Annotated in this window: 106 protein-coding genes, 2 tRNA genes, 1 pseudogene and 1 riboswitch (1 of these 110 running past the window's edge); of the genes and pseudogenes, 65 read left to right on the top strand and 44 right to left on the bottom strand. The window is 56.7% G+C overall.

Features of this window, described 5'->3' with window-relative positions; genetic code table 11:
• Positions 1-628 precede the first annotated feature (628 nt).
• The 3 genes from QMP16_RS23640 to QMP16_RS09480 all read right to left on the bottom strand — a co-directional run bounded on the left by QMP16_RS23640 (position 629) and on the right by QMP16_RS09480 (position 2084).
• Positions 629-970 (bottom strand): helix-turn-helix transcriptional regulator, encoded by a 342-nt coding sequence (locus tag QMP16_RS23640; RefSeq protein ID WP_432653400.1) that lies wholly within the window; start codon positions 968-970, stop codon positions 629-631.
• Positions 971-1299: 329 nt separating this feature from the next.
• Positions 1300-1668 (bottom strand): DUF3768 domain-containing protein, encoded by a 369-nt coding sequence (locus tag QMP16_RS09475; RefSeq protein WP_282152173.1) that lies wholly within the window; start codon positions 1666-1668, stop codon positions 1300-1302.
• 340 nt (positions 1669-2008) lie between these two features.
• Positions 2009-2084: transfer RNA gene (locus QMP16_RS09480), tRNA-Lys, on the bottom strand.
• Between the two features lie 211 nt (positions 2085-2295).
• Between QMP16_RS09480 and dapF the strand changes: the two genes are divergently transcribed.
• Both dapF and mtaB read left to right on the top strand, forming a co-directional pair.
• Positions 2296-3138 carry a diaminopimelate epimerase gene (dapF, locus tag QMP16_RS09485; protein WP_282152377.1) on the top strand — a complete coding sequence of 281 codons (843 nt, stop codon included), beginning with the start codon at positions 2296-2298 and terminating at the stop codon, positions 3136-3138.
• Positions 3135-4391, top strand: a complete 1257-nt coding sequence (gene mtaB, locus QMP16_RS09490) for a tRNA (N(6)-L-threonylcarbamoyladenosine(37)-C(2))-methylthiotransferase MtaB (protein ID WP_282152174.1) — start codon at positions 3135-3137, stop codon at positions 4389-4391. The genes dapF and mtaB overlap by 4 nt, the downstream gene beginning before the upstream one ends.
• 93 nt (positions 4392-4484) lie before the next feature.
• Here mtaB and QMP16_RS09495 read toward each other — a convergent pair whose 3' ends face one another.
• From QMP16_RS09495 to QMP16_RS09510, 4 genes are all read right to left on the bottom strand, one after another.
• Complete coding sequence (locus tag QMP16_RS09495; RefSeq protein WP_282152175.1) at positions 4485-5270, bottom strand: cytochrome c1; 786 nt, start codon at positions 5268-5270, stop codon at positions 4485-4487.
• 17 nt (positions 5271-5287) lie between these two features.
• Positions 5288-6619, bottom strand: a complete 1332-nt coding sequence (gene petB, locus QMP16_RS09500; RefSeq protein ID WP_108860628.1) for a cytochrome b — start codon at positions 6617-6619, stop codon at positions 5288-5290.
• A gap of 15 nt (positions 6620-6634) precedes the next feature.
• The gene (gene petA / locus QMP16_RS09505; protein WP_058272711.1) at positions 6635-7219 is read right to left on the bottom strand and encodes a ubiquinol-cytochrome c reductase iron-sulfur subunit; all 585 of its coding nucleotides are present in this window, start codon (positions 7217-7219) and stop codon (positions 6635-6637) included.
• A gap of 221 nt (positions 7220-7440) precedes the next feature.
• Complete coding sequence (locus tag QMP16_RS09510; protein WP_282152176.1) at positions 7441-7584, bottom strand: hypothetical protein; 144 nt, start codon at positions 7582-7584, stop codon at positions 7441-7443.
• Here QMP16_RS09510 and QMP16_RS09515 point away from each other — a divergent pair.
• The 3 genes from QMP16_RS09515 (at position 7583) to QMP16_RS09525 (ending at position 9291) form a co-directional block, all read left to right on the top strand.
• Positions 7583-8131: a helix-turn-helix domain-containing protein gene (locus QMP16_RS09515; protein ID WP_282152177.1), complete on the top strand. Its 549-nt coding sequence runs from the start codon at positions 7583-7585 to the stop codon at positions 8129-8131. The genes QMP16_RS09510 and QMP16_RS09515 overlap by 2 nt on opposite strands.
• Positions 8128-8661 carry a GNAT family N-acetyltransferase gene (locus QMP16_RS09520; RefSeq protein ID WP_282152178.1) on the top strand — a complete coding sequence of 178 codons (534 nt, stop codon included), beginning with the start codon at positions 8128-8130 and terminating at the stop codon, positions 8659-8661. The genes QMP16_RS09515 and QMP16_RS09520 overlap by 4 nt, the downstream gene beginning before the upstream one ends.
• A gap of 186 nt (positions 8662-8847) precedes the next feature.
• Complete coding sequence (locus QMP16_RS09525) at positions 8848-9291, top strand: c-type cytochrome (RefSeq protein ID WP_108860625.1); 444 nt, start codon at positions 8848-8850, stop codon at positions 9289-9291.
• Positions 9292-9343: 52 nt separating this feature from the next.
• Here the strand turns inward: QMP16_RS09525 and QMP16_RS09530 are convergent, their stop codons facing one another.
• Together QMP16_RS09530 and QMP16_RS09535 are read right to left on the bottom strand one after the other, a co-directional pair.
• A complete protein-coding gene (locus tag QMP16_RS09530; protein ID WP_282152179.1) occupies positions 9344-9952 on the bottom strand; it encodes a glutathione S-transferase in 609 nt (202 codons plus the stop codon).
• A gap of 74 nt (positions 9953-10026) precedes the next feature.
• Positions 10027-10638: an FMN-binding negative transcriptional regulator gene (locus QMP16_RS09535; RefSeq protein ID WP_282152180.1), complete on the bottom strand. Its 612-nt coding sequence runs from the start codon at positions 10636-10638 to the stop codon at positions 10027-10029.
• 53 nt (positions 10639-10691) lie between these two features.
• Positions 10692-10839: riboswitch (FMN riboswitch) on the top strand.
• Between the two features lie 72 nt (positions 10840-10911).
• Between QMP16_RS09535 and QMP16_RS09540 the strand changes: the two genes are divergently transcribed.
• The 5 genes from QMP16_RS09540 to cobO all read left to right on the top strand — a co-directional run bounded on the left by QMP16_RS09540 (position 10912) and on the right by cobO (position 14830).
• Entirely contained in the window at positions 10912-11352 is a 441-nt protein-coding gene (locus QMP16_RS09540) for a 6,7-dimethyl-8-ribityllumazine synthase (RefSeq protein WP_282152181.1), read from the top strand.
• A gap of 94 nt (positions 11353-11446) precedes the next feature.
• A complete protein-coding gene (gene aroC / locus QMP16_RS09545; RefSeq protein WP_282152182.1) occupies positions 11447-12547 on the top strand; it encodes a chorismate synthase in 1101 nt (366 codons plus the stop codon).
• Positions 12531-13193 (top strand): HD domain-containing protein, encoded by a 663-nt coding sequence (locus tag QMP16_RS09550; protein WP_282152183.1) that lies wholly within the window; start codon positions 12531-12533, stop codon positions 13191-13193. Before aroC ends, QMP16_RS09550 begins: the two co-directional genes overlap by 17 nt.
• A gap of 44 nt (positions 13194-13237) precedes the next feature.
• Positions 13238-14173: a DMT family transporter gene (locus QMP16_RS09555; protein ID WP_282152184.1), complete on the top strand. Its 936-nt coding sequence runs from the start codon at positions 13238-13240 to the stop codon at positions 14171-14173.
• Between the two features lie 57 nt (positions 14174-14230).
• Positions 14231-14830 (top strand): cob(I)yrinic acid a,c-diamide adenosyltransferase, encoded by a 600-nt coding sequence (cobO, locus tag QMP16_RS09560; RefSeq protein WP_282152185.1) that lies wholly within the window; start codon positions 14231-14233, stop codon positions 14828-14830.
• Positions 14831-14864: 34 nt separating this feature from the next.
• On the opposite strand, the gene QMP16_RS09565 is transcribed toward cobO, so the two are convergent.
• The 4 genes from QMP16_RS09565 to QMP16_RS09580 form a co-directional block, all read right to left on the bottom strand.
• Complete coding sequence (locus QMP16_RS09565; protein WP_282152186.1) at positions 14865-15062, bottom strand: hypothetical protein; 198 nt, start codon at positions 15060-15062, stop codon at positions 14865-14867.
• 373 nt (positions 15063-15435) lie between these two features.
• The gene (locus QMP16_RS09570; protein WP_108860618.1) at positions 15436-15801 is read right to left on the bottom strand and encodes an SPW repeat domain-containing protein; all 366 of its coding nucleotides are present in this window, start codon (positions 15799-15801) and stop codon (positions 15436-15438) included.
• Positions 15802-15910: 109 nt separating this feature from the next.
• The gene (locus tag QMP16_RS09575; RefSeq protein WP_282152187.1) at positions 15911-16861 is read right to left on the bottom strand and encodes an AraC family transcriptional regulator; all 951 of its coding nucleotides are present in this window, start codon (positions 16859-16861) and stop codon (positions 15911-15913) included.
• A gap of 128 nt (positions 16862-16989) precedes the next feature.
• Entirely contained in the window at positions 16990-17856 is an 867-nt protein-coding gene (locus QMP16_RS09580) for a branched-chain amino acid aminotransferase (protein ID WP_058272722.1), read from the bottom strand.
• 158 nt (positions 17857-18014) lie between these two features.
• Here QMP16_RS09580 and QMP16_RS09585 point away from each other — a divergent pair, with 158 nt between their 5' ends.
• The 7 genes from QMP16_RS09585 to QMP16_RS09615 all read left to right on the top strand — a co-directional run bounded on the left by QMP16_RS09585 (position 18015) and on the right by QMP16_RS09615 (position 23912).
• Complete coding sequence (locus tag QMP16_RS09585; RefSeq protein ID WP_113791046.1) at positions 18015-18527, top strand: MarR family winged helix-turn-helix transcriptional regulator; 513 nt, start codon at positions 18015-18017, stop codon at positions 18525-18527.
• On the top strand, positions 18524-19225 hold the full coding sequence (locus tag QMP16_RS09590) for a response regulator (protein ID WP_058272724.1): 702 nt from the start codon (positions 18524-18526) through the stop codon (positions 19223-19225). Before QMP16_RS09585 ends, QMP16_RS09590 begins: the two co-directional genes overlap by 4 nt.
• 64 nt (positions 19226-19289) lie before the next feature.
• Positions 19290-20216 (top strand): histone deacetylase family protein, encoded by a 927-nt coding sequence (locus QMP16_RS09595; RefSeq protein WP_282152188.1) that lies wholly within the window; start codon positions 19290-19292, stop codon positions 20214-20216.
• The gene (locus QMP16_RS09600; protein WP_058272726.1) at positions 20213-20455 is read left to right on the top strand and encodes an exodeoxyribonuclease VII small subunit; all 243 of its coding nucleotides are present in this window, start codon (positions 20213-20215) and stop codon (positions 20453-20455) included. The genes QMP16_RS09595 and QMP16_RS09600 overlap by 4 nt, the downstream gene beginning before the upstream one ends.
• Positions 20456-21322, top strand: coding sequence for a polyprenyl synthetase family protein (locus tag QMP16_RS09605; protein WP_282152189.1), 867 nt, complete (start codon positions 20456-20458; stop codon positions 21320-21322).
• 14 nt (positions 21323-21336) lie between these two features.
• Complete coding sequence (dxs, locus tag QMP16_RS09610) at positions 21337-23265, top strand: 1-deoxy-D-xylulose-5-phosphate synthase (RefSeq protein ID WP_282152190.1); 1929 nt, start codon at positions 21337-21339, stop codon at positions 23263-23265.
• A gap of 212 nt (positions 23266-23477) precedes the next feature.
• Positions 23478-23912: a hypothetical protein gene (locus QMP16_RS09615; protein WP_282152191.1), complete on the top strand. Its 435-nt coding sequence runs from the start codon at positions 23478-23480 to the stop codon at positions 23910-23912.
• A 76-nt stretch (positions 23913-23988) separates the two neighbouring features.
• On the opposite strand, the gene bfr is transcribed toward QMP16_RS09615, so the two are convergent.
• Both bfr and QMP16_RS09625 read right to left on the bottom strand, forming a co-directional pair.
• Positions 23989-24474, bottom strand: coding sequence for a bacterioferritin (bfr, locus tag QMP16_RS09620; RefSeq protein WP_108860610.1), 486 nt, complete (start codon positions 24472-24474; stop codon positions 23989-23991).
• Between the two features lie 359 nt (positions 24475-24833).
• A tRNA-Thr gene (locus QMP16_RS09625) sits at positions 24834-24909 on the bottom strand.
• Between the two features lie 223 nt (positions 24910-25132).
• Here QMP16_RS09625 and QMP16_RS09630 point away from each other — a divergent pair.
• From QMP16_RS09630 to QMP16_RS09650, 5 genes are all read left to right on the top strand, one after another.
• Positions 25133-25966, top strand: coding sequence for a MarR family transcriptional regulator (locus QMP16_RS09630; RefSeq protein WP_282152192.1), 834 nt, complete (start codon positions 25133-25135; stop codon positions 25964-25966).
• The gene (locus QMP16_RS09635; protein ID WP_282152193.1) at positions 25963-26961 is read left to right on the top strand and encodes an ArsJ-associated glyceraldehyde-3-phosphate dehydrogenase; all 999 of its coding nucleotides are present in this window, start codon (positions 25963-25965) and stop codon (positions 26959-26961) included. The genes QMP16_RS09630 and QMP16_RS09635 overlap by 4 nt, the downstream gene beginning before the upstream one ends.
• On the top strand, positions 26958-28223 hold the full coding sequence (arsJ, locus tag QMP16_RS09640) for an organoarsenical effux MFS transporter ArsJ (protein WP_282152194.1): 1266 nt from the start codon (positions 26958-26960) through the stop codon (positions 28221-28223). The genes QMP16_RS09635 and arsJ overlap by 4 nt, the downstream gene beginning before the upstream one ends.
• The gene (arsB, locus tag QMP16_RS09645; RefSeq protein WP_282152195.1) at positions 28220-29242 is read left to right on the top strand and encodes an ACR3 family arsenite efflux transporter; all 1023 of its coding nucleotides are present in this window, start codon (positions 28220-28222) and stop codon (positions 29240-29242) included. The genes arsJ and arsB overlap by 4 nt, the downstream gene beginning before the upstream one ends.
• A 246-nt stretch (positions 29243-29488) precedes the next feature.
• A complete protein-coding gene (locus QMP16_RS09650) occupies positions 29489-31528 on the top strand; it encodes an HAD-IA family hydrolase (protein WP_282152196.1) in 2040 nt (679 codons plus the stop codon).
• A gap of 41 nt (positions 31529-31569) precedes the next feature.
• Here the strand turns inward: QMP16_RS09650 and QMP16_RS09655 are convergent, their stop codons facing one another.
• Both QMP16_RS09655 and QMP16_RS09660 read right to left on the bottom strand, forming a co-directional pair.
• Entirely contained in the window at positions 31570-32331 is a 762-nt protein-coding gene (locus tag QMP16_RS09655; protein ID WP_282152197.1) for a hypothetical protein, read from the bottom strand.
• Positions 32332-32340: 9 nt separating this feature from the next.
• Positions 32341-34080, bottom strand: a complete 1740-nt coding sequence (locus tag QMP16_RS09660; RefSeq protein WP_282152198.1) for a hypothetical protein — start codon at positions 34078-34080, stop codon at positions 32341-32343.
• A 511-nt stretch (positions 34081-34591) separates the two neighbouring features.
• Between QMP16_RS09660 and rfbC the strand changes: the two genes are divergently transcribed.
• The 4 genes from rfbC to rfbA are packed head-to-tail and all read left to right on the top strand — an operon-like array spanning position 34592 to position 37946.
• Positions 34592-35161, top strand: a complete 570-nt coding sequence (gene rfbC / locus QMP16_RS09665) for a dTDP-4-dehydrorhamnose 3,5-epimerase (protein ID WP_282152199.1) — start codon at positions 34592-34594, stop codon at positions 35159-35161.
• The gene (rfbB, locus tag QMP16_RS09670) at positions 35158-36198 is read left to right on the top strand and encodes a dTDP-glucose 4,6-dehydratase (RefSeq protein WP_282152200.1); all 1041 of its coding nucleotides are present in this window, start codon (positions 35158-35160) and stop codon (positions 36196-36198) included. Before rfbC ends, rfbB begins: the two co-directional genes overlap by 4 nt.
• Positions 36195-37073, top strand: a complete 879-nt coding sequence (rfbD, locus tag QMP16_RS09675) for a dTDP-4-dehydrorhamnose reductase (RefSeq protein WP_282152201.1) — start codon at positions 36195-36197, stop codon at positions 37071-37073. Before rfbB ends, rfbD begins: the two co-directional genes overlap by 4 nt.
• Positions 37074-37076: 3 nt before the next feature.
• Complete coding sequence (gene rfbA, locus QMP16_RS09680) at positions 37077-37946, top strand: glucose-1-phosphate thymidylyltransferase RfbA (RefSeq protein WP_282152202.1); 870 nt, start codon at positions 37077-37079, stop codon at positions 37944-37946.
• A 137-nt stretch (positions 37947-38083) separates the two neighbouring features.
• Here the strand turns inward: rfbA and glf are convergent, their stop codons facing one another.
• From glf to QMP16_RS09695, 3 genes are read right to left on the bottom strand one after another with little or no spacing between them, the layout of a single operon-like run.
• Positions 38084-39232 (bottom strand): UDP-galactopyranose mutase, encoded by a 1149-nt coding sequence (gene glf, locus QMP16_RS09685; RefSeq protein WP_282152203.1) that lies wholly within the window; start codon positions 39230-39232, stop codon positions 38084-38086.
• 1 nt (position 39233) lies between these two features.
• Positions 39234-40124 carry a hypothetical protein gene (locus tag QMP16_RS09690; RefSeq protein ID WP_282152204.1) on the bottom strand — a complete coding sequence of 297 codons (891 nt, stop codon included), beginning with the start codon at positions 40122-40124 and terminating at the stop codon, positions 39234-39236.
• The gene (locus tag QMP16_RS09695; protein WP_282152205.1) at positions 40121-40921 is read right to left on the bottom strand and encodes a glycosyltransferase family 25 protein; all 801 of its coding nucleotides are present in this window, start codon (positions 40919-40921) and stop codon (positions 40121-40123) included. Before QMP16_RS09695 ends, QMP16_RS09690 begins: the two co-directional genes overlap by 4 nt.
• A 589-nt stretch (positions 40922-41510) precedes the next feature.
• Between QMP16_RS09695 and QMP16_RS09700 the strand changes: the two genes are divergently transcribed.
• Positions 41511-43310, top strand: a complete 1800-nt coding sequence (locus QMP16_RS09700; RefSeq protein ID WP_282152206.1) for an ABC transporter ATP-binding protein — start codon at positions 41511-41513, stop codon at positions 43308-43310.
• Positions 43311-43597: 287 nt separating this feature from the next.
• Positions 43598-48145 (top strand): glycosyltransferase, encoded by a 4548-nt coding sequence (locus QMP16_RS09705; RefSeq protein WP_282152207.1) that lies wholly within the window; start codon positions 43598-43600, stop codon positions 48143-48145.
• Positions 48146-48383: 238 nt separating this feature from the next.
• Here QMP16_RS09705 and QMP16_RS09710 read toward each other — a convergent pair whose 3' ends face one another.
• Entirely contained in the window at positions 48384-49049 is a 666-nt protein-coding gene (locus QMP16_RS09710; protein ID WP_160116584.1) for a class I SAM-dependent methyltransferase, read from the bottom strand.
• Between the two features lie 1616 nt (positions 49050-50665).
• On the opposite strand from QMP16_RS09710, the gene QMP16_RS09715 reads away from it, so the two are divergent.
• From QMP16_RS09715 to QMP16_RS09745, 7 genes are all read left to right on the top strand, one after another.
• Complete coding sequence (locus tag QMP16_RS09715) at positions 50666-53542, top strand: class I SAM-dependent methyltransferase (RefSeq protein WP_282152208.1); 2877 nt, start codon at positions 50666-50668, stop codon at positions 53540-53542.
• A 787-nt stretch (positions 53543-54329) separates the two neighbouring features.
• Positions 54330-54764 carry a hypothetical protein gene (locus tag QMP16_RS09720; protein ID WP_282152209.1) on the top strand — a complete coding sequence of 145 codons (435 nt, stop codon included), beginning with the start codon at positions 54330-54332 and terminating at the stop codon, positions 54762-54764.
• Complete coding sequence (locus QMP16_RS09725) at positions 54761-55426, top strand: MotA/TolQ/ExbB proton channel family protein (RefSeq protein WP_282152210.1); 666 nt, start codon at positions 54761-54763, stop codon at positions 55424-55426. Before QMP16_RS09720 ends, QMP16_RS09725 begins: the two co-directional genes overlap by 4 nt.
• A 25-nt stretch (positions 55427-55451) precedes the next feature.
• A complete protein-coding gene (locus QMP16_RS09730) occupies positions 55452-55784 on the top strand; it encodes an ExbD/TolR family protein (protein ID WP_348774590.1) in 333 nt (110 codons plus the stop codon).
• Complete coding sequence (locus tag QMP16_RS09735; protein ID WP_282152211.1) at positions 55781-56158, top strand: ExbD/TolR family protein; 378 nt, start codon at positions 55781-55783, stop codon at positions 56156-56158. Before QMP16_RS09730 ends, QMP16_RS09735 begins: the two co-directional genes overlap by 4 nt.
• On the top strand, positions 56155-57291 hold the full coding sequence (locus tag QMP16_RS09740; RefSeq protein ID WP_282152212.1) for an energy transducer TonB family protein: 1137 nt from the start codon (positions 56155-56157) through the stop codon (positions 57289-57291). The genes QMP16_RS09735 and QMP16_RS09740 overlap by 4 nt, the downstream gene beginning before the upstream one ends.
• Positions 57292-57670: 379 nt before the next feature.
• Positions 57671-58696: a porin gene (locus QMP16_RS09745; protein ID WP_113791010.1), complete on the top strand. Its 1026-nt coding sequence runs from the start codon at positions 57671-57673 to the stop codon at positions 58694-58696.
• Positions 58697-58757: 61 nt separating this feature from the next.
• Here QMP16_RS09745 and QMP16_RS09750 read toward each other — a convergent pair whose 3' ends face one another.
• From QMP16_RS09750 to QMP16_RS09770, 5 genes are read right to left on the bottom strand one after another with little or no spacing between them, the layout of a single operon-like run.
• Positions 58758-59300 (bottom strand): DUF3833 family protein, encoded by a 543-nt coding sequence (locus QMP16_RS09750; protein WP_282152213.1) that lies wholly within the window; start codon positions 59298-59300, stop codon positions 58758-58760.
• Complete coding sequence (locus QMP16_RS09755; protein WP_058279120.1) at positions 59297-59914, bottom strand: DUF3833 domain-containing protein; 618 nt, start codon at positions 59912-59914, stop codon at positions 59297-59299. The genes QMP16_RS09750 and QMP16_RS09755 overlap by 4 nt, the downstream gene beginning before the upstream one ends.
• The gene (locus tag QMP16_RS09760; protein WP_282152214.1) at positions 59911-61134 is read right to left on the bottom strand and encodes an MFS transporter; all 1224 of its coding nucleotides are present in this window, start codon (positions 61132-61134) and stop codon (positions 59911-59913) included. Before QMP16_RS09760 ends, QMP16_RS09755 begins: the two co-directional genes overlap by 4 nt.
• On the bottom strand, positions 61134-61679 hold the full coding sequence (locus tag QMP16_RS09765) for a hypothetical protein (RefSeq protein ID WP_282152215.1): 546 nt from the start codon (positions 61677-61679) through the stop codon (positions 61134-61136). Before QMP16_RS09765 ends, QMP16_RS09760 begins: the two co-directional genes overlap by 1 nt.
• The gene (locus QMP16_RS09770) at positions 61633-62964 is read right to left on the bottom strand and encodes an NAD(P)/FAD-dependent oxidoreductase (protein ID WP_282152216.1); all 1332 of its coding nucleotides are present in this window, start codon (positions 62962-62964) and stop codon (positions 61633-61635) included. Before QMP16_RS09770 ends, QMP16_RS09765 begins: the two co-directional genes overlap by 47 nt.
• A 228-nt stretch (positions 62965-63192) precedes the next feature.
• On the opposite strand from QMP16_RS09770, the gene QMP16_RS09775 reads away from it, so the two are divergent.
• Positions 63193-63918: an SDR family NAD(P)-dependent oxidoreductase gene (locus tag QMP16_RS09775; protein WP_282152217.1), complete on the top strand. Its 726-nt coding sequence runs from the start codon at positions 63193-63195 to the stop codon at positions 63916-63918.
• A gap of 16 nt (positions 63919-63934) precedes the next feature.
• Here QMP16_RS09775 and QMP16_RS09780 read toward each other — a convergent pair whose 3' ends face one another.
• Positions 63935-65587 (bottom strand): DUF6504 family protein, encoded by a 1653-nt coding sequence (locus QMP16_RS09780; RefSeq protein WP_282152218.1) that lies wholly within the window; start codon positions 65585-65587, stop codon positions 63935-63937.
• Between the two features lie 61 nt (positions 65588-65648).
• Positions 65649-65933, bottom strand: a complete 285-nt coding sequence (locus tag QMP16_RS09785; protein ID WP_282152219.1) for an I78 family peptidase inhibitor — start codon at positions 65931-65933, stop codon at positions 65649-65651.
• Between the two features lie 130 nt (positions 65934-66063).
• Between QMP16_RS09785 and QMP16_RS09790 the strand changes: the two genes are divergently transcribed.
• Positions 66064-67176, top strand: coding sequence for an S-(hydroxymethyl)glutathione dehydrogenase/class III alcohol dehydrogenase (locus QMP16_RS09790; RefSeq protein ID WP_058272862.1), 1113 nt, complete (start codon positions 66064-66066; stop codon positions 67174-67176).
• A 77-nt stretch (positions 67177-67253) separates the two neighbouring features.
• Here QMP16_RS09790 and QMP16_RS09795 read toward each other — a convergent pair whose 3' ends face one another.
• From QMP16_RS09795 to QMP16_RS09805, 3 genes are all read right to left on the bottom strand, one after another.
• A complete protein-coding gene (locus QMP16_RS09795) occupies positions 67254-68192 on the bottom strand; it encodes a DMT family transporter (RefSeq protein WP_109313686.1) in 939 nt (312 codons plus the stop codon).
• Positions 68193-68340: 148 nt separating this feature from the next.
• Complete coding sequence (locus tag QMP16_RS09800) at positions 68341-68754, bottom strand: group III truncated hemoglobin (RefSeq protein WP_282152220.1); 414 nt, start codon at positions 68752-68754, stop codon at positions 68341-68343.
• A 50-nt stretch (positions 68755-68804) separates the two neighbouring features.
• The gene (locus QMP16_RS09805; RefSeq protein WP_282152221.1) at positions 68805-71723 is read right to left on the bottom strand and encodes an error-prone DNA polymerase; all 2919 of its coding nucleotides are present in this window, start codon (positions 71721-71723) and stop codon (positions 68805-68807) included.
• A 109-nt stretch (positions 71724-71832) separates the two neighbouring features.
• Here QMP16_RS09805 and QMP16_RS09810 point away from each other — a divergent pair, with 109 nt between their 5' ends.
• Positions 71833-72297 (top strand): DUF1203 domain-containing protein, encoded by a 465-nt coding sequence (locus QMP16_RS09810; RefSeq protein WP_282152222.1) that lies wholly within the window; start codon positions 71833-71835, stop codon positions 72295-72297.
• On the opposite strand, the gene QMP16_RS09815 is transcribed toward QMP16_RS09810, so the two are convergent.
• Positions 72294-73286: an ABC transporter ATP-binding protein gene (locus QMP16_RS09815; protein ID WP_282152379.1), complete on the bottom strand. Its 993-nt coding sequence runs from the start codon at positions 73284-73286 to the stop codon at positions 72294-72296. The two genes, QMP16_RS09810 and QMP16_RS09815, sit on opposite strands and share 4 nt — an antisense overlap.
• 87 nt (positions 73287-73373) lie before the next feature.
• Here QMP16_RS09815 and QMP16_RS09820 point away from each other — a divergent pair, with 87 nt between their 5' ends.
• The 3 genes from QMP16_RS09820 to polA all read left to right on the top strand — a co-directional run bounded on the left by QMP16_RS09820 (position 73374) and on the right by polA (position 77149).
• A complete protein-coding gene (locus QMP16_RS09820) occupies positions 73374-73550 on the top strand; it encodes a zinc-finger domain-containing protein (protein ID WP_108859985.1) in 177 nt (58 codons plus the stop codon).
• 13 nt (positions 73551-73563) lie between these two features.
• Positions 73564-74226, top strand: a complete 663-nt coding sequence (locus tag QMP16_RS09825; RefSeq protein WP_282152223.1) for a YrbL family protein — start codon at positions 73564-73566, stop codon at positions 74224-74226.
• Between the two features lie 124 nt (positions 74227-74350).
• On the top strand, positions 74351-77149 hold the full coding sequence (polA, locus tag QMP16_RS09830) for a DNA polymerase I (RefSeq protein ID WP_282152224.1): 2799 nt from the start codon (positions 74351-74353) through the stop codon (positions 77147-77149).
• 58 nt (positions 77150-77207) lie between these two features.
• On the opposite strand, the gene QMP16_RS09835 is transcribed toward polA, so the two are convergent.
• Together QMP16_RS09835 and QMP16_RS09840 are read right to left on the bottom strand one after the other, a co-directional pair.
• Positions 77208-77438 carry a DUF2798 domain-containing protein gene (locus QMP16_RS09835; protein ID WP_282152225.1) on the bottom strand — a complete coding sequence of 77 codons (231 nt, stop codon included), beginning with the start codon at positions 77436-77438 and terminating at the stop codon, positions 77208-77210.
• Between the two features lie 79 nt (positions 77439-77517).
• On the bottom strand, positions 77518-78267 hold the full coding sequence (locus QMP16_RS09840; RefSeq protein ID WP_282152226.1) for a hydroxypyruvate isomerase family protein: 750 nt from the start codon (positions 78265-78267) through the stop codon (positions 77518-77520).
• 175 nt (positions 78268-78442) lie between these two features.
• On the opposite strand from QMP16_RS09840, the gene QMP16_RS09845 reads away from it, so the two are divergent.
• Positions 78443-79387 (top strand): DMT family transporter, encoded by a 945-nt coding sequence (locus QMP16_RS09845; RefSeq protein ID WP_282152227.1) that lies wholly within the window; start codon positions 78443-78445, stop codon positions 79385-79387.
• Here the strand turns inward: QMP16_RS09845 and QMP16_RS09850 are convergent.
• Positions 79384-79962, bottom strand: coding sequence for a DUF1285 domain-containing protein (locus QMP16_RS09850; RefSeq protein ID WP_282152228.1), 579 nt, complete (start codon positions 79960-79962; stop codon positions 79384-79386). The genes QMP16_RS09845 and QMP16_RS09850 overlap by 4 nt on opposite strands.
• 64 nt (positions 79963-80026) lie before the next feature.
• Between QMP16_RS09850 and QMP16_RS09855 the strand changes: the two genes are divergently transcribed.
• From QMP16_RS09855 to QMP16_RS09870, 4 genes are read left to right on the top strand one after another with little or no spacing between them, the layout of a single operon-like run.
• Positions 80027-81034: an AAA family ATPase gene (locus QMP16_RS09855; protein WP_282152229.1), complete on the top strand. Its 1008-nt coding sequence runs from the start codon at positions 80027-80029 to the stop codon at positions 81032-81034.
• A complete protein-coding gene (locus tag QMP16_RS09860) occupies positions 81031-81906 on the top strand; it encodes a DUF58 domain-containing protein (protein WP_282152230.1) in 876 nt (291 codons plus the stop codon). Before QMP16_RS09855 ends, QMP16_RS09860 begins: the two co-directional genes overlap by 4 nt.
• Positions 81903-84665, top strand: a complete 2763-nt coding sequence (locus QMP16_RS09865; protein WP_282152231.1) for a DUF4159 domain-containing protein — start codon at positions 81903-81905, stop codon at positions 84663-84665. Before QMP16_RS09860 ends, QMP16_RS09865 begins: the two co-directional genes overlap by 4 nt.
• Positions 84662-86701 (top strand): hypothetical protein, encoded by a 2040-nt coding sequence (locus QMP16_RS09870; protein ID WP_282152232.1) that lies wholly within the window; start codon positions 84662-84664, stop codon positions 86699-86701. The genes QMP16_RS09865 and QMP16_RS09870 overlap by 4 nt, the downstream gene beginning before the upstream one ends.
• 160 nt (positions 86702-86861) lie before the next feature.
• Here QMP16_RS09870 and QMP16_RS09875 read toward each other — a convergent pair.
• A pseudogene (locus tag QMP16_RS09875) lies at positions 86862-87581 on the bottom strand (2-keto-4-pentenoate hydratase); the annotation flags it as partial.
• A gap of 85 nt (positions 87582-87666) precedes the next feature.
• On the opposite strand from QMP16_RS09875, the gene QMP16_RS09880 reads away from it, so the two are divergent.
• Positions 87667-89883, top strand: a complete 2217-nt coding sequence (locus QMP16_RS09880; RefSeq protein WP_282152233.1) for a response regulator — start codon at positions 87667-87669, stop codon at positions 89881-89883.
• 9 nt (positions 89884-89892) lie between these two features.
• Entirely contained in the window at positions 89893-90354 is a 462-nt protein-coding gene (locus QMP16_RS09885) for a VOC family protein (RefSeq protein WP_282152234.1), read from the top strand.
• Here QMP16_RS09885 and yaaA read toward each other — a convergent pair.
• From yaaA to QMP16_RS09900, 3 genes are all read right to left on the bottom strand, one after another.
• Positions 90345-91115: a peroxide stress protein YaaA gene (yaaA, locus tag QMP16_RS09890; protein WP_282152235.1), complete on the bottom strand. Its 771-nt coding sequence runs from the start codon at positions 91113-91115 to the stop codon at positions 90345-90347. The genes QMP16_RS09885 and yaaA overlap by 10 nt on opposite strands.
• Positions 91116-91150: 35 nt before the next feature.
• Positions 91151-93190: a DNA helicase RecQ gene (recQ, locus tag QMP16_RS09895; protein WP_282152236.1), complete on the bottom strand. Its 2040-nt coding sequence runs from the start codon at positions 93188-93190 to the stop codon at positions 91151-91153.
• An 86-nt stretch (positions 93191-93276) separates the two neighbouring features.
• Entirely contained in the window at positions 93277-93567 is a 291-nt protein-coding gene (locus QMP16_RS09900; protein WP_108860000.1) for a YggT family protein, read from the bottom strand.
• A gap of 132 nt (positions 93568-93699) precedes the next feature.
• Here QMP16_RS09900 and QMP16_RS09905 point away from each other — a divergent pair, with 132 nt between their 5' ends.
• The 10 genes from QMP16_RS09905 (at position 93700) to smpB (ending at position 101906) form a co-directional block, all read left to right on the top strand.
• Entirely contained in the window at positions 93700-95067 is a 1368-nt protein-coding gene (locus QMP16_RS09905; protein ID WP_282152237.1) for an MFS transporter, read from the top strand.
• Entirely contained in the window at positions 95064-95927 is an 864-nt protein-coding gene (gene mepA / locus QMP16_RS09910) for a penicillin-insensitive murein endopeptidase (RefSeq protein WP_282152238.1), read from the top strand. The genes QMP16_RS09905 and mepA overlap by 4 nt, the downstream gene beginning before the upstream one ends.
• A complete protein-coding gene (locus QMP16_RS09915) occupies positions 95900-96784 on the top strand; it encodes an esterase-like activity of phytase family protein (protein WP_282152239.1) in 885 nt (294 codons plus the stop codon). The genes mepA and QMP16_RS09915 overlap by 28 nt, the downstream gene beginning before the upstream one ends.
• A 91-nt stretch (positions 96785-96875) precedes the next feature.
• Complete coding sequence (locus QMP16_RS09920; protein WP_282152240.1) at positions 96876-97520, top strand: queuosine precursor transporter; 645 nt, start codon at positions 96876-96878, stop codon at positions 97518-97520.
• A gap of 262 nt (positions 97521-97782) precedes the next feature.
• Positions 97783-98202 carry an alternative ribosome rescue aminoacyl-tRNA hydrolase ArfB gene (gene arfB / locus QMP16_RS09925; RefSeq protein ID WP_058272882.1) on the top strand — a complete coding sequence of 140 codons (420 nt, stop codon included), beginning with the start codon at positions 97783-97785 and terminating at the stop codon, positions 98200-98202.
• A gap of 60 nt (positions 98203-98262) precedes the next feature.
• Entirely contained in the window at positions 98263-99009 is a 747-nt protein-coding gene (locus tag QMP16_RS09930) for an SDR family oxidoreductase (protein WP_282152241.1), read from the top strand.
• Positions 99010-99090: 81 nt separating this feature from the next.
• Positions 99091-100104, top strand: a complete 1014-nt coding sequence (locus tag QMP16_RS09935; protein ID WP_282152242.1) for a P1 family peptidase — start codon at positions 99091-99093, stop codon at positions 100102-100104.
• Between the two features lie 113 nt (positions 100105-100217).
• The gene (locus tag QMP16_RS09940; RefSeq protein WP_058272885.1) at positions 100218-100631 is read left to right on the top strand and encodes a c-type cytochrome; all 414 of its coding nucleotides are present in this window, start codon (positions 100218-100220) and stop codon (positions 100629-100631) included.
• 208 nt (positions 100632-100839) lie between these two features.
• Entirely contained in the window at positions 100840-101382 is a 543-nt protein-coding gene (gene idi / locus QMP16_RS09945) for an isopentenyl-diphosphate Delta-isomerase (RefSeq protein ID WP_058272886.1), read from the top strand.
• Between the two features lie 47 nt (positions 101383-101429).
• Positions 101430-101906 carry an SsrA-binding protein SmpB gene (gene smpB / locus QMP16_RS09950; protein WP_058272887.1) on the top strand — a complete coding sequence of 159 codons (477 nt, stop codon included), beginning with the start codon at positions 101430-101432 and terminating at the stop codon, positions 101904-101906.
• A gap of 13 nt (positions 101907-101919) precedes the next feature.
• Here the strand turns inward: smpB and glpK are convergent, their stop codons facing one another.
• The 3 genes from glpK to panB all read right to left on the bottom strand — a co-directional run bounded on the left by glpK (position 101920) and on the right by panB (position 105144).
• Complete coding sequence (glpK, locus tag QMP16_RS09955; protein ID WP_282152243.1) at positions 101920-103398, bottom strand: glycerol kinase GlpK; 1479 nt, start codon at positions 103396-103398, stop codon at positions 101920-101922.
• 67 nt (positions 103399-103465) lie between these two features.
• Complete coding sequence (gene panC, locus QMP16_RS09960; protein ID WP_282152244.1) at positions 103466-104308, bottom strand: pantoate--beta-alanine ligase; 843 nt, start codon at positions 104306-104308, stop codon at positions 103466-103468.
• Entirely contained in the window at positions 104305-105144 is an 840-nt protein-coding gene (gene panB / locus QMP16_RS09965; protein WP_282152245.1) for a 3-methyl-2-oxobutanoate hydroxymethyltransferase, read from the bottom strand. Before panB ends, panC begins: the two co-directional genes overlap by 4 nt.
• Positions 105145-105313: 169 nt before the next feature.
• On the opposite strand from panB, the gene QMP16_RS09970 reads away from it, so the two are divergent.
• The 6 genes from QMP16_RS09970 to QMP16_RS09995 are packed head-to-tail and all read left to right on the top strand — an operon-like array spanning position 105314 to position 112812.
• On the top strand, positions 105314-106801 hold the full coding sequence (locus QMP16_RS09970) for an ABC transporter substrate-binding protein (RefSeq protein ID WP_282152246.1): 1488 nt from the start codon (positions 105314-105316) through the stop codon (positions 106799-106801).
• Between the two features lie 60 nt (positions 106802-106861).
• Entirely contained in the window at positions 106862-107932 is a 1071-nt protein-coding gene (locus QMP16_RS09975) for a hypothetical protein (protein ID WP_282152247.1), read from the top strand.
• A gap of 40 nt (positions 107933-107972) precedes the next feature.
• Positions 107973-108920, top strand: a complete 948-nt coding sequence (locus QMP16_RS09980) for an ABC transporter permease (RefSeq protein ID WP_282152248.1) — start codon at positions 107973-107975, stop codon at positions 108918-108920.
• A complete protein-coding gene (locus tag QMP16_RS09985; RefSeq protein ID WP_282152249.1) occupies positions 108917-109732 on the top strand; it encodes an ABC transporter permease in 816 nt (271 codons plus the stop codon). Before QMP16_RS09980 ends, QMP16_RS09985 begins: the two co-directional genes overlap by 4 nt.
• A complete protein-coding gene (locus QMP16_RS09990; protein WP_282152250.1) occupies positions 109729-111327 on the top strand; it encodes an ABC transporter ATP-binding protein in 1599 nt (532 codons plus the stop codon). The genes QMP16_RS09985 and QMP16_RS09990 overlap by 4 nt, the downstream gene beginning before the upstream one ends.
• A gap of 33 nt (positions 111328-111360) precedes the next feature.
• The gene (locus QMP16_RS09995; protein WP_282152251.1) at positions 111361-112812 is read left to right on the top strand and encodes an aldehyde dehydrogenase family protein; all 1452 of its coding nucleotides are present in this window, start codon (positions 111361-111363) and stop codon (positions 112810-112812) included.
• A gap of 3 nt (positions 112813-112815) precedes the next feature.
• Here QMP16_RS09995 and pncB read toward each other — a convergent pair whose 3' ends face one another.
• Positions 112816-114108 (bottom strand): nicotinate phosphoribosyltransferase, encoded by a 1293-nt coding sequence (gene pncB, locus QMP16_RS10000; protein ID WP_058279083.1) that lies wholly within the window; start codon positions 114106-114108, stop codon positions 112816-112818.
• Positions 114109-114273: 165 nt separating this feature from the next.
• Here pncB and QMP16_RS10005 point away from each other — a divergent pair, with 165 nt between their 5' ends.
• Complete coding sequence (locus QMP16_RS10005; RefSeq protein WP_282152252.1) at positions 114274-114798, top strand: hypothetical protein; 525 nt, start codon at positions 114274-114276, stop codon at positions 114796-114798.
• On the opposite strand, the gene pncA is transcribed toward QMP16_RS10005, so the two are convergent.
• On the bottom strand, positions 114795-115343 hold the 3' portion of the coding sequence (pncA, locus tag QMP16_RS10010; protein ID WP_282152253.1) for a bifunctional nicotinamidase/pyrazinamidase. It continues 45 nt past the right edge of the window; 549 of the gene's 594 nt are visible here — the last part of the coding sequence; its start codon lies beyond the right edge, outside the window; the stop codon is at positions 114795-114797. The genes QMP16_RS10005 and pncA overlap by 4 nt on opposite strands.

The following is a 115343-nucleotide window of genomic DNA, read 5'->3' on the forward strand; positions in this document are numbered from 1 at the left end:
ACGGCTCTGGCTGAATGACGGATCGTGTATTCGGCTTCGACCAGAGCATCGCAACCACGTTTGGAGCTACGATTTCGTCCATTGCCGAACCGCGAGGTGATACACTGTCCCGCAAGTTAAGGAAGATATTTAACAACAACGGACCAGTCGATCTCGGTTCGGCGTTTGATCGCTACTACAGACTTACGAATACGAACCGGCAATCCTTATCGCGTAGGCTGGCCCAAATCGCACGCATCAACGCATGTGGACCGCATAGCCTGGTGTTGCGCGCGCTTCTATCTCTCTGGGTAATTCGCAATGAAGGCGCGCACTTGGGCCTACTTAATATCGATCCCGTAAGGATCATAGAGATGATCCGCATACTCTCGCTCGCAAGCCTGCTGATTTGGAAGGCACGTTGACAGACTGCCATCTGGCGCAACGCTCTTCCCCACGATTTTTTAAGTTTCGCCTTCACATTACATCCACAGAAAGCAAGAGCTTAGCGCTGACGCAACTACTTATCGCCATTGCCGCATGACTACATAAATCGCTGAGCCGTCATGCTCTGCCCGTTACAGCGCCGCTCGCCGACACTTCTACTACTTTGCTGTTTGCAAGCTTTACAATCTAAACGGATCAAGCGTTAGAAACGTACCTTGGTTCCAGAGCTAGATTTCCAATCTCTTGACGTGGTGACAGGTTGGTCAGCCCTTTCGACATCCTGCCCGGCAAACTGGCGGCTTGATTGCGAGATGTAGTTTTGAAGATCGGCGATGGGATAGCGGATAGCTTGACCAAATTTCTTCCATTTGGGACCACTGCCGTTTGATCGACACTTTCTTAGCCACTGCACTGACATGTTGAGATAGGATGCGGTTTGCTTTTCGGATAGAAACGCGGGCGCAAGCGCTCCTTTGGGTTTGACTTGGCAAACCTCTACTAAACCCTTTGCTTGGGTCCTAGCTTTCTCCAGAAATGATTGCAGGCTTCTGCGGTCTTTTCCTTGGGACCTTCAGCCTTCCAACCAACAGCGCTCGATTTCGTATCTGGTATAATCAGAGTTTTTTGTCGGTCTATGTTTGACTACAGCTACATAGAAATTGTTATCAAAGTCTTACGTACAGGTCTGTTGCACACCCAACGCACAAAAAACAAATCCAGCCAATCTTGATTGTAGCGTCTCGACTGATTTGGCTTATACAGCGGACTCTGCCTGCACACAGAATGCTGGTGTTCGACAATCCAGGATGCAAGCACCAATGCTTGCCCCGTCAAACAAAAAGCCAACTCTCTAGTGAGAGCTGGCTCGTATGGTCAATATTCTGTGGAAAGCAAAACTGTCATGTGCCTTGTTGTCTGTTGCGGATCGGTCGAATCCGGGGATTCATCATCAAGGTCTTTGTTGTAGTAGTTGATCTCCCAATCCACCGTTCGATTGTTCACCTTGATTGAACCCACATCATGTTCACCGCCAGCTTCCACACTTTTGTCGCCCGCATCCCCGGCGAGTTGTTTCATGATGGCGTCAACGGTTGCTCTTCCTAGAAGATGTATCCCCATGGAGATCATGAAAACGCCACCTTCCCCAGTTTTTCGGAAGTGATCGTTCAAAACTTGGTTCTTCTGAGTGGGCGACATGTCTGGTGTCAATTTGACATGCGAAGGGATTTTGCTGTCCGTCATGGAAAGCTCCTGTACTATTTGAGATTTTGATTGTTGTGATGACGTACAGGCAGGCACGCTTCGCTTTTTGGGCGTAGCCGTTCTAGTTTTCTGTGCCCATTTGGAAGTAGCACGCGACAGTTAGTTGCCGCTCTGTACATAGTCAGTGTACCAAAACTCTTCAAAATGTCAAAAAGCATCAAAATAACAATGCGTTAAGGACTCAACAAAAGAGGAAATCCACGCACCCAATGAAACGGTTTTCTACACGTTTCTACGTCAATCTATGCCGCGTGATTGCTAGGTGGTTGCTGTAGGCATGAGAAATTCTCGCCTATTCTTGCTAACCCATTGAAAAAAGTGGTGAGCCGTGCAGGATTCGAACCTGCGACCCACTGATTAAAAGTCAGTTGCTCTACCAACTGAGCTAACGGCCCACTCTTTTGTTGGATCTTGTCGATCCGTGGCGCTCTTTAAGTCATTTTCCCGACCGGGTTCAAGACCTTATTTGCACCTCGTATCGCCAGAGTAATCAGTGTTTCCGGCGACCCGATAGGCGGCCTAATTAGGCAGGTGGCGCTGGGGGGTCAACCCCCTTTTTTAAGGAATCTGCGTCGCAGGGTGGATTCCTTTCAGGCGCAGGGTTATATGCGCGCCATGCAAGGATTACAGAACACTGGTTTGCCCTTCATGAAGATGCACGGGCTGGGCAATGACTTTGTCATTGTGGACGCGCGCGCGTCTGCAACGCGGATCAGTCCGGCACTTGCGCAGGGAATTGGGCACCGTCAATTCGGGGTCGGATTCGATCAGCTTGCCGTGATCGAAAACGGCAGGTCGGACGCGCATCTGGTGTTCTACAATTCAGATGGATCTACCTCGGCAGCATGTGGAAATGCCACCCGTTGCATCGCCCGTTTCCTGATGGAGGAATCGGATAGATCCGACCTGACACTGACGACCGAACGCGGCACTCTTTACGCAAAGGACGCCGGAGACGGCCTGACCTCGGTCAATATGGGGCACCCCCAACTGAACTGGAACGAGGTTCCGTTGTCTGAGGAGGTCGACACGCTGGAACTGCCCATCGAGGGAGCGCCGACGGCCACCGGGATGGGCAATCCGCATTGCACCTTTTTTGTTGATGATGCCGAGGCTATCCCTCTGACCGAGTTCGGTTCGCGTTACGAGCACCATCCACTCTATCCTGAGCGTACGAATGTCCAAGTGGCACAAATCATTGGACCGGACCACATCCGCATGCGCGTGTGGGAGCGTGGCGTGGGCATCACCCTGGCTTCGGGATCATCCTCATGCGCCACAGCCGTTGCTGCTGCGCGTCGCGGCCTGACCGGACGCAAAGTACAAATTGAACTGGACGGCGGGACGATCTGGATCGACTGGCGCGACGATGGCGTCTGGATGACCGGACCAACCCGCCACGTCTTCTCGGGCACGTTGACACCGGAATTTCTGGAATCACTGGAATGAGCGCGCCGAAGTTCACCACCCTGGGCTGCCGCCTGAACGCCTATGAGACTGAGGCGATGAAAGAGCTGTCAGCGCAAGCCGGGCTCACTGACGCGGTGATCGTGAACACCTGCGCCGTCACGGCAGAAGCGGTGCGCAAAGCCCGGCAAGAAATTCGCAAGCTGCGGCGGGAAAACCCTGACGCGCGGCTGATCGTGACAGGCTGCGCGGCCCAGACCGAGCCTGACACCTTTGCCCAAATGGATGAGGTCGACGCGGTCATTGGCAATACCGAAAAAATGCAGCCCGAGACCTGGAAAGGCATGGCAGCGGACTTAATAGGCCAGACCGAGGCCGTGCAGGTCGATGACATCATGTCCGTCACCGAAACCGCAGGCCACCTGATTGACGGTTTTGGCACCCGCTCACGCGCCTATGTTCAGGTTCAGAACGGCTGTGACCATCGCTGCACTTTCTGCATTATCCCCTATGGCCGTGGGAACTCGCGCAGCGTCCCTGCCGGCGTTGTTGTGGATCAGATCAAGCGGTTGGTGGATCGGGGCTATAACGAGGTCGTACTGACCGGCGTTGATCTGACCTCATGGGGCGCCGACCTGCCTGCGCAACCCAAGCTGGGCGATTTGGTCATGCGTATCCTCAAACTGGTGCCCGACTTGCCACGCCTGCGGATCAGTTCCATCGACTCGATCGAAGTGGATGAGAACCTGATGCAGGCCATCGCGACCGAACCGCGGCTGATGCCGCATCTGCACCTGTCCCTGCAACATGGCGACGACCTGATCCTGAAACGGATGAAACGCCGCCATCTGCGCGATGACGCCATCCGGTTCACCGAAGAAGCCCGCAAGCTGCGCCCCGAAATGACCTTTGGCGCCGATATCATCGCTGGCTTCCCTACCGAAACGGATGATCATTTCGAAAACTCGCTGAAACTTGTGACAGATTGCGATCTGACCTGGTTACACGTTTTTCCCTATTCCAAGCGCGAAGGCACCCCGGCCGCCCGCATTCCGCAGCAGGTGAATGGGAACATCATCAAGGACCGCGCCGCCCGCCTGCGCGCGGCCGGTGAGGCGCAGGTCACACAGCATCTGCAAGCCCAAATCGGCAAAACTCATCACATCCTGATGGAAAACCCGCATATGGGCCGCACCGAACAATTCACCGAGGTCGCTTTTGAGGCACCACAGCCCGAAGGGCAAATCGTGAAGGCAACAATCACAAGCGCCACCGGCACGCAGCTACAAGCCTGATCCGGCCTTCATCTGGCCCCATACCAGATTGCAACAAAAAAACCCCCGCAGCCGGTGGCGCGGGGGTTCAAACATTGCGGGGCTGTGTGAAGCTTAGTCTCGTTTCTTGCCTTTGACACCTGCCCACAGGCGCTTGTTCACAAGGTACAAAAGCACCGATAACAGCGACAGGAACAGCACGCCGACGAAGCCCGAGTATTTACGCTCCATCATTTTTGGCTCAGCAGTCCACATCAGGAAGGCAGCGATGTCTTCGGATAAGGCTTCGACAGTGGCCGGGTGGCCATCGGCGAATTCAACCTGATCTTCGGACAGCGGCGGCGCCATCGAGATCCAGCCTCCGGGGAAGGCCTTGTTCTCATACAGGATGGTGCCTGCTTCTTCTTTTTCTTCACCGGTATAGCCGTCCAGCAGCGAGGCGATGTATTCCGCACCACCCATGCCTTTGAAGAACTGGTTGATCCCCAGACCATAAGGCCCGTGGAACCCGGCACGGGCCTTGGCCATCAGGCTCAGGTCCGGTGCGCCAACACCGTCATTAACCGGGAAGTGGTCGGTCGGGATTGCCGGACGGAAATCGTCCAGCTCCGGATCGAACACTTCGAAGTTGTCTGCCGAATAGGCGATGACTTCTTCTTCCGAGTAGCCCAGCGCTTCGAGATCACGCAGAGGCACATAGCGCAGACCGTGGCAGGCTGCACAAACCTCGGTATAGATCTGAAGTCCGCGCTGCAGCTGGTTTTGATCCCAGGTGCCAAAGGGGCCTTCAAACGAGAAGTGGAAGTCTTCGATGTGCTGCTCGCCCCCACCTGCTGCGAAAGACGCAGCAGGGGCAAGGGCCAAAGCAAACGCGGCACCGATTGCAAGTTTCTTGAACATGTTTCCGGTCCCTCTTCTTACTCGGCCGGCGTGGCGTCGGCGTCAGCCTTGCCATAATGCGCGTTGAAGTCTTCTTCGATGGTCTCTGGCTGTGGCAGCGGTTTTTCGATGACACCCAGGATCGGCAGGATCACGAAGAAATAGGCGAACCAATAGGCGGATGCGATCAGCGAGAAGGTCGCATAGGGCTCTTCCGCGGGCATTGCACCCAGCCACATCAGGGCAAAGAAGTCGATGATCAGCAGGTAGAACCACCACTTGAACATCGGGCGGTATTTGCCCGAACGCACGGTCGACGTGTCCAGCCAGGGCGCCAGCGCCATTGCCAGGATCGCACCGAACATCGCAATCACACCAAAGAACTTGGCGTCAACGATGCCACCGGTGATGAAGCTGGCAAATTGTACAACCCAGACTTCACCGGTAAAGGCGCGCAAGATCGCGTAGAACGGCAGGAAGTACCATTCGGGCACGATGTGTGCAGGCGTGACCAGCGGGTTAGCTTCGATGTAGTTGTCCGGGTGGCCCAGATAGTTCGGCATGTAGCCGACGATGGCCCAGAACACGACCAGGATCACGGCCAGAGCGAACAGGTCCTTGATCACGAAGTAGGGCCAGAATGGCAGGGTGTCTTTCTCGGCATCGGCTTTCGACGTGCGGCGAACTTCAACACCTGTGGGGTTGTTGTTGCCGGTGGTGTGGAAGGCCCAGATATGCACGATGACCAGAGCCGCGATAACGAACGGCAGCAGATAGTGCAGCGAGAAGAAGCGGTTCAGTGTGGCATTGTCCACCGCGGGTCCGCCCAGCAGCCAGGTCTGGATCGCGTCACCCACAAACGGGATCGCGCCAAACAGGCCGGTGATCACGGTCGCACCCCAGAAGGACATCTGACCCCAAGGCAGAACATAGCCCATGAAGGCAGTACCCATCATCATCAGATAGATAAGCATACCGATGATCCACGTGATCTCACGCGGGGCTTTGTATGAGCCGTAGAACAGGCCACGGAAGATGTGGATGTAGACCGCAACAAAGAACAGCGACGCGCCGTTCATGTGAATGTAGCGCAGCATATAGCCGCCATTCACGTTGCGCATGATGTGCTCGATACTGGCGAAGGCCAGATCGACATGCGGGGTGTAGTGCATCACCAGAACGATACCGGTGACGATTTGCAACGCCAGGCAGAACGCCAGGACGATGCCCCAGATCCACCACCAGTTCAGGTTCTTGGGGGTGGGGATCATGATGGTGTCGTAAATCAGGCCGACGATGGGCAAGCGGCTGTTCAGCCACTTCTCGCCGTTTGTCTTCGGCTCGTAATGATCGTGGGGAATTCCGGACATAAGTTTGGGTCTCCCTTAGCCGAGTTTGATGGTGCTGGCGTCGGTCCACTCAGCGGGCGGAACGGGCAGGTTTTCAGGTGCGGGACCCTTGCGGATACGTCCGGCCAGATCGTAGTGCGATCCGTGGCAGGGGCAGAACCAGCCACCAAAGTCGCCAGCATCGCCCAGCGGCACACAGCCAAGGTGCGTACATACGCCCATCTGAACGATCCACGCGCCCGGCGCTTCGCCCTCGGGCGACGGCATCACGCGGTTGGCGTCGGTTGCCGGAGCATCCGCGTTCAGGTTGGAGTTGCGGGCCAGCGGATCAGGCAGTGCATCAACGCCTTCGGCGTCCTGTTCCTGCGCTTCTTGAATTTCGGCACCGGTGCGGTGGCGGACAAACACAGGTTTACCCAGCCATTTCACGGTCAACTGCGTACCGGGTTCAACGCCGCTCACATCCACGCGGATCGAGGACAGCGCCTGAACGTCTGCCGATGGGTTCATTTGATTGATCAGGGGCCATACGGCTGCACCCGTCGCGACGACACCTGCGCCGCCTGCGACGTAGTAGAGGAAATCTCTGCGGGTGCCTTCGTGGTCTTCTGCGTGGGACACGAGGTTTTCTCCGATTCCGGCGCCCGGGGGTAACCCGAGCAAACATGCATCAGCACCGCATCAAAGCGGCGTCTCATCGCGGCTATCTATCCGGGAGAATTCGGTTCGTCCAGCGGTCATAGGCGCGCAGTGCGCCACAACAGGGCATTCATGTCACAACGAGGGGCGAAAGTTTCAAGATACGGACCTGTTTTTTGGCGAAAACACTCCGGTCCCCCGGCTTATCCAAATGTGATTCGATTCGCTTCGGCGGGGTAGAACGGTGCTGAACAGACCCAGCCCCACAAGGTTTTGCAGAATGCCGATCCGCCCACCTTGAACTTTTCGTCATATTCGGGAATATTTCCGTATATGAGAAGTTCCATGGAAGCCACCTCTGACAAACTGGCCACGCATTTGCGTGGATTGCGAGAGCAGCACGGCATGACCCTCGATACTTTGGCTGGAAGAACCGGTCTAAGTCGCGCCACCCTGTCGCGGATCGAGAAAAACGAAGTCAGCCCGACCGCCGAGACGCTAGGCCGTCTGGCAATGGTTTATGCAGTACCGATCTCTCAGCTACTTACCCCGTTGGAGCAAAGTTTCCAACCGATCGTCCGGCGGCACGACCAGCCGTTCTGGACGGATCGTGGGCGCGCGTTTCAACGTCGCAGCGTTTCGCCCCCCAGTGGGCACCTTTCGGTTGAATTGATCGAAGGAACCCTGACCGCGCGGCAGCGCATCGCCTATGATGAACCCGCAGTTCCTGGGCAAGAGCATCACCTGTATGTCTTGTCCGGGCAGATCGAAATCACGGTCGAGAGGAAAGCTTATGACCTTCGACAAGGGGATTGCCTGCGGTATATTTTATTTGGCGAGACCGTATTTGAAACGACCCATAGTCCCTGCACTTACGTGATCGCATTGTCATGACCGTTCAGACACCCAACGTCTTCCGCCTTACCCCGACGGATATCGACAACAATCTGACAGATCTATGCCGCACGCTTGTTGACAGCGTTGCCGATGGTGCCGCGATCAGCTTCATGATGCCGCTCGACCATGACAGCGCCGCGCGATTCTGGACGGATGACGTCAAACCCGCCATTGAAACTGGCGCGCGGCACTTGTTTGGCGCATTTTATCAGCGTCGCATGATCGGTACGGTCCAGCTGTTGCTTGCCATGCCCCCAAATCAGCCCCACCGGGCAGAAATCTCGAAGATGATCGTTCACCCTGATGCCAGACGTCGCGGTTTGGGCAAGGCCCTGATGCAAGAGGCCCTGAAATCCGCACAAGAAGCCGGGAAGACACTCATTACACTAGACACGCGCACCGGAGACGTCTCGGAATCCCTTTACAGGTCTGTCGGGTTCAAACCGGCAGGTGTCATCCCCGATTTCGCATTCGACCCGGACGGAAAATCCCGTCACGCGACGACCTATATGTACCGATACCTTTGACTTAAGCTCGAATTCACGGTGACGCCCGACATAGTAAGACGCGCCGCTTCTGCAGGGCATATAGATGTAGAAAATCTGAGTTAAAAATAGATATTTTACAAAGGCTTAGTCATGTTTGATTTCGATTGAACTTTAGACGCAAATGATCGAAATGCGGGAAATCCCAATCTCTGCAGGACGTCTCTCATGTCAAAGCTTTTTGCACCAACCCTGATCCTCGCACTGACCGTGCCCTTTCAGGCGATAGCGGCCGGTGATCCGGCGAAAGGCGAAAAACTCTACAATCGCTGCTCTTCTTGCCACGCAATCATCAAAGATGGCCAAGTTCTGGTCAAAGGCGGCATCACTGGCCCGAATCTTTACGGCGTCGTCGGTCGCATCGCCGGAACCGAGTCAGATTACCTGAACGGAAGCGAGCGTTTGCCCATCGGAATGTTCACCGACGACATGATCCGGGCGGGCCAGGAAGGGCTGGTCTGGACGCAAGAGAATATCGCCACGTATTCCAAAAACCCGATCGCATTTATTCAGGAATATCTGGATGACGAAACCGCGCGCCCAAACATGAGCGTCAAACTGAAAAAGGGCGCCGATGACATCGCGGCCTATCTGGCGACGTTCAACGAATGATGTCTGTCGCTGGTCGTTCTGCCGTCAGAGCGACCAGCGCATTGATCCCCGATCAGGCCGGCGGTTGCGTTGCGACCATGCTGGGGCGTTCGACAAACTTCTCGTACCAAGCGGCCAGCGCGTCATTTCCCTTGCGCCACCCGCGCGCATCGTGGCGGAAATCGACATAGCCCAGCGCGCAGGCCACTGCGACCTGCCCCATATCCAACGGTCCGGACAGATGCGCCATCCACCGTTGGTTCAACGCGGCGCAGGCGCGTTCTATCTTGTCCCATTGCGCATCGGCCCAGCCCTCCCATTGCTTGTCTTCGGGCCGCATCCGAGCCTCATAGGTGATCAGCAACGCCGCATCCAGAATACCATCCGCCAGCGCCTCAAGCGTCAGCACATCCCAATGCCGGGCACCGTCCTGATAAAGACCGGCCTGCCCGCGCGCGTCCAGAAACGCACAGATAACTCGGCTATCGAACAGGGTCGGTCCATCGGGGCGCTCTAACGCGGGCACCTTTGTCAGCGGGGCCTTGGCCAATAGCGGCTCGGCCGGGGACATTGGCGTTGTTGCAACATTCAGCAGTTCGACATCCTGCAACTGGTCTGTTTCATGCAACAAAACCATGACTTTGCGGACATAGGGCGAAGTGGGGCTGAAATAGAGTTTCATAAGAGATCTCCCTGAATTGCCGGAACTCTACATCACCCAATGCAAAACAAAACCCGTCAATTGGTGCGCCAACCTCACCCTCTCATCAACTTTTGCAGAGCATCAAGCTCGGACCCGATCCCGTCGTTTGCGATATGTTCTGACGCGCTCAGGCGGGCTGCATCGGGCTTGTTCTGGTTTAGCTTCCAGGTGCCTTGAATGTCGTCAATGCGAAACCGAAACGGCACGATCATGCGCATCATCTTATCCAACGCGTCCTGGCTCATCTTGCCGGTTGTCCAAGGCGGTTTAGGCAGCAAGCGTGCCTCATAAAAGGCGGACTGGCGGTCCAACAGGTCCAGCAACTCCGCGAGCGGCCGCTGTTCTAACTGACCGATCAGATGCACAGCGACATAGTTCCATGTCGGAACCTGGTCGGCGATCCCGTACCAATCCGGAGATACGTAACCATCTGGCCCCGTGACAGCGATTCTGGCTGGTTTAGGGTCTTTCAGCATGCGGACGATCGGATTGGATCTGACAAGATGCAGCTCGGCCAGCGCGCCATCCTCAGACAGCAGAAACGGCACGTGGCTAATCAACGGCGCTTCATCCGTCGACACCGCAAGAACCCCGAATGCGCGGTCACGCGCAAAGGCGACATGGCGCGCGGTCTCTTCTGCGCGGAAGGCTGGATTGGGGTGCATGGCTATCCTCCTGCAAAATCTCTTGCAGAACCGGCCGCACCTTGGCAAGGTCCGCCCGTTCTCAGGGCGGGGTGAAATTCCCCACCGGCGGTATGCGGGCGATGATCCGTAAGCCCGCGAGCGGCCCCGGTGTGCGGGGTGTCAGCAGATCTGGTGAGATGCCAGAGCCGACGGTTACAGTCCGGATGAAAGAGAACGTGCAGCGCGTCGGCCCTGGCTTGCGCCTGCCCGTGATCGCCTTGGGTGACGTGTCTGTTGCGAAAGGAGATCATGATGACACACACCCGCTATGCTTTTGTGAAAGCCAACTGGCATTCCGAAATCGTTGACCAGGCTCTCGAAGGGTTTCTAGAGCTTGTCCCCGCCGAACAGGTTGACGTTTTCGACGTCCCCGGCGCATTCGAAATGCCGCTGCTGGCCCGCGATCTGGCTCAGACCGGGCAATATGCAGCCGTCGCCTGCGCAGCGTTTGTGGTGGATGGCGGCATATACCGGCACGATTTCGTCGCGCAAGCCGTTGTCGATGGGCTGATGCGCGCCAGTATGGATACCGGTGTTCCGGTTCTGTCGGTCTCGCTGACGCCGCACCAGTTTCAGGAAACCGATCACCACAATGCCATCTACCGTGCGCATTTTGTCGAAAAGGGTCGAGAGGCTGCGCAGGCGGCCCTGAAGATCACCCAAACACGTGCGTCGTTGACGCGTGCCGCATAGGCACTACTGGTTGGGGTTCCCCTGCCCCAACCGCAAATCCGCTTGAGGCCAAGGGCCTTGCCCGCTAATCACAACGCGCAAAGGAGCATGCCCCATGTCGATGAACAGTTTTGGCCACCTTTTCCGCGTCACCACCTGGGGTGAAAGCCACGGGCCCGCATTAGGTGCGACCGTCGATGGCTGCCCTCCGGGTGTCACAATCGACGAGGCGATGATCCAGCAGTGGCTGGACAAGCGCAAACCGGGTCAGAACAAGTTCACCACCCAGCGGCGCGAACCCGATCAGGTGAAAATCCTGTCCGGTGTATTCGAAGGCCAGACCACGGGCACACCGGTGCAGCTGATGATCGAGAACACGGATCAGCGCTCGAAAGACTACGGTGATATCATGGACAAGTTCCGTCCAGGGCACGCCGATATCACCTACTGGCAGAAGTACGGCATCCGCGATTATCGCGGCGGCGGGCGCAGTTCGGCCCGGGAAACTGCGTCGCGTGTGGCCGCAGGCGGGCTTGCGCGTGAGGCGATCAAACAGATCGCATCGAATGTGCAGATCACCGGATACATGACCCAGATCGGCCCGCACAAGATTGACCGGAGCAATTTCGACTGGTCCCAGATTGAACAGAACCCGTTCTGGACCCCGGACGCACAAGCCGCCGAAGACTGGGCCAACTACCTGGACGAATTGCGCAAGTCCGGGAACTCGGTTGGTGCGATTGTCGAGGTTGTGGCCCGTGGCGTCCCAGCAGGCATCGGTGCGCCGGTTTACGCCAAGTTAGACACTGATTTGGCCGCTGCGATGATGTCCGTCAACGCCGTCAAAGGTGTCGAGATCGGCGAAGGCATGGCCGCCGCCGAACTGACGGGCGAAGCCAATGCGGACGAGATTTTCATGGGCCAGAACGGCCCGCAATACAGCTCGAACCACGCGGGCGGTATCTTGGGCGGTATCTCGACTGGACAAGACATTGTGGTGCGGTTTGCTGTCAAGCCTACCTCATCCATTCTGACCACACGCAAGACCATCACCAAATCAGGCGAAGAGACCGAGATCATCACCAAAGGCCGTCACGACCCCTGCGTCGGCATCCGTGCCGTTCCTGTGGGTGAGGCGATGATGGCTTGCGTGATCCTCGACCACCTGCTGCTGCATCGCGGCCAGATCGGAGAGAACCGTGGACGGATCGGCTGATCTGCGCACGCGCCTGCGGGCCGTCGTTGCGCAGCGTATGGAAACCGACCCGGCGCATGATCTGGCCCATCTGGACCGGGTCTGGGTAAACGCGCAGGCCATTGCAAACGACCAGACTGACATGCCGGTGCTGCTGGCCGCCGCTTATCTGCATGATCTGGTAAATTTGTCCAAGGACGACCCAGACCGCCATTTGGCATCGCGCCGATCGGCCGAAGAATCAGAGTCTATTTTGGTAAATTTGGGCTATTCTGCAGGTCAGATCCACGCAATCAAACATGCAATCGAGGCACATAGTTTTTCGGCCAACATCACGCCGGAAACGCCCGAAGCCTGCATTCTGCGCGATGCCGACAGGCTGGACGCACTGGGTGCGATTGGAGTTGCCCGGAATTTCTCAGTCTCCGGTGCTTTGGGACGGTCGCTTTATGACCCGGCAGATCCCTTTGCTGCCAGCCGCCCGCTGGACGACCTGCATTTTTCAATCGACCACTGGAAGGTCAAACTACTGGGCCTTCCTGGCGATATGCTGACCGAGGGTGGCAAAGAGATCGCGCAGCGCAGAATCACACGCATGATCCGCTTTCTGGAAGAGTTCGCGCAAGAGATCGGCAGCCCACTGCCGACCGATTGGACGAATTTGTAAACGACGCGTTGATCTTTCCCTACCAAAAGCGCAGGTTCGCGCCGATGGCAAAACCCTTAACATCGCATCGACCTTTGCTGGCCGTCGCTCTGAAAACGAGCGCGGTGTTTTTGTTCACGGTCATGGCGGCAATAGTCAAAGCGCAGTCCGATCACTTCCCACCTGGCGAGATGGTGTTTTTCCGATCCCTTTTTGCCATTCCGGTGATTGTCATCTGGCTGATGGCGCGCGGAGAATTGGCGCAAGGGTTCAAAGTCCGTAAACCCTCGGGCCATTTCTGGCGCGGCGTGCTGGGCACCACGGCGATGGGGCTTACATTTACCGGCCTTGGCTTGATCCCGCTGCCCGAAGCGACAGCGATTGGCTATGCCACCCCGATTTTCACCCTGATCCTTGCCGCAGTGATGTTAGGCGAACGCATCCGTAAGATCAGAATCGCCGCCGTGTCCATCGGCTTGTTGGGTGTCCTGATCATGATTTGGCCCAGACTGGGCGGCAACAACATGGAAGCAGCGGCCACCTTCGGCGCATTGTGTATTCTGGTTGCGACCGTTGCACGGGCCTTTGTGCAGATCCACATCAGGCAGCTGGTGCAGGTCGACCATCCTGCGGCCATTGTCTTCTATTTCTCGATGACGGCGACCATCCTGTCAGGGTTAACCATCTTTTGGGGGTGGGTCATACCCACATGCGAACAGGCTGGCTTTTTGATTCTGGCTGGTCTGATCGGAGGTGTGGCACAGATTCTGGTGACTTCGTCCTATCGCTTTGGGCAGGCTTCGATGCTGGCGCCCTACGATTACACCTCGATGCTCTTTGCCATCGTCATCGGTTATGTCTGGTTCAGTGAACTGCCAACCCTGGTTATGCTGGCCGGGGCGGCGCTGGTGATTGTGGGGAACGTCGTGGTGATCTGGCGCGAACATCAACTGGGCTTGGAGCGTGGCAAGGCTCGCGCCGTCACCGATCCCAAAGCCTGACCTTTACCTTTGCAGAACTTCCCCTAGGGTGTGCCCAACACAAGATGAGGGTTTCCCATGAACGACGCACAGGATCACAAGGAAAAGATGCAAAAGGTGCAGGCCCAGCACCGAAAGAAAGTGTCCGAGGCAGTTGATCCGGACCGCGGGCTGGTGCTGATCAACACTGGCAAGGGCAAAGGCAAATCCTCGGCCGCTTTCGGAGTCGTGATCCGTGCGCTGGGTTGGGGTCAGAAGGTCGGCGTTGTTCAATTCATCAAGGGTAAGTGGAAAACCGGCGAACGTCGCTTTTTCGAAGAACGCGATCTGGTGACCTGGCACACGATGGGTGAAGGCTTCACCTGGGATACTCAGGACCGCGAACGCGACATTGCCGCCGCAAACGCCGCCTTTGACAAGGCACGCGCCCTCATGTCCAGCGGCGAATACGATCTGATCGTACTGGACGAGATCAACATCGCGCTTCGGTACGAATACCTGTCGGTTGAACAGGTGATCGATGGGCTGAAAGAACGGTCTGACAAGACCAGCGTGTTCCTAACGGGTCGGGACGCACCGCAGGCGTTGCGGGACTATGCCGATCTGGTCACCGAGATGACCGAGGAAAAGCATCCGTTTCAAGCCGGAATCAAAGCCCAGCGCGGCGTGGATTTCTGAGGATCAGAATCTAAACAGCCCCCCTCAGGGGCTGTTACGCTGGTGGGTTTTCGTTGAGAAACCTGACCGATCCGCGTCGACACGCGGCGCTGTCCGGCAGCGGTTGTTCAGCCCTGTCACCTTGGGCCGCCTTGGGTTTTTCGACATAGGCGCAATAGTCGTCGTCACAGCAACATCCGCAAGCGGTGGCCGCTTCGTGCCGCGCCATGATTTCGTCAAGTGAGTCACCCATCGTCATTTCCTGTTGCGCGTGTCGTTTCCGAGGCGGTGGCGCGCTCTCACCAAGCTATACGCTAAGCCCGCAGACCGCCTCGAAACCCCGTGCTGGATGCTAACACATCTGGCTTTGATCTTTATCTGATTATTTTTGTCGGAATTTGCAAGATCAAAATAACAATTCCTGGATAACCCCGCAGTTGATCTGCCGTGGACGAAATTATGTCAGTCATTTTGAGAAAACCAACTTCCTGAAAACTCCCTTTTTAGGCCCACATATTCTGGCAAATGCCGCGATAAACAGACCAGAGAGCCGCCTGTCGATGAGACAAGCGGCTCTGGGATTTGGGCAATTCACGTTGTTGCGGTGAACCCAAGGTGCGTCAGGTTCAGGCCGTAACACCCTGCTCTGGCGCGCTAAGCGAGATGACAGCGACCACAGCAGCACCGTTCAGCCAGTAAAAGATCGCATCCATTCCTGAAAACCCAAAAAGGCTGGGCGCGGCCAGGAAAACAACGCCGACCAGAAGATCGACCGCCAAGTGAAAGTTGTAGGGAAGAACGCGCCAGATCCCCAAATGGTGATCCGTCAACACCGTCAGGACAAACGCTGCGACGCCGGTGACCACCGACAGCCACAACGCCATCGGGTTGGATTGCCCCAGCCCAAGCAAAAAGGGCAGCCCCATCAGCGCAAAGGCAACAGGGTAGTCCAGATAGGCGTGAATATTGCGGGTGACAAAGCGGAGAGACATGAGAGTTCCTTTCCTGATATGAGACAACCTCAAGCTAGGAAAGTAAGTCGGAACGTTTAATTCCGGATCGTTCGTGAAACGTTGCAGATCGTCCGGAGTTTCAATTCGATCAGTGCATTGATCGATAGGCGGCTGGTGATACGCCAACCTGCTTCTTGAACACCCGCGAAAAGGCGGCTTCCGAGGCATAGCCGACCTCGGCCGCAGCATCGGCCACGTTCCAACGGGCCTCAGTCAATCCGTGACACGCAATCTGCATCCGCCAATCGGTCAGATATTGCATGGGCGTTGTCCCCATCTTTTCTGCGAATAGCTGTGCGAACGCAGTGCGAGACATTCCGGCCTCACGTGCCAAAGACTCGACGCTCCACTCTTGCGCGGGCGAATGATGAAACGCAGTCAATGCACGCGAAATGCGGGAATCAGCAAACCCGGCAAGCGCGGTGTCGCTGGGGCTTTGATGTTCAAGATGGGCCCGGATGGCCTGCGCAAACAGGACCTCGGACAGTTTCAACGCTATGAGGTCACCACCGATCCGCGCGCCGTTGATCTCGGACCCGATCATACGCAAGGTGGCTTCGATCCAGGCCCCGGCTTCCTCGCCATAGTTTTCGATCAGGATGTATGGGGGAAGCCGATCAATCAGCATATGCCCTGTTCCTTGTCGCCCCGGCGGCCCGGTGAAAGAGAAATGACCGCAGATCAATTGCGTATCGCGGCTTTTGTCTTCGCCGCCATAAATCAGAACCCCGTCGCCCTTGTACCCGGCCTCTTCCAATACGTGTTCAAGCGGCAGGGCATCCAGCGGTTGAACCTCATTGCACAATAACGCATGGGCTGATCCGTGCGGGATCACGATCAGATCGCCTTGCTTCAATCGCAGGGTTTGCCCTGTGTTAGAGACAGAAACTTTCAACTCTCCGCGTTGTACAAAGTGAAATCTGGCCACATTTTGATAGGCCGGCACCTGTATACCAAAGGGCGGCGTGAAAGAGGTTCGAAAGTAGAATGTGCCCTTCAAGGACAGGCGGGTGAGAATATCGCTAAGCAGATCCAACATTGGATTAAGATAGACGCGGCCGCGCGTTCGTCCAGCTATGTGAACGATCTGCAAAGATTCTTGAACGTGCGGCAATGAAAAAGCCCCCGCGAAAGCGCGAGGGCTTCTTTCAATGCATCTGAGAGTTATCAGGCGCGCACAAGCGCCTCATAATCGGCGGCGATCTCGCGGGTCAGGTCTCCGACCTCAAACGTATAATCACCGATCTGGCCCACCGGGGTCACCTCAGCTGCGGTGCCGGTCAGCCAGCACTGTTCGAAATCGGCCATTTCCTCGGGCTTGATGCGGCGCTCGTGGACGGTGATACCTTTGTCTTTCAGCATCTGAATGACGGTCTGACGGGTGATCCCGTTCAGGAAGCAATCGGCCAGGGGTGTATGTACCTCACCATCTTTTACGAAGAACACATTCGCACCAGTCGCCTCGGCCACGTAACCGCGCCAATCCATGAACAGCGCGTCCGAGCAGCCCTTGGCCTCGGCCTTATGCTTCGAGATGGTGCAGATCATGTACAGACCCGCCGCCTTGGCGTGCACCGGAATAGTTTCCGGGCTGGGGCGTTTCCATTCCGCGATATCCAGCTTGGCACCCTGCATCTTGGCGTCACCATAATAGGCACCCCAAGGCCACACGGCGACGGCCATCCGGACCGGGTTCTTTGCTGATGCCACACCCATGTCTTCCCCCGAGCCACGCCAGACCAGCGCACGGACATAGGCGTCCTGCAGACCGCTGGCTTTCAGCGCTTCGTCCTTGGCGGCCTCGATGTCATCCACCGAATAGGGCATAGGCATGTCCAGCGCTTCGGCCGAGGCAATCAAACGCTCAGAATGTTCGCGACTTTTGAAAATCTTGCCGTTATAAGCACGTTCACCTTCGAACACCGAAGACGCATAGTGCATCGCGTGGGACAGGATATGCACATTGGCTTCGCGCCAGGGCACCAGTTTGCCATCCAACCAGATGACGCCATCACGATCATCATACCCCGCCATGCGAAACCTCCTGACATGGGATCAATTTTCGATTGTTGCGTAAATTAAGTCCACATCGGACATAAAGTTGCGCAAAAACTGCGATTCGATACCCGTCCACTCTTGGAATGTCAATAACGCTGACATAAACTCGGGTCGAGTAACGAATGAGGCATACTATGTCGGATACCCGTCCCGCCCCAGCCTTTGGTGGCGAGAGCCTGTTGTTTTTGACCGACGAGCAGTTGCGGCAGGGGATCGAGGCGATGTTTTTCGCCTATCGCGGCTTTACCGCAGATCCTGATCGCATCCTGACCGAAATGGCCTATGGACGGGCGCACCACCGGGCAATCCACTTCATCAACCGCGCGCCGGGTACGACGGTCAACAACCTTCTGGCCATTCTGGGCGTAACAAAACAGTCTCTGAACAGGGTTTTACGGACGTTGATCGACGACGGTCTGGTCGAAAGCCGGGTCGGATCAGTGGACAAACGCGAAAGACACCTATTTCTGACAGAACAGGGCAAGGCGCTAGAGGCCAAACTGTCTGAGGCCCAGCGCGTCCGAATGCGCGCCGCGTATAAAAAGGCGGGACCCGAGGCTGTGACGGGGTTTCGTAAAGTGCTTGAAGCGATGATGGATGCTGATATGCGTCATGCCTATACGAAACTGCGGGATACCACCTCATGAACGAAATGGATGCCCATCTGCTGATCGTCGACGATGACGAGCGCATTCGCGATCTGTTGAAGAAGTTTCTGATGCGGAACGGATTTCTGGTCACGGCTGCAAGGGATGCAGCACATGCACGGCGGGTGCTTTCGGGGTTGGATTTCGACATGATCGTGCTGGACGTGATGATGCCCGGCGAGGATGGGGTCAGCCTGACCAAGGCGCTGCGCGAAACCCATACCACTCCTATCCTGCTGTTGACCGCGCGCGGCGAAACCGAACATCGCATTGCCGGGCTTGAGGCCGGTGCGGATGACTACTTAGCCAAACCGTTCGAGCCAAAAGAGCTGCTGCTGCGGATCAACGCGATCTTGCGGCGGATGCCGGAAACGCCTGCGCAGGACGCGACGGCGAAGATACTGCATCTTGGTCCGATCCGGTACGATATCGAGCGTGGCGAGATGTGGCAGGGCGAAGACCCGGTGCGCCTGACGGCGACCGAAAGCCAGTTGATGAAGATTTTTTCGGCCCAGCCCGGAGAGCCGATCAGCCGAACCAAACTGGTCGAAGATCTGGGCCGCGACAAGGGTCAGGCGCAGGAACGCGCGGTGGACGTTCAGATCACCCGTCTGCGCCGCAAGATCGAACAAGACCCCAAGCAGCCGCGTTACCTGCAGACCGTCCGCGGTGCCGGATATATGCTGGCACCTGATTGATTCAGCCGCGGCGCTTTCTTGCCTTGGGCGAGGATATTTTTGGCCAGATGAAGATGGGATCCCGATGACAACCGCCCTTTTGACCCACGCCGATTGCCTTGATCACGTGACACCGCAAGGTCACCCCGAGCGGGTGGCGCGGTTGGAACATATCCTGCATGCGCTGGAAGGGCTGGACTTGAAGCGCGTGACGGCCCCTATGGCCGCAGATGACGACCTGCTGCGTGTGCATCCTGAAAGCCATGTCCGCAACATCCGTGAGGCAAGACCATCCGATGGCTTTAAACAGATTGACGGCGACACCTTCATGTCTCCGGGGTCGGTGGACGCGGCTTACCGGGCTGCCGGTGCGGTTGTGCGGGCGGTAGATATGGTTTTGGGTGGCGAAGCCTCGAATGCGTTTTGCGCCATCCGCCCACCCGGCCACCATGCCGAAACCGAAACGGCAATGGGGTTCTGCCTGTTTGGAAACGCCGCGCTGGCCGCTAAGCACGCATTGGACCATCATGGATTGAAACGCGTAGCCGTCGTCGATTTCGACGTTCACCACGGAAATGGCACGCAGGATCTGTTGTGGGATGAAAGTCGTGCACTGGTGATCACCAGCCAGCAAATGCCGCTGTGGCCCGGATCGGGGCGCCCGGATGAAACTGGCGCTTATGAGACCGTTCTAAACATCCCGTTGGCGCCCGGCACAGGTGGGGCCGAGATGCGGACAGCTTACGAAACGCAAGCCTTACCGAGACTGCGCGCATTCAAGCCGGAGCTGATCATCATTTCGGCAGGTTTCGATGCGCATCAGGACGATCCGCTGGCCAACTTGAACTGGTCCACAGGCGATTTTGCCTGGGTTACGGCTGAGCTGTGCAAGATCGCCGATGAGCTGTGTGAGGGCCGTATCGTCTCGACTTTGGAGGGCGGGTATGATCTGAACGCCCTTGCCGAGGCCACTCGTGCCCATGTGGAAGAACTGATGAAGGCAGCCCGATGACCGATACTCCTGTTGATCAGATGACATTCGAACAAGCAATGAAAGAGCTTGAGGCCGTTGTCGGCCAGTTGGAGCGTGGTGACGTGGCGCTGGATCAGTCCATTGCGCTGTATGAGCGCGGTGCCGCGTTGAAGAAACGCTGCGAAGACGAATTGAAGCGGGCTGAAGAAAAGGTCGCAGCCATTACTTTGGATGCCAATGGGCAGCCAACCGGGACGACGCCTGTCGAAGGTCAGTAAATGTTCAAGGAAATTCTGGCGCAGGATGCCGCGCGGATTCAGGCTCAGTTCGATCTGGTCCTGAGAGCGCTGGACGAATTGGATGTTACCCGGGCGATGGCCTACACCACCCAGGGCGGCAAGCGATTGCGCGGGTTTCTGGTTCTGGAAAGCGCGCGGATGCATGGCATCGACTCAACACAGGCAATCTGGCCTGCGACAGGCATCGAAGCCCTGCACGCCTATTCTCTGGTCCATGACGACCTTCCCTGCATGGACGATGACGATCTGCGACGTGGACGTTCGACCGTGCACGTAAAGTGGGACGAAGGCACCGCCGTTCTGGCCGGTGATGCCCTACAGACATTAGCCTTTGAGCTGTGCACCCGGCCCGAGGTCGGAAATGCAGAGGTTCGTGCTGAATTGGCTCTAACCCTGGCCAAAGCAAGCGGTGCGCAGGGAATGGTGCTGGGGCAAGCGCTGGATATGGCGGCTGAAACAGCGGCCGCGCCCCTGACACTGGAGCAGATCACCAAGTTGCAGGCGGGCAAAACCGGTGCTCTGATTGAATGGTCCGCCTGCGCCGGTGCGCGTTTGGCCCAGGCAGATCCCGAACCCTTGCGCCAATATGCCCAGGCGCTTGGCCTTGCTTTTCAGATCGCTGATGACATTCTGGATGTAGAAGGTGATGCCGAGAAGGCCGGCAAAAGATTGCAAAAGGATGCCGAAGCAGGCAAAGCCACGTTTGTTTCGCTTTTGGGTCTGAACGCCGCGAAATCCCGCGCCGTAGAACTGGTCGATCAGGCCTGCGCCGCGTTGGATGGTTACGGTGCCAAGGCTGAAACCTTGAAGGACGCGGCACGCTTCGTTATTGCCCGGGACAGCTAAGCCAGGAACGCCACATGTCTGACCGCCCGAATACGCCCCTACTGGACCTTGTGAACCGCCCTGCGGATCTCAAGCAGTTTTCGGACGCACAGTTGCATCAGTTGGCGCAGGAATTGCGGACTGAGACAATCTCGGCCGTGTCCGTCACCGGTGGGCATCTGGGCGCAGGCCTGGGCGTGGTGGAATTGACGACCGCCCTGCACGCCGTGTTCGACACGCCGCGCGACAAGATCATCTGGGACGTTGGTCATCAGTGCTATCCGCACAAAATCCTGACCGAGCGGCGCGACCGTATCCGTACCCTTCGCATGAAGGACGGTCTGAGCGGCTTCACCAAGCGCAGCGAAAGCCCCTATGACCCGTTTGGTGCAGCACACAGTTCAACCTCGATAAGCGCCGCATTGGGCTTTGCCGTTGCCCGCGATCTGGGCGGCGTGACTCCGGAGGGGTTGGGTGATGCGATTGCTGTGATCGGTGACGGCTCGATGTCCGCTGGCATGGCCTTTGAGGCCATGAACAACGCCGGACACCTGAAGAAACGCCTGATCGTCATCCTCAATGACAACGAGATGAGCATCGCACCGCCCGTCGGCGCGCTGTCCAATTACCTGTCGCGCATTTACGCAGAGGAGCCGTTCCATGATCTGAAAGCCGCAGCCAAAGGCGCGGTTTCACTGCTCCCGGAACCCTTCCGCGAGGGGGCAAAACGCGCCAAGGAGATGCTCAAGGGCATGGCCGTGGGCGGCACTTTGTTTGAGGAGCTGGGCTTTTCCTATCTCGGCCCGATTGATGGGCACGATATGGATCAGCTGTTGCCTGTCCTGCGCACGGTCAAGGCCCGCGCCACGGGCCCGATCCTCATTCATGTGCTGACAAAGAAGGGCAAGGGGTATGCCCCAGCCGAGCAGGCCCGCGACAAAGGCCATGCGACAGCGAAGTTCGACGTCGTCACGGGCGAGCAGAAGAAAGCACCTTCAAACGCACCGTCTTACACATCGGTCTTCGGCAAGACACTGGTTGAAGAGGCTGCGCGCGATGACAAAATCGTTGCTGTCACCGCCGCGATGCCCGACGGCACCGGGTTAAACCTGTTTGCGGAACGCTACCCGTCACGCTGTTTCGATGTGGCGATTGCCGAACAGCACGGCGTGACCTTCGCCGCCGCTCTGGCTGCGGGGGGGATGAAGCCCTTCTGTGCAATTTATTCCACGTTTTTGCAGCGCGGGTACGATCAGGTCGTGCATGACGTGGCCATTCAGCGCCTGCCTGTTCGATTTGCGATCGATCGTGCGGGTTTGGTGGGCGCGGATGGCGCGACCCATGCGGGGTCGTTCGATATCGCCTATTTGTCAAACCTGCCCGGCATCGTGGTTATGGCCGCAGCGGATGAGGCCGAACTGGTGCATATGGTGGCCACAGCCGTCGCGCATAAAGAAGGCCCGATTGCTTTCCGCTATCCTCGCGGTGAAGGTGTCGGCGTCGACTTGCCGGAACGTGGCGAGGTTCTGGAAATCGGCAAAGGCCGGATCATCCAAGAAGGCGCGCGGGTCGCACTGTTGTCCTTCGGGACACGGCTGGCCGAAGCGCAGAAAGCGGCCGAAGCTTTGACTGCGCGTGGGATCGCCCCCACTATCGCTGATGCTCGATTTGCTAAGCCCTTGGACCGCGACCTGATATTGGATCTGGCCGCCAACCACGAGGCGTTGATCACCATTGAAGAAGGCGCTATTGGCGGCTTTGGCAGCCATGTTGCCCAACTTTTGGCCGATGAAGGCGTCTTTGACCAGGGTCTCAAGTATCGCTCGATGGTTTTGCCCGACACCTTCATAGACCAGGCCAACCCTACGGATATGTACGCTGTCGCGGGTCTGAATGCCGAGCAAATCGAGGCCAAAGTGTTGTCCGTTCTGGGTGTTGCAACCATCGGTGAAAAACGCGCCTGAAGCACAACGCCAGGCAACTGAATTTCAACGTTGATTGAAAATCCGAAACACCGATTTTGGTGTAATTTTCGGAAAGCCGCCGAATTCATCTGGTTTCGGGTGAGTCCTTGAGAACACAGAAACGACTTGCGTCCCGGCGCGCCGTTCCTGCACGCCCACTTTTCTGATAATGGTAAGAAAAACGAAAACTCCACCCTTGAGCAGGCGGGCGGATGAGAAACACGATAGCAGCGTTGGCAACGCTCGTTCTGATGAGTATGCCGGCAAGTTCAAAAGAGATTCAGGTTGGCAATGATCCGGGTGGGCGGATTGTGGATCGCATGGTTCAGATCGAAATCGCCAACCGGACAAACGCGCAGTTTCAAATCATCGGAGATTTTTGCCACTCTAGCTGCACCATGTTGCTGGGTGCGGACGAAGTTTGCATTTCGCCCGAGACGATCTTTGGCTTTCATGGCCCCCATCGCCCGAACCGAAAGAAAATGACGGCAGGTGAGTTCGACAAGAAAAGCGCGTCACTGTCCAGCTACTACCCAAACCCGGTCAGAAACTGGTTCATGTCCAAAGCGCGGTTCGCCGGACCAAATGAGCTTTTGTTCGTGACCGGTGAGTACCTGATAGGCCTCGGCGTGCAGGAATGTGTTTAGGACAACGACCCTAATCCTACAGCCACGCGCTGATAGGTACCCCAATGCCTGCAGCCATCGTCGCCAACACGACCACCTATTCGGCGTCTTCCATTTTGGTTGCATTGAGTTGCGCGAAAAGCTCGGGCCCGACGCGATCATATAGTTCGATCTGAGTCTCCAGAAAGTCGATGTGACCTTCTTCATCCGACATCAGGCTTTCAAACAGCCCCATCGAGACATAGTCTCCTGCCTCCTTGCAGACATCCCGCGCCTCTTTGTACAGTGCGCGCGCGCTTTGTTCCGCCGCAAGATCGCACTCCAGCGTTTCCCGGGGGTTTTCGCCGATCCGCAGGGGATCAAGTTTTTGCAGGTTGGGATGACCTTCCAGGAAAATGATCCGTTCGATCAGTTTGTCGGCGTGCTCCATCTCTTCAATGGATTCTTCTCGACTTTTCTTGGCCATGCTGCCAAGGCCCCAATCGTCTTGCAGGCGATAGTGCAACCAATATTGGCTGACGGCCGTTAGTTCGTGGCGCAGAGCTTTGTTCAGGTATTCGATTACCTTTTTGTCACCTTTCATGATGAAACTCCTTGGCTGTGTCAAAAAACTGGTGAGAAAACAAATTTTTAAGCTGAATGCTACCACCAGAGCAGCTTAACCCAAAACCTTCAAATATCTGTTTTAAAACAGGTATTTGCAAATTTCCTGACGATTCTCGTTTGAATCAGAACCCGTCACTTGAAAGCGTTTTTCCACCGCACATACGATTCCCTGATACCTGCTTACCGATCGGAAGCATGGCCCTTGCGGATCAAAATCACGCAGGCAAAAAGCTACGGAGATTGAGCTGCGCTAGCATCCGATGATAGCCCGCAGGATCGAACCAAAAGTGAGATACGAGGTAGGCCGCTAGTTTAGCTTAACTATCCAAGGGAAAGTGGTGCCTCAAGAGGGACTCGAACCCCCGACCTTGTCCTTACGAAGGACCTGCTCTACCAGCTGAGCTATTGAGGCAAGCGACGGTTCCTTTAAACCCTCGGGCAGATGCGTGCAAGTCTCGATGTCCTTGGACGCCTACCGGTGTGTGATGGTGATTCCCGCAGCTCAGATCGCTTGAAGCCCAGTCCATCACCACGCTCCAGCCAGAATATCACGCCTATTCGGATGCTTACACTCACCTTAGATGGTCGTGTAATTTCGGTTGACTGATTTTCCTTATTTTAATATTTCATGAAATATGATAGAACAGATAACAGACCAATTGGCCATCCTGGGTCATCCGCAGCGTATCCTTGTGTTTCGCATGCTCATGCGACGTTTTCCTGACAGTGTTCCGGCGGGCGAGCTGGCCGCAGAACTCGACGTGAAGGCCAGCACCTTGTCGAACTATCTGAACGCGCTTCAGCGTTCGGGGCTGGTCAAGCAGGAACGTTCCGGGACATCTCTGCTCTATTCGATTGAAATGAAAAACGTGCAGCAGATGCTCGATTATCTGATTGTCGATTGCTGTCGCGGTCGCCCTGATATCTGCATGCCATTTGCTCAGGGAAATAAGGCGGCGACGGATCGGAAATTCAACGTCTTGTTTTTGTGTGTGGGCAATTCTGCCCGCTCGATTTTTGCGGAATCCTTGCTGCGCACGCTGGGGGGTGACCGGTTCAACGTTTACTCGGCTGGTACGCAGCCCACATCCGAGCTCAACCCGATGGCCGTGCAAGTTCTGGATGACAAAGGACATGACACATCCATCCTGCGGTCCAAGAACATGTCCGAATTTGCAACCCCCGGCGCGCCCGAGATGGATTTCGTCTTCACGGTCTGCAATCAGGCCGCGAATGAGGAATGTCCCGCCTGGGAAGGCCAGCCAATCAGTGGCCATTGGGGCATGCCGGACCCGGTAAGGGCCGAGGGTACGGATGCTGAAAAAAGCCTTGCATTTCAACATGCATATGGCGCGCTAAAGCGCCGGATTGAGGCCTTTACGTCTTTGCCGGTCGAAAGCCTCGACCGGATCGCACTGCAAACTGCTGTTGATGACATCGGCAGGACTCCCACTGAGGACATGAAATGACGACTTATGCTGTGAATGGATTGGGCCGGATGGGAAAACTGGCCTTGAAACCGCTGCTGGACAAAGGCGCAAAGATCGCCTGGATCAATGATGCGGTGGGCGACCCCGAGATGCACGCGCACCTGCTGGAGTTTGACACGGTTCATGGGCGCTGGGGTGCCACGTTCGCGCATGATGCCGACAGCGTTACGATCAACGGCACGCGCCTGCCCTTTATCGGCACCAGGGATTTGGCTGACCTGCCGCTGGACGGTGTCGATGTGGTGATCGACTGCACCGGTGTCTTCAAGACCCAGGCCAAGCTGGCCCCCTATTTTGAGGCGGGCGTGAAGAAGGTTGTTGTCTCGGCCCCGGTCAAGGATGGCCCGACCGCCAACATCGTTATGGGCGTGAATGAGGACACTTATGATCCGGATGTCCACAGTATCGTGACGGCGGCCTCGTGCACCACGAATTGTCTGGCCCCAGTGGTCAAGGTCATCCACGAAAACCTTGGTATTCGCCACGGGTCGATGACCACGATTCACGACGTAACCAACACGCAAACCATCGTGGACCGCCCCGCCAAAGATCTGCGCAGGGCGCGGTCTGCTTTGAACTCTCTGATCCCGACCACTACAGGTTCCGCCACGGCGATTACGCTGATCTACCCAGAACTCAATGGGCGGCTGAACGGCCACGCGGTGAGGGTTCCCTTGCTGAATGCCTCGCTGACCGACTGCGTCTTCGAAGTTGAGCGTGAAACCACCGTCGAAGAGGTCAACGCGCTTTTCAAGGCCGCTGCCGAAGGTAAGTTGAAAGATATCCTTGGCTATGAGACGCGGCCGCTGGTTTCGACCGATTACACCAACGACGAACGGTCCTCGATTGTGGATGCGCCTTCGACCATGGTGGTGAACGGGACGCAGGTGAAGATCTATGCCTGGTACGACAATGAAATGGGTTACGCCCATCGTCTGGTCGACGTTGCCCTGATGGTGGGTGCCTCGCTGTGACCCAAAGGCCCGAAGGTATGTCGGCCTATATCACGGTCACAGCAGCCTATTGGGCCTTCATGCTGACTGACGGGGCCCTGCGTATGCTGGTGCTGCTGCACTTTCACAGCATGGGATTCTCGCCGGTTCAGTTGGCATATCTGTTTGTTCTGTATGAGATCGCCGGCATGGGCACGAACCTTGCCGCAGGTTGGATCGCGGCGCGGTTCGGGCTGACGTCGACGCTTTATGCAGGGCTGGCACTGCAGATTGCAGCGTTGCTGGTTCTTACGCAACTAGACCCTAATTGGGCGATTCCGGCGAAAGTTGTCTTTGTGATGATCGTGCAAGGGGCCAGCGGGGTTGCAAAGGACCTGGCCAAGATGTCCTCAAAATCCGCCGTCAAACTGCTGGCCCCGACCGAAGGCGGAGGGTTGTTCCGCTGGGTCGCGATTTTGACCGGCTCGAAGAACGCTGTGAAAGGGTTTGGGTTTCTGCTTGGAGCGGCACTGTTGGCGACAGTGGGCTTTATGTGGGCCGTTCTGGCAATGGCGATCATACTTGCCGCATTCCTCGTCGCCGTCATTCTGTTCATGCCGACCGGTCTGCCCAAAGGGCGCAAAAGCGCCAAATTCTCTGAGGTCTTCTCGAAATCCGCCAACGTAAACTGGCTGGCTGCCGCTCGTGTCTTCTTGTTTGGCGCGCGGGATGTGTGGTTTGTCGTCGGCATCCCGATCTATTTCTACGCGGTGCTGTCGGACGGAACCGAGGATGGCAACCGTGCCGCATTTTTTATGATCGGCACGTTCATGGCCGTTTGGGTCATACTTTACGGCGCTGTTCAGGCCAGCGCGCCGAAAATCCTGCGCGCAAAGGAACGCCCGGAAGGGGATCTGATCCACGCCGCCAAGAATTGGGCCGCGGCGCTGTTCTGCGTGCCTGCTGCCCTGACCATCGCGGTTCTGCTCGCATCCGGCCCCGAGACATGGCTGACCGTTACGCTGGTTGTGGGCCTATTGGCCTTTGGGGCGATCTTCGCCGTCAATTCAGCGCTGCACTCATACCTCATCCTGGCCTTCACCAAGTCCGAGCGTGTGACGATGGATGTGGGCTTTTACTACATGGCCAACGCGACTGGCCGCCTGGTCGGCACTGTCCTGTCAGGACTTACCTATCAGATTGGCGGGCTTCCACTGGTTCTGGGCACCGCTGCTGCTATGGTCGCGCTGGCCGCCCTGACCTCCGGCAAACTAACCGACCAGACGAATGAGGCATATACATGAGCATCTTCGAACGCTACCTGACCGTCTGGGTCGCGCTGGCCATGGTTGGCGGCGTATTGATCGGACTGGTTGCACCCGGCCTGGTTCAACTAATCGCCTCGGCCGAAGTGGCCAGCGTCAATCTGGTCGTGGCCCTGCTGATCTGGGCGATGGTTTACCCAATGATGGTCGGCGTCGATTTTGGCGCGGTGGCGGGCGTTGCCCGGCAACCACGCGGATTAATCGTTACACTGGTGGTTAATTGGCTAATCAAGCCGTTCACAATGGCTTTTCTGGCAGTTTTGTTCTTTGAGCATGTCTTCGCGCCGTGGATCGAACCCGAGGACGCGGCCCAATATACTGCGGGGCTGATCCTGCTAGGTGCGGCACCGTGCACCGCCATGGTATTCGTCTGGTCTCAGCTGACCAAGGGCGATGCGACCTATACGCTGGTGCAGGTTTCCGTGAACGACTTGATCATGGTGGTAGCGTTCGCCCCGATCGTGGCCTTTCTGCTGGGCGTGACCGATATCCAGGTTCCATGGCAAACGCTGGTTCTGGTAACTGTGCTGTATGTGGTATTACCGCTGATCGCCGGCCTGATAACGCGCCGTACATTGGGATCGCCCCAAGCCATCGACGCGTTTTCCGCACGTGTCAAACCGTGGTCGGTCATGGGCCTGATCGCCACTGTCGTCATTCTGTTCGGCTTGCAGGGACAGACTATTCTGGTCAAACCGCTGGTGATCGTCCTGATCGCAGTACCCATCCTGATCCAGAGCTACGGCATCTTTGCCCTGGCCTACGGCGCAGCATATGCCCTAAAGGTGCCACACCGGATCGCTGCACCTTGCGCCATGATCGGTACGTCGAACTTCTTTGAACTAGCCGTCGCCGTGGCCATCAGCCTGTTCGGTCTGAACTCGGGCGCGGCACTGGCAACGGTTGTCGGCGTTCTGGTTGAAGTTCCCGTCATGCTGTCGCTGGTTGCCTTTGCAAACCGTACACGGGCGCGGTTTCCGAAAAAGGAAATGATCTAGAATGTGGCTGTTTCGCTCCTATCCGCTATTGATTGCAATAACGAAAGTTAGCTGCGCCGTAACCTAGCGTGTTGCGCCACACTTCGCCGCAGGATGTTTTAGTACGAGTAGCCGGTCACTTGGGTGTGATAATGTCCGAAGGCAAGAGTGGTTCTAATCAAGTTTCAGCTTGTAAATTTTGATCCGTTGAACGAGGTACGTCCCCACAATTGTTACGAGATTACAGCGATTTCCGAAACGAGCATCATGGCAGACAAAACTAAACAGCGTGAGGCACCTTTGCCATCTACAAGCGAAGTTGACAAAAAAAACGCCGTTTCGCCAAACGGTAAGGTTTTTGAGCAGATCGAAACGCACGATTTCCTGTCAGTGGATGTTTTTGATACGTTGCTATTTCGCCATTGCAAATCTCCTGTCGACGTCTTTGATTTCATGTCCACGCGGCAACAAACAAAACAAGTAACCGAGTATTTCAAGGACTACCGCGAAGCTGCTGAACTGTTGGCGCGCGAAGATGCCGAAAAGCGAGATTTGGAAGATGTCTCGCTGGACGAGATTTACCTTTGTTTTGAACAGTTGACGAACTGCAGCCATCAACAAGCTGAGCAAATCAAACAGCTTGAACTTGAAACTGAAATGGACTTGCTTCACGCAACCAGTTTTGGCCGTCAACTGGTTGCACATTTACAGAAAACTAAAAAGCGTCTCGTCATCACATCGGATATGTACCTGCCGCAGGACTATCTCGAGGAAGTTCTGCAGGCGAAAGGCATAACGGGCTGGGAACGCGTTTTCGTCTCAAACGAGCAAGGAAAAACCAAACATACCGGTAGTCTATTCGACGACGTAGCCGCGCACTTTGGTGTGCCGAATGACCAAATTCTTCACATTGGCGACAATCGACATGCAGATGGCAAAATGGCCATCAACGCCGGTATGTGCTCTCACGTTGTTTTGGCCAGTAAGGACGTGCCTGCAAGATCTCCAAAGCCAAAGCGCCATTCTAATCTATTGGCTGGAAAACGTCCGATATCGCAGATTTTTGCCGCGAATTTCCTGGAAACGCATCACTACGACTCTGAGAAACTGGACTTTCGCACATTATCCGAAGACCAATATTTCGAAGCCTTCGGCGCAGTGCTGGTCGCGCCATTGATCACGTCCCTGATGATCTGGATGAAGCAGGAGATGGAAAGCAGAAACATTTCGCGCATCGCATTTCTTGCGCGTGATGGCATGTTTCCCAAAGCGGCATTCGAGCTGTTGTGGCCTGAAGGGTTTGACACCCAGTATGTAGGCGCATCCCGGCGGTTGCTCACTTTGCCGTTTACGGTTCTGGAACCCGAGACCATTGGTGGAATGCTCCACGCCACGCTTGAGGGCTCCGAAACGCTGGACGACTTTTTGTCCAAGATCTCCGGCGGGCCAAAACTGAAGAAGTTGTTCGACGACCATGGTGTCAAAGGTACCGAACCGCTTGAGCGCAAAACAAGAAAAAAGATCCTGGGCCTTCTGAAGGACAACCCTGACACCTTTTTCCGATCCTTCGAACATGAGCGGGCCGTGCTGACAAAGTACTATCGCACGGCCTTCCCTGCAGGCACGACAACTGCGGTTTTTGACGTAGGTTGGCGCGGAAGCCTGCAGCGATCCATTTGTGAGATCGTGGACCCCGAAGCGGATGTGTTGGGCCTGTATTTCGGAACAGGTTGGCAAGCAACTTCGATCCTCAGACGTAGCGGCCTGGAATATGAGAGCTACACCATTTCAAATGGAATGCCTGTGGTCATGCAGCCGTGGGTCAATGACTTTCGGGATATTGTCGAATTTCTCTGCTCGGCAGACCATGGGAGTGTGCTGCGAATTCTCGAAGATGATGCTGGTGACATGTCGTGGGACATCGCGGAAGTCAGCGAGTTGGAGGCGGCCAACCTTCGGCGGGCGAAGATAATTCAGGATGCGGCCCTGCAAGCGATCGAATCTGTTTTGCAAGCGATATCAGTAGACATTTTGGCCAAGTACGCCGACCCAAAGGATGAGGAGGACATGCGGCAATTCCTGAGCAAGCCGCATCGTCGGGACGCACTGCGGTTCAAGAACGTCAGGGTTTTTGCAGGTGTCGGCGACACCACGGGCGAAAGTTTGACGCGAATTGGGGAGCTCAATACACATTATCGTAATGCAAAGAGCAGCCGTTGGCGGGCCGCGTACGGCGCTCAACTAAACCCGGTCTCCTACGCTTGGTTAAAGTTTGTGCTACGCAAACGAAAGAAGATAAAGTTATAGCAGCCCAGCCGCGGCGCACCGAGTTTGCAGAAGCCGAGTGATCAGGACGCGGATTTGTTCCTGAGATCACGCCGCTTTTTGGTATTGGCTGGGATATCATAGGTAAAGTTGGCTTCAAGATCAGCGGCCTTTCCCCCGATAAAAGAGCAGCTTCCCGGCATAGCAACATTTGGGTATTTTTCGCCCAGATGCCGGATACCGCGCCAATAGCGCTCGGTGACATATCCCTTTGAGTAATGTTGAAACTCAAGCGGAACGACCAGAACCGGGATGCCGAAATTTTCCTGAGCATTGATGCAAAGATCTTCGGCATAGAGGTCGAACGTCAGGGTTTGGTCAAATCGCAACCCCGACCGTTCCCGCAGAAGCCGGGTGTGTAGCAGGATCGCTACGCAATCCAATGTTTCAACCCAGGTAGGGGCAGTTATCGGCAAGCCAACCTGCTGGACGCTGGTGCCATCCCGATCGCTGCATTTATGCTGCCCATACGCGTTCGGAAGGTGCCCGCTCATCCTTATACCGAAAGTGCCATATACAGCTTCTTTGGCCAGACTTTCGGTGTCCAACAACTCACCTTGAACTTCAAAATCCTCGTGGACAAAGAACAGCCATGCGTCTTCATCAAGGTGTTTTTCTATGATTTCATTATAAAGCTCCGGCAAACCTGCGGACCTATCGCGATTATCGATTAGGTGAATATCCTGACCCGACAAGTTCGGGTTTCTGGTGAACAGATCCGTGGCCATCGTCTCGCTCACAAACGGAACAAAAATCCTTAGTGGGTCTTTAACTCTGGTGTTCATGATCTGGCCTCAGTTGTTCCCGGAGCGCCGCAAATAGCGCCGAATCGAGTTCCAGTAAGATATTTTCAGAGGGTGACGATACATAATTCGCCGCCAGTTCATTTGCCCAATGTCATCGCGCAAGGACAACTCCTTAATTGCAGTCGGAAGCAGTAGATCATAGTTTTCCAACTGCCGCTCGTTCGCCAGATTTTGCACGGTCGGCAAAGGCCGAGACGGCACAGGCCTGAACTTCCAGACAGAACCGATGAATGTCCAGCTATCTTGGTCTTGATACAAGAGATACGGCACGCCTGCGAGCGCGCAGTATTCCAGTTCTGTTGGGTTCGAAATCAGGCGCAAAAAGCAAAGTCGATTGTAGTCTGTAAGTTCCCGGCGATCCAACGCGTCTTTCAGGGGGGCAATCTTACGAAGAAAATCCAGAGCCCCTCGATGGATATCTTGCACAGCGAGGCTTCTAATCCGGTTGGTCGCGCCGTTCTTGTCACCTGAGGATTTGGGTTCCGTATCCGGATTCGAAAACAGCAACTTGAAAAGCTCGACGCCGTTCGTTGCCGCCACATCGAAATCCGCTGCGCTCAAACCGTCAAACAAATAGGCTGAAAGTCCTTCCCTGTCGCCTGAGTCTTTTTGCAGTCCCAAGCAGTACCAATGCAAGCGCGACCGGCCCACTGCGTCAAGCGCGCCGACAGGTGGAAGGTTGCAGCCAATATCAACGATGGCGACATTTTGTGCGCTTTGTCTGATAAGTTTCTCAAGTTTGCGCTTCAGAAGCTCGCCTTCGGCTTTGGGAGATTCCGGAAGACCACCGGAAAGAACGTATTTCACGTCGACAATCGAGCAACCCGGGACAGATAGTTGCAATATGTTCAGCGCGTGCTCGATGATGAGACTTTGGTCAGCCGGCAAAAGAAGATGATCGACTTCATCTCGCTTTGAACGCTTTGCGATGTAGTCACAAAACCCAAACAGCAAGGGCCCGCACATGTTGAAACCAAAACCGTAAAGGTCGGATTCTTCCGGGTCTACATGCGGTAGGCGGGCTGCGATCTGACCCAAAATCAAATCTGCAGTAAATGAACCGTCTTCGCTGCCCCGATCAATGAAGGGGGCTTCATCCTGTTCCAGGCACTCAAGATGTGGCTGGACGTGAATTGCCGTAATGCCGCGGGCCAGCGCGTTTGCTACATCCGTGATCACGCTTTCGCCAAAATGAAGAATGCGTTGCGGCGCGACCCCTTCTTTGTCGGCCACGTGGGTAAACATGCGCCCGTTGAATTTTCCAAGTCCATCTCGGCGGCTTTCACAAGAAGTGTACACCTCATCCAGTACAATCCCGCTTGCTTCAAGCTGCCCCGAAACTTCTGACTTGTTCAGATAGGTGTCGCTGATGCCGATTACCCGCTTACCTTTTTGCCGGGCGGTTTCTGCAACCATCTTAAACGCCTGATCTGCATAGGCGAGGCCCTTCTCATACACCCGTTCGTCATCCGGTTTGACGCCGTGGCCCGGCACGAGGACCGAAAGAACCTCATAAATTTCGTCCAGGCTGATTTCAGGACTTTTCTCCGTTCCGAACCGCCGCCGCGCAAGCTGTTCTGCTTTCAATCTTGCGGAGCAAAAGTCGTCGATTTCTAGCGATTGACCCATGTACCGGAAAACATCGTGTGGACTTGGAACATAGCGCGCCAGCAGCGTGCCGAACACATCGAACGAGATGACATCATGACTATCAATGAGGTTCGACAATGTCGAAAACGCGCGCCCCGTCCGTCGAACAACCTCGGCCCTGTTTCGTTCCAGCGAAGTCATGTACCCTCCAGCATGAGGTAAGTGTCAAATTCAACGGCACTAATACCAAGGCTTATGAGTGGCTGCTAGTTATCTAACCGATAGTATAGACGTAAGCACCTGATAGCACGAAGGCTGGCTTGGCCAAGGCCACATGAAACTGGGTCAGGTGTTCAGGATAGCCTGCGATCAACCATTTGAAAAGGTTTGCATTAGTTATCGTTACGGAGAAAGCAAATCGTGCCCCGCGAAGAATACGTGCAAACAAGTTTCCTGCCCTGAACATTGCCGGTTGAACCTTCGCAAGATCGTGGTTTTGCCATATGATGCGGTGCACTTGCGATGGTGAACGTGGCACAATCCCGATCCCCGATCACGGAATTTGGATGTTGTCGAATGCTGGCGATTGCGTTAGCCCATTCTGGAATCTGCTTGCGCAGTAATCTGGCACTGATAGGTACTGTTTATTATGGAATTCAAATCCCTCGCCATAGCAGAGGTTATGTTGATTACGCCAAGGCGGTTTGGCGATCACCGCGGCTTTTTTGAAGAAACATACAATTGCGTTCAGTTTTCAACCGCCGGGATTGGGACTAGTTTTGTCCAAGATAATCACTCCTTGTCCTGTGAAATCGGAACAGTCCGTGGCCTGCACTTCCAGGCACCGCCGAAGGCGCAGGCCAAGCTGGTACGCTGCGGACAGGGAAGACTGTTCGATGTCGCCGTCGACATTCGCTCGGGATCTCCGACCTTTGGTCATTGGGTGGGCGAAGAGCTGAGCTTTGAAAATGGGCGCATGTTGTTGGTTCCTGTAGGTTTCGCCCATGGGTTCATGACGTTGGAGCCTGACACCGAAATCGTATACAAGTGCTCTGATACTTACGCCCCCGAAACCGAAGGTGCCATACGCTGGGACGACCCTGACATCGGCATCGAATGGCCTCTGAAACCGACCGAGGTCAAGCTATCGGAAAAGGACGCCTCTGCGCTGCCCTTATCGGGCCAAGAATCTCCCTTCACTTTTGAGGATGCCAAATGAAACTTCTGGTAACTGGAGGCGCTGGTTTCATTGGGTCCGCCGTTGTTCGCCGTGCAGTTGCTCAGGGCCACTCGGTCGTCAACGTGGATGCGCTGACCTATGCTGCCTGCCTCGACAACATCGAAGTGGTCGCGGATGCGCCGGGCTATACCTTTGAACAAGCCGACATCCGTGATGCTGCGGCGATGGCGGCCATTTTAAAGGTTCATCGGCCAGATGCGATCATGCATCTTGCGGCCGAAAGCCATGTTGACAGGTCAATTGATGGCCCTGCCGCATTTATCGATACCAATGTGACAGGCACTTATGTTTTGTTGGAAGCCGCGCGTGCATATTGGACCGAAGCTGGCAAGCCTACTGACTTTCGCTTTCACCACATTTCAACCGATGAAGTCTTTGGATCTCTGGGAGAAACCGGGTTTTTCACAGAAGACAGCCCGTATCAGCCAAACTCACCCTATTCGGCATCGAAGGCGAGTTCGGATCACCTTATCCGCGCATGGCACGAGACTTATGGGCTGCCGATTGTTCTGACAAATTGTTCAAACAATTACGGCCCGTTCCAGTTTCCTGAGAAGCTGATTCCAGTCGTGATCCTAAAAGCTCTGTCGGGGCAGCCGATTCCGATATATGGGCAGGGCGATAATATTCGCGACTGGCTGCATGTTGAAGATCACGCAGAAGCACTATTGCTGGTGCTCGAAAAAGCCTCATCCGGCTCAAGTTACAACATCGGCGGCGAAAATGAGATGACAAATCTTGAACTGGTCCAAATGTTGTGCGGCATTCTGGATCGACTTCGTCCGGCCAGAAAACCCTATGCTGAACAGATCACGTTCGTCACGGATCGCCCCGGTCACGACCGTCGCTATGCAATTGACCCGACACGGATCGTCGAAGACCTCGGTTGGCATCCGGCGTATACGCCAGAGACCGGTCTGGAGCAGACGGTGCAGTGGTATCTGGACAACGAAGCGTGGCTGAACGCGCTTTTGGCCCGCGACGGTGTCGGCGAACGACTTGGTGCCGCCAAATGAAAGTTCTTGTCTTTGGCCGCAATGGGCAAGTCGCCACGGAACTGCAAAAGCAAGCGCCCGCACGTGGCATAGTGGTGGAAGCGCTGGGGCGATCGGAAGCCGATCTGACTGATCCGGCGATGTGCGCCGAGCGTATACGCGATACGGATGCGGATGTTGTGATTAACGCCGCCGCCTATACTGCTGTCGACAAGGCCGAAAATGAACGTGATATTGCCCAACTTGTAAACGCCGATGCACCAGGAGCCATGGCGTGCGCGGCGGCAGCGCGCGGTATTCCATTTTTACACATCTCAACCGACTATGTCTTTGACGGGCTTGGTGACACCCCGAGATCGACAAAAGATCCAACAGGTCCGCTTGGCGTATATGGAAGCACCAAGCTGGCAGGCGAAAGACAGGTAACTGCGGCCGGTGGGTGGCATGGAATCCTGCGCACGAGTTGGGTTTTTTCGGCGCACGGAAGCAATTTTGTGAAGACGATGCTGAGACTGGCTGAAAGCCGTGATCAACTGAGCATTGTCGCCGACCAGATTGGCGGTCCCACGTCTGCGGCGGATATCGCCACGACACTATTGACCATGGCCGAGAAGGGATCAAAGGTCGATGGCGGCCTGTTCCACTATACCGGCGCGCCGGATACCAGCTGGGCAGATTTCGCGCGCGAGATTTTTCAGCAGGCAGGGCTTTCGACCTCAGTTGAGAATATCCCGACCAGCGCGTACCCGACCCCCGCTGCGCGCCCTCAAAACTCGCGGCTGGATTGCTCGCGGCTGGAAAAGGTCTTCGGGCTTTCACGCCCTAACTGGAAAGCAAGCCTTGCGGACATGCTGGCGCAGTCAGATCAGGTCAAAAACCCGTCTTCGAAAGGTTAACGCATGCAACGTAAGGGAATCATTCTTGCCGGAGGTTCGGGAACACGGCTCTACCCGATCACGATGGCTGTTTCGAAGCAGCTGCTGCCGGTCTACGACAAGCCGATGATTTTCTACCCTCTCAGCGTTTTGATGCTAGCGCAGATTCGCGAGGTTGCGATCATCACAACGCCTCAGGATCAAGAGCAGTTCATCCGCCTTTTTGGTGATGGCAGCCAATATGGCTTGTCACTGACCTGGATTGTGCAGGACTCTCCCGACGGCTTGGCGCAAGCCTACACGTTGGCGGAAGATTTCCTCGCCGGTGCTCCCTCGGCGATGATCTTGGGTGACAATGTATTCTTTGGCCACGGCCTTCCAAGCCTGCTGGCCGAGGCAGATGCCAACAAACAAGGTGGTACGGTTTTTGCATACAGGGTCGCCGACCCGGAACGGTATGGCGTTGTTGCTTTTGAGGGCCAAAAGGTTCGCCAGATTATTGAAAAGCCACAAAACCCGCCGTCAAACTACGCGGTCACCGGTCTTTATTTTCTCGATGGTGACGCACCTGCGCGGGCTAAAGAAATCCAACCGTCTGAGCGCGGCGAACTTGAGATCACGTCGCTGTTGCAGATGTATCTGGATGAAAACCTGCTTGATGTTCAAACAATGGGCCGGGGTTTTGCATGGCTGGATACAGGGACGCACGGCACTTTGTTGGAGGCAGGTAGCTTTGTAAGAACGCTGACAGAACGTCAGGGTATGCAAACCGGTAGCCTTGATGAAATCGCCTGGAGCAATGGATGGATCGATGATGCCGCTCTTGATGAGCGCGCAAAACTGTTCGCAAAATCAACGTATGGTGCTTACCTCCATTCGCTGCTGAGCGATTAGAGCTAGCACCGAATAACTGCGCCTGACGATTTGGAACGAACTGCAACTTAGCCGGTGCGGGAACAAAGGCGATCCATCCGATCAGTCAAAAACGTAAAACGAGTAAGCGCTGGACTGAAACGGCCCGATGCTCGCGCCTAAACTGGCGCGACGTAAAACGGTTTCAGGATTTGTTTCGCCGCGATCGCGGCTGAAGAAGCGCGTGCAGTTTCGAGGGCTTCGCGTATCGTGACATCCATATCCAGATATCGATAGGTGCCCAGACGGCCAACAAATGTGACGTTTTGGGTTTCTTCGGCCAGCGCAACATACTCACTCAGCAACGCTTTTTCCTTTACCTGACGGATCGGGTAATAGGGAATGTCATCCGGACCCGCCGCGCGGGAAAACTCGCGATAGCAGACCGAGCCGTCATGCGTTTCCCATGGCGAAAAGTGTTTGTGCTCGGTAATCCGGGTAAAGGGCACCTCTTCCTCGCCATAGTTCATCACCGCGCAACCTTGGTAGTCGCCGTCATAGGTGAACCGTTCGAAATCAAGGGTGCGGTAGCCCAGACGCCCTAGCTCATAGTCAAAATAGCCATCCAGCGGGCCTGAGTAGAACACGTGGTCGAAGCCATCCGCCATGTTGCGATCGAACATGGTATTCAGCTTCACTGTGATACCGGGGTGATCGAGGATGCCACCAATCATGTCGGTATACCCGTTCTCGGGCATGCCCTGGAATTTATGGAAAAAGTAATTGTCGTCGTAGTTGAACCGCACTGGCAAACGCTTAAGGATCGACGCCGGCAGCTCGGATGGGTGACATCCCCACTGTTTGATCGTGTAGCCTTTGAAAAACGCCTCATACAGATCGCGACCGACGAACCGCATCGCCTGTTCCTCGAAACTCTGCGGGTCGGTGATGGATGTATCAGCCTGTTCTTCGGTGATAAACGCGCGCGCCTCGTCCGGGCGCATGGTCTTGCCAAAGAACTGGTTGATCGTATGCAGGTTCACTGGCAACGAATAGACCTGCCCCCGCGAGGTGGTTTTGACCCTGTTCTTATAGGGCAGGAATTTGGCGTATTGGTTCACATACTGCCAAACCTCTTCGTCATCCGTATGGAAGATATGTGGCCCGTACACATGGACCATGACGTCGGTATCGGCATCCCGTTCTGTGTGGCAATTTCCACCGATATGGTCACGGCTGTCGACCACGGTGACATCATGCCCTTGTTCCGCAAGTTGCCGACCGATCACGGCTCCAGACAATCCGGCCCCAACCATCAAGAACTGCATATCAGGGGCTTTCCTGTTTCATCGAAATCGTCGTCATGTCGAGGGGTTTGATCAGCTGACGGCGGGCAATTTTGAAAATGCCCGACCGCGCTTCGCTGGCACTGCGGAATTTCGGCAGAACCGACATCCACGCCCGGCACATGTGCCATCCCAACTGCAAACGGCCCGAGATGGGTTGCCCACCCTGCAGGATCGCAGCAAAGACAACCGGAACGGTGCGCCGCGACAGATCAAACATCTGCTTCAGAACAGCCTCTTCTTCCTCTGAGCTGAGGTTGTTCGACTCGGCCATCGCAGCTTTCAGATTCTTTCCGATCGGCCGCGTGTGGTGCATCGCGATCTCGTCCAGAATGGCGGTTCGAAACGCTCCGGCCTCGGCCCATCGACACCAGATATAGTCCAGGCCATAGCCGCTCATGGTGCCCTGAAACAGCGGCAGTGCCTTTTTCAGAATGTCCTTGTGCAGGCATGGGGCCATGATCTCGATATAGTTTGTGTACCGCAGCACGAAGCCCGGGCATTGGCTGAACACAAAATGCGAGAAATAGCTTTCGGGGGTCAGCGACGGTTGTGCAATACGCAATCCGTGAACCTGCATGGCATCAAACAGCGCGTTTACATCCGTAGCGCTGATGTCCAGATCGTCATCCGGCAGCCAATAGTAGTCATACTTATCAAGGTCACGGTCGGCGAGGGTTTTGAACAACCCATCCCATTTGCCGCCTTTTACCAGCACAGCCTCGACACCGGGTTCGGGTTTGAATGCCGCAAATGCCTCGTCAGAGAAATAGCTGATCAGAAGATCGTAGGTGCGACCTTCATAGGGAATTTCTTGCCACCGATGGTGCAATGACTTGTTGCCCGCACGGACAACCACAAGGCTATTCTTCATGCGCGGTTCCGAACCCGATTACCGGCCTGCATCAAAGGGCCGAGTCCCTCGATCATGTCTGGGTTCAACGGATGGCTCAACCGTCCGTACGTGTATTTTGTCTGGTACATTAGGTTTCGAACGAATCTGGCCATGGGCGAGCCGGGTTTCATTTTACTGCGGCAGTGGTCAATCGTGCTGTCTATCTCTTTGCGCTCTGCGACCATCTGCTCGGCAAGTGTGAGAATGGGCACGTTGTGTTCCCAATAGAATTTCAGGTCGATGTCGATGGGGCGCGCAATCGGGGCCTCGATCGCCAATAGTTGAGCGGCAGCACGCCGGCCGATGATGTAGCCTGTGGTTCTGGGTGGCAGCCGGTCCGACAGGACAAGATCCTGATCTGCAACGGATCTAATAACTTGTCCATTGTTTCCGGACACGCCATCGATTTTGATCATGATGTCTTCGAAACATTCGCCGCATTCGGCCAGTTCATTGAAAAACGGCCTAGGATCCTGCACGAACGTTGCGTCATCTTCCAAAACAAGGCTTACGTACTCGGAAGAGTCAGCAATTTCCTGCCAAATCTGACGATGTCCAAGGGTGCAGGCGACCTCGTTGCGGCTGAGCGGGCGCTTGAATTTGATCCGGTTCATGTCTGCGTCATACAGATGATGCAACTCGGAGTTGTCTAGCTGATCTCCGGCAATGGCGTCGCAAAATTCATGATTCAAGCCAAAGCGGGCAAATTCGCTTTCGCAGAAACGTCGCCGTTCAACGTCTTTCGGCAAACTCAAAATGACGGCCTTAATCGACACTGTTCCATTACCAATAATTTTTTTGCACGACGTTACTAAGGGCCGTATTTACTAAGCACAAGCGCAACTGGTCTATCCTTTTCCCGCGACGCGTCAAGGAATTCCTGCGGCAAGAAAAACCGCAGAGATTCTATCGTTACTCTCACGCTACAGTAAATTGCATCACAATATCAGAACTTCCATTCTTCCAAGCATATTCATATCACAATGAAACCAAAAATAAAATCGCCTGACCCCATTACGCGGGGTAGCGCGAGTTTCTGCCAACCTCTTAATCTGTCTGTGACAATTCAGGGATTTAATGTAGCAAGAGAGGCATACGAGACGCTATCAAATTGTGCGAGCAAGTCGGGCTTGGACTTTAAGGCGCCACGTAGAGGTTTGCGCGCGAAAGCCCAAAAAACATTGCGCCAACTTGTTGAACCGGAGCATCAAAACCTTGTACAACGCAACACTACCCCTTATTTGCCTGAGTTCCTGAGCAACCTTTTGATTGGGCAACTCTGTCGCGTCATTTGATCTGCCCTTTAGGCGGGAGCGATTATAGGTTATCTGAGCGAGCGCATGATTTCACGATCTGGAGAATGCAATGATTAAGCGTGCCTGGACCGAATGGCGATCAGGCTATATGGGCCGCCTCATTGGCGAGAGTTTTTTTGCCCAAGGGCCCCTTTATGCCGTTGCCATCGTTGCAATGATCGCCGTTGCAGCAACCACCGCTGGCTCGGCATTCATGATGGAATACATCGTTGATGCGATGACCAGTCCTGAGATGCGCGATTGGGCAGCTATGATCGCCTTGGGCGTCGTTCTCTTGTTTCTGACGAAAGCGGTGGCCTCCTATGTGCAGTCCATCTACCTTGCGCGTGCGGGCAACCGGATCGTCGCGATGCAACAAGACCGCGTTTATCGCAAGCTGCTTCGGCACGGCGTATCATTCTTCGCCGAAAACGAATCCTCAGATCTGCTCATGCGTACAACGAATGGTGCGCAGGCCGCGCGTCGGCTTATCGATGTTCTTGTCACCGGTTTCGTTCGTGACGCGTTGACACTGGTGGGCCTTGTGATCGTCATGGTGTATCAGCAACCCGTACTTTCGATCATGTTCTTCATCGTCGGTCCCGTGGCTCTGTTCGGTGTCCGGCAACTCTTGAAAAGCGTGCGTGCGATTATGCAGGCCGAATTCAAATCTTTGGCTGAAATCATTCGCGTCCTGCAGGAAACATCGGCGGGGATCAGGGTGATCAAAGTGTTTTCACTGGAAGATCGGATGATCACCCGTATGGACACGGCTATCCGGAAAGTCGAAGATCGTGCGAACGATATTGCGCGCCTTCAATCTATCGCCAGCCCATTGATGGAATTTCTAGCCGGCTTGGCCGTTGCCGGTGTCCTGATCATCAGCACTATGGGTATTGCGGGTAGTGAACAACCCACTGCGGGCCAGCTGATGTCCTTTATCACCGCACTGCTTATGGCCTATGAACCTGCAAAACGTCTGTCGAGAATGCGTGTTCAGATCGAGACTGCCATGGTCGGCGTTGGCATGTTGTTTGGCTTGCTGGATCAGCAAGACACCATGCCGGAAAGCCCCGAAGCGCGCGACCTGCTTGAAGGTCCGGGAGAAATCGCTCTGCGCAACGTCACCTTCGGTTATCACGGATCAATGCCTGTCATCGAAGACATGAATGTAACTTTCAAAGCCCAGAAGACCACCGCGTTGGTCGGTCAGTCAGGGGGCGGAAAATCAACGATATTCGGTCTGATCATGCGGTTTTACGACCCCGATGAAGGTAGTGTCGAAATTGACGGCCAGAATATCCAGGACGCCCGTTACTCGTCGCTGAGGCAAAAGATATCGTATGTAGGGCAGGACACTTTCCTGTTCTCTGCGTCCGTAATGGAAAACCTGCGATGTTCGGCGCCTGACGCGACAGACGAAGAAGTTATCGAAGCAGCAAAGGCTGCGCACGCACACGACTTCATCTGCGAATTGTCTAACGGCTATGACACACCTGTCGGTGAGAATGGAACCTTCCTGTCCGGCGGTCAAAAGCAACGCATTGCCATCGCTCGCGCCATTTTGCGCAACGCTGAGATTTTGCTTCTGGACGAAGCCACAAGTGCGTTGGATTCAGAGTCCGAATTTTTGGTGCAGAAAGGGTTGGATGCTCTGACCCAGAATATGACGGTGATCGTTATTGCGCATCGCCTTTCGACCATTCTTGAGGCAGACAAAATCATGGTTGTTCAGGACGGTGCGGTAGTTGAACAAGGTAACCTGGAAGAACTGATGAAAATGAACGGAAATTTCCGTAACCTGTTCGATCAGCAATTCAGAAAGAGCGAACCGAAGGCCGTGGCAGAAATTGCAGAGCAATCTCAGTAGTCGCGAAACTCTGGTACTTTTGGACATAGGCAGGGGGGTCCTTGGCGACCCTCTTACCTCGTTGTTGTCACTTCAACCTGCAAGGCAACTTAGATCGGTTAAAGACCAGGATGGGCCCGAATATTTGCTATTTCATTGCTACACGCTCTGACTTCGATGGATACCTGCGCAGCAGTGCTTGACGTTTGAACAACAAGCAACGCAAATATGAGTGGAATTCTTATTGAATTGTATGATTGGCAGGGCACCACAATCAAACAATACCAAACCGAGCCAGGTGAGATCTCTTGAATTTTCTTGATCATCAAATCACTTTCCCTAGCTACGTTGCTAAAACTGCCGGGTGTGGACACGGCCCATTTCTCATGTGGTTGATCCGGGCGATGAAACCAAAGCGCATCGTCCAGATTGGGGGCACTACTGGCTATTCTTACTGCGCAATGTGCGAGGCAGTACGCAATTCGAACCTTGCCACCGAGTGTTTTGCCGTAAACACAATGGACAATGGAGATTGTGATGAAGGCATGTTCGAGGAAGCCCAAAAATACTCTTCTTTCAGCCATTTACTCAGCAAGACGTCTGACGAAGCGCTTGAGGCTTTCGAGGATGGCTGTGTGGATTTACTTCGAATAGGTGGGCAAAACTCGTACAACGATGTTAAAAACATTCTTGAAGCTTGGGTTCCGAAACTTTCACCGTCAGCAGTGATTCTGATAAACGGGACGGAAGATGACAACCCGACACTTGGTGCTCACAGATTTTGGGCTGAGATCAGTGATGATCGACCTTCTTTAAAATTCAGGCACGGCAGCGGTCTGGGTGTACTGTTTTGGGGCAAAGAAATCCCAACGGGGCTGGCCGGGCTTCATGAAGTCGCTTTTGATGATCTGAAAACCGACACAGTCTTGGCCTTCTTCACGTCCATCGATAACTTCATGGCCGCGGATCGAAAACTGGGTGAAGCAAGCAAGGAACTGGCTCACATTAACGAAGAACTGATCTTGCGCGATAATGAAAACCGCTTGTTGCGTAGAAGGATCCAGTCTCTACAGAAAAATCAAAAAGAACTTCAACAAGATTGTGATACGCTGCATCAAGATTTGATAGACGCACGAAACAAGCCGGTAAAACAGTTCAAGCGGAAAATTGTTTCGCGCCTGCTTTATTCACTATCCACTAATGACACGCTATTTTCGCAGCGACGTCGCGACAAATTCTATGGCTCTGCTCAAAAACGCGACCCTAAGCGCATCGAGTTCGACCTAAAACAATCAAAGTACTGCCAAGGAACCCAAAATCCAGTTCACGATAGCTGGGATTTCGAAGAAGAATCGAAATTCCTAAGCAGACTGCGAGAAGCCATGCCTTCAGTCGCAGAAATGACCGTTTCGGTGATCATGCCGACGTACAACCGCGCTCAGCTTCTGCCCGCTGCGGTCAATTCCTTGCTGCGCCAAAGCCATTCAAATTGGGAATTGATTATTGTCGACGACGGCAGCGACGACAACACGGCAGAGATCGTTGATGCCGTCAGTGACAGCAGAATTCGATTTTTCAAAAAAACTGAACGCGGTGGCGTTTCTGCAGCACGGAATACCGGTCTTGCGCAGGTTCGGAACGAATGGGTTTTCTTTCTCGACTCGGATAACGCATGGCGTCCCTCATACTTGGAGACCATGCTTCGCTTTCTGCGCTCGCATGAATTAGAGGCCGCTTATTGCGGCATTTCCCTGAATGAAGGCGAAGAAAGCTCGGCTCGATACCTTTACGAGAACTTCAGCTTGACGTCGTGCATCAGGAGAAATTTCATCGACCTAAATGCGTTCTGCATGCACCGCAGGTATGCTCATTGCAGGTTCAATGAGTCTATTCGCAGATTGGTCGATTGGGATCTTATCCTCACGGTAGCCTCGAAAACGCCGATACTTGGCGCCCCGTTCATAGGTGTCGACTACAGCAATGATCACCGAATGGATCGAATTACAAACAGTGAGTACGTGCAAGACTCGGATTATCAGAATCTGATCCGCGATATTCAGATCGCGGCGATCCAACGTTTGTACGAAGGCCAAAGCGAAGTTGCGGTTTATAAGCGGCGGCGTATCGCGGTCGTTTTTCACTTGTTTTATCCAGAACACGTCGAAGAGTTTCTAAGCCTGCTCGCAAATATCAAGGAACCTTTCGACCTGATCGTGACCACACCGTTGAAAGAGGGTAGTTGGGAGATCGCACAGGTAAAATCCCGGCACCCGGACGCCGCTGTCTTTCATTACCCAAACCTTGGGCGCGATATTGGCCCATTCTTGGACATGATTCCGACGCTGCTTAACTATGATTTGGTGTGCAAGATGCACACCAAGCGCGACGTAGAGCCCTGGGGCAGTGCATGGCGGGATATCATGAAGGGTGGCGTACTTGCTACCGAGGAATTGGTACGTTCAATCCTGTCATCCTTTGATGATCCGTCAGTCCAAGCGGTTGGATCCAAAGAAACATACAAGATGTGGAAGGCCGCCACTTCGGGGCAAACGGAAAGGTCGCTGCGCGATCTGATCAGTGATCTGAGTATTTCAGAAAACTTGTCGCAGCCATGGGGGTACTTCGCCGGTTCAATGTTCTGGATTCGACCGAGTCTGCTGGCCGAGATTTCGGCGTACTTGTTCGAAACACCGGTTTATCAGGTTCATACCACGAATGACGGTCAGGTAGAGCACGCCCTGGAAAGGGCAATCGGCCTTTCGATGGCGTCCGACCCCGCGTCAAAAGTTGGCTTGGTGGATCCCGAAAGCCACGAGATCGAAATCGCGCCTTTCGCCGAGGGCAGCAAAGAACCGATGCATGAAACGCTTGACCGCATCGCTGAGGGTATGGGGATACTTCTGCCCGTTGAACAGCGTGGCGAAGCCGCGCAGATATCGATCAAGATTCCCGCGCCCAAGCAACAAAAACAACAATGGGGAGATTACCACTACGCCGAGGCACTGGCAAAATCCTGTCGTCAACTTGGCTGCGAGGTCGCGATCGATTTCTTAGAAGAGTGGGGGAACAAGCGTACTGGCGACAGCGTACTTCTTTGTATTCGCGGGCTAAGCCGATTTGAACCCTCCTCTGACCAGTTGAACATCCTTTGGGTGATAAGCCATCCTGATCAGGTCTCGTTTGAAGAAATGGAGCAATACGACCTCGTTTATGTGGCATCTCTCAGTTACGCGAACTTCCTGCAACCCATCGTGCAAACAACTGTCAAACCACTACTTCAGGCAACGGATACAGATCGGTTCAGCCAGTCGGTTAAAGCCGCACCCAATGATCCCAATATTCTGTTCGTTGGAAATTCGCGCAACGAATACAGACCGATCGTGCGATGGGCAGTGGAGGCAGATGTGGATGTCGGTGTTTACGGGACGCTTTGGGATCAATTCCTACCGGCCCACATGATTAAGGGCGAGAATATAAGCAACGCGGAACTGCCGTCATTTTACAAAGGCGCCGCGGTGGTTTTGAATGATCATTGGCAATCCATGCGGGAATTTGGTTTTATTTCCAACCGCATCTTTGATGTGTTGGCTTGCGGCGGGCGGCTAATTTCGGACGAAGTTCCCGCGGTATCTTATACGCTTGGGTCCGGTATTCAGCAAGTCACTGGGCCAGATGAACTTAAAGAAGCAGTTTCTAAATCGGCGACGAACACTAATGAACTTTCGGAACTGGTTAGGAACGACTACAGTTTTGACAAGCGTGCCCAAGTCATTCTTGGTGATGTGTCCACGCTGCGGCAACATTCTTACGTGCGCAATCCAGCGCCAGCTGTTCTGCGAAAGCGCGCGCTCAGAGTAAACGGCATCGTCCGGCAGGATGGCACCTATCCTCAAAGCAGTGCCTTTATCCGGCTGTATTGCCCATTGACGAGCGAAAGCGCTTTTGAAGAGGTCGAATTTAGTCTCATCCCTGCGCGTGAGGCGGAAGCGTCCGGCGATGTCGCCATTGTTCAGCGTACCGCGTTCGACACCGAGAAGCAGGCCGACGAATTTATCCGCTCATGCAAATCGTCGGGTACACGGCTGATAATGGACAACGATGATGATTTTCGACTGATCGACGAACGCCACCCAGAGTTTGAGTTCTACAAACCAAAGATAGCAGCCTTTGAAACTGTGATGAACGCCGCCGAGCGGGTTTGGGTTTCGACAGACGTTTTGGCGCAACGTTACGCAGAGGTAAATCCAACTGTACTGGAAAATTGCATCGACCCCCGGCTCTGGCGAAACTACCGGAGCGAATTCGCGTTGGGATCCGGACCATTGCGCCTCGTTTATGCGGGAACTCGCACGCACGACTCAGATTTTGCTATGATTTTTAGCGCTTTGGAGACGTTGGCTTCGCGTTACGACTTCTCTCTGACCTTAATAGGAGTGACCTCCAACGCCCCCAAGCGTCCTTGGTTGAAAGTTGTTGCGCCAGATTCATCGCAAGGTTCTTATCCGCGCTTTGTTCGCTGGCTACGAGAGCTGGGGCAATTCGCCATTGGTCTGGCGCCGCTAGAAGACAGCGCATTCAATTCCGCAAAGTCCGATTTGAAAGTGCTGGACTACGGTGCATTGGGAATTGCGCCGGTAGTATCCAAAGTTGTGTCTTATCGATCGACGATCGAGACGCATGAATGCGGAATTCTGGCCGAAAACACACAAGTTGGCTGGGTTGCGGCACTAAGTGGCCTTTTTGACGATCGAACCAAACTTAACACCATCCGAGATGCCGCACGAACCTATTGCTACAACGAGCGCACTGTTAAGCGGCTATACGAAAAACAAAGAAATTCATTGTTTGACCTCTAGCGGTATCAAGAAGGACTGCCATTCGGTAGCGTATCCAAGCGTGTCACGACGCCGTTTCCAGACCGCCCTTTTGATGTAATGTCAATCTTTTGAATGTATAAAGAGATGAATATGCCTGCAAAAGGAGGCATCACCTGTAGTGCCGCGTTATCATGCTAAACCGAGTCGTATCTTCAAACTCGCTCTGGACAGGCCCGATCCAAAACAAAGATTAGTCGAACGCAGGAAGCGACCGGCTTTATGCCCGCCCAAAGATTCCAGAGAAAAGCTTGAAACCTCGTTCCGAATTCGATGAGCTATGCGTTTCCGGTGTTTGCAGAAGAAGATCGTTTTTCCTCAATGGAAAAATGGATGAGCCGGTAAATCCATGGCGCTCTCTTTCCGGAACGTTGGCCTCGTCTAGCTCTTTGGCCGAAGAAAAGTTGAGCATTGAGTATTTTCGGGGGATCTTGAAGAGCATGCCCAGATTGCGCTGAACGTCTGCCGCGCCAAACCGGCGAACATGATCGTCTTGACCGAACCAGGCAATGGCGTCCTCCTTGCTGATTTTTCCAAGGTCTTCGGCAGATGTCCCGCCCATAAACGGTATGCACATAAAATGTACCCCGTCAGGCTTCAGGGACCGGTGAAGGTCAAAAAGGACCGCTGAAACATTGCAGGGTATGTGCTCCATTACGTGCGAATGGATAATCAAATCATAATGGTTCGACGGTAGTTTTGCAGCATCTACGCAAAGATCGAACTTGCGCACAGAACAGAACGGAAAATTCTTGGGCTCTATGTCAACGGGGTCATATTTGACGTTCTTACCGGTGAGAACGTCAAAAAGCGATTTTTCAGGCGCTAAATGCAACACTCGTATCCCTGGGCGGGGAAAATCATACTTGTCCAGAAGCAGTTTCAAGAACCGTGTGCGCTCGAGCGAGTTGCATTGCCCGCACCGGACTCCTTTTCTGGAACCCATGTCTTGCCAGTCTTCTGAACCGCAACAATTGCATTTCATTCGGTGCTTTACCTTCTAAATTACTCTTCGTATTCCCAATGTACCTAACCCGAAAGGTGAACGCATACGTGATTAAGTGCAAGGGTACCCATATGACCAGCTTGCATTGGGCATACGGAACGGCAGGATAACCACATCAGGCTAGGTTTTTCTTACTTTTTTCGATGTCATGATCATGGTCGGTGCATGAATGAAGACGACACTAAATTTTGCAGGCGTGGGTCTGCAATGGCCGAGTTGCCACCAATTGTCAGAAACGCAATCTCATGGCTGATTCGTTTCCCGACTTGTGTTGGATACGGGACTTTGCGTTCGGAGCATTCAACCCCGAGACGATCAGAGAGGGAAACTGATGGCGATGCCCGGTCAACGGATTCCATTCTCGAATACACAGTCCAATACTTCAATCCAGCTTGTTGATAGCCGCCGGAAACTGGCTTAGCCGTTGTCAGCTGATGCAAAGCGGAGCATGAAGATACGGACTTCGAAATTTTCATCGGCAGTCAGGACGATCCCGAACTTATCGAAGAGTTCCTGACCAAGTAACGTGAAATTGACTTAGTTCTCGACGATGGGGGCCACATGATGCCGCACATAATCGCGTCGTTTGAGCTGCTTTATCATCGGCTGAGTAAGAATGGTTGTTACATCGTAGAAGACACACACATGCTATTGGCCCGAGTATCAAGGCGGCTTGGGCGCGAAAGGCAGTTTTATGGAATTCGTCAAATCATAACTCGATGAAATAAACGCAATCCATACGCGAGGTGCGCTTCCGCAGACTGAATTCACCCGATCGGTAGACTACATTGCCAGCTATGACGGCGTTGTCGCCTTCGAACGGAGGCCACAGGCCACCGTCGAGCCCCAATTACCGGTCCGATGAACGGCATCAAGTGATTTAAGCCAAGCTTGTTCTGCACAGGCTCGGGTTTCACGGGCCTGCTTCGATTCTGATCGGTTCGCCACCGTCCTTTGCGTTTCCCACCGGCACCTATGGCGCATCAATTGATAGGCCGCGGAAACCAACGCACCCGTGTTGAATTTCCGTTCGGATCAAAAACGGGCTGCCCGTTTCTGATTTTTCAGAACGCGAACTTGCAGGCGGATTCCCGTCATGCTGTTGGTCCGGGTCGCCCGTCGATCTGGCCAGGCAAGTTTCCCACGGGATGAATGTTAGACATTTTGTGACGAGGAAGTTCAGTTGCGACTGGCTCGCAAAGCCGTTGTGGAAAATAGAGACCGGATGGAGCGTCCTAATCACCCGCCCCATTTTATTAGTCAATTTATATGCTTGGCAGAAATCCACCTAGAAAATCCAATCGCAACGTAAGCTTGGGATCCCCCGCATTGGGCCCCGCTGAACGCACGCGGTTGGATTTCGCAAACAAGGCAATACCTGTATCCACCAAGGACAAGCTGTGGAATTTCGGATGACATAGTTGTTTTTGCTGCACAGCTAGAATAACGAGGCGTCGTAAATTGTCTCGAAAAAAGCGAAAGTCAGTAGAAATCTTATGAAATTTCTAGGTCAAGCAGCATCAATGCCTTCGTATGTTCCAACGACAGCCTGGCTCCGCCACGGGCACTTCGCCTCTTGGTTGGTCAAGGCAATGCGCCCGTCGACGATTGTCGAACTCGGCTCGCATTATGGGTTTTCCTATTTTTCGTTCTGCCAGGCTGTGAAGGAAAATGACCTGCAGTCACGCTGCTTTGCGGTAGACACTTGGCAGGGTGACGAACATGCAGGATTTTACGGTGATGAAGTCTTTGAAGCGGTTGAAACGGAGAACGCAAAATACTCCAACTTTAGCATGCTGCTCCGGAAGACCTTTGCTGAAGCGCTTGATGATATTCCGGATAGATCAGTCGACCTTTTGCATGTCGACGGCCGACATCGTTATTCGGATGTCAAAGAGGATTTTGAAAGCTGGATTCCAAAGCTGTCTCAGAATGCAATCGTCTTGTTTCACGACACAGAAGTTCGCCGCGAAGACTTCGGGGTAATTGAGTATTGGGCGGAGCTTGAGAATCGATACACGACGATCAACTTTCCGTTCCAAAACGGTCTCGGAGTACTTTTTTTTGGCGGCGATGCGACACCGGAAATTTCAGAATTCAGGCAGTTAGCGTCTACGGAAGTCGGCCGTGATACAATCTATGCGCTGTTTTACGCCCAGAGCAGCGATCTTTCATGGAGCGCGAAATTAAGAAAGCTGGAAAGTCGAAACGCCGCAAGCTCTCGGGTAATCAATGAACTCAGGGCGGAATTTGTTAAGAAAGTCAAAGCTTTAAACAGCGAATTCAGCGAGGATCTGGAATCAGCTTGGGACGTAATGGCGCACATAGCCAATGGAAGCCACGAACTTCGTGAAGAAATCGCTTTGGCACGATCACGCCCATCTAAACTGATGAAAGACCGGCTTCATTATAGCGTTCTCAAGAGGCTGGCCAGAAGCCGTTTGCCGTTAAGCGAAAAAACACGTCAGCGTTTTCGGAACAGTAGCGCAAAACGCGACCCCAAACGCAGCTTGAATGGCGAACTTCCTGCGCTTGAAACTCACGTCATTCATAACCGGCACGCGTTTGTTCGGGCTGAGGGTCGGCTAAAAATATCTACTGCATACTCCGCGGCATTGGATGCAATTTTGACCGAGCGGCGCGTTGGCTTCAGTGGCTCGTTGGACAAGTTTTCCAAACTGCGCCGAGAGATTGAAGCTGCAGGCCAAAGCGTTGATTATTCGATGCTTCCAAGCTTTTTGGCCGCTGCTAGAAGAAAGTCCCAGAATGGTCCGGTAGTTCGTCCTCAGAACTTCGTCGTGACTCCTAAAATCCCTGATGGTCTGGTCATCTATACGTCTTTGTTTGGGAACTATGATCATCTGCCGCCCGTGTGCATGGAGCACCACGGTGTTGAGTTTGTCTGTTTTACCGACCAAGACATCTCCGCGCCTGGATGGAAAATAGAACGCAGAGAGCCCTCGCACACAAGCTCCAACCTTGCGGCTAAGTATTTCAAGCTAATGCCACATAAGGTTTTTCCAAACCGGGAATACTCTTTGTTTGTGGATGCGAACACGCTCTTTAAGGGGCGCCTTGATTCATTTGTGGCCAAGTGGCTGCAGGCGCATGACTTTGTCATGTGGAGGCATCCAAACCGGGATGATATCGTTGATGAGGCCGAAGCGATCATTCTGGCGAACAAAGATGACCCAGAAACCGTCAGCCGCCAAATGGCAAAGTATGAAAAGGAGGGTTTTCCGCGTCACGCCGGCCTCTACGAGTGTTCCTTTATCTGGCGCAAGCACCATAGCCCCGAAATCAAAGACTTGATGGAAGCTTGGTGGCAGGAAGTATCCACGCAGTCTTGCCGCGACCAGATCAGTTTTTATCACTTGGTACACAAAAAAGGGCCGAAGCCGCTTGCCCTCCCCAATTCTCTGGGAGACTCTCGCGACAATGTACTTCTTTCCAAGTTGCCGCACCAACCATGCGTTCAAAGGAAATTGACAAAACCGAAGAAGCGGCAAAAGGTGGTATTTCTGTTTGATGAAGAAAGCCGCTCATTTGGGTCTACATTTATGCGATCCAATCAATTGGCGTCGCTGCTGAAAGAACAGTTGCAGGATACGGCTGACGTTTCATGCACGACCAACCTTGCCTCAGTGGAGGATAGTTTTGTCGTGGTTGGAAAGCGCCTTATGGACCGGATCAGTGAAAACCAGATACATGATCTTAGAATGCGAAACGTGGCGATTGCAGCTGACCCTGTAGATGCTGTGGTATCGCCTGAAAGAGCGTCGCATTATGATATGATCATCGCGGCGTCGCTTAAGGGTCTTGAGAACGTTAGAGGCACCTCTCCTTCGACGCCCAGCTACCTGTTGACACACCATGCAGATCCCAGAATTGATGTCGCTGCAGCACCGGAAGATAAATTGAGGATTGGGTATTTCGGCGAGCTGGTAAATACGGTTGGCAGCGAAACCCTCAGGCACCTCGTTGATTACAACCTGATAACGACGAACAAACTGGAAGACAGTTGGCTGACCAAATTGGCCAACTACAACACCCATTTTGCTGTTCGCAATGTTCGCAAAATCGATGGTTTCAAGCCGTTCACAAAGGGTTTCGTCGCCGCAAAGTGTGGTGCCGTGATTCTTTGCGAGCGCAACGTTGGCGACAACCAGTTTTATCTGGGCGATGATTACCCGTACTACGTACCCAGCAGTGAGTTGGACGAAATTGAGCGTTTCCTTTTCGAAGTAAACGACGATTTCGGGTCCGCATCGTGGAAGTATGCCTTGGATATAATGGAGTCTGTTCGCCGCCGCTCGTCCGCAGAGTGGATCGCGCAGGAATTCCGCGCGATATTGTCGGAAGCGTGGGGTTGAGGCCCCGCGTTTTCGACGGTTTGGCGATTTCGGCCTGAGGTAAACCAACACCGCGCCAGCGGGTCACTATTAATTGCGCCTTTATGACTCTTTCAAGGTGCTATGACCAGATTCTCTGAATGGGCGATTTGGCGACCCCGGCAGATTGGGGCGAATTTCAAACTATCAATAACTTGCATCAAAGATTTCCGAATTTTTATCGTAACAAATCAATAGCTTTTTTGGTGAAGTTACAGCCAAGTCCAATGCGGCCTGTTTACGAGTCAACCCACTGATCAGTGGGACCACCAATGCATCAGCGCGAGACTTGCTCTTCCGTTTCATTGCCATAGTCAGTTTCCCTTGCTGTAGAAAATGCAATCAAAGTAGCGGCATAAGGCTGTGAGAGGTGCAGTCTTCCTAGCCTCGTCGACCATGGATCACTTGGCAAACTTCGCATATTCGCAGTCAGCTAAGCATTGGCGAAATTGGCGGAAAGATGCACGAATGGGAACTCGGAAAGATCGGCTGTTCGATCTACCCGATGAACCAGGAAGACTAGCCTGTTTATACACAGATTTTGAAAGCCGAAGCATCGTGATTTCAGCCGAACACGGTATGAAATCAAACGCCCTTGAGTGGCTGATCACCTCCGCGCTTGCAACCGCGCAGGAACGCTGACGTGATCCCTATTCACAAACCCAAAGGTCCCCCTTTCGCCAACCCCTTGCATTGACTATGTGTAGCAGAACGCCAGCGGAGCGTCGCCGGCCCTTGATGTCTGCCTTGAACAATCGGGAGCGCGCCAATGTTCTTTCTCCGTCCGGCACTTGCTGCATTTTGTGTATCTGCATTGCCTGCAGTTGCGATAGCGCAGTCCGAGGTGGCCGCGTCGGAAGGTCTGCAAATTGAGCTGAATACGGTTCAGGATGTCGAAAACGCCTGCCGACTGACCTTTGTCGTGGAAAACCAAACTGGGACAGCCATTGACGAAGCCAGTTTTGAGACAGTGATCTTTGATGCCTCAGGTAGCGTTGTCAGACTTTCTCTATTCAACTTCCGTGACTTACCTACGGAACGACCACGTGTGCGCCAATTCGATTTGCCGGGCATGGCCTGCAGCTCGGTCGGAAAAGCCCTGATCAACGGTACCAACGCATGCAAGGTGGCGGGGGCGGACAGTTCGATATGTGAAGACGGGCTGAAACTGCAAAGCCGAACAGATGTGGAGTTGATTGGATGAGCCCCTTTGATGCATTGCGCGAAATCCTTGATCTGGGCGGGCCTGTTGTTGCGATCCTGATCGCGATGTCGGTGGTGACCGTTGCGGTCACGCTTTACAAACTCTGGCAATTTGCTGCATCCGGGGTCGGGCGTCACCGGGTGTTGTCCGAGGCGTTGGCGGCCTGGGATGCAGGCGATCCGCAAACCGCCCACGCCCGCCTGGACAAAAGCCGCAGTTACCTTGCCCCCCTGGTACGGGTTGCGATGAATGCCTCAGATACGCCGGGTCTGGACCAACGGCTGGATGCCGAGGCCGGTCTGGCGCTTGCCGGGCTTGAACGCGGCTTCCGACTGATGGACACCGTGGCGCAGCTTGCGCCGCTGCTGGGTCTGTTTGGCACGGTCCTGGGGATGATTGAGGCGTTTCGCAGCCTGCAATCCGCTGGATCGTCTGTCGACCCATCCCTGCTTGCCGGAGGTATCTGGGTTGCCCTGCTGACAACGGCTGTGGGGCTTGCCGTGGCGATGCCGACCTCGATGCTGTTGTCCTGGTTCGAAAGTCGCACGGCACGCGAACGGGTCTTTGCGGACAAGGCGCTGCGCACAATTCTGGTGCCGGGGCAGGCCGTTTCGCAGGCCGACGATGTGCGGGCTGTGGCGACCGCCCCCGGACATGCGTAACACCGCACCCTTCGTACGGCGTCCCATGTCGATGACTCCGCTCATCGACGTGATTTTCCTGCTGTTGCTGTTCTTCATGTTGACCTCGACCTTTGCCAAATATGGCGAGATCGAGCTGAGCAATGCAGTGGGCGGCAGTACGACTTCGACGACACCGACCGAGCGGTTGTTCCTGCAGTTGGGGTCGGAGCGGCTGGTGATGAACGGGCAAACGGTCTCTCTCAATGATCTGGAAACGCAATTGGAGGCCGGGCAGGTTCTGGTCAGTTTGGACCCGGATACAACGGCGCAGCGTGTCATCGACGTATTGGTCCGGCTGCGCGGGCGTGACGGGTTAAGCGTTCTGGTGCTGGAATGATCAAGTACAGGCGCCCCAAACGCAGACGCGACTCGACGATTGCGCTGATAAACGTCGTTTTCCTGATGCTAATCTTTTTCCTGCTCACCGGCACGCTGGCCCCGTCGTTGGATCCGGATCTTGAGCTCGTGAACACCGCAGACCTTGAAGGGCGCGAGCCACCTGATGCGCTGATCCTGCACGCCGACGGCACGCTGAGCTATCGTGGAACGCCAACAGATCCCGAAACGCATATGCGTGGCCAAGGGGACGAAGCCGTGCGCATCGTCCCCGACCGAAACGCACCGGGCCCACGTCTGATCGAGGTGACTGGCGCTTTACGCCGTCTGGGCGCGTCATCCGTCTTTGTTGTGACCGAGAAGGCGCTGGAATGATCCGCCGGTCGGTTATGATTGCGGTGGTGGCCATTCTGGTGTCGCTGTTTTTGCACCTGATGGGGTTAAGCGTGACCGGGCAGCGGCTTGCAGAAGACGCGCCAGGCGGCCAAGCGCCTGAATCAATTGAGCTAAGCACGACATTCGAGGATCTTGCCGAGGTTGTCGCCGAACCGATTGAACCTGAACCGGCCGAGGCACCAGAGCCACCGGTTGAAAGGCTGCCTGAGGAACCGGAAATCCCGGTCAGTGAGGCGCTTGTGGCGTCTGAAAACCCGCAGGAGGTTTACGCGCCTGATATCGGCGAAGCCGAAGTGGTTCAGCCGACTGCCACGGAACCGGTTGAGCCTGATGTGGCAGAAACCGAAAACACATCCGACGGCGATGCCGCCGCCAGCGAAGATGTCAATGAAACCCCGCCGGTCGAGGCGGAAACAGCAACCGATGTGCCCGAAGGAATCCCCGAGGCAGTCGCGGTCGAGCCAGAGGTCGCGACCGAAGTCCAGCCCGTATCGCCCCAACCGCAAGAGCTGGCGGCGCTGCCGGTCACCCCGTCGCCCAAGGCCGCGATTCCCGTTGTCCCGTTGGAGACCGAGGCGATTGAGCCGGATGATCCGGTTGATCCAACCGACCAGGAAGCAAATGAAGACGTGACGGAACTGGCCGTGACGTCTTCGATCCGGCCGCAGCGCCCTGAACGCCAACCGACGCCGGAACGGCGGGGCGTGCTGAATGGCGCGCGGGACTTCAGCGAGTTGCAGTTCCCGTCAGAGGTGGTTGAATCGCCCCTTTACGCCTACAGGCGCGAAGGGCTGGATGCCTTCACGTCTGGCAGCAGTGGCAGCCGTTCGGGCGGGCGTGGCCCCGGAAATTCAGACACCACCAATTATGCGGGTGAGGTGTTGGTCCACCTGAACCGCGCGCCCCCCGTATTTGTTGCTGCCCGGGGATTTGCCAAGGTGTTTTTCGAAATCAATCCCGATGGCACGCTGGCCTGGGTCGATGTCATCGACAGTTCAGGGTCGTCCGATGTTGACCGGGCCGCAAGGGCGCAAGTGCAGGCGGCTTCGCCCTTTCCGCTGCCGCCAGGTGGGGTCAGCCGCAAGCTGTCTTTCTTCTACACCAGCAATTGATTGGTGGGTTTCATCATCCGATTTACCCATCACAGAACCCGTTTTGAGCGGGATTTTGCCCGAATCTGCCCATTTTCGGAAGGTGGGGTCAGACCCCGGGAAGTCTCAATTGCATACATGTACGTTTTTTGGCATTTAAAGGGGCATCGTCGCATTTCTTTGATCAACTTTTTGTAACGAAACACTGCTGATCGCGAAACATACGTAAATACTCAGGAAATTGGGTTTCGTGCGGTATTCTGCATTTGCAAAGATGCAACAAATACCAACCTTGCCCAGAATGAAATGCAGCGAAACCATTGCGCACGCTCGGAATTTGTCCGAGTAGGCCAGCAGTCGCTATAGCGGCTGCACTCCTCTCAAAACTTGTGGGTTTACCATGAAAAATCTTCTCATTGCATCGACGGCTCTGATTGCAACTGCAAGCGTTGCAGCGGCCGACGTTAAATTCAGCGGCTACGGTCGTTTTGGTATTGGCTACCAAGAAGATCGCACCGGCACTGTTAACAACTTTACCACGGACGCAAACGGCGACATCGTTGCTGATGGCACCGCGAACGTCGACACCGACAACACCATCCTGGTCTCGCGTTTCCGCCTGAACATCGACGGCACCGCAGAAACCGATGGCGGCGTTGAGTTCCAGGCACGTGTGCGTCTGCAGGCTGATGACGATTCCGGCAACGGCGAACAGAACAGCGCGGGCCTGAACGGCGCACGCTTCTCGGTCATCTACGGTGGTCTGCGTGTTGACGCTGGCAACGTTGCAGGTTCCTTTGACAACCTGGCAAACTACTTCGGTAACGAACCGGGCCTGGAAGAGTTTCTGGGTCAGTATTCGGGCGTGAACTACAGCTTCCTGGAGTACACCTCGACCGGTTCAGGCGCGAATGCTGTGTTCTTCCAGTACGCAGTTGGCGATTTCGCATTCGGCGCGTCATATGACCAGGCAACGATTGCTTTTGACGGTGTTGCGCAGGACGCAGACCGCTGGGACGTCAGTGCAACTTACACCTTCAACAACATCACCGCTGCACTGGCCTATGGTCAGACCAAGGCGAACGTGAACAGCGCGAGCGAAAAGCAGTCGCTGACCGTTCTGACCCTGGGTGCAGAATTCGGTGACTTCTCGGGTACTCTGTTTGTTGCGGACGATGACGTTGTTGATGATGCCGAGAACGGTACCGCATACGGTCTGTCGCTGGCATACAATCTCGGCGCCGCAACCACCCTGCAGTTTGCTTACGGTGACGGTTCGGCTGACAACGATACCCGCAATATCGGTATTGGCGCCATCTACGACCTGGGCGGCGGTGCATCGCTGCGTGGTGGTATCGGCGAAATCAAAACGGGTGACGAAGACGGGCGCATCCGCGCTGACTTCGGTGCTCAGTTCAACTTCTAAGTTGAGCTAAACTACAAAGTTTAAGGGCAGGTCTTCGAGCCTGCCCTTTTCTTTTGCTAGCTTATTTCTTCTCAAAGAACAGGATGACCTCGCCCAGCCGGACGCCATAACGCGAGACATAGGCTCGGTTCAGCAGACGGTCATCGTCCAGCAGCCACATCCAGTCGTCAAAGTTGACCCGCATGGTGCCCTCTTTGACCGGCAGGTCGATCTTGTATGTCCAATTGAATGTATCGCCGCGCTCGACCCCGGTGGCGGTTCCCAAAACGCCGGGCGCCGTGCCGGTCCAGGTGTCCTCGCCCGTCTTAGTCAACGTCCAGACACGCTGCTCGGTGGCGCCGTCATCATAGACGAAATCCTCAACCAGGGTCAGGATTTCACCATCCCACGTTCCGTCGATATCCACCGTAAAGCGGCGCGGAACGTTGCCCAGAACATCCTGAAACTGGCCATAGGCGACGGTCTTGCCCTCAAAAAACTCTTCAAGGTTCAACTGCCGATCAGACAGAAAGGTCTTGGGAACGCGCGGTTTAGCTGAACAGGCAGTCAGAACGGCCAGTCCGGCGACTGCCAGGCCCGCAACAAGGACCCGACGCGAGATCATTGCAGCGGCCTTTGTTCTGCGTCCGCATCATAGCCGTTTGAACTGGGGACATGTGCGGATTTAACCTCGGGCGCGGGGCGCATCGTGGCAATCAGCTCTGCGACCTTGATGCCGAACTTGCGCATCTCGGACCGGTTCATGATTACACCGTTTTCGGTCAGGTACATCCAGTCGGTGACGTCCAAAGTGTGCCCACCGGCATCCTCGGGAAGAATAATGCGGTAGGTAAGTTTGACAGTTGATCCTGAAATTGTTCCATGACCTTCACCGACGATGTCATCCGCCGTGGCGATGAACGTATTGCCGGTGCCCAGCGTCAGATACCATTTACGTGTCATCTGTTTGCCATTGGAATAGGTGAAATGCTCGGACAACGTGCCGGTGTTGCCATCCCAGTTCCCAACCATACGGGCGACAAAGCTGTTCGACATCTTGCCGTTCGGACCATAGATCAGCCCTTCGGACAGGATCTCTCCGTTCAGAACCTCTTTCATTTTGAATGCAGGCCCAGTGCCGGTGTAGTCGGCCGGTGTTTGTGACCGGAAGCTCAGGAACCGGTTCTTGGCAATAAACAAAGCGAGAGTGGCGAACAGTAAAACAACAAGCGTTTTCATTTGGCTGAGACCTCCGTGGGCAACGTCAGGACCATGCCAAACGCGCCAAGTTTCAGGATGCAGGGTAGTACCGCATAAGCCAGATTGAGTGTTTCCAGGGCTTGGGCGGAATTCGATTGGCCAGGTGAAAAGCCGCTGCGTTCCAGCAGGGGCAATGTAAAGAAGGCGGCAAGCGCGAGGCCCAGCTTGCCCGCAAAGGACCAGATGCCGAACGCGGCTGAGGCGTTCAGGCCGGCGCGGGTCAAAACGACCGAGAACATGGCCGGCAGGACCACCATATCGGCCCCAAGTGCCGCACCCGAGGCAAGGCAGATCAGAGCAAAGCCCAAAAGCTCACCCGCCGGCAACATCGCAGCACCTATGAAGCTGGCAATAGACAGCGGCATAGCAATGATTAGGGTCTGTTTCGGACCAATGCGATTGCTGAGCTTGGCCCAAAGCGGCACGCTGGCGCCGGCGCTGAGGAAAAACAGGATCAACAAGGGACCCGCCTTGCCCGGCAATTGCAGCCTGTCTTCGACGAAGAACAGAAACAGGGTTGAGGTAATGGCGACCGGCAAGCTGTTGACCAGCGCCAGCGCCAATAGTCGCAATGCTCCAGCCCGGCCCAGCCCTGCAAAAGACAGGCCCTCGCCAGTAATAGGCGTGCGTCGCCACATTGGGAATGTCAGCGCGATAGTTACGATCGACAGGACGCCCAGAAACAGCCCAAAGGCGGGGTATCCCTGTGCGCTCGCCCCTAAAGCGACGAACAGTGCAGGCGCGCTCGCGGCAATGACAACCCCCGCCAATTGTCCACCTTCACGGAAGGCTGCCAGTGTCATTAACTCTTTTGCGCCTGGTGTTTTGGCCAGGGTTGCGCTGCGCCCGTAAAGCAGGATGGTCCCGAGGCTGTAGGCCGAGAACAGCAGGATCAGGATCAGAATCAACGATGTCACGCTTGCGCCCTGTGGCAAGGCAAAGAGCAGCGGAAAGCCAACCGCCAGCCCAACGGCGGCCATAGCGGCGAATAGCAACTGACCATTCGGCCATCGATCGATGGCCCAGCCTATCAGCGGGTCTTGCACAAGATCCACAAGCCGGATCAACAGCAGCACCGTTCCAATCACCCCAAGGCTAATTCCAAGGTTCACGGAGGCAAAACGCGGCAGGTGGATATAGAGGGGAATACCCGCCGCTGCGAGCATCAGCGCATAGAGGCTGACCCGGGGATACAGCATCACTGTCCCTTCAATTGCCGCGTAAAGCTTGCGGATCTGGTATTGTCTCCCAGAAAGATCGACATGAATGTCTTTTTGACGCCTGGCCCGGACAGGGTGCAGGTTTTGCGCCCGTTCCGCCAGAAACCAACCTTGTTCGGCCCTTCCGAGATGGCCAGATAGCTGTCGCCTTTGCTGACAGCCTGAAAGCACTGTTCAAGCTGGGCTTGTGTCAGCCCGCTGTTTCCTTGCCGTGTCATCTCATCCAGCGTGGATTCGACCAGAGCCTTCTGCTTGAGGTTTTTGCGGTAGGTCAGCTGCAATCCGAAATCATCGCTCCAACTGAACGGGGCACCGCCTGGCGTGAACAGCTTTGCGTCATAGATCGGCAGGCCAAGGTAACGGAACGTGGCGGACCCGCGCAGTTCGGCGTTCGGCAATTCGTTCGACACGGTTGACGCCGCCAGCCCGACTGGGGCCAGCAAGGTCAGCGACAGCAGAGCAACGCACCAGACCGAGCTATTCGGCCGCGACAGGGATGACCGGGTCATTTTTGGCAATGCCATTGTCAGCTCCGATGGTTTGCGGGGTGCCTTTCAAGTGCGCGACAACATGCATCGCGCTGGCAATCCCGTCTTCGTGAAAACCATGCCGGTTATATGCACCGGCAAACCACGTTTTGTTCAGTCCCTGCATGTCGCGAATTTGCCCCTGGGCCTTCAGTGCGGCTTGATCGAAAACCGGATGGGCGAATTCGACTTCGTCATAGATTTTGTCTGCGGGAATATCCGCCGCAACATTGAGCGTTACAAACATCGGATCACTGTCCGGAATGTTCTGTAACCGGTTCATCCAGTAGGTAACGCCGACATTTCCGGCCTGTGAACGATAGGTCCAGCTGGACCAGCAGGCCCGTCTTTTGGGCATCTGACCGGGATCGCAATGCAAGACGGCCTTGTTGGGCTGGTACTTGATCGCGCTAAGGGCAGCAATTTCTTCGGGTGTGGCGTTGTCGCCCAGAATGGCCAGCGACTGGTCGGAATGGGTGGCAAGGATGATCTCATCATAAAGGTCAGCCTGGCCTTCGCTGAGTACGGTCACGCCCAGTTCATCCCTCTGAACATGCTGCACGGGGGAGGCGACGCGGATTTCGCAACCGCGGGCGCGCAATGCAGCCTCGATCCGGCGGACATATTCAATGCTGCCGCCTTTGACCGTCCACCACTGATGCTGCTTTGATCGATCACCGGCCAGCAAGGCATGATTTTGGAAGAACTGCACCAGCGAACGTGCGGGAAAGCGGTCAATGAATTCGACGGGGGTAGACCAGATCGCCCCGCACATGGGCATCAGATAGTTGTGGCGGAACCAGTGGCCCAAACGTAGTTCGTCGATCAGTTCGCCAATCGTAGTGTCATTGTTCTTGGCAGCTTCCGGGGCTTCTTTGCCAAAGCGCAGAATGTCCGAAATCATCTTGTAATAGGCCGGACGCATCAGGTTGCGTTTTTGCGCTGTCAGAGTGCGCAGATTGTTCAATCCGTATTCAAGGCGACCATTGTCGATCGTAGCGCCAAAGCTCATCTCGCTTTTGGTGACCGGGACGTTCAGCTCGTCGAACAGTTTGGTCAGGTTGGGGTAGGTGGAATAGTTGAACACGATAAAACCGGTGTCGACCGGTTGATCACCGTTTTTACCAGCCATGACCGTTCGGGCATGGCCGCCCAGTCTTGGCTCGGCCTCATAGACCGTTACATCATTGTCTTCGGATAGATAGTAAGCTGCGGATAGGCCTGATATTCCTGCACCTACAATTGCGATTTTCTTGCGTGCGCCCCTTGGTTCGTCGAACATGTGATCCCCTTAGTTCGGCAATTTAAAAGGATTACGCATCAGATGCGTGTACGGATCAATCACGTTGGACTTTTTTTGAACGTGCGTTACATCGTGATGTCTTGCCCGGTTTTTTGAGCGTTAACGTGATCCAGCTTTGTTGCCGATCCGTAAAATCCTTAAAATGTCTGAAACAACACGAAACCAATGTCCGGGCCATATGTACCCGACAGTCCGGATGGCCCAAGCATGAGCAGTTTTGACGGAAAAACCTATTGGATCGTTGGCGCCAGTGAGGGGCTGGGCCGATCTTTGGCCGAGGCGCTAAGCCGACAGGGGGCAAAACTGATCCTCTCGGCGCGCAATGCGGCGCGATTGGCCGAGATTTGCAAAACCCTTCCGAACGCGCGGGCGGTGCCGTTTGATGTGACCGACCTGGCGGCTGTGCGCCGGGCCGTTGCAGATGTCGGCGTGGTGGATGGGCTGGTCTACAATGCCGGTGCCTACGAGCCTATGAAATCGGCCGATTGGGATACCGAAGCTGTTCTGTCCATGACAGACGTGAACTACCTTGGCGCGCTTCGTGTGTTGGGTGAGACGGTGCCAGGGTTTCTACGGGCCGGACAGGGCGACATTACCCTGATCGGGTCTTTGTCTGGCTATCGCGGGCTTCCGGCTGCTGTCGGATACGCGGCCAGCAAGGCGGCGCTTGTCTCATTGGCTGAAACGATGCGATTTGATCTGGCAGGCACGGGGGTAACTGTTCGGATCGTCAATCCAGGTTTCATTAAGACCCGCCTGACCGAAAAGAACACGTTCAAGATGCCGATGCTGATGACGCCCGAGGACGCGGCGGATCGGGTGATCAGGGCGATGTCGCGCCGACGGTTCCGTACCGACTTCCCGGCACCGTTTTCTTGGTTGATCCGGCTGCTGGATTATTTGCCGGATTGGCTGATTTATCGTGGAAAATAGACTCTAATCAGGTCGTCTACCCAAACTGTCCCTGACAAAACCAGCCTGCCGACATCGTGCCGCCATGGCCGTAAAACAGCCACAGTCGCTCACCCTGTTCGGTGACCACCACCCAGTAGTCCCGCACGCCGCTGCGCCAGTTGGGGTCATCCAGCCACCATTCCGGCGCGATCCGTTCCGGGCCGGTGGCCTGTGCCAACTGCCAGTCGCGCCCGCGCCAGCGAAAGGCGGCTGGAACATCCGGGGCTTCAGCGGCCATCACCGGCTCGGGCTGCCACATCTGCAAGGGGCGCGGGCGCGGTGGGGCGGGCCAGTCGCGCGCAGGGTCAGACCATGCTGCCGCCAAAGTCTGTGCTGTTTTTTCGGGGATATGCGACGCGGCCGGATGGCGGCGTGTGATCACCTCCAGCCCGACCCGCGCGCCCAGTTTGCCGATCAGATCATCTACGGCTGTATTGCCCTCCAGCCGCGCGCGGGCCACACGGCGCGCCTCGGCGTGACCGGCCACTGTGCGGGCGTGGATGGGTTCGGTCTGGATCGCCTCAAGCCGCAGCATGTCGATGCCATAGCCTGCGTCGATCTTATCGATTTTCATCTCTAACAAAGGGCGAATGCGGTATTTGTCATAAGTGGGCCGAGCCAAACCAACCTCGATGATCTCGGCCGCCTGATCGGCGCGATGCGCCTCGAGCCGCAGGGTGCGGACGCCACGCGCCTTCTCTTCCAGCTTCGTGCACAGCGTGGGCAACACCCGGTCGATGGCGGCCATCACGTCCTCGATCAACCCGATCGGGTTGGGCAGGGTCATCCGCACCGCAAAGTGATGCGGCGGACGCGCGGGGGATACCGGTTCGGGCGCGCTGCCCATCGCTTGGTCCAGTCTCATCACCAGCCCGCGCCCGAACCGTCGGGCGAGAGAAGCCCGGGGTTGGCCCAGCAGATCGCCGATCCGGCGCAGGCCCAGCCGGTTTAGTTGCGCGACTACCTGATCCTCCAGCCGCAGCGCCGCAATCGGCAGGGGGCTGAGCGCGCCATAAGATTGCCCTGGTGCTGCGATCCGCGCGCCACCGCCCAGCGCCATCACTTGCGGCGCGGCCCCGCCCTTGGTCCAGTGCCGCCGTTTCCCTGCGCGCGCGCGGGTGGCGCGTGCCTCTTGGCTGATGGCGTCGCCGTTGCGGTCAGACGTGGCCTCTTGCCCCGCATAACGCGCCAGCGCCCAGGCTGCGCCCAGCGTGTCGGCGATACCCATCTGAACGCTTAGCCCCATATCGGCGCAATCGGTTTCAATGACGCTCAGCAGCGCCTCCTCCCCGCCGAACAGATGCGTGCAGCCCGACAGGTCGACGATCAGACCATCGGGGATCTCTTCAGCCACCCATGGGCTGAACTTGCCGGCCCAGCGGCGCAGCGCGGTCAGAAACGCGGCCTCGGCCGGGGCGTTGCGGTGTCGCGTGATCAGGGCCGCGCACATGGCATGGGCATCACGCACGGGCTGGTCCACACGCAGACCTGCGGCCTGCGCTTCCGCGTTCAATGAGGTGATCACCTGCATGTTCGACTGTTCCGCAACCACCGCCAAAGGGCCGACATGCAGCCCCCGCGCGGCACGGATCAGCCGTTCAGCCCCCAGACGGGGGAACCACAGTGAGAGTATTCGGCGTTTTGGCATTGGCAGACATCAAAATGTTCCCATTTTGTTCTTACCGTAGAATCATGCCTCGAGTCCACGCTTACCCGCAGGTCAGGCGTTGAATGATTCCGGCTCCGTTCACGAAAACATTCAGCCGGTCGATGCGATAATCCTGTGTGGCAATGTCATCAGGACCCAGAACACGCGACCGTTCGGGCAACTGGGCTTGGATGGTCGAAACCGGTTGGCCGATGGAATCGGCAAAATCGCCGCCCAGGCAAAAGGCCAGATCAACCGGCGCGTCCGTTGAGGCGGGTGTTTCCACGGGTGCAGTCGTTTCAGCACAGCCTGCCAGCAAGACCAGCGCGGGAATAAATCGGTGCATTGGCGTTTCTCCTTCTGACAATGTCGTTACTGCAATATCAAACATTTAGCCAACCTGCCACCAAAGCGCAGTTGAAAACACCCTGCAATTGACGCAGGGTCGGGGCAAATAAGACAGGGAGACAACGATCATGCGCACCCGTGCCGCCGTCGCCATTCAGGCGGGCAAACCTTTGGAAGTGATGGATGTGAACCTCGAAGGCCCCAAGGCGGGCGAGGTTCTTGTCGAGATCAAAGCCACCGGCCTTTGCCACACCGACGAATTCACCCGGTCGGGTGCTGACCCCGAAGGCCTGTTCCCGGCCATTCTGGGCCACGAGGGCGCGGGTGTGGTTGTCGACGTCGGTCCAGGCGTCACCAGTCTGAAACCGGGCGATCACGTGATCCCGCTCTACACCCCTGAATGTCGTGAGTGCGAATACTGTCTGCACCCCAAGACCAACCTCTGTCAGGCGATCCGCGAAACCCAAGGCCGGGGCCTGATGCCCGACGGAACCTCGCGGTTTACGACTTTGGATGGTGACCCGATCCTGCACTACATGGGCTGCTCGACCTTTGCCAACCACACGGTTCTGCCCGAGATCGCGCTAGCCAAAGTGCGTGAGGACGCGCCTTTCGACAAGATTTGCTACATCGGCTGTGGGGTCACCACCGGCATCGGTGCGGTCATCAACACTGCCAAGGTTGAGATCGGCAGTCGCGCCATCGTGTTCGGTCTGGGCGGCATTGGCCTAAATGTCATTCAGGGCCTACGTCTGGCCGGAGCGGACCAGATCGTCGGCGTCGACCTGAACCCGTCAAAAGTCGAGATGGCGACCAGGTTCGGCATGACCGATTTCGTCAACCCATCCGAAGTTGAAGGTGATCTGGTGCCCTATCTGGTGAACCTGACCAAAGGCGGCGCGGATTACACATTTGACGCCACCGGTAATGTCGGCGTTATGCGCACGGCTCTGGAAGCGGCGCACAAAGGCTGGGGTGAATCGATCATCATCGGCGTGGCACCTGCGGGGGCCGAAATCTCGACCCGCCCATTCCAGCTGGTCACCGGCCGCTCGTGGCGCGGCACCGCCTTTGGCGGCGCGCGGGGTCGGACCGATGTGCCCAAGATCGTCGACTGGTACATGGACGGCAAGATCGAGATCGACCCGATGATCACTCACACAATGGGTCTGGACGATATCAATCACGGCTTCGACCTGATGCATAAAGGCGAAAGCATTCGGTCGGTCGTCGTTTACTAAGACTCTAATACGAAACAACCCGCGTAATGCGGTTGAAAACGGCGCGCGGAATAGTGCGCCGTTTTTTAGTTTGACGTTTACTCCCCTGGCCGTGACGCCCCGGTATCCGACCGAGGTGACCGCACCCGCAGGACGGGCGTGTTGGCTGAGGTCGTGTTGGTTCTGCTTTCGCGCCACACCACGTAGACGCCGGATGCGATAATGACGCTTGCACCGACTGCAACCCAGACGTCCGGGCGTTCGCCAAAGAAAGCCATGCCGAAAATCGTGGCCCAGATGATCTGGCTATATTGACTGGGGGCAATAACCCCGGCGGGTGCCGCACGATAGGCCAGAATGATCAGATGCTGGGCGATGACCGAGAACACACCGACCAGCGCCATCATCGCAAGATGCAGCAGGGATGGTGGTTGATACACGGCAGGCTGCGCAAGGCTCATCACCGCGATGGCCAACAGCATGGGGTACAGGATCAGCACGGCTGAGCGTTCCTCATTCCCGATCTTGCGCACCAGAACCGAGGCGAAAGCGCTGCAGAACGCCGCCATCAACGCAGCCAGATGGCCTAGGGTAATGTCGGTGGCCCCCGGACGAAGAACAATCAAGACTCCGATCAGACCAACACCGACTGCGGCCCAGCGCTGGGCGCGGACCACCTCGCCGAGAATGGGGATCGACAGGACCGTGACAATCAGCGGGAAGGAGAACAGCAGCGAATAGACCTCGGCCAGCGGCAATACTGAAAAGGAGTAAAACGCGCAGGACATTGCGGTGACCATCAAGCCCGACCGCAGCAGCACCAGCCATGGGTGGCGGGGCAGGAAGTTCCCGGTTGTCCGGTCGGTCAGAATCGTGACGGCCATGGGCACAAAGGAAAACAGCGTGGCAAAAAAGATGATCTGCATCACCGAGTAGACGCCGCCAAGCGCCTTGATCAGCGCGTCATGGCTCGCAAAGACCGCAAAGCCCAAAAACGCATAGCCAAGTCCCCGAAGGGTGGAGTTCTGAGTGCTCATCGTTGTGGCCTCGGGCGATGTCTCGGTGTTGTGACTGTGCCATCACACCGCGTATGTTGCGGGTGGCTTGCCTTTGAGTAAACCCATTTTGGTGGCGCGCATAGCCCTTAATTTACCGCTAACATTGCATGGCCGCTATGACGCGGGATCACCGTAGGATCGGGGGTGCATCCTTGGGTTGACGTGCGGATTGAACACCGGCCTTCATTCCCACACCAATGCGGCGCGCCAGCGCGACCCAAGGTGTTGCGGTTTCAGGGGGCAGCGTCTGCGTCGCGACCTCTTCGAACAGATCCAGCCAATGGGCGAAGAACTCGGGCTTTACGTCGGGACGTTCGATATGAACCCGCTGCGGATTGCCGTCATAGCTGCGTTCGAACAAAATCGCGTTGCGCCAGAAGGCGGCGATCTTTTCCTCATGGGCGGGCCAGTTGTGGACATGTTTGTTGAAGACAGGTCCCAGTACCGTGTCCTCGCGCACGCGGGCGTAAAAGGCGCGGACCTGCGCGTTGATCTGGTCCGGCGTTGCAGGAAAGCGTGGGGGCAGGGTGGGTCTGGTCATTAGGATGGTCCGATTTCGACTCTGTTCTGCGGCAATATCCCGTTCTGCGGTCATGCGACAGGCGTGGTTTTGTCGCGCGGGTCCGGTGTCAGAATATGCCGCAACAGGGCCACCGGATGCGCCCGTAGGCTTAGGCGGGTGGCGACGTAGTCCTCGACCACCTGCTCGCCCAAGGTCATTTTCGGCAGGTAGGCCTCGGGTTCATACAGCGCCTCCCCCTCCAGATCTTGCGAGAACAGCGGCAGGGGTTTGGCTGTGGCGATCGCTTTGGCCTGCCACAATGCCTCGCGCCGTGTCAGGTCGCAGGCGGCGAAGGCATCCGCCTCGGCCAGCCGTTCGATCACCGATGGTCCCAAACCGGCACGGCGCCAGACATCGTCGACCTGATGGTAGCCATTGCCGCGCGCGGCTGTCAGCCAGCTGGCATCTTCCTCGCTGAGGCCCTTGATCTGGCGGAAGCCCAGCCGCAGCGCCAGCCCTCCCTGACCGTCAGGTTCCATCACATTGTCCCAAAAGCTGGCATTGATGCAGACCGGGCGCACTTGAACCCCATGCTCGCGCGCATCACGGACGATCTGGGCGGGGGCATAGAACCCCATTGGCTGCGAATTCAGCAGGGCGCAGGCAAATATCCCCGGATGGTGGCATTTGATCCAGGCCGAGGCATAGACCAGCAGCGCAAAGCTGGCCGCGTGGCTTTCTGGGAAACCGTAAGAGCCGAAGCCTTCGATCTGGGAAAAACAGCGTTCGGCGAAGTCCTGTTCATACCCGTTGCGTTTCATCCCGCGCAAGAAAAGCGCGCGGAATTCGCTGACATTGCCGTGCTTCTTGAAGGTTGCCAGAGACCGGCGTAGCCGGTCGGCCTGTTCCGGGGTAAAGCCTGCGCCGACAATGGCGATCTGCATGGCCTGTTCCTGAAACAGCGGCACGCCCAGCGTTTTGCCCAGCACCTCGCCCAACTCGTCCGAGGGGAAGCTGACCTCCTCCTCTCCGTTCCGGCGGCGGATATAGGGGTGGACCATGTCGCCCTGAATGGGGCCGGGGCGGATGATGGCGACCTCAATCACCAGATCATAGAAATTGCGGGGCCGCATCCGGGGCAGAAAGTTCATCTGTGCTCGTGATTCCACCTGAAACACGCCAATCGAGTCCGCCTTGCACAGCATGTCGTAGACGACAGGGTCCTCGGGCGGCAGGGTCGCCAGCGTATAGCTGGTCTGATGGTGCTGACCGATCAGGTCAAAGGCCTTGCGAATGCAGGTCAGCATCCCGAGGCTGAGGACATCGACCTTGAGGATGCCCAGCGTGTCGATATCGTCCTTGTCCCAGCAGATGACCGTGCGGTCCTCCATCGTGGCGTTCTCGATAGGAACAAGCTCGTCCAGACGCCCCTCGGTGATGATGAAGCCGCCGACATGCTGAGACAGGTGACGGGGGAACCCGTCGATCTCATATACCAGCATTAGAGTCTGTTTTAGACGGCGATCTTCGGGGTCGAGGCCAATCTCGCGCATCCGTTCCGCCTCAAGCCCCGCAGCTGAGAAGAAGCCCCAAAGCTGTGATGAGAGGGCTGAAATGGTGTCTTCGGTCAGCCCCATCGCGCGACCGACCTCGCGGATGGCGCGTTTGCCGCGATAATGCACGACCGTTGCGCAAAGGCCGGCGCGATGGCGGCCATAGCGGTCATAGATGTGCTGGATCACCTCTTCGCGGCGCTCATGTTCGAAGTCGACGTCGATATCGGGCGGCTCATCCCGCGCCTCGGAGACAAATCGTTCGAAGACCATCGTGCCCATCTCGGGGCTGACCTCGGTGATGCCGAGGCAGAAACAGACGACCGAATTGGCCGCTGAGCCGCGCCCCTGGCAGAGGATGCCGCGCGAGCGGGCGAAATGAACGATATCGCGGACTGTCAGAAAGTAGGGTTCGTATTTCAGCTTGCTGATCAGGGCGAGTTCATGCGCCAGCATCTTTTTCGCCTTCTCGGACGCGCCAGCTGGGTAGCGCCATTGCAACCCTTCATGCGCCAGACGATGCAGACGCTGGGTCGGGGTTTCCTGTTCGCTGCCCTCGCTGGGGTACTCATAACGCAGTTCGTCCAGCGAGAATGTGAGCAGTTCACTAAGTTCATGCGCGCGGGCGACGGCACCCTCATGGCCTTTGAAAATGCGCAGCATTTCGGACTCGGATCGCAGACGTTGTTCGCCATTGGCTAGTGCCTCGCGGCCCAGCTCATCGACCTTGCGGCGCAGGCGGATGGCGGTCAGCACATCCCCCAGCTTGCGGCGGCCCCCGTGATGCATCATCGGCGTGGCACTGGCGAGGGTGGGGATGTCGAGTTGTTTTGATTTAGTCTCTAATAAAGAGAAATATATGCCATCTGCGCCGTCATACCGGGGGTGCATCAACAGATGTATTCGCCCGGCAAAGCGGCGCGTCAGCTGTTGCGCTTGTGTCCGCCAGCCGTCCGCGCCGCCCGGAGACCGGGCCGTTTGTGGCCACAGCAGCAAGTGGAGACCGTCGGAAAACTCCAGCAGGTCGGACAAGTGCAGGATACAGTCGCCTTTTTCGGCGCGTAGCCGGCCGACAGAGAGAATGCGGCACAGGTTGGCCCAACCCTTCCGGTTCAGGGGCAGGGCAGTAACCGTGGGTGCGTCGGTAAAGATCAGCCGTGCCGCCGGTATCAGGCGGGGCACCGCGTGGATCGGGTACGAGGGCGGTTTGGGGATGTGATCGGGGCAGGGCGGGCCTATGGACGTGTTCTGCGCCTCCCACTGCAGCCGTTCGCGCACCTTGCGGGTGATCTCACGCGCCTGCGTATGGGCGCGGACGATCCCGGCGACCGAGTTGTCATCAGCGATGGCGATGGCGGGCAGGCCCAGGGTGACGGCACGCTCCATATACTCCTCGGGGTGGGACGCCCCGGTGAGGAAGGTGAAATTCGACGTGATCGACAGCTCGGCATACATGACGATTCCATATTATATTCACGTTTTGTTCTTTTTCGAGTCCTTTGCGCAGGAAACGGGTCGATTGGGTTTGGTCCGATGGGCAATGTCGGGAAAAAGGAGACCTGAAATGTTCAAAATCACCGCATTGCCCACCGACGACGTACGCGCCCTTCAGGCCGGTCACCCGGATTCCTATGGCGCAACGCCAGAACGGACCGTTTCAACGGGTGCCGGTAACCCGTGTCGCCACTGTTTGCAAAATATTCCCGAGGGCGAAGAAATGCTGGTCTTGGCCCACAGGCCCTTTTTAGAGACACATCCATATGCGGAAACCGGGCCAATCTTTCTGTGTGCTGTGCCTTGTGAGCGATACGAGGGGCAAGACCTGCCCGAGATCCTGACCTCGTCGCCCGACTACCTAATTAAGGGCTATGGCACAGATGACCGCATCGTCTATGGCACCGGGGCGATCACGCACACGGATCAGATCGGTGCAAAAGTCAGAGATATCTTTGCCCGACCAGATGTGGCCTACATCCACGTCCGATCCGCGCGAAACAACTGCTATCAGGCCCGAATCGACCGAGACTAAAGCTTAACCCTATGCATCCCACGGCGCGGCTGATCCGGATCAACCGCCGGGGCGTCCTCGGAGTGGCTGGACGTCAAGGCGAGGAACACATCCTCTAGATCAGCCTCTTCAGTGCGGACGTCGCGAATGCGGATATTGGCTGCGCGGACAGCTTCAAGAACCTGCTCGGCGTTGGTCTGGGCGCTGCGATATTGCAGCACAAGGTTGCCATCGTCGCGCAAGGCGGCCTCGACCCCTTCGGTTGCGGGTAGATCGACGACTGGGCTGTCAGAAACGATGACCATGGTACGGCTGTCCATTCGGCCCAGCAGGTTGGCGGTGCTATCCTGAGCGATTTTTTCACCGTGGTTGATGATGGCAATCTCGTCACACATTTCCTGCGCTTCTTCCAGGTAATGGGTGGTCAGGATGATGGTCATGCCCTGTTCGTTCAGCTTGCGCACATTTGTCCAGAGCATCTGGCGCAGTTCGATATCCACACCTGCTGTCGGTTCGTCCAGCACCAGGATCTTGGGGTGATGCACCAGCGCCTTGGCCAGCAGCAACCGCCGCCGCATGCCACCCGACAGCGTGCGGGCATAGGCTTCGGCCTTGTCGCTGAGACCGACCAGTTCAAGGATCTCATCGCTGCGGCGTTGGGCCTTGGGTACGCCGTACAAACCGGCCTGCACCTCCAGCGCGCCGCGGGGGGTGAAAAACGGGTCAAGGTTCAGCTCTTGGGGCATCACGCCAATCGCTGCGCGGGACTGGCGCGGGTTGCGGTCCTGATCGTACCCCCAGATCGACACAGAACCCGCTGATTTTACCACCAAACCAGCCAAAATGTTGATCAAGGTCGATTTGCCGGCCCCGTTCGGGCCCAGCAGGCCAAACACCGACCCCCGTGGAATGCTCAGGTCAATGCCCTTCAGCGCCTGTTTCTCGGGCTGGCCCTTGCCACCCCGATAGGTCTTGCGCAGTCCATCGATCCTGATTGCCGCATCGGTCATGAGACCCTTGCCCCCGGTTTGCTCATCGCTCATAAACGCACCTAATGCATGCCCGCGAGGCCGACAACCAATGAAGGATCGCCAGCCGTGACACTTGATGCACCGGAAACCAAGTTCGTCGAAACCGCACGTGTCGCCTGTGACGGCGGCGAAGGCGCATTGGGCCATCCGCGCGTTTGGTTGCAGATCCCCGAAGATACCGGCTGGGTCGAATGCCCGTATTGCGATTGTAAATACGTGCTGTCGGAGCACGACGCGCAATAAATTCGGAGGCCGGATGCTTTTTGCAGTGCAGCTTTTGCGGGTGTCCGATCAGGACCCGATTGCCACAGGCGGACATCGAGACGTGTATGCCTGTCCGGGGCAATCGCACTTATTGGTAAAGGTGACGCGCCCCCGTAAACGGCCCAACCGATCTTTTGCAAAACGGCTGATCCGGCGGCTTCTGCCCGATTCTGTTTTTCGCAATGCGCTGAAGGAAATCGAGGGTGAGATGAAGGCGGCGTTGAAAAGCGGCACCGACATCGAGCAACTGCCTTTGGCGCGATGTTTTGGCATAGCGCAAACCGACATTGGCCCGGCGATCGTTGTGGAGCGGATCGAATCCGATGACGGACAGCTCGCACATCCCCTTGCGAAGTTGTGCGAGGATGGAGCGCTGAGCGAAGATGTTCTGAATGAACTGAACAGTTTTGCCAAAAAACTGTTTCAGCTTCAAATTGTTGCCCGCGATATTCACGAGACCAACATTGTTTACGGGCTGCGCAATCAAACCCGGATGTTTCTGCTGATCGATGGTTACGGAGAGCGCAATCTTATTCCCTTGCGCACATTGAGCCGCAGATTGAACGACCGGTCTCTGCACAAGCAGATGAACGGCATCGCCGAGCGTGTGGGGCTGATCTGGGACAGAACCGGGCAGGAATTCCGCGTCGCGTGATTGACGGCCTGCGTTAACGTTCCGGCACAGTTTTCCGGCCTCTTGTGTGGATTGACTACCTTCTTTACTGGCCACCCGCGCGGGCCTGTGGCAGAACCGTTTCCAACCAGAACGGAGCGCGCGCATGAGCAATTTCGGAAAAGGGTGTCACCTGCATCTGATTGACGGATCGGCCTTTATTTTTAGGGCCTATCACGCGCTGCCGCCACTGACGCGAAAGTCGGACGGGCTGCCGATTGGCGCAGTTTCTGGCTTTTGCAACATGTTGCAGAAATATGTTGAAGGGAACGCTGGCCCGGACGCACCGACCCATGTGGCGGTGATCTTCGATAAAGGCTCGCACACGTTCCGCAACGATATGTATGACCTCTACAAGGCCAACCGTGAAGCGATGCCCGAGGACCTGCGCCCGCAGATGCCCCTGACACGCGAAGCAACGAAAGCCTTCAACATCGCTTGCAAAGAGTTGGAGGGGTACGAGGCCGACGATATCATCGCGACCCTTGCTGTGCAGGCGCGTGAGGCGGGCGGGCGTGTGACAATCGTAAGCTCGGACAAGGACCTGATGCAGCTGGTTGGCGGCGGTGTCGAAATGCTGGATGCGATGAAGAACAAGCGCATCGACCGCGATGGCGTGATTGAGAAATTCGGCGTTGGCCCTGAACGCGTGGTTGATGTGCAGGCACTGGCGGGCGACAGCGTCGATAACGTGCCCGGGGCTCCAGGCATTGGGGTCAAAACGGCCGCCCTGCTGATCAACGAATATGGTGATCTGGAAACGTTGCTGGACCGGGCCGAAGAAATTAAGCAGCCAAAGCGCCGCCAGACCCTGATCGAAAAGCGCGACCAGATCGAGCTGTCGAAGAAACTGGTGCAACTGGACGAGAACACACCGCTGGATTTCACGCTGGACGATCTTGAGGTGAAAGACCCCGAACCTGAAACCTTGCTGGGTTTTCTGGCAGATATGGAGTTTCGCACGCTCACCAAGCGGATCGCAGACAAGTTGGGTGCCGAAGCGCCAGCGATTGCCGAAGCGCCTGCGCCGGCTGCTGAGGTGGTCGAAGCTGAAGCTATCCCCTTTGATGCGTCAAAATATGAATGCATAAGGGATGCGAGTGCGCTGCAAAAATGGATCGACCAGGCGTATGAGCGCGGCTGGATCGCCGTGGATACGGAAACCACCGGCCTGAATGAAATGATAGCTGATCTTGTCGGCATCTCTCTGTCAGTTGAGCCGGGCGAGGCGTGTTACATCCCGCTGATCCACCGCGAAAGCGCCAGCGACGATCTGTTCGGTTCAGACGCGCTGGCTGAGGGGCAAATGCCCATAAATGAGGTTCTGAAGCTGCTGAAGCCGATGCTCGAGGATCCATCGATCCTGAAGATCGGGCAGAACATGAAATACGACGCCAAGATTTTCGTCCGCTATGGTGTGAATGTGGCGCCAATCGATGACACGATGCTGATGTCCTACGCGATGCATGGGGGTGAGCATGGGCATGGTATGGATACCTTGTCCGAACGCTATCTGAACCACACGCCGATCCCGATCAAACCGCTGCTGGGTTCGGGTAAATCGGCGATCACATTCGACAAGGTGCCGATTGATGAAGCGACCGCCTATGCGGCCGAAGATGCCGATATCACTCTGCGCCTGTGGAATCTGTTCAAACCGCAGCTGCATCAGGTGCAGGTCACTACCGTCTATGAAACGCTCGAACGTCCGCTGGTGCCGGTTCTGGCCGAGATGGAGATGCACGGCATCAAGGTCGACCGCGATGTGTTGAGCCGGATGTCCAACGCATTTGCCCAGAAAATGGCAGGGTTAGAGGCTGAAATCCACGAATTGGCGGGTGAGAATTTCAACGTCGGTTCCCCGGCTCAACTGGGCGAGATCCTGTTCGACAAGATGGGTCTGGAAGGCGGCAAGAAGGGGAAGACCGGAAAGTACTCGACCGGGGCTGACATTCTCGAAGACCTCGCGACCGAGCATGAATTGCCGCGCCGGGTTTTGGACTGGCGGCAACTGAGCAAGCTGAAATCGACCTACACTGACGCGCTGCAGACCCATATCAACCCCGATACGGGCCGGGTGCACACGTCTTATTCGATCACCGGAGCCAACACCGGGCGTTTGGCCTCGACTGATCCGAACCTGCAGAACATCCCCGTGCGCACCGAGGAAGGCCGCCGTATTCGTGAGGCATTCATCGCTGAGCCGGGCAATGTGCTGGTCAGCCTCGACTACAGCCAAATCGAGCTGCGCATTCTGGCCCATATCGCTGATATTACGGCTCTGAAACAGGCGTTTTCCGACGGGCTGGACATTCACGCAATGACCGCGTCCGAGATGTTCGATGTGCCGCTGGACGAGATGACGCCGGATATCCGCCGTCAGGCCAAAGCGATCAACTTTGGTGTAATCTACGGCATTTCAGGCTTTGGGTTGGCGCGCAATCTGCGCATCCCGCGGGCTGAGGCACAGGGGTTCATCGACCGTTATTTCGAACGCTTCCCGGGTATTCGCAAGTATATGGACGACACTGTCGCCTTCGCTAAAGAGCATGGCTATGTGCAGACTTTGTTCGGACGTAAAATCCATACACCTGAGATTAACGCCAAAGGGCCTCATGCGGGCTTTTCGCGCCGGGCGGCGATCAATGCGCCGATTCAGGGGACTGCGGCAGATGTGATCCGACGAGCGATGGTGCGGATGCCGGATGCGATCAATGGTCTGCCCGCCAAGATGCTGCTGCAGGTGCATGACGAATTGCTGTTCGAAGTCGCCGAGGATGCGGTGGACCCTTTGATCGATGTCGCACGCGACGTGATGGAAGGCGCATCAGATCCAGCTGTGAAGCTGGATGTGAAGCTAAGCGTGGATGCCGGACAGGGTGCCAACTGGGCTGAGGCGCACTAGAAATTCATCAAGCGGGCGGCGCTGCTCATCAGGCCCGGCAGGCCCTCTTTGCAGCGGGTCAGCCCTGCGGTCTGACCCAGCCCTCGACCATACGTTTTACTGTTGGTCCAAGGGTCAGGATGACGGCGAAGGCGATGGGCCAGCAAAAAGCCCAGGAACCCATCCAATCACCAAATGTGGACGGTCCGAAACCGACAGCTTTGACCGTGGCGATGCCGGTGACGATACAGGACATGAGGCCGGACATGATCAGTCCGAACACAGCGTGGGCAAAGCGGGCAGGGATCATTTCGGGCATCCTTAAGGTCGCGATGCCCCGGTTTTAGATATTTTCCCCCTGATTGCCAGACGGAATAGGGAATCTGGCGTCACATCCATCCCAGTGAATGCACGGTTCTGGATGTTGATGGGGTGTATTCGGCGCTAACCCAACCGGAATATCCCGACGCCGTCATAGCGTTAAAAAGCTGAGCGAAATCCGTCGGACCGCGTCCCGGTTCAGAGCGGTCCGGGGCGGCTCCGACTTGGGCATGTACGACCCTTGGATGAAACTGTTCCCAAACCTTCAGCGCGTCTCCGTGGATCATATGGGCGTGAAAGCTGTCATATTGCAGGCCGACATTTGGGCGATCGACACGGTCCAGGATATCAGCAGCCAGGTTGTAATCGTCGAGGAAGTAATCGGGCTGAGACAGGGGATTGAGCGGTTCGATCGTCAACTGCTGTTGCGGTGCAAGGTCGGCCGCCCATTGCAGGTTGCGAACCATGCACTCAAACGCATCAGACCCAGAGGAATAGCCTGACATGATGTGGATCAGCCCCGGGCGCAGCACCTGAGAATAGCGCAAAACACGGCGGATATCCGACTGGAACCGGCCTTCACCACCGGGAACAGCGGCATAACCGGGATCGCCGCCGGTGTAATTGGGTGGGGGCGCATTGATCAGCACCAGATCCAAACCGTTGGCCAGCAACGCGCGGTGTGTCTCTTTGGCGGCCAGGTCGTAGGGAAACAGAATCTCGACCGCCTTGAACCCAGCCTCTGCTGCGGCCTGAAACCGGTCCAGGTAGGGAAGCTCGGCAAAGAGCAGAGAGATATTGGCTGCGAATTTTGGCATCGGAGGCCTTTGGTTAGCTGGTGCGCTGACCTTATCCGCGAGGCGATTTCAACGAAAGAGACTGAAAACGACAGTTTGTCGAAATTCGACCAGATCGGGCTGACTGAATCAGCGAGGGTCAGGGCAACGCGGCGAATCATTTCAGAACGCCGTGCCAACAAAAGGTTCGAACATAATGGCGATGAGCCCAGACCCCGCGCGCGGGAACGCCCTTTCTGCGTCTGCCGGGCAAAATTCGGCCTTGTCCGGCAACGGCTTGGCAGTGGCGTCCATGCTGACGTGGGCGGCTGGGTTTCCGGCGGCCGAGGTGTTGTTGCAGACATGGCCGCCAGTTGCGCTGTTGGTTGCGCGCATGGCCATGGCTGTTGCGTTTCTACTCCCGGTTTGGGTCATGATAGATGGCCCGGAACGGGTTCTGCGCGCCCGTTGGGGGCATGCGTTTGTTGTCGGCGGGTTTGGTATCGGTCTGGGGATGTTCCTGCTGATTGTGGCGCAAAAACTGACGGACCCGGTCACAACGGCCATCATTGCCTCATGCGCACCATTGATTGCGACACTGTTGGAACTTGCGTCTGGTACTCGGCGACTCAAGTGGAATTTTGCCGTTGGGGTTCTGATCTCAGTAGTGGGCGGATTGATCGCCACCAGCGCCGTCGCACCGGCACAGTTGGGTTTGGGCGCTGCCTGTGCCGTTGCGGCGACAGCCCTGTTTTGCTGGGGTAGCCAGGCAACCTCGCGAGATTTCCCCGAATTAAGCCAGACCGGGCGCGCAGCGGTCACATTTGTTGGCGGGTTCTTCATGGCAACCATCCTGATGACCGGAGCACATCATCTGGGTATGGATATCGTGCCGTCCATTTCTATCGACTCGCGTCAAATTGGAATGCTGGCGATCTATTCGCTGATTTCCATGGCGCTCAGTCAGATCCTGTTTGTTGCATCGATTGGCAAACTGGGTGTCGCGCTTTCGTCCTTTCACATCAATGTCGCCCCGTTCTATGTGATGCTGATCATGCTGGTGCTGGGCGAAGAGTGGAACTGGACCCGTGCGCTGGGCGCAGGGGTCGTGGCAATGGCTGTTGTTCTGGCACAGGACCGTCGGGCCGCAAAACCGGCCTAGTCGGTCAGGCTGTCCGACCGGACAAGCGGGAAAAACTGCCCACCGGACCATACGCCGAACCAGCCATCTTTGTGCGTTGCGATGTCCACAAGACGATAAAAGCTTTTGCGATCTATGCGCGCCTCAAGATTTTTGCGAACCAATACATATGGTGACGGCTCATCTGTTTCGGGATCGATGACAATTCGGATCGGATGATCAGGGCCAGCTATCGCGCTATCACCAACACGGGTCGTAAATGTCAGTATTTGGGCCCGACCCTCGCCTGTCGCGTCAAAATCCACGGCCACAAAGGGCGCATCCTCAACAGTGATTCCCACCTTTTCCACCGGGGTCACAAGGTAGTATTTCCCGTCTTCTTTCTTAAGAATTGAGGAAAAAAGCTTCACAAGCTCGAACCGGTTGATCGGTGACCCTAAATAAGTCCAAGACCCATCTTTTGCGATATGGATGTCCAGATCGCCGCAAAACGGAGGATTCCACAGGTGAACAGGGGGTAAACCCCTGGTTTTGGCCGCTTTGACCGAGGCCGCCAGCCCGTCCGGAGAGGGGGTCACAGGTTTTTGTCCGCTCATTGCTTTTGCCATTTCCTTTTCGCGCGATACACTTCAACCATAATAGTCCACGGAAGGGAAAGTCATGACCGAACCTGCCGACCTCGTGTCCGAGATCGAAGCGCTGGAAATCAAACTGCAAGAGGCCAAGGCCTCGATCACCCGTCGCTTTATCGGACAGGAAAGGGTCGTGGACCTGACGCTGACCGCCCTGTTGTGCGGTGGCCACGCCCTGCTGATCGGCCTGCCTGGGCTTGGCAAGACGCGGCTGGTTGAAACGCTGTCGACCGTGATGGGTCTGCATGGCAACCGCATCCAGTTCACGCCCGACCTGATGCCTGCCGATATTCTGGGGTCCGAGGTTCTGGACACAGCCGAAGATGGCAGCCGCCACTTTCGCTTTATTTCCGGTCCGATCTTCTGTCAGCTGCTGATGGCGGACGAGATCAACCGCGCCAGCCCCCGGACCCAATCGGCGCTTTTGCAGGCGATGCAGGAACGCACCGTGACTGTGGCCGGTGAAGACCGCGATCTGGGTGAACCGTTCCACGTACTGGCGACGCAAAACCCGATCGAACAAGAGGGCACCTATCCACTGCCTGAAGCGCAGCTAGACCGCTTTTTGGTGCGGATTGACGTGGATTATCCTGATCGCCAGACCGAGCGCGACATTCTTTTGGCCACGACAGGTGTGGAAGAGGACGAAGCGCACGAGATTTTCAGCAAGGAAGAGCTGTTGGCCGCGCAGACCCTATTGCGCCGGATGCCGGTGGGGGACTCGGTTGTGGAACTGATCCTCGATCTTGTCCGCGCTTTCCGCCCCGAAGAGGCGGGCGTTTCCGAACGGGTCGCGGAAACCGTTGCCTGGGGCCCTGGTCCCCGTGCGGCGCAGGCGCTGATGATGACGGTGCGCGCCCGGGCGATGCTGCAGGGGCGTTTGGCCCCGAATGCCGAGGACGTGCTGGATATGGCGCGCCCGGTGCTCAGCCACCGGATGGCATTGAACTTTGCGGCGCGGGCGCGCGGTGACAGTTTGGCTGATCTGATCGACTCTACTGCCGCTGGTCTTGTCCGCACCGAGGCTGCGGCGTGAATGCCGCGCTGACCCTTCGAGAAAGATCTGAGGCCGAGGCGTCCCGGCTGCCGCCGTTGTTGGCACGGGCTGAGCAATTGGCCGGAACCGTTCTGCTGGGTGATCACGGACGCCGCCGCTCGGGGCTTGGTGATGACTTCTGGCAATATCGCCCTGCTCAGATCGGTGACAGCCGCCGGATGATCGACCACCGGCGTTCGGCCCGGGGGGATCAGCAATTTGTGCGCGAACGCGAGTGGCAAATTGCGCAATCGGTGATGCTGTGGGTCGATCAGGGCGCGTCGATGCGGTTTTCGTCTGACAAGAACCTGTCGACCAAAGCCGACCGCGCCCGCCTGCTTGGGTTGGCAACCGCGATCCTGCTTGTGCGCGGGGGTGAGCGCGTCGGCCTGACCGGCACGACCCTGCCGCCACGGCGCGGCAACGCTCAGATCATCCGACTGGCCGAAGCGTGGTCCGAAGACGCTGAAAACGATTATGCGCCACCAGAACACCGCGCCATGATCCCGCATGCCCGCGCCGTTTTCATTTCCGATTTCCTTGGTCCGCTGGATGAGGTTGAACTGGCGCTGACCAAAGCCGCCGACCGTGGGGTGCGAGGCTTGGTGCTGCAGGTTCTTGATCCCGGAGAAGAGACCTTTCCCTACCGGGGTCGTACGATCTTTGAAAGCGTTGGTGGGTCCGTCCGACACGAAACCCTCAAGGCCGGAGATCTGCGCGAGCGGTATCTGGAACGGCTTGCCAAGCGTAAGGACGCACTGACCCGGCTGTGCCGCGCGACGGGGTGGCAACTGGGGCTGCATCACACCGATGACAGTGCGCAAGCAGCTTTGTTGTGGCTCTATCGTGCGCTCGATGGGGGTACGGGATGACGATTCTGGCGGGCATTGGCTTTACCGCACCGTGGGTGTTGATGGGTCTTTTGACCCTGCCGATCCTGTGGCTGATCTTGCGTGCCGTGCCACCCGCGCCGATCCGTCGGTTGTTCCCGGCCGTGACACTTCTGCTGGGGTTGAGGGATGACGAAAGCGTTTCTGACCGCACCCCATGGTGGCTGCTGTTGCTGCGCATGCTGGCGGCGGCGGCGATTATCATTGGATTGGCCGGACCAGTCCTGAACCCCTCGCGCGATCAGGCGGGGTCGGGCCCGTTGTTGCTGGTGCTGGATGCCAGCTGGGCGGGTGCCACCCGCTGGTCTGCGACGCTGGATCAGATTGATGCGCAACTGACCGAAGCTGGGCGCGCGGGTCGTACCGTGGCCATCCTGCGCCTGACCGAACCTGAAGCCCCAGTTTTTCAAGCCGCCGAAGCATGGCGCGGCCGTCTGCCGGGATTGACCCCGACGCCGTGGCAACCGACCCGGGCGCAAGTCGATATGGCGCTGGCTGCCATGGATCAGGTTGACGGAGGGTTTGACACCCATTGGTTCAGCGATCGCCTAACCTACGAGGGACACGAGGCGATCCTGTCTGCCCTGCGCGCGCGCGGCGATGTGACAGTCTATCAGGCTCCGTCGCCTGCGGTCGCCATTCTGCCTGCTACATATCAGGACGGTGTCATTCAATTGTCCGCGCAACGGGCGGAACCCGGTCCTTCAGATCGCATCACGATACTGGCTCAGGGGCGTGACCCCGCCGGTGCAATGCGTGTTCTGCAATCGGCCGAGATGGAGTTTGCCAGCGGTGAGGCACAGGCGCAGGTAGAACTGTCGCTGCCTTCCGAACTGCGCGCGCGCATCACCCGGTTTGAGATTCAGGGTGAGCGTTCGGCAGGGGCCGTCACGCTGACCGATGACACCTTGCGGCGGCGCGAAGTCGCCCTAATTGCCGGATCGCTGAATCGCGAAGGGTTAGAGCTGTTGTCGCCGTTGCATTACCTGACGCAAGTTCTGACCCCTACGGCGGACTTTGTCGATGGCGGATTGCTGGAAGTCCTGCCCGCCAATCCAGATGTGATCGTGCTGGCCGATGTGGCGAAACTGGCCGGGTCCGAACAAGCGGCGCTGATCGAATGGGTGGAACAGGGCGGTTTGCTGCTGCGCTTTGCCGGTCCGCGGATGGCGGCCAGCGATCTTGGCCGGGATGCCGAGGACACCCTGTTGCCGGTGCGCCTGCGCAGCGGCGGGCGCTCGGTCGGTGGCGCGATGAGCTGGGGCGAAGCCAAAGGGCTGGCACCTTTCCCGGAGAACTCGCCCTTCTACGGACTTCAGGTACCGGAAGATGTCACAGTGACCACGCAAGTCATGGCGCAACCAGACCCTAATTTGGCAGATCGGGTTATTGCCTCACTTTCGGATGGCACGCCCTTGGTGACCCGCAAAGCGTTGGGTTTGGGGCAGGTGGTACTGTTCCATGTCACGGCGGATGCGGAATGGTCCAGCCTTCCCTTGTCTGGGCTTTTTGTTGAAATGCTGGACCGGCTGGCGGTGTCGTCAGCGGCGAAATCACGGCAGGAGTCACAGTTGCAAGGCACCACTTGGGAACCCATTCAAGTTATGGATGGCTTTGGTGTTCTATCTGATGCCGGAAATCTACCGGGCGTCGATGGTGTTGAGCTTGTGACCGGTCAGATCGGTCCCGATCTGCGACCCGGCCTTTACGAAAGCGGCAAACAGAAATTGGCGCGCAACGTTCTGACCGATGAAACGGTTCTCAGCCCAGCGGTCTGGCCGTCGGATGTTCCGATCAAGGGGCAGGAAGTCAGCACCGAAACACCCATTGGGGGCATCCTGCTGAGCCTTGCATTGTTGTTACTGACGATCGACGTGATCGCCTCGCTGGCGTTGTCCGGTCGTCTGGGTCTGGCCAGGGCAGCGGCTGTCGCACTGGGGGCGATATTGCTGGTGCCCGAAGTACAGGCGCAAACGCCCGAAAGTACAGATTTCGCGTTGAGCGCCACACAGGAATTGGTTCTGGCGCATGTTCTGACGGGTAATCAGCAGGTTGACGATATTGCGGCTGCAGGAATGCGGGGATTGGCTCAGACGTTGTTTTTCCGAACCTCGGTAGAACCTGCTGAACCCATTGGCGTGGATCTGGAACGGGACGAGTTGGCGTTTTTCCCGCTGCTTTATTGGCCGATCTCACCCGACCAGCCGCAACCGTCGGCTGAGGCTTATGCCAAGCTCAACGCTTACCTGCGTTCGGGCGGAATGATCCTGTTCGACACACGCGACGCGGATGTGGCGCGCTTCGGGGCCGCCAGCCCGAATGGGCGCAAGTTGCAACAGATTGCGGCTCCGCTGAATATCCCTTCGTTAGAGCCTGTTCCGCGTGACCATGTCCTGACGCGCGCATTCTACCTGCTGCAGGATTTCCCAGGTCGTTATGCGGGCACCGAAGTGTGGGTCGAGGCCGCACCCATGGATGCCGAGCAGATCGAGGGCATGCCCTTCCGCAACCTCAATGACAACGTGACGCCGGTGGTGATTGGCGGCAATGACTGGGGTGCGGCCTGGGCCATTGATCGCAACGGTCAGGCACTGCTGCCGGTTGGCCGCGGGTATGCGGGTGAGCGGCAGCGTGAGCTTGCAAACCGCTTTGGTGTCAATCTGGTGATGCATGTGCTGACCGGGAACTATAAATCAGATCAGGTGCACGTGCCTGCCTTGCTGGACAGGTTGGGACAATGACAGGAACCGTCATCTTCGATCCGCTGATCCCTTGGCCCATCCTCGCCATCGTAGTGGCGATTGCTGTCGCTGGGGTTGTTCTGGCCCTGTGGCGCGGTCTGTCTGGCTGGGCTTTGCGCGGTTTGGCGGCGCTGGTTGTGATCGCTGCGCTGTCAGGTCCGGTCTATCAGGTCGAAGATCGCGCGCCGCTGACCGATATCGTTCTGATGATCGAGGATGAAAGCGCCAGTCAGACCCTTTCGGACCGGGCGGATCAGACCGCGCAGGCCGCCGAGGCACTGGCGGTTGAGATTGAATCCCGCAACAATACAGAACTGCGTCGGATCAAGGTGGGTGATGGTGACGGGGACGAAGGCACGCAGGTGATCGCGGCGCTGAACGAAGCGTTGGCCGAAGAGCCGCGCGCGCGGATCGCGGGCATTTTGGTGGTGTCGGACGGTATCGTGCATGATGCCGATCAGGCGCCTGACCTGCCCGCGCCCATGCACCTTTTGCAGACAGGGCGTACAACGGATTGGGATCGCCGCCTGATCGTCCGCAATGCGCCTGCCTTTGCCATTATTGATGAACCCGTCACCTTGACCCTAAGGGTCGAGGATAGCGGTGCAGCACCTGCTGGGGCCTCGACCGCGCCACTCGAAATTTCGGTCGATGGGGCCGAAGCCGAACAATTCACGATTCCCATTGGCGTTGATGTCGAGCTGCCGATCACGCTGCCCCATGGCGGACGCAACGTGATTCAGTTCACCGTACCAGAGGCCGAGGACGAGCTGACCGATCGCAACAACACGGCGCTGATCCAGATGAACGGCGTCCGCGACCGGCTGCGTGTGTTGCTGGTGTCCGGAGAGCCGCATCCGGGCGGGCGGACATGGCGCAACCTGCTGAAATCCGACAGCTCGGTCGATCTGGTGCATTTCACCATTCTGCGCCCCCCCGAAAAGCAGGACGGGGTGCCGGTGGACGAGCTTTCGCTGATCGCCTTCCCGACGCGCGAGCTGTTTTTGGAAAAGATCAACGATTTCGACCTGATCATTTTTGACCGCTACAAGCGGCGCGGCATCTTGCCAGCTATCTATCTGGACAATGTCACCAACTATATCAACGAAGGCGGTGCCGTTCTTGTTGCTGCCGGACCGGATTTTGCCAGCGCCGACAGTATCTTCCGCTCACCCTTGGCACCAATCCTGCCTGCGCAACCCACCGCGCGGGTGATCGAGGAACGCTATGTGCCGATGGTCACCGATTTGGGGCATCGCCATCCGGTGACGACTGACCTTGGCGACTCGGATAACTGGGGTGCTTGGCTGCGCCAGATCGACGTCAATCACCGCACGGGTGAGGTTTTGATGACGGGCGTGGATGACCGGCCCCTGTTGGTGCTTAACCGAGTTGGCGAGGGGCGCGTGGCGCTGCTGGCCTCGGACCATGCCTGGTTGTGGAGCCGGGGATTCGAGGGCGGCGGACCGCAGCTGGAATTGCTGCGCCGATTGGCACATTGGATGATGAAAGAGCCCGAGCTCGAGGAAGAGGCGCTTTGGGCCGAGGCCAACGGTCAGGTGATGCGCATCATCCGTCAGACGCTGGGGGATGAGGTCGGGCCAGTGACCGTAACCCGTCCGAACGGCGAAACGGTCGAGATTACCCTCGATGAGGTCTCTCCAGGGCGGTTCGAAGCACAGTATTTCGGGCCGGAAATTGGCCTCTACCGCCTGCAGGAAGGGGAACAATCCACCGTCATCGGGCTTGGCCCTGCTGCCCCCAAGGAATTCGAACGCACGATCGCAACGGCCGAGGTACTGGAACCTGTGACGGCAGAATTGCGTGGCGGTACGGTGCGTTTGGAGGAGGGTTTGCCGTCGATCCGCAACGTACGTGCCGGGCGTCCCGCATCAGGGCGCGGATGGATCGGTCTGACCCCGCGCAACGCCTATGAAACACGTGACGTGACGCAGGCCGGGCTATTGCCACCTTGGCTTGTATTGCTGCTGGCGGGCGGGTTCCTTCTGGCGGGCTGGCTGCGCGAGGGGCGGTGACAGGACAGTCAAACACCACGCTGACTGTGGGATTGCCGGGCAAGCCGTTGTAAGACACTGATGCCCCGCCTTTACCCTTTGCAGGCGGGAATAACGGCCCGAATGATCCGACGGAAATCAGGTCCCCCGGTTGAAATTCAATCCCTTTGGACATTAACCAAAGGGCGGCATTGGCCGGATGCCCCAGTACCGCTGTGCCCGGTACCTGCGCCAGAATCTCGTCATCTGCGGCGCGGAGGGTGACGGTCATATCGGTCAGTGCCTGCGCTATGGCTGCCGGATCGGACACAGGGATTTCTGCACCCAAAACGCCCAGTTTCGGAGCAACGCCAATTGCTGTCAGCGTGACCGGGGTGATCGGTTCGCCCTCGGCAAAGGTCAGGTCCGGCAGTCCGATAAACGGGCGGATGGCCGAGACGTGTTGCAGCACCTCCTCTGGCGACGTGGCCTGATTGATATCCGCGTCGCCAACAACCAGCACTAGATCGGCCTCAAACACCGGTCGCGCGCCCCAATCTGATGGAACGGTCGCGCCGTCATCCAGCATCATGTCGCGGAACAATACGCCCTGAACCGGTTCGGATGCGCCAAATCTTTCTTGTGCCGGCGCGCTGGTCAAACCGGCCTTGTAGCCGATGACCGGCCCTAAATGTGGCTCTAATGCGGACATTATGCGCGCTTGCGTGCACAGCGCGTCATTCATTGTGCCATTAGATGAAAGGGCAGGTGTGGGTGCCGCTGAGAGGTAATCCGCTACGAACCGATCGATCTGACCATCCGTTGCGCAACCCGCCGCCACAGGATGGGCAAACACGCCACAGGCCAACAAAGCGCCGAAGAAACCCCGCATATCACACCTCCATTTTGGCAAGAGTGACATGAGGCCTGATCATTGGGCAACGGCTTAAACAGTTCTTCACTCTCTGCCCGGATGCTGGACGCAGATTGTCCCGGAAACACCAAAGATGAGTCTTGCAGGAAAACTGTCACAGGAACGGCGCGCACGTCTGGCGGCCGAGCGGTTGTTGGAAATGAAACAGGCAGAGCTGTCGGCCGCGAACCGCAAACTGGGCCTGCATGCGATGGCATTGACCAAGCGGATCGGTGAAACACAGGCCGAGGTTGAAACGGTCCGGGGTGAGAATGAAAAGGTTAAATCCGATCTGACGGTCGCCAACGCCAAGATCGAGGTGGCCGAGCGACGCCTGTGGCATTCAATCCAAACCATTCAGGATGGATTCGCGTTCTTCGACGAGGAAAGTCGCCTGATCGGGGCAAACGCGGCTTACTTAAGCGTCTTTGACGGGCTGGAAGAGGTTGCGCCGGGTGTGACCTATCCGAGGATTCTGGAGATTCTGACGACTGAGGGGCTGATTGATCTTGGGTCCGAGCCGACGCCCGCCTGGCGCGATAGAATGCTGCAGCGATGGGTGATGCCACACCCCCAGCCCGAGGTTATCCGGCTGTGGAACGGCCATTACATTAAGCTGATCGACCAGCGCGGTCATGGTGGCGATGTGGTGAGCTTGGCCCTAAACATCACCGCATCCGTGCGCCATGAGGCCGAATTGACCGCTGCTCGTGAACGGGCCGAGGCAGCAAACCGCGCCAAATCGGCCTTTCTGGCCAATATGAGCCATGAAATCCGAACCCCGATGAACGGCATCGTGGGCATGACCGAATTGCTGACCGAAACACCTTTGGATGAAGAACAACGGCTGTATTTGAACACCATCCGCAATTCCGGCGAAGCGCTTTTGGTGATTATCAACGACGTCCTGGACTATTCCAAGATCGAGGCGGACAAGCTGACCCTGCACCCGGAACAGTTCGACTTTGAACGCTGCATTCTTGAAGTCGCGATGCTGCTGCAACCCAGCGTGCGCGATAAAGGTCTGACGCTATTGGTGGATTACGATCTGTTCCTGCCCACATTGTTTGTCGGCGATCCGGGGCGGGTCCGGCAGGTTTTGACCAATCTCGTCGGCAATGCGGTCAAGTTCACGTCCGAGGGCCATGTCCTGATCCGGGTCACCGGCGTGCCGAACCCGGATGCCCAATCCTGCGATGTGCATGTCGCGATCGAAGATACCGGCATCGGCATCGACGAAGACAAGATCGGGCACATTTTTGGCGAATTCAATCAGGTCGAAGACGAGCGAAACCGGGCCTTCGAAGGAACCGGTCTGGGATTGGCAATAACGAAACGGCTGATCACATTGATGGGCGGTTCAATCTGGGTGGATAGCGAGCCGGGGCAGGGGTCCTGCTTCGGGTTTCGCGTCTCACTGCCGCCCGCTGAAGGCCCGCAACCCGCCCCGCCCGATCTTGACGGGCGCCTGCGCCACGTGATGATCGTCGAGGATCTGGCCGCCAACTGCGCGATCCTGTCCAAACAGCTGGGGCGGCTGGGGGTGCAGGTCACCATTTGCACCTCGGGCCGAGAGGCGCTGACGGCGCTGGACGACAGTGTGGACCTTCTGCTGTGCGATCATGACCTGCCCGACATGGACGGGCTTGAGCTGACCGTCATGCTTAAAGACAGGGGGTGGGGCGCTCTGCCGATTGTCGTGATGTCGGCCAATCCCGGTGTCATTCACGCCCACCCCGCGCGCCACCTGATCGAAGGCGTTCTACAAAAACCGATCCCCAGGGCCGAGCTGTACGCGCGCCTGAAGGCACTTGGCCATCCAAAGGGCGCTGAGGCGCTTTCGGAGACCGCACCGATCAGCCAGAAACTTAACCAGCCTGCTTGCGAAGGAACGCAGCGCATCATGCGTGTTCTGGCGGCCGAGGATAACCGGACCAACCAACTGATCCTCAAAAAGATGGTCAAGGATCTGCACATCGACCTGCGCTTTGCCAGCAACGGGATCGAAGCGGTGCAGGAGTATCAGGAGTTTGACCCCGACCTTATCTTTATGGATATCTCGATGCCTAAAATGGACGGCAAACAGGCCACAGCCGAAATCCGGCGCCGTGAAATTGAGACTGGCCGTCATGTTCCTATTGTCGCCCTTACGGCTCATGCGATGGCTGGTGACGATCAGGGAATCTTATCTGCCGGACTGGATCACTACCTGACCAAACCGCTGCAAAAGCAGACGATTCACCAGATGGTTCTGACCCATAGACCGGATGATTGTTGCCCGGTTGTTGCAGAGGAAATCTGGGCAGATTAGATTGAATCCATGTCTGAAGATCGTGGATTTCGACCCCGCGCGCTGGGTGAAATTGCCATCCGCTGCGTGGATATGGCCGCCATGGTCGCGTTTTATGAAAACGTGATCGGGTTAGAGCGTCTTAGCGGTGACCACAACAGCGCGATCACCTTTTTCCAGATTGCGCCCGGATATGGTGGCCATCCGCAGGTCCTGGCCCTGTTTCACCACACCGCCGCCCCGCGACCAGGTCTGCACCCGACCGGGTCGCAAAAACCGGTGACAGGTGGGGCGTCATCCCTGCATCATATCGCCTTGTCGTTGCCATTCGACGAACAAGAGGCAGTGATGCAGTGGTATGACCACCTCAGTCAGCCCTACCGGGTCGAGCAGTTCGGATGGATCGGCTGGCGCGGCATCTTCACCGAAGACCCCGAAGGCAATACTGTTGAACTCGTCGCCTATGACCCGTCTATGTTGGATCAGGCCTGATAGGGCCGCACAAAGACGGGTTTGTTTTCTTCTGACAAATCGGGGCGGTATTCATAGCCACCTGAGTCAAAGTCCAGCAGTCCTTTGGGGTCGTCCAGTCTGTGCTGAATGACATACCGCGCCATCGCACCGCGCGCTTTTTTGGCGAAAAAGCTCACGATCTTTGGCGTGCCGGCTTTGTCTTCCATGAAAACAGGGGTGATAACGCGTAGCTTTAGCGCTTTAGGGTCTACTGCGCCGAAATATTCCTGGCTGGCGCAGTTGACCAGAACGTCCGATCCAACCTCAGCACCTTGCGCACTAAGCGCTTTGCTCAGCTGATCGCGCCAATATTCATACAAGTTCTTTCCGCGGCGGGTTTTTAGCTTGCTGCCCATCTCAAGCCGATAAGCCTGAATGGAATCCAGCGGGCGCAGCACACCGTACAGACCGGACAGAATGCGAAGATGATCCTGCGCCCAGGCCATCTCCTCGGCATCCAGCGATGCAGCTTCGAGCCCCTGATAGGTGTCGCCCGCAAAGGCCAGCGCGGCGGGGCGTGTCACATCCGCCTCGGGCGCATCTGAGAACGCGCGATACCTGTCGCGGTTCAGGCGCGCGAGATCATCGCTTAGGTCCATCAGCTTTTTCAGATCGCCCAGTGTCAGATTGCGGGCGGTCTTTGACAGGCGGATGGCATCGTCCTGAAAGTCTGGCTGCGTGACCTCGACATCCCGTTCTGCCCAGTCCAGCCGCTTGGCCGGGGAAATAACTACCAGCATATCCGCTCTCTTTCCTTGCCTGTTCTGGGCCGTATCTAGTCCGTCTGTCGCAGCACGTCCAGAAAGGCGGCCCCAAACCTTTCGTGACGGCGGTCACCCAGAACATGTTCGATCGCGCGCGGGTCATCTGACCGCAATTGTGCGACCTTGGCCAGTTGCGAGGCCGAGCAGGTTAGCGGCTTGTCGATCCCGTCTGGACCGCGTGACAGCTGCGACTGCACTTCAAGCAACTGGTCATAGATATCGCCCTGATCCCGGCCAGCCAATTTGCGGCGCGCGGGATGAACGGCTTCAACCTCACCGGCGACGACTTCAAGAAACGTGTCACCGTAACGTTCCAGCTTTTTCGCGCCGACCCCGCCAATTCGGGCCATATCGTCCAGCGACATGGGGCGTTTCTCGGCCATTTCGATCAGCGTGCGGTCGGGGAAGATGACATAGGCCGGAACCCGCGCGGCTTCGGCTAAAGCGCGCCGTTTGGCTTTCAGGGCCGACAGCAGCGGCGCGTCTTCCTCGGACACCATCATTTTGACCGCCGGGCGACGTCCGGCCTTGCGCAATGTGTCCTTGCGCAGGTTGATCCGGGCCTCACCCTTCAGGATGGGCTTGGCAGCCTCGGTCATTTGCAGTGCGCCGTGGCGTTCGGGGTCCGGGCGGACCAGATCATACCCCATCATCTGCCGGAAGATGGCCTGCCATTGGGGCCGCGACCACTCTTTGCCGATCCCATACGTCGACAGTTGGTCATGGCGCCGGGCGCGGATCTTGTCGGTTTCATTGCCCAGCAGGATGTCGATCAGGTGGCCGGCGCCGAACCATTCCTCGGTGCGCAGGATTGCAGACAAGGCCATGCGGACGGGCGTGGTCCCATCGAACACTTCGGGCGGGGTGTCACACAGATCGCACTTGCCGCAAGGTTCTGCCTGTTCTCCGAAGTAGCCCAACAGAGTCTGACGGCGGCATACCAATGCTTCGGCCAGACCCAATAGAGAATTCAGGCGTGCATGGTCGGCCATGCGACGTTCTGGCGGGGCCAACCCTTCGTCGATTTGCGAGCGGCGCAGGCGAATATCGTCGGGGCCAAACAGGGTCAGCGTTTCGGCAGGGCCACCGTCACGGCCGGCACGGCCGATTTCCTGATAATAGGCCTCGATGGATTTGGGCAGGTCGGCATGGGCGACCCATCGAATGTCGGGCTTGTCGATGCCCATGCCAAAAGCCACGGTGGCAACCACGATCAACCCGTCTTCGCGGGCAAAGCGGGTTTCGACGATGCGGCGATCCTCGGCCTCCATCCCACCGTGATAGTGGCAGGCAGAGTGCCCCTCGGCGCGTAAGGCTTGCGCGAGCACCTCGGTTTTGTTGCGCGTGCCGCAATAGACGATGCCGGATTGCCCTTTTCGGGCGCCGGCAAAGTCGAGGATCTGTTTGCGAGGGCCATCCTTGGCCCCAAAGGCAAGGTGGATATTGGGTCGGTCGAACCCGCGCAGAAACTTGTTGGGGGGCGTGCCGTCGAACAGTTTTTCGACAATCTCGTCCTGCGTTTCGGCATCCGCGGTGGCGGTGAAGGCGGCCAAAGGAACGCCCAACGCGCGCCGCAGCTCACCGATCCGCAGGTAATCGGGGCGGAAATCATGGCCCCACTGGCTGACGCAATGGGCTTCATCCACGGCAATCAGACTGACGTTGATCCGGCGCAGCATCCCCAGCGCCGACCCTGCCGCCAGACGTTCGGGGGCCATGTAAAGCAGCTTGAGCCGCCCGTCCTCCAGCGCTTCCCACACGGCATCTGTTTCTTCGGGCGTGTTGCCCGAGGTCAGAGCACCTGCTTCAACGCCGGCCTCTTGCAGCCCGCGAACCTGATCGCGCATCAGGGCGATCAGCGGGGAAATCACCACCGTCACGCCGTCCCGCATTAACGCAGGTAGTTGAAAACAAAGGGATTTACCGCCACCCGTCGGCATGATTGCCAGCACGTTTTCACCTGCGGTCACGGCATCGACGATCTCTTCCTGCCCGGGGCGGAAGTCATCGAATCCAAAGACATCTCGCAGCATCGGTGCGGCGTCGAACATGTGCGGGGTTGCCCTGTTTTAAGGTTTATCTGCTCTTAAGACAGGACAATCACATACTAAGATTCGGTGAACAAGAGGGATCAGCCTCAGCTCAGGGCCAGAAAGAGTTCCGGCAGGACGTAGCTTCGCAGTGAAATGATGATGATCAACACGACCAGAGGCGTCAGATCGATGCCGCCAAGATCGGGCAGCACTTTGCGAATAGGGCGATAAATCGGCTCCAATATCCGATTCAACCCGTACCAAATCTGGGCAACGAATTGCTGGTGAAGGTTCAGAACCTGAAAGTTGATCAGCCAGCTCATTATGACCTGAATCAAGACGAACCAATAGGCGATGCTCAATACCAAGTCGATCGGGCCGAAAATTGCCATCATATTCGTATTCTCCAAGTCACGTTTCGCGAGAGGTAGTGGCTAGCGCGGCAAAGAGCAAGTGTGCGCTAACAGAACCCTTGCGAAATAGGCCAAAGACCCGTCTTATGAAAACAACGATAAACAGGGGCAGTTATGGCAGAAATTTCCAAGCGCAAGCGCATTTGGGGTTGGTGGTTTTTCGACTGGGCCAGTCAACCGTATCACACCTTGCTGGTTACATTTGTCTTTGGTCCCTACTTTGCCGGGGTGGCGGCAGAGTATTATCTGACGTCCGGTCTGGATGCCGATGCGGCCGATGCGCGGGCGCAGACGGTGTGGGCGAATTGCATGACCATCATTGGTCTGATCATCGCTTTTGGCGCGCCGTTGATGGGGGCCATGGCCGATGTTTCGGGTCGCCGAATGCCATGGATTTTCGCGTTTTCGGTGATGTATGCGGTTGGCTCTGCCGCGCTTTGGTACACGATGCCCGACGGGTCGAATATGTGGCTGATGCTGTCGGCCTTTGGTTTGGGCTTTGTTGGCGCGGAATATGCGTTGATTTTCATCAATTCGCAGCTGCCCGATTTGGGGGACGAAAATGAGGTTGGTGAGATTTCGGGGTCAGGATTTGCCTTTGGCTATTTTGGTGGGCTGATCTCACTTGCGATCATGCTGGCGCTGTTCGTCGAGCAGGCCAACGGCAAGACCCTGATCGGGATGGATCCGCTGTTTGGGTTGGATGCCTCAATGCAACAGGGCACACGTTTTGTGGGGCCATTCACGGCGGTTTGGTTCGTTCTGTTCATGATCCCCTACTTCCTGTGGGTCCGGGATGATGCGCCGACCGACAAAAAAGGCAGTGTGGGCGATGCGCTGCGCCTGTTGGCCGAGTCGATTTCCAACCTGCGTCACCGGGTCAGCCTGGCCACCTACCTTGGATCATCCATGTTCTACCGTGACGCTTTGAACGGGCTTTACACCTTTGGCGGTGTTTATGCGCGGCTGGTGCTGGAATGGGACCTGATCAAGATCGGTGTCTTTGGTATCGTCAGCGTTCTGGCTGCGGCTGCGTTTTCGTGGGTCGGTGGTAAACTGGACAAGAAATACGGCCCTAAACCGGTGATTTTGGTGGCCATCTGGGTGTTGATCTTTGTGTGCATCACCATCGTGTCGATGGACCGCACACAGATCTTTGGCATGTCTTTACCCGAAGGATCCGGCCTGCCTGATCTGGTGTTCTTTGGCTGCGGTGTTCTGATCGGCGGAATGGGCGGTATTCTGCAATCCGCCAGCCGTTCGATGATGGTGCGTCACACCGACCCCAAGGCCCCGGTCGAGAGCTTTGGGCTTTATGGATTGTCGGGGCGTGCCACAGCCTTTGCCGCCCCCTTACTGATCGGAATAGCCACAACTGTAACCGGCAGTGCAAGACTGGGGGTGTCACCCATCGTTCTGTTGTTTATTCTGGGGCTAATACTGATGCGCTGGGTGAAACCGGAAGGGGATCAGAGCAGATGATTTTATTACGTTTTTTGACGATACTGGCCGCGATTGTTCTGACGAACACTGCTACGGCGCAGCCTCTGGCAAAGCAGTTGTTCGGGGCGCAGAAAGCAAGTTCGCAGCAAAAATCCGCAGCCTTCGGCAGTTATTCCCGTGGATGCGCCGCAGGGTCGGTGCAATTGCCCGAAACGGGACCGACATGGCAGGCGATGCGGCTGTCACGCAATCGCAATTGGGGGCATCCTGAGGCGATTGATTATGTGCAGGACCTTAGCAAGTTCGCGGCAAAGCAGCCCGGGTGGAACGGGCTTTATGTCGGCGATATCAGCCAGCCGCGCGGTGGGCCGATGACATCCGGGCACCGCAGCCATCAGCTGGGTCTGGACATCGATATCTGGATGCTGCCCGGCGACAACATGCGCTTAAGCCGCAAGGCGCGTGAGAATATCTCGTCAATTTCGCTGCGCCGGTCGAATGGCGCGTTTGTCAACGGTAACTGGACGCAACAACACCATGCCGTGCTGCGCCAGGCCGCAAAGGACAAGCGTGTTGCGCGTATTTTCGTCTTTCCCGGTGCCAAGGTGGAAATGTGCAAAAACGAGAAGGGCAATCGTGCCTATTTGCGCAAGATCAGGCCCTGGTGGGGTCATCATTATCATTTCCACGTGCGCCTGAAGTGCCCACGCGGTTCGAATGGTTGCGTTAATCAAGATTCCCCGCCAAAAGGGGATGGTTGTGCCGAGGCGCAGCAATGGGTGAACAATATCCTTAACCCACCCCCGCCCGACCCTAATGCCCCAGCGCCCAAGAAACGGCGTGAATACCGATTGGCCGATCTGCCTCAGCAATGCACACAAGTTCTGCAATCCAACTGATCGTCGCGATAATGCTGGCCGGGGCGGCTTGGGCAGTTGATCACAATACGTCCAGCCATCTGAGCAGTTTCACATGGCGTCACCCGGCCGAATGGTTTGGCGGATTCTCTGCCATCCACATCTCGGATGATGGCCGCCATTTGATGGGAATGACAGATCGGTCGACGCTGATCACCGCGCGGGTCGAGCGCAATGATGACGAAATTTCGGATATTCATATCACCGGAAACTGGCCTCTCATTTCCAGCCGGGGGCGCCCCCTGATCGGCGGTGCCGGGGATTCCGAAGGCATAGCCATTGCGCCCGATGGCGGTCTTTATGTCTCGTTCGAAAACACGCACCGCGTGGCATATTATCCCGCGCCAGGGACCAAAGCGCAGGTACTGCCGCGGCCCCAGGCGTTTGATGGCCTTGAGCTCAACGGCTCGCTCGAGGCGTTGGCCATTGATCAACGCGGTCACCTTTTCACAATGCCCGAGGAAAACCGAACAGCGACGGGTGATATCCCTGTCTATCGGTGGGACGGTCAGGCGTGGTCGACGCCCTTCGTTTTGCCGCAACGGGGGGACTTTCTGCCAGTTGCAGCAGATTTCGGACCGGATGGCAGGCTTTACGTTTTGGAACGGGATGTCGGTTGGATCGGGTTCCGTTCGCGTCTGCGGCGATGGGAGTTGGACGGTGACACCCCAAGCACCGAAGAGGTTCTGTTCCAAACCGGGACCGGTGCACATGACAACCTCGAGGGTTTGTCTGTCTGGCGCGACGACGAGGGCCGTTTGCGGGCCACAATGGTGTCAGATGATAATTTTCTGGCGCTTCAGCGTACTGAACTGGTCGAGTATGCTCTGCCTGATTGACACGTCCAAATCAAAGGTCTAGAAGCGCGGCTTGCCTTGGGACGGTCCCTTGGCCAAGTCGCCGCTACCTTGTCAAAACGGGCATCTGAAAATGCAACGCGCTTATATACCCGGCATTATTGCCATGGCTGCCATTGTTGTGGCCTCGAACTTTCTGGTTCAGTTCCTGATCTTTGACGGGCTGCTTACCTGGGGTGCTTTCACCTATCCGCTGGCCTTTCTGGTCACCGACATCATGAACCGCGTCTACGGCGTGGCGACTGCCCGCAAAGTCGTGTTTGCCGGGTTTGTCACCGGTATCATCTGCTCGCTGATCGGCAGCCAGATTATGCTGCAGGGTGATGGATTCACCTATGCCGCTGTGCCGCTGCGAATCGCAGTCGCGTCCGGGACCGCATTCCTGCTCGCACAGCTCACAGATGTCACTGTGTTCAACTCATTGCGTGGCGGCCGTTGGTGGCGTGCGCCGCTGGTCTCGACCCTGATCGGTTCGGCGTTGGACACTACGCTGTTCTTCACCATCGCATTCTCGGCTTCGATCACATTCTTTGGTGCCGACGCCGACGCCGCAATCAGCTGGGCGTGGGAGCCTGTACCCTTCATGCTGACCGGCCCGATGGCGCCCCTTTGGCTAACGCTGGCCTTTGCTGACTGGCTGGTGAAATTGTCGCTGGCGATGATCGCGCTGATCCCGTTCAAGGTGATCGTCGCGCGGTTGACCGCTCAGCCCGCGTAAAAAAACGTTTTGAGTTTCGTGCAACTCGTGGCACGATTCCAGTAACCGAAACAGTTTGAAAGGAGGTGATCCAATGTCGAGAAAGGGATTGGAGAGAGGTGTTGGAACAACCGGGGGGATCGCCTGTTAAGGCAGCCCTTGGCGGAGCGCTCGCTCCGGCTGGTCGATTGATCTAACCGACCCAACCTCCTGAGCTTTCGAAGGGCCGTCCCATGCGGGGCGGCCCTTTTTGTTTTCGGATCAGGCCTGTAAGGTCAGCCTCATGTTGCGCATCACCGACGATATCACCCTGCAAGACTGGGAAATGACCGAGAGCTTTGTTCGCTCATCCGGTCCCGGCGGGCAGAACGTGAACAAGGTGTCCACCGCCGTCGAATTGCGGTTCGAGGCGGCGCGCTCACCTTCTTTGCCTGATCCCGTCAAATCGCGGCTCAAGCGTCTGGCGGGGCGACGCTGGACCAAAGAGGGCGCGATCATCATTCAATGCGACGAAACCCGCAGCCAGGCGCGCAACCGCGAAATCGCGCGCAACCGGCTGGCCGAGTTGATCACCCGCGCTATGGTTAAACCCAAGCGCCGTATCGCCACCAAACCCACCTACGGTTCGGTCAAGCGACGTCTGGCTTCCAAAAAGGCACGCTCAGACGTCAAAGCCTTGCGCGGTAAGATACCCGAAGATTGATCTGGTATCTTTGCGGCGCATCGCTACTCTGATTTTGCGCAGCTGCAAAAGGACAAGATCATGAGGTTAGAGGGAAAAACCGCAATCGTGACCGGTAGCGCATCAGGCTTTGGTGCCGGGATCGCGCGGAAATTCCTGTCAGAAGGTGCCCGCGTCATGATCGCGGATATCAACGGTGATGCGGCCGAAGTTCAGGCCAATCAATTGGGCCCGAACGCCTTTGCACATCAGGTCGATCTGGCCAACGGCGCATCGGTTGAGGCGATGGCAGACGCAGCCTTTGATCGACTGGGGCATCTCGATATCTTAGTCAACAACGCCGGCGTCACCCACCTTCCCACCCCGCTGGAGGAAGTGAGCGAAGAGGATTTCGACCGGGTTTTCAACGTGAACATGAAATCTGTCTATCTGACCGCCCGTGCATTGGTTCCGCATATGAAATCGCGTGGTACCGGCGCGATCCTGAACGTGGCCTCGACGGCTGGCCTGTCGCCGCGTCCGAATCTCAACTGGTACAACGCCTCCAAGGGGTGGATGATTACCGCGACCAAGACCATGGCGGTCGAACTGGCCCCATCGGGTGTCCGGGTAAACGCCATCTGCCCGGTTGCAGGGGAAACGCCCTTGCTCAAGTCTTTCATGGGCGAGGATACGCCCGAAATTCGCGCCAAGTTCCTGTCGACCATCCCGCTGGGCCGTTTCTCAACACCCGAGGATATGGCCAACGCCGCCTGTTTCTTATGTTCCGACGAGGCCAGCATGATCACCGGCACAGCTTTGGAGGTCGACGGTGGCCGCTGCATCTGATCCGCTCTTCATCTGGCAAGAAATATCCCCGCCGGAGGCAGCGCGCCTGCGCGCTCTTCTGCTCCAGCATCTGAAAACGCAATGACCTCCGGACCCCGAAACCTGATCACCGATGTTCCCGGCCTTTTGGTTGGAAACGCTCAGGATGACGCGCTCAAATCCGGTGTAACCGTTCTGACGGCACCCGAACCCTTCACGGCCTCCGTTCACGTGATGGGCGGTGCGCCAGGCACGCGGGAAACCGACTTGCTGGCACCTGACAAAACCGTGTCGCGCGTAGATGCCATCGTTCTGTCCGGTGGTTCGGCCTTTGGTCTGGACGCCTGTTCCGGGGTAGCTGACGCGCTTAGGGCGCAACACCGCGGGTTTGAGGTTGGCAATGTCGTGGTCCCTATCGTTCCGGGGGCGATCCTGTTTGACCTGCTTAACGGTGGCGACAAAGCCTGGGCCCAGAACCCCTATCGTGCGCTTGGGCGTCACGCATTCGAGGGCGCGTCCGATCAGTTCGATCTGGGTACTGCTGGCGCAGGGACTGGTGCCTTGGCTGCCATGCAAAAGGGTGGGCTCGGATCCGCCTCGTTTGTGATGGAAAACGGGGTCACGATTGGCGCATTGGTTGCCGCCAATCCACTCGGCAGCGTCACCACACCGGGTGACCGTCATTTCTGGGCCGCTCCGTTTGAAATCGGCGACGAATTCGGAGAATTAGGGCCTGATTCCAACACGGGTCTTGGTCGTGTCTTGACCAGTCGCAAGGCCAAAGCAATGCGACCCGCCCAGCCGGACAAGGCCAACACCACCATCGCAATTGTTGCCACTGACGCGGCGCTGTCCAAGCCGCAATGCCATAGGTTGGCGGTGGCTGCCCATGACGGGATCGCGCGGGCGATTGTTCCCGCGCACACACCAGGCGATGGCGATCTGGTGTTCGGCGTCAGCACAGGCAATCACGACCTTCCAGAGGCTGAACTGGGGCTTCTTGGCCATGTGGCTTCGATCTGTCTGTCGCGGGCCATCGCGCGGGCTGTATTTCTTGCCTCGCCAGCGGCGCGGGATCTTTTACCCTGTTGGTCCGGCTTACATGACTTAAGTTAAGGACGGCCTATATGCCGCAGTGGCACAGTGCCCTCGCGCGGCAATCTGCGCGTTGACTCTTTTTTGCGCCGACGGTCCATTCGGTGCAGCCAATTCGTATCGGAGCAAAAGCTATGAATCGCATTCTCGCGACCGCAATCGTCGGCCTTCTGGCCCTTCCCGCATATGCCGAAGGTGACGCCGAAGCCGGAAAGAAGACTTTTAACAAGTGCAAATCCTGTCACCAGATTGCCGATCCTGAGGGTGAAGTCATCGTAAAGGGCGGTAAAACCGGTCCGAACCTGTATGGGATTGCAGGCCGGACCGCAGGAACCGTTGAAGAGTTCAAATATGGTGACAGCATCGTTGCCGCTGGTGAAAACGGTCTGGTCTGGGACGAAACGACATTCGTCGAATATGCAAAGGACCCCAAGGCGTTTCTGAAAGATTATCTGGGTGAAACCTCGGCCAAATCCAAAATGACCTTCAAGCTGAAGAAGGGTGCCGAGGATGTTTACGCCTATATCGTAAGCGTTTCTGGCGAATAAAGCCGCATACCAAACACCGTTTGAGGTTACAAAAGGCCGCAGCCCCTGCGGCCTTTCGTGCGCTTGATAACCGCGTTGAACAGCGCCAATTTGAAAGCGCGCGGTATTTCATGCATTGCACGCATAAATTCGCAGAGCCAAGCCGACCCGGTGGCAGCCAATTTCGAATTTCCGGCCCTTCGGGTGGATCGGCAGCAGGAGACGACAGATGGGAATCATGATCCCGGCCTGGGTTGATGGCGAGTTGACCCCAGTGGACAAGCTTGAGGCGCATGAAAAAGGCCTGCGGCACAAGGCGGTGTCTGTCTTTGTCGTGCGCGGGACCGAAATTTTGATGCAGCGTCGGGCTTTGGGCAAATATCATACCCCTGGCCTTTGGGCGAATACCTGCTGCACCCACCCCGACTGGGGTGAGACACCGTCTGTCTGCGCCGTGCGCCGGCTGCGCGAGGAATTGGGAATTACCGGGCTTTACCCGGAATACCGTCACCGGCTGGAGTATCACGCCGATGTCGGCAACAACATGATCGAGCACGAAGTGGTCGACATCTTTCTGGCCCATGTGCGCGGCCCGCTGAAGATTGAGCCCAACCCGGAAGAGGTCATGGAAATTCGCTGGGTCGATTACCACGATCTTCTGGCCGAAGTGCAGCGTTACCCCGAGCGATTTACACCGTGGCTCAAGATCTATTTGCACAATCACGCCGACACTATTTTCGGACCTGATCTGATTATCTCGGCCACCTCCTGACGGCTACGCCTTGCAAGGGCCGCCCAAGCCGCATAGATCAACGCGTCATGGCTAAGCAAAAGACAGACCCGAATTACAAAGTCATCGCCGAAAACCGGCGCGCGCGCTTCGATTACGCAATCGAGGACGATCTTGAGTGCGGCATCATGCTGGAAGGGTCCGAGGTCAAATCCCTGCGCGTAGGTGGGACGAACATCGCCGAAAGCTATGCCTCTGTCGATGATGGCGAGCTGTGGCTGGTCAACAGCTATATCGCCCCCTACGAGCAAGCCAAATCGTTCAAGCACGAGGAACGCCGCCGGCGCAAACTGCTGGTGTCACGCAAGGAATTGTCGAACTTGTGGAACGCGACCCAGCGCAAAGGCATGACACTGGTGCCGCTGGTTCTGTATTTTAACCACAAGGGCAAGGCCAAGATCAAAATCGGTATCGCCAAGGGTAAGAAAAACCACGACAAGCGCGAAACCCAGGCCAAGCGGGACTGGTCACGACAAAAGCAGCGGTTGATGAAGGATCATAGCTGATCCTTCATACCTCTCAGAACGCCATCGCAGCTGATACCGCACGTTTCCAGCGGTCATAGGCGGCATCGCGCTCTTTGGCAGAAAGTTCCGGTTCGAACCGGCGATCCAGCGCCCAGGTTTCCGCAAATCCCTGTTGATCCGGATAAACGCCTGCGCGCATACCGGCCAGCCAGGCCGCGCCCAATGCGGTAGTTTCCTGCATTACCGGCCGGTCAACCTCGGCGCCCAGGTAATCCGACAATCCCTGCATCGCCCAGTTCGACGCGCTGGCGCCACCGTCGACACGCAGGATGACGTCGGTATCCGCACCCCAGTCGCCCTGCATTGCGTGCCACAGATCGCGCGTCTGGTACGCGATGCTCTCCAGCGTGGCCTTGGCAAATTCGGCACGGCCTGAATTCCGGGTCAGGCCGAACACGGCGCCACGGCAATCCGGTTTCCAGTAAGGCGCGCCGAGGCCGGTAAAGGCGGGCACCAGCACGACATGCTGGTTCGGGTCTGCCTTTTGGGCCAGCTCGCCACTTTCCGGGGCGCTCTCGATGATCTGCAACGCGTCGCGCAGCCATTGCACCGCTGCACCGGCCACAAAAATTGACCCTTCCAGGGCATAGGTCCGTTTACCGTCCAATTGATAGGCGATGGTGGTCAACAGGCGGTTCTTCGACTCGACCGGCTTATCCCCTGTGTTCAGAAGAGCAAAACAACCGGTGCCATAAGTGGATTTCATCATGCCGGGTTGGAAGCAGGCCTGACCGATGGTGGCGGCCTGTTGATCACCGGCAACGCCAAGAATCGGGATATTTCCCCCAAATAGAGTCGTATCTCCAAAATCCGAGGCGCAATCATGCACCTGGGGCAGCATGTTCATCGGCACGTCCAGCAGATCACAGATCTCGGCGCTCCATTCGCCCTTGTGGATGTCGAACAGAAGCGTGCGCGCCGCGTTGGTGGCATCTGTCGCGTGGCTGCGCCCTTCGGTCAGGCGCCAGATCAGAAAGCTGTCGATGGTGCCGAACATCAGCTCTCCTGCCTCGGCCCTTTCCCGCGCGCGGGGGACGGTGTCCAGCAACCATTTAACTTTGGTGCCCGAGAAATAGGGGTCCAGCAGCAGCCCAGTCTGGGCGGTCACGTCATCCTCGCACCCGGCCTGCTTGTAGCGCGCGCAGATCTCGGCGGTACGGCGGTCCTGCCAGACGATCGCGTTGTGGATTGGTGCGCCAGTAGCGCGGTCCCAAACTACTGTTGTTTCGCGCTGGTTGGTGATGCCGATGCCCGCGATCTGATCAGAGGTTACCCCGACGCTATCCATAACTTCGCGGCAAACGCGCAGAACACTGTTCCAGATTTCCTCGGCGTCGTGTTCGACCCAGCCTTCCTGCGGGAAGTGCTGGGTGAATTCGTGCTGCGCGGTGCCTGCGCGCTGCATCTCTGCGTCGAACAGAATTGCCCGCGATGATGTGGTGCCCTGATCAATGGCAAGAATGTAGGTCACGCCTGCGCCCCCCGTCGTTTGGTTTTGCGGGACTTTAGCGCAAACAATGACGAACGTGCCAGTGTGTTCAGACAGGAATATTGTCGATCAGCCGCACACCATCCGTCCAGGCTGCTGCGAACAGGCGGGCAGGCCGGTTTGCGTGGGCTATTGGGTCCAGCGTTTCGGCACACCGCAGTTGAATATACTCCACCTGCGTGAAGCCCGCGGCCAGCAGATCGATCTCGGCCTGTGCAGCCAAAGGATCAAACGGCGCGCCGTCTTTCAGGGCGGCCGCTAATTCCCGCATGATCCGGTTTTTGTGGGCGGCAATATCCAGCCCTTCGGACGACAGGCGCAGGTTGCGCGAGGACATGGCCAGACCAGAGGGTTCGCGAACTGTGGGGCATCCAACAACCTCGGTCGGAATGTCCAGATCGCGCGCCATTCGGGTCACGATCATCAGCTGTTGATAGTCTTTTTCCCCAAAATAGGCTCTGTCCGCCTGCGTTTGCAGGAACAGTTTGGCCACAACTGTGGCAACGCCGTCGAAATGTCCGGGACGGAATTCACCTTCCATCACATCGGTCAGGCCCGCGACGGATACGGTCGTGGCAAAGCCCTGCGGGTAAATCTCTTCGGATTCCGGCACGTAGATCGCATCAACGCCGTAGGGGGCCAGTTTCTGCGCATCCTCGATCTCGGTGCGCGGGTACTTTGCCAGATCCTCGGGGTTGTTGAACTGCTTGGGATTCACAAAGATCGTGACGATCACGCGGTCACAACCTGCCTTGGCGGCCTCAACCAGCGACAGATGCCCCTGATGCAGCGCGCCCATGGTCGGAACCACGCCGATCTCTTCACCCTTCCGCGTCCATTCCGATGTCAAGGCACGTAGGTCGGCCAGACGGCGAAAGATTGGGGCGGTCATGTCTTGGGTCCTTTGGTCGGGGTCTGATCGGAAAAGACGTGTTCGTCCGCTGGAAAGGTTCGTGCGCGCACCTCGGCTGCGTATTCGGCGATGGCGGCTTCGGCCAATGGGCCAAGCTCAGCATAACGTTTGACGAATTTCGGTTTGAAGGCGGTGAAAAAACCAACCATGTCGTCGACAACCAGAATCTGACCGTCGCACTCGGCCGAGGCGCCGATTCCGATTGTTGGGATCGCGATTTCGCCGGTGATCTGATCGGCCAGCTTCTGCGGTACTTTTTCCAGCACAACCGAGAACGCTCCCGCCTCGGCCACAGCGCGAGCATCTTCCAGTACAGCCTCGGCCTGTTCGTCGCGACCCTGAACCTTATATCCGCCAAGCGTGTTGATCGACTGCGGGGTCAGGCCGATATGCGCCATCACCGGAATCCCGCGCTTGACCAGAAAGCGGATGGTCTCGGCCATCTCGACGCCGCCTTCCAGCTTAACCGCGCCCGCGCTGGTTTCGGACATCAGCCGGGCGGCGTTGCGGAATGCCTCGGCAGGTGAGTGCTCGTAACTGGCAAAGGGCATGTCGATGACCATCATCGCACTTTCCAGACCGCGCGCGACGGCCTGACCATGCATCACCATCATCTCCATCGTCACGCCCAGCGTCGATTCCAGCCCGTGCAGCACCATGCCGACGCTGTCGCCCACCAAGACAAAATCACAATGATCATCCATCAACCGCGCCATTGGCGTGGTATAGGCTGTCAGACTGACCAGCGGCTCGCCGCCTTTGCGGGCGCGAATATCCTGCGCATTCGGGGCTTTTTTACGGGCGGTGGCGCTCATTGTCGCTCCTCCGGTTGTCATGTTGCAGCGCGGCATAACAGATGGGAGCGGGCTATAGAAACCCCGGTTGCGCGAACATTTCCTTGAATGACCTAAGGTTTAAAGGGAAGTTGGGTGCAGTACGGCCCAAAAAAACGCAGGTTTCCATTTTCAGTGGGGAGTAATTTACATGACAAAGCAGACATTTCGGTCCTTTGCTTCGGTGCTGGCGGTTAGCGCCAGCCTGTTTGGTACACAGGTTTTCGCTAAATCCGACATTACCATAGCGTTGCAACTAGAGCCGCCGCATCTGGACCCGACCAGTGCAGCAGCACAGGCTATCGATTCGGTGGTTTACACCAATATCTTCGAAGGCCTGACCCGGTTTATGGGTGACGGATCGGTGGTTCCTGGTCTGGCTGAAAGTTGGGAAATCTCGGAAGATGGCAAGGTCTATACTTTTAAATTGCACGATGGGGTTACCTTCCACGACGGCACCACGATGGATGCTGAGGACGTCAAGTTCAGCCTAGACCGCGCCCGATCCGAGGATAGCGCAAATGCGCAAAAGGCCCTGTTTGCCGGGATTGAAAACATCGAGGTGGTCGACCCGCTGACCGTCAAAGTGACCCTGTCTGAGCCAAACGGGAACTTCCTGTTCAACCTGGCCTGGGGTGATGCGGTTATTGTCGCGCCCGATAGTATCGAGGGCATCAAGACCAACCCCGTCGGAACCGGCGCTTTTACCTTTGGTGAATGGGTGCAGGGCGACAGTATCACTCTGAACCGCAACCCGGACTATTGGGGCGACCAGCCTGCGTTAGAGACTGCTACATTCAAATTCATCTCGGACCCGACGGCGGCTTTTGCGGCCATGATGGCCGAGGATATCGACGTGTTCGACAATTTCCCTGCGCCGGAAAACCTGCCGCAATTTGAGGCTGATCCGCGCTTTCAGGTGCTTGTCGGTTCGACTGAAGGGGAAACCATCCTGTCCACCAATAACAAGATGCCACCCTTCGATGATATCCAAGTGCGTCAGGCATTGGCCCACGCGATTGACCGTCAGGCGATCATCGACGGAGCAATGTTTGGCTACGGTACGCCCATCGGCACCCATTTCGCGCCGCACAATCCGGCTTATGTCGATCTGACTGGGAACTCGGCCTACGACCCCCAAAAGGCTGCTATGATGTTGGCTGATGCTGGGTATGCCGACGGGTTTGAGACGACGCTGCATTTGCCGCCCCCATCATATGCCCGGCGCGGGGGCGAAATCGTCGCCGCTCAGTTGGCCGAGGTCGGGATCACGGCCAATATCGTCAACGTCGAATGGGCCCAGTGGCTGGAATCGGTGTTCAAAGGAAAGGACTTTGGTCTAACCATCGTCAGTCATACCGAGCCTATGGATATCGGGATCTATGCGCGCCCTGACTATTACTTCCAGTATGACAGCACCGATTTCCAGGCGCTGATGGACACGCTGAATTCAACGACAGACCCCGAAGAACGCACCCGTCTGCTGGGTGAGGCGCAGCGCCTGATCGCAGACGACTACGTCAACGGGTATCTGTTCCAGCTGGCCAAGCTGGGCGTGGCCAAAGCCGGAGTTCGGGGCCTGTGGGAAAACGCGCCCACGGCCGCAATCGATCTGACGCAGATCAGCTGGTCCGAGTGACTCAAGACAGGGGCCGCTGGTTTACGGCCCTTGCATTTAATGTTGTCGAGTGAGCCAAGGATGATTTTGTTTCGTGTCCTGTTTCTGGTTTTTGTGACCGTTGCCCTGGCGGCAACGACTGTGGAACCGGTTGTGGCGCAGAACATTCTGGACAGTCGGTTGGATACACCTATCGGGACGCCAGAGAACCCGCTGGATGTTGGCATCGGTATTCGAATCGATCAGATCACCAGCGTTGACCAGAAGGCCGAAAACTACGGTGCCGTGGTTGTGCTGCGTGTTGAGTGGGCCGACCCTGCGTTGGCTTTTGACCGGCAAGAGCTGGGGCGCGATTTCCGGGTTTTCAACCCCCCGGCGCTGGCCGATCATGCCGCTGAGATCGGGACGGTGGTACCAGCATTCGTCATTCACAACCAACAATCCAACAAGTGGATTCACGAAGCCGCCGCCTCTCTGCGATATGACGGGCGGGTGTTGTATGTCGAGAAATCCTCGCTGACATTACAGGCCCCACATTTCGATTTTCGGAAATACCCTTTCGACACACAGGAGTTTCATTTCGAGGTCGTTTCGATCTTTCCATCCCAATATGTGTCCTATCATCCGATGAACGAGTTCTCGGGCCTTGGTGACCTGCTGGGCGAAGAAGAGTGGATTCTGGACAAAGCGCGGCTTGAAACCTCTCAGGTCACGGGCCTTTCCGGTCAGGACAGCGATCAGGTTGCGCTGATCTTCGAAGGCCACCGGCATCTGACCTACTATGTCATTCGGGTGTTTCTGCCGATGCTGGTGCTGATCTCGGTCGGCTGGGCACTGTTCTTTCTTGATGAATACCGCAAAAGGATCGAAATTGCCGGAGGAAACTTGCTGGTATTCGTAGCTTTCAACTGGGCGATTTCTGCTGATCTGCCAAAGCTTGGATACCTGACATTTCTGGATTTCGTTCTGCAGTGCATGTTCCTGATGACCGGGGCTTTGATTGTGTTCAATGTCGCCCTGCGCAGGCTCAAAGTCTCGGGTCGCGAATCCGGGGCGCGCAAGTTGGATAACTACGCCATCAAGTGGATTTACCCGCTGGGTTACGCTGCAATCGTTGGCTATGCAGTTTTTGCCTATCTTCTGGCTCCATAGGTGCTGGACCGGGAAGGCGCGCACCCCTAACGTGGCCTCGATGCTTCGCTATGCCCTCAAACGACTGATATCGCTGGTGATCAGCCTCGCCGTCGCCTCGGTCGTTATATTTGCCGTGATTGAGGTGGCGCCCGGTGATCCGGCGTCATTCATGTTGGGCGTCAATGCGCAAGAGGATACGCTTGCCGCTCTGCGGGCCGAGTTGGGTTTGGATGTATCCAAGGTGCAGCGGTATTTCAATTGGGTTGGCGGGATGATGGTGGGGGATTTCGGAACCTCTTACACCTATCGCACGCCCGTGTCGCAGATGATCGCGGATCGGCTGTGGGTCTCGCTGCCCTTGGCGCTGTATGCGCTTACCCTGTCCACCGCGATTGCGTTTCCGGTAGGCATCTATGCTGCCGCGCGCCGGGGCAAACCGGGCGATCTGACGGTAATGGGGGCAACACAGCTGGGCATTGCAGTGCCGAATTTCTGGTTCGCCATGATGCTGGTTCTGGTCTTCGCCATCAACCTGCGTTGGTTCAATGCCGGAGGGTTCGCAGGCTGGGACAAGGGGCTTTGGGCAGGGCTACATTCCCTGACACTGCCGGCTGTCGCGCTGGCCCTACCGCAGGCGGCCATTCTGGCGCGGGTCATGCGGTCGTCTTTGTTGGACATATTGGGCGAAGACTTCATGCGCACCGCACGTGCCAAAGGGCTTTCGCGTCGTCAGGTCCTGTGGCGGCACGGGGTGCGCAACGCGCTGATCCCGGTTCTGACCATCATCGGGTTGCAGTTTTCCTTCCTGCTGGCGGGATCTATTATTATCGAACAAGTCTTTTATCTGCCCGGTCTTGGGCGATTGGTGTTTCAGGCAATCTCGGCCCGCGATCTGATTGTGGTGGAATCCGTGGTAATGCTGCTGGTCTTTGCGGTCATCACCGTGAACTTTCTGGTCGATCTGGCCTATGCAGCCGTTGATCCAAGGTTAAGGAGCCGGACATGAGCCGGAGCCTGATCCTTGGGGCTTGTCTGTCCTCGCTGGTGCTGTTGGCGGCGGCGGTTTCATTTGTCTGGACGCCCTATGACTACACTGCGCTGAACATCCCCGACAAACTGCAGCCTCCCAACGCGCAGCATTGGTTTGGCACGGATCATTTCGGACGCGACATGTTCTCGATGATCATGGTCGGTGCCCGTACCTCGATTGCCGTGGCTTTGGTGGCGGTGGGGATTGGCATGGCGCTGGGCGTGCCTTTGGGCCTGACAGCGGCTGCGCGCAAAGGGTCGTGGCTGGACGAGCTGATCATGCGCGGCAACGATCTGGCCTTTGCCTTCCCGTCTCTGGTCATCGCCATCCTGATCACTGCTGTGTTTGGTGCTGGCGCGATAAATGCGATCATCGCCATTGGCATTTTCAACATCCCGGTTTTTGCACGCATCACTCGCGGCGCGGCGCTTTCACTGTGGGAGAGGGAGTTCATCCTGGCCGCGCGCGTTTCGGGCAAAGGTGCGGCACGGATATCGGCCGAGCATATCCTGCCTAACGTCGCCAACCTTCTGATCGTTCAGGGCACCATCCAGTTTTCTCTGGGCATTCTGGCTGAGGCTGGCCTGTCCTATGTCGGTCTGGGCGCGCAACCGCCAACGCCAAGTTGGGGCCGGATGCTGGCTGATGCGCAGACAATGGTCAGTTTCGCCCCGCATTTGGCTCTGATTCCCGGTTTGGCGATCATTGTTACGGTGCTTGGGTTGAACCTATTGGGTGATGGGTTGCGCGATTGGCTGGACCCCCGGATCAGGGTGGCGCGCACATGAGTTTGCTTGAGATCGAAAACCTGTCGCTGTCCATTCACGGCACGGACATCCTGAAACAGGTCAATCTGTCCATTGCGCCCGGTCAGATCGTGGCCGTGACCGGGGAGAGCGGGTCGGGCAAATCGATGACCGCGCTCGCGGTGCTGCAGCTTTTGCCGGACGGGGCCAAGACGACCGGGGTCATCCGGCTGAACGGCTCAGATCTGCTGGACCGCGACGAAAACGATATGTGTGCCCTGCGCGGTGCTGCGATCGGTATGGTGTTCCAAGAACCTATGACCGCACTGAACCCAGTCAAAACCATCGGCGATCAAGTGATGGAGACCATCCTGATCCACAAGGCCATGCCGCCCAGACAGGCGCGAGACCGGGCGGAGGAAGTTCTGACCCGTGTGGGCCTGCCGCCAAATCGTTTCCCATTGTCCCGCTTTCCGCACGAACTGTCCGGGGGCCAGCGTCAGCGCGTCGTGATTGCGATGGCGATTGCGCTGCGCCCTAAACTGTTGATCGCGGATGAACCGACTACAGCTTTGGACGTGACGACGCAGGCGCAAATCCTCGAGCTTCTGAAGGGATTGGTGACCGAATACGACATGGGGCTGTTGATGATCACTCATGACCTTGCCGTGGTGGCGGATATGGCCGATCAAATCGTCGTCATGCGCCATGGCGATGTGGTCGAATCCGGGGCCACTGACCACCTGCTACACCACATGCAGCACCCATATACCCGTATGCTGTTCGAGGCTTCGGGGCATCAAGTATCCCTGCCTGAGCCGGCACAATCCCGCCCTTTGCTTGAAGTGACAAACGTCATTCGCGACTATCGTCTGCCCCGCAAGGGGCTGTTCGATTCACCGGGGCATCACAGGGCGGTGGACCATGTCAGCTTCACGCTCAATAGCGGGGAACGTCTGGGTCTGGTCGGCGAATCTGGTTGTGGAAAATCGACCCTAACAAAGGCAATTCTTGGCCTAGAGGATGTTCAAGGTGGTGACATTCGTCTGGATGGCCAGCCTGTCTTTTCGGGTCACAAACCCAACCTCGCCGTGCGGCGCAAGATGCAGGTGGTCTTTCAGGACCCCTATGGTAGCTTCAATCCACGTCACCGCGTGGCCCGGCTGATCACTGAACCGTTCCATCTGCTCGATGCTCCTGTAATGGGGTCCGAGAGGCAGGACCGGATCGCTGAAATGTTGACAGCGGTGGGTCTCAGCCCGGATGACGCTGGTAAGTATATCCATGAATTCTCGGGCGGTCAGAGACAGCGCATCGCCATCGCCCGTGCCTTGATCATCCGGCCCGAACTGATCTTGTTTGACGAGGCTGTTTCGGCCCTTGATGTGTCGGTCCGGGCCCAGATTCTCGACCTGTTGGCCGAACTATGTGAGGCCTATGATCTGACTTATCTATTCATCAGCCATGATCTGAGCGTCGTGCGCACCATCACTGACCGCGTTATGGTGATGCGGGCTGGCCGGATCGTAGAAGAGGGCGATACCGAAAGCGTCTTCACTGACCCGAAACACCAATACACGAAAGACCTGATCAATGCCGCGCCCACGCTGCCAGAGATCGGCCGGGATGTGGCGTAAATCCCTTGTTAGAGCCGAATATAGGAGTATCCCATGTCCAGCCCCCTTTGGTTTAATCCCGGCCTTTGTCTGATCGGCGGTAGTTGGGTGCCGCCAACCGCAGAACAAACATTGCCTTTGATCAATCCTTCTGACGGCTCAGAGATCTGCCAGATCGCAAGGGGTGGCGCGCATGATGTTGATGCTGCGGTCAAGGCGGCTCAGATTGCGATTGACGGGGATTGGGGACGAAAGACTGCGCTGGAGCGGGGCCGTATCCTCACGCGTATGGGAAGGATGGTTTTGGAGCGTGTTGAGGACCTGGCCACGCTAGAGGCCATGGATGTCGGCAAGCCCCTGACGCAGGCACGCGCAGATGCGGTTGCGTTGGCACGGTATTGCGAATTCTATGGTGGGGCCGCGGACAAGGTCATGGGCGAGACCATCCCGTATCTGGATGGCTACACCGTCTATACTTTACGGGAACCGCACGGCGTGACGGGGCATATCGTGCCGTGGAACTATCCGATGCAGATCATCGGGCGGTCGGTTGGGGCTGCGCTGGCGATGGGCAATGCCTGCGTTCTGAAACCTGCGGAAGAAGCTTGCCTGACCGCGCTGGCCTTTGCGCACCTCGCGCAAGAGGCCGGTTTGCCCGCCGGTGCCCTGAATGTCATACCCGGGTTGGGGGCCGAGGCGGGGGCGGTTTTGTCGGGCCATACGGGCGTGCACCATGTCTCGTTCACCGGGTCAGTCGCTACTGGGGCGCTGGTGCAGCAGGCAGCGGGGCAAAATGTGGTGCCCGTGACGCTGGAGCTTGGGGGGAAGTCACCTCAACTGGTGTTTGACGATGCCGATCTGGACGCGGCCCTGCCCTTTCTGGTGAATGCGGGCATTCAGAATGCCGGACAAACCTGCTCGGCCTCGTCACGCATTTTGGTGCAGCGCGGGGTTTATGATCAGGTCAAGCATCGTATGGCAGCGGCCTATGCAGATTTGACCGTTGGCCCTGCGCAAGACGATCTGCGCGTCGGCCCGCTGATATCGGCCCGTCAAAAGGACATCGTTTCGGACTTTCTGGCCAGGGGCGCAGACCTGACCGTCGCAGGGCAAGGACAGATCGTAGACGGTGCACCGTCCGAGGGGGCCTATGTTGTGCCGACCCTTTTTGCGGACGTTCCGCCGGATCACAGTCTGGCCAAGGATGAGATCTTCGGTCCCGTGCAGGTGCTGATCCCATTCGATTCCGAAGAAGACGCGGTGAAGATTGCCAACGGCACCGATTACGGGTTGGTCGCCAGCATCTGGACCCGCGACGGCGCACGGCAGATGCGGCTGGCAAAGCAACTGCGCTCTGGCCAGGTGTTCATCAACAACTACGGCGCGGGTGGTGGCGTAGAGCTACCATTTGGCGGTGTCGGAAAATCCGGACACGGCCGCGAGAAAGGGTTCGAGGCCCTATATGGCTTTTCACAGTTGAAAACGGTCGCGTCGTACCATGGTTAGAGCCTAAACAATCACCTCGATCGCCTCTTGCGCGCCTACGCCGAACACTCGTTTGTAGCGTTCGATCTGATCCTTCGGTCCCATCGCCTTTTCCGGGTTGTCCGACAGTTTCACGGTCGGCTGGCCATTGGCGGACACAGCCTTGCAGACCAGCGAGAACGGCGCCAACGCGTCGTTTGGCACGAGCCCGCGAAAATCGTTGGTTAGCAAGGTGCCCCACCCGAACGAGACTTTGGTTCTGTGGGCGAATTGAGTGTGCAGTTCCCGAATTTTATCCACATCCAGACCATCCGAGAAGATCACGCGCTTTTCCAGGGGGTCTTCTCCACGGGATTGCCACCACTTGATCGCGGTTTCCGCGCCTGTTGCGGGATCACCGCTGTCGATGCGAATGCCGGTCCATCCGGCCAGCCAATCGGGTGCGCGATCCAAAAAGCCCTGCGTGCCATAGGTGTCGGGCAGAATGATGCGCAGATTGCCGTCATGTTCGTCGTGCCAGTCGCTCAGCACGTCATAAGGCGCTTGCGCCAGTTCAGCATCGTCTTTGGCAAGGGCGCTGTAGACCATCGGCAGTTCGTGCGCGTTGGTGCCGATGGCCTCAACTTCGCGCCGCATGGCGATTAGACAGTTCGACGTACCGGTAAAACTCGATCCCAGACCCTCGATCATGGCCTGCACACACCAGTCTTGCCAAAGAAAGCTGTGTCGACGCCGGGTTCCGAAGTCAGCGATCCCAAGCCCGTCAATATCCCGCAGTTGTTCGATCTTCTTCCAAACGCGGGTCATGGCCTGGGCATATAGCACCTGCAGCTCAAACCGCCGCATGTTGTTCAGCACAGCGCGCGAGCGCAGCTCCATCAGAACCGCAAGCGCCGGGATTTCCCACAGCATAACCTCGTGCCATTTACCCTCAAAGGTCAGCTCGTACTGATCGCCCTTCCGTTCCAGGTGATAGGGCGGCAGGCGCATGTTTTCGAACCATTCCATAAAATCCGAACGGAACATCTGGCGTTTGCCATAGAACGTATTGCCCCGCAGCCACGTGCTTTCGCCCCGGCTCAGGCCAAGTGATCGGATATGATCCAATTGCTCGCGCAGCTCGCCTTCATCGATAAGTTTGGCCAATGGAATGTGATTCGACCGGTTGATCAGGGAAAAAGCCACATCCGTTTGAGGCTTATTTCGAAACACTGACTGGCACATCAGCAGTTTGTAGAAATCCGTGTCGATTAAAGACCGCACAATCGGGTCAATCTTCCATTTATGATTGTACACGCGTGTCGCAATATCGACCATGGGGAACTCCTGCGATTTCCGTTGTTAGATCAATCGGTGCGTGGAATGGCAAGAGTCGCTAGAATGATAACAATGACAAGGTCAGGTCACATTGCGAGCATATTGTGTGATCTTTTCACAGTTTAGTGAAAAGAGAGGGATGGTAGAACGAGGTTAATTTGGTGAATGGTTCTCGAGTACGATTTTGACATCGTTGTTAACGAAGAATTGGAAGATGACGTCGGTTCTGAGCGATTGGACATGTCCGTCGCGCGTGCCCGATTCCGTCAAGTGAAAACGGCTGACGCGCTCAGGGCGGCGTCACCTAAAATTCGCAAGATTTTCCAAAATGCTGGGTTCGATCTGGATTCAGCCGACAGTGGCATGTCGCACGGATATTTCGCCGGTGGAGATGTGGCCGACCGCGAACGGATTTTGCGCGCGTTGTTCACTAATATTCGGGCAGCTGGGATCAGGGGCGAATATTGCGGCGAGTTCGATTTTTATCAATTCCTGTATGATGTAAAAACTGCGAAGCCGCACGTCGGTCAACGCCGACAAGTTGCCGATTGGACGCCGAATCCACGCTATAAATCACCCGCGACACCGGAGCGGCGCTCGATCCACGGACGGATTGGCTTTGCTCTGGGTCTGGCGGTGATTTTGTTTGCCGTTCTCAGATACCTCGCTGCTGCCGGGGCAACACCTTAGGCGAGCGTCACACCAGCAGCTCGCATGGCAGTTTCTGCGGCCGCCAGCGACCCATCGAGGTCGATCGCCCGACATGCGTCCATTCGGACCGTGACGTCAAAACCCAACCGGGCGGCATCAACGGCTGAAAAATGAACACAGAAATCTGTGGCTAGCCCAACCAGGGTCAGTTTGGTGATACCACGTGATTTCAAGTAACCTTCCAACCCGGTCGGAGTCTTTTGGTCGTTCTCGAAAAATGCGGAATAGCTATCGATGCTGCGCCGAAAGCCTTTGCGAATGACAAGGTCAGCATGGGTATTCAGATCCGGATGGAATTCCGCACCGTCGGTACCCTGCACGCAATGATCCGGCCACAAGACCTGCGGCCCATAATGCATTTCGGTCATGTCCAAGGGGGTTTTGCCGTCGTGCTCGCTGGCAAAGGACGAATGTCCCGCCGGGTGCCAATCCTGCGTCAGGATCACGGCGTCGAACTCTGCCATCATAGTGTTGATGGGGTCCACGATCTCGTGACCTCCGGGCACCGCCAGGGCACCACCGGG

Origin of the sequence: Ruegeria atlantica, assembly GCF_947495585.1 — a bacterium.
GTDB lineage: Bacteria > Pseudomonadota > Alphaproteobacteria > Rhodobacterales > Rhodobacteraceae > Ruegeria > Ruegeria atlantica_G.

What these genes read in the sequence shown, in the direction of transcription:
- QMP16_RS09475 (WP_282152173.1), bottom strand. Translation starts at nt 1,668, where the DNA reads ATGACGGACAGCAAAATCCCTTCGCATGTCAAATTGACACCAGACATG.
- dapF (WP_282152377.1), top strand. Translation starts at nt 2,296, where the DNA reads ATGCGCGCCATGCAAGGATTACAGAACACTGGTTTGCCCTTCATGAAG.
- mtaB (WP_282152174.1), top strand. Translation starts at nt 3,135, where the DNA reads ATGAGCGCGCCGAAGTTCACCACCCTGGGCTGCCGCCTGAACGCCTAT.
- QMP16_RS09495 (WP_282152175.1), bottom strand. Translation starts at nt 5,270, where the DNA reads ATGTTCAAGAAACTTGCAATCGGTGCCGCGTTTGCTTTGGCCCTTGCC.
- petB (WP_108860628.1), bottom strand. Translation starts at nt 6,619, where the DNA reads ATGTCCGGAATTCCCCACGATCATTACGAGCCGAAGACAAACGGCGAG.
- QMP16_RS09515 (WP_282152177.1), top strand. Translation starts at nt 7,583, where the DNA reads ATGGAAGCCACCTCTGACAAACTGGCCACGCATTTGCGTGGATTGCGA.
- QMP16_RS09510 (WP_282152176.1), bottom strand. Translation starts at nt 7,584, where the DNA reads ATGGAACTTCTCATATACGGAAATATTCCCGAATATGACGAAAAGTTC.
- QMP16_RS09520 (WP_282152178.1), top strand. Translation starts at nt 8,128, where the DNA reads ATGACCGTTCAGACACCCAACGTCTTCCGCCTTACCCCGACGGATATC.
- QMP16_RS09525 (WP_108860625.1), top strand. Translation starts at nt 8,848, where the DNA reads ATGTCAAAGCTTTTTGCACCAACCCTGATCCTCGCACTGACCGTGCCC.
- QMP16_RS09530 (WP_282152179.1), bottom strand. Translation starts at nt 9,952, where the DNA reads ATGAAACTCTATTTCAGCCCCACTTCGCCCTATGTCCGCAAAGTCATG.
- QMP16_RS09535 (WP_282152180.1), bottom strand. Translation starts at nt 10,638, where the DNA reads ATGCACCCCAATCCAGCCTTCCGCGCAGAAGAGACCGCGCGCCATGTC.
- QMP16_RS09540 (WP_282152181.1), top strand. Translation starts at nt 10,912, where the DNA reads ATGACACACACCCGCTATGCTTTTGTGAAAGCCAACTGGCATTCCGAA.
- aroC (WP_282152182.1), top strand. Translation starts at nt 11,447, where the DNA reads ATGTCGATGAACAGTTTTGGCCACCTTTTCCGCGTCACCACCTGGGGT.
- QMP16_RS09555 (WP_282152184.1), top strand. Translation starts at nt 13,238, where the DNA reads ATGGCAAAACCCTTAACATCGCATCGACCTTTGCTGGCCGTCGCTCTG.
- cobO (WP_282152185.1), top strand. Translation starts at nt 14,231, where the DNA reads ATGAACGACGCACAGGATCACAAGGAAAAGATGCAAAAGGTGCAGGCC.
- QMP16_RS09565 (WP_282152186.1), bottom strand. Translation starts at nt 15,062, where the DNA reads ATGGGTGACTCACTTGACGAAATCATGGCGCGGCACGAAGCGGCCACC.
- QMP16_RS09570 (WP_108860618.1), bottom strand. Translation starts at nt 15,801, where the DNA reads ATGTCTCTCCGCTTTGTCACCCGCAATATTCACGCCTATCTGGACTAC.
- QMP16_RS09575 (WP_282152187.1), bottom strand. Translation starts at nt 16,861, where the DNA reads ATGTTGGATCTGCTTAGCGATATTCTCACCCGCCTGTCCTTGAAGGGC.
- QMP16_RS09580 (WP_058272722.1), bottom strand. Translation starts at nt 17,856, where the DNA reads ATGGCGGGGTATGATGATCGTGATGGCGTCATCTGGTTGGATGGCAAA.
- QMP16_RS09585 (WP_113791046.1), top strand. Translation starts at nt 18,015, where the DNA reads ATGTCGGATACCCGTCCCGCCCCAGCCTTTGGTGGCGAGAGCCTGTTG.
- QMP16_RS09590 (WP_058272724.1), top strand. Translation starts at nt 18,524, where the DNA reads ATGAACGAAATGGATGCCCATCTGCTGATCGTCGACGATGACGAGCGC.
- QMP16_RS09595 (WP_282152188.1), top strand. Translation starts at nt 19,290, where the DNA reads ATGACAACCGCCCTTTTGACCCACGCCGATTGCCTTGATCACGTGACA.
- QMP16_RS09600 (WP_058272726.1), top strand. Translation starts at nt 20,213, where the DNA reads ATGACCGATACTCCTGTTGATCAGATGACATTCGAACAAGCAATGAAA.
- QMP16_RS09605 (WP_282152189.1), top strand. Translation starts at nt 20,456, where the DNA reads ATGTTCAAGGAAATTCTGGCGCAGGATGCCGCGCGGATTCAGGCTCAG.
- dxs (WP_282152190.1), top strand. Translation starts at nt 21,337, where the DNA reads ATGTCTGACCGCCCGAATACGCCCCTACTGGACCTTGTGAACCGCCCT.
- QMP16_RS09615 (WP_282152191.1), top strand. Translation starts at nt 23,478, where the DNA reads ATGAGAAACACGATAGCAGCGTTGGCAACGCTCGTTCTGATGAGTATG.
- bfr (WP_108860610.1), bottom strand. Translation starts at nt 24,474, where the DNA reads ATGAAAGGTGACAAAAAGGTAATCGAATACCTGAACAAAGCTCTGCGC.
- QMP16_RS09630 (WP_282152192.1), top strand. Translation starts at nt 25,133, where the DNA reads ATGATAGAACAGATAACAGACCAATTGGCCATCCTGGGTCATCCGCAG.
- QMP16_RS09635 (WP_282152193.1), top strand. Translation starts at nt 25,963, where the DNA reads ATGACGACTTATGCTGTGAATGGATTGGGCCGGATGGGAAAACTGGCC.
- arsB (WP_282152195.1), top strand. Translation starts at nt 28,220, where the DNA reads ATGAGCATCTTCGAACGCTACCTGACCGTCTGGGTCGCGCTGGCCATG.
- QMP16_RS09650 (WP_282152196.1), top strand. Translation starts at nt 29,489, where the DNA reads ATGGCAGACAAAACTAAACAGCGTGAGGCACCTTTGCCATCTACAAGC.
- QMP16_RS09655 (WP_282152197.1), bottom strand. Translation starts at nt 32,331, where the DNA reads ATGAACACCAGAGTTAAAGACCCACTAAGGATTTTTGTTCCGTTTGTG.
- rfbC (WP_282152199.1), top strand. Translation starts at nt 34,592, where the DNA reads ATGGAATTCAAATCCCTCGCCATAGCAGAGGTTATGTTGATTACGCCA.
- rfbB (WP_282152200.1), top strand. Translation starts at nt 35,158, where the DNA reads ATGAAACTTCTGGTAACTGGAGGCGCTGGTTTCATTGGGTCCGCCGTT.
- rfbD (WP_282152201.1), top strand. Translation starts at nt 36,195, where the DNA reads ATGAAAGTTCTTGTCTTTGGCCGCAATGGGCAAGTCGCCACGGAACTG.
- rfbA (WP_282152202.1), top strand. Translation starts at nt 37,077, where the DNA reads ATGCAACGTAAGGGAATCATTCTTGCCGGAGGTTCGGGAACACGGCTC.
- glf (WP_282152203.1), bottom strand. Translation starts at nt 39,232, where the DNA reads ATGCAGTTCTTGATGGTTGGGGCCGGATTGTCTGGAGCCGTGATCGGT.
- QMP16_RS09690 (WP_282152204.1), bottom strand. Translation starts at nt 40,124, where the DNA reads ATGAAGAATAGCCTTGTGGTTGTCCGTGCGGGCAACAAGTCATTGCAC.
- QMP16_RS09700 (WP_282152206.1), top strand. Translation starts at nt 41,511, where the DNA reads ATGATTAAGCGTGCCTGGACCGAATGGCGATCAGGCTATATGGGCCGC.
- QMP16_RS09715 (WP_282152208.1), top strand. Translation starts at nt 50,666, where the DNA reads ATGAAATTTCTAGGTCAAGCAGCATCAATGCCTTCGTATGTTCCAACG.
- QMP16_RS09720 (WP_282152209.1), top strand. Translation starts at nt 54,330, where the DNA reads ATGTTCTTTCTCCGTCCGGCACTTGCTGCATTTTGTGTATCTGCATTG.
- QMP16_RS09725 (WP_282152210.1), top strand. Translation starts at nt 54,761, where the DNA reads ATGAGCCCCTTTGATGCATTGCGCGAAATCCTTGATCTGGGCGGGCCT.
- QMP16_RS09730 (WP_348774590.1), top strand. Translation starts at nt 55,452, where the DNA reads ATGTCGATGACTCCGCTCATCGACGTGATTTTCCTGCTGTTGCTGTTC.
- QMP16_RS09735 (WP_282152211.1), top strand. Translation starts at nt 55,781, where the DNA reads ATGATCAAGTACAGGCGCCCCAAACGCAGACGCGACTCGACGATTGCG.
- QMP16_RS09740 (WP_282152212.1), top strand. Translation starts at nt 56,155, where the DNA reads ATGATCCGCCGGTCGGTTATGATTGCGGTGGTGGCCATTCTGGTGTCG.
- QMP16_RS09745 (WP_113791010.1), top strand. Translation starts at nt 57,671, where the DNA reads ATGAAAAATCTTCTCATTGCATCGACGGCTCTGATTGCAACTGCAAGC.
- QMP16_RS09750 (WP_282152213.1), bottom strand. Translation starts at nt 59,300, where the DNA reads ATGATCTCGCGTCGGGTCCTTGTTGCGGGCCTGGCAGTCGCCGGACTG.
- QMP16_RS09755 (WP_058279120.1), bottom strand. Translation starts at nt 59,914, where the DNA reads ATGAAAACGCTTGTTGTTTTACTGTTCGCCACTCTCGCTTTGTTTATT.
- QMP16_RS09760 (WP_282152214.1), bottom strand. Translation starts at nt 61,134, where the DNA reads ATGCTGTATCCCCGGGTCAGCCTCTATGCGCTGATGCTCGCAGCGGCG.
- QMP16_RS09765 (WP_282152215.1), bottom strand. Translation starts at nt 61,679, where the DNA reads ATGGCATTGCCAAAAATGACCCGGTCATCCCTGTCGCGGCCGAATAGC.
- QMP16_RS09770 (WP_282152216.1), bottom strand. Translation starts at nt 62,964, where the DNA reads ATGTTCGACGAACCAAGGGGCGCACGCAAGAAAATCGCAATTGTAGGT.
- QMP16_RS09775 (WP_282152217.1), top strand. Translation starts at nt 63,193, where the DNA reads ATGAGCAGTTTTGACGGAAAAACCTATTGGATCGTTGGCGCCAGTGAG.
- QMP16_RS09780 (WP_282152218.1), bottom strand. Translation starts at nt 65,587, where the DNA reads ATGCCAAAACGCCGAATACTCTCACTGTGGTTCCCCCGTCTGGGGGCT.
- QMP16_RS09785 (WP_282152219.1), bottom strand. Translation starts at nt 65,933, where the DNA reads ATGCACCGATTTATTCCCGCGCTGGTCTTGCTGGCAGGCTGTGCTGAA.
- QMP16_RS09790 (WP_058272862.1), top strand. Translation starts at nt 66,064, where the DNA reads ATGCGCACCCGTGCCGCCGTCGCCATTCAGGCGGGCAAACCTTTGGAA.
- QMP16_RS09795 (WP_109313686.1), bottom strand. Translation starts at nt 68,192, where the DNA reads ATGAGCACTCAGAACTCCACCCTTCGGGGACTTGGCTATGCGTTTTTG.
- QMP16_RS09800 (WP_282152220.1), bottom strand. Translation starts at nt 68,754, where the DNA reads ATGACCAGACCCACCCTGCCCCCACGCTTTCCTGCAACGCCGGACCAG.
- QMP16_RS09805 (WP_282152221.1), bottom strand. Translation starts at nt 71,723, where the DNA reads ATGTATGCCGAGCTGTCGATCACGTCGAATTTCACCTTCCTCACCGGG.
- QMP16_RS09810 (WP_282152222.1), top strand. Translation starts at nt 71,833, where the DNA reads ATGTTCAAAATCACCGCATTGCCCACCGACGACGTACGCGCCCTTCAG.
- QMP16_RS09815 (WP_282152379.1), bottom strand. Translation starts at nt 73,286, where the DNA reads ATGACCGATGCGGCAATCAGGATCGATGGACTGCGCAAGACCTATCGG.
- QMP16_RS09825 (WP_282152223.1), top strand. Translation starts at nt 73,564, where the DNA reads ATGCTTTTTGCAGTGCAGCTTTTGCGGGTGTCCGATCAGGACCCGATT.
- polA (WP_282152224.1), top strand. Translation starts at nt 74,351, where the DNA reads ATGAGCAATTTCGGAAAAGGGTGTCACCTGCATCTGATTGACGGATCG.
- QMP16_RS09835 (WP_282152225.1), bottom strand. Translation starts at nt 77,438, where the DNA reads ATGATCCCTGCCCGCTTTGCCCACGCTGTGTTCGGACTGATCATGTCC.
- QMP16_RS09840 (WP_282152226.1), bottom strand. Translation starts at nt 78,267, where the DNA reads ATGCCAAAATTCGCAGCCAATATCTCTCTGCTCTTTGCCGAGCTTCCC.
- QMP16_RS09845 (WP_282152227.1), top strand. Translation starts at nt 78,443, where the DNA reads ATGGCGATGAGCCCAGACCCCGCGCGCGGGAACGCCCTTTCTGCGTCT.
- QMP16_RS09850 (WP_282152228.1), bottom strand. Translation starts at nt 79,962, where the DNA reads ATGAGCGGACAAAAACCTGTGACCCCCTCTCCGGACGGGCTGGCGGCC.
- QMP16_RS09855 (WP_282152229.1), top strand. Translation starts at nt 80,027, where the DNA reads ATGACCGAACCTGCCGACCTCGTGTCCGAGATCGAAGCGCTGGAAATC.
- QMP16_RS09865 (WP_282152231.1), top strand. Translation starts at nt 81,903, where the DNA reads ATGACGATTCTGGCGGGCATTGGCTTTACCGCACCGTGGGTGTTGATG.
- QMP16_RS09870 (WP_282152232.1), top strand. Translation starts at nt 84,662, where the DNA reads ATGACAGGAACCGTCATCTTCGATCCGCTGATCCCTTGGCCCATCCTC.
- QMP16_RS09880 (WP_282152233.1), top strand. Translation starts at nt 87,667, where the DNA reads ATGAGTCTTGCAGGAAAACTGTCACAGGAACGGCGCGCACGTCTGGCG.
- QMP16_RS09885 (WP_282152234.1), top strand. Translation starts at nt 89,893, where the DNA reads ATGTCTGAAGATCGTGGATTTCGACCCCGCGCGCTGGGTGAAATTGCC.
- yaaA (WP_282152235.1), bottom strand. Translation starts at nt 91,115, where the DNA reads ATGCTGGTAGTTATTTCCCCGGCCAAGCGGCTGGACTGGGCAGAACGG.
- recQ (WP_282152236.1), bottom strand. Translation starts at nt 93,190, where the DNA reads ATGTTCGACGCCGCACCGATGCTGCGAGATGTCTTTGGATTCGATGAC.
- QMP16_RS09900 (WP_108860000.1), bottom strand. Translation starts at nt 93,567, where the DNA reads ATGATGGCAATTTTCGGCCCGATCGACTTGGTATTGAGCATCGCCTAT.
- QMP16_RS09905 (WP_282152237.1), top strand. Translation starts at nt 93,700, where the DNA reads ATGGCAGAAATTTCCAAGCGCAAGCGCATTTGGGGTTGGTGGTTTTTC.
- mepA (WP_282152238.1), top strand. Translation starts at nt 95,064, where the DNA reads ATGATTTTATTACGTTTTTTGACGATACTGGCCGCGATTGTTCTGACG.
- QMP16_RS09915 (WP_282152239.1), top strand. Translation starts at nt 95,900, where the DNA reads ATGCACACAAGTTCTGCAATCCAACTGATCGTCGCGATAATGCTGGCC.
- QMP16_RS09920 (WP_282152240.1), top strand. Translation starts at nt 96,876, where the DNA reads ATGCAACGCGCTTATATACCCGGCATTATTGCCATGGCTGCCATTGTT.
- arfB (WP_058272882.1), top strand. Translation starts at nt 97,783, where the DNA reads ATGTTGCGCATCACCGACGATATCACCCTGCAAGACTGGGAAATGACC.
- QMP16_RS09930 (WP_282152241.1), top strand. Translation starts at nt 98,263, where the DNA reads ATGAGGTTAGAGGGAAAAACCGCAATCGTGACCGGTAGCGCATCAGGC.
- QMP16_RS09935 (WP_282152242.1), top strand. Translation starts at nt 99,091, where the DNA reads ATGACCTCCGGACCCCGAAACCTGATCACCGATGTTCCCGGCCTTTTG.
- QMP16_RS09940 (WP_058272885.1), top strand. Translation starts at nt 100,218, where the DNA reads ATGAATCGCATTCTCGCGACCGCAATCGTCGGCCTTCTGGCCCTTCCC.
- idi (WP_058272886.1), top strand. Translation starts at nt 100,840, where the DNA reads ATGGGAATCATGATCCCGGCCTGGGTTGATGGCGAGTTGACCCCAGTG.
- smpB (WP_058272887.1), top strand. Translation starts at nt 101,430, where the DNA reads ATGGCTAAGCAAAAGACAGACCCGAATTACAAAGTCATCGCCGAAAAC.
- panC (WP_282152244.1), bottom strand. Translation starts at nt 104,308, where the DNA reads ATGACCGCCCCAATCTTTCGCCGTCTGGCCGACCTACGTGCCTTGACA.
- panB (WP_282152245.1), bottom strand. Translation starts at nt 105,144, where the DNA reads ATGAGCGCCACCGCCCGTAAAAAAGCCCCGAATGCGCAGGATATTCGC.
- QMP16_RS09970 (WP_282152246.1), top strand. Translation starts at nt 105,314, where the DNA reads ATGACAAAGCAGACATTTCGGTCCTTTGCTTCGGTGCTGGCGGTTAGC.
- QMP16_RS09975 (WP_282152247.1), top strand. Translation starts at nt 106,862, where the DNA reads ATGATTTTGTTTCGTGTCCTGTTTCTGGTTTTTGTGACCGTTGCCCTG.
- QMP16_RS09980 (WP_282152248.1), top strand. Translation starts at nt 107,973, where the DNA reads ATGCTTCGCTATGCCCTCAAACGACTGATATCGCTGGTGATCAGCCTC.
- QMP16_RS09985 (WP_282152249.1), top strand. Translation starts at nt 108,917, where the DNA reads ATGAGCCGGAGCCTGATCCTTGGGGCTTGTCTGTCCTCGCTGGTGCTG.
- QMP16_RS09990 (WP_282152250.1), top strand. Translation starts at nt 109,729, where the DNA reads ATGAGTTTGCTTGAGATCGAAAACCTGTCGCTGTCCATTCACGGCACG.
- QMP16_RS09995 (WP_282152251.1), top strand. Translation starts at nt 111,361, where the DNA reads ATGTCCAGCCCCCTTTGGTTTAATCCCGGCCTTTGTCTGATCGGCGGT.
- pncB (WP_058279083.1), bottom strand. Translation starts at nt 114,108, where the DNA reads ATGGTCGATATTGCGACACGCGTGTACAATCATAAATGGAAGATTGAC.
- QMP16_RS10005 (WP_282152252.1), top strand. Translation starts at nt 114,274, where the DNA reads ATGGTTCTCGAGTACGATTTTGACATCGTTGTTAACGAAGAATTGGAA.